Source organism: Micromonospora sp. DH13 (assembly GCF_020873825.1).
Classification (GTDB): domain Bacteria; phylum Actinomycetota; class Actinomycetes; order Mycobacteriales; family Micromonosporaceae; genus Micromonospora; species Micromonospora haikouensis.
In genome coordinates, this window is record NZ_JAHWGR010000013.1 from 1 (window position 1) to 111,725 (window position 111,725).

The following is a 111,725-nucleotide window of genomic DNA, read 5'->3' on the forward strand; positions in this document are numbered from 1 at the left end:
GTCACCTCGTCGGCGAACGAACTGAGCTGGTCCACCATCGTGTTCACCGTCGACTTCAGCTCCAGGATCTCGCCCCGGGCATCCACCGTGATCTTCTGCGACAGGTCACCCTTCGCCACCGCCGTGGTCACCGAGGCGATGTTGCGCACCTGCGACGTCAGGTTCGACGCCATCGAGTTCACGTTGTCGGTCAGGTCCCGCCACGTGCCCAGCACGCCCTTGACCTGGGCCTGGCCGCCCAGCTTGCCCTCTGTGCCCACCTCACGCGCCACCCGCGTCACCTCGTCGGCGAACGAGCTGAGCTGGTCCACCATCGTGTTGACGGTGTTCTTCAGCTCCAGGATCTCGCCCTGCGCGTCCACCGTGATCTTCTGCGACAGGTCGCCCTTCGCGACGGCCGTCGAGACCTGCGAGATGTTGCGGACCTGGCTGGTCAGGTTGCCGGCGAGCTGGTTGACGTTCTCGGTGAGGTCGCGCCAGGTGCCGGAGACCCCGCGCACCTGCGCCTGACCGCCCAGCTTCCCCTCGCTGCCCACCTCCCGCGCCACCCGCGTCACCTCGTCGGCGAACGAACTGAGCTGGTCCACCATCGTGTTGACGGTGTCCTTCAGCTCCAGGATCTCGCCCTGCGCGGCGACGGTGATCTTCTGCGACAGGTCGCCCCTGGCGACGGCCGTCGAGACCTGGGCGATGTTGCGCACCTGCGCCGTCAGGTTCGACGCCATCGAGTTGACGCTGTCGGTGAGGTCCTTCCAGGTGCCGGCGACGTTCGGCACGTCGGCCTGGCCGCCCAGCTTGCCCTCCGTGCCCACCTCTCGCGCCACCCGGGTCACCTGCTCGGCGAAGAGGCGCAGCGTGTCGGTGAGCGAGTTCATCGTGTCGGCCAGCTCGGCGACCTCGCCGCGCGCCCCGACCGTGATCTTCTGCGACAGGTCGCCCCGGGCCACCGCCGTCGCCACCTGGGAGATCGACCGCACCTGGCCGGTCAGGTTCGACGCCATGGTGTTCACCGAGTCGGTGAGGTCCTTCCAGGTGCCGGCCACCCCGCGCACGTCGGCCTGGCCGCCGAGCTTGCCCTCGGTGCCCACCTCCCGGGCCACCCGGGTCACCTCGTTGGAGAACGACGAGAGCTGGTCGACCATCGTGTTGACCGTGCGGCCGATCCGCAGGTACTCGCCGCGCAGGGGGCGGCCGTCGATCTCCAGCGCCATGTGCTGGGAGAGGTCGCCGTCGGCCACCGCCACGATCACCCGGGCGATCTCCGTGGTCGGCCGGCCCAGGCCGTCGATCAGCGAGTTGACGGCCCGCTGGTCCTCCGCCCAGGAGCCCTCCAGCCCCTCCTCCTCCAGGCGCTCGTTGAGCCGGCCGTCCCGACCGACGACCCGGCTGATCCGCAGCAGGTCGCGGTGCTGCCGCTCCTGGAGGGCCACCACCTCGTTGAAGGCGTCCGCCACCTCGCCGGCCGCGCCCGCCCGGGGCCGCAGCCGCACCTTCAGGTCACCCCCGCGCACGCGCCGCAGCGCCTCCGCCAGCTCGCCGAGCAGAGCGGCCTGGTCCGGCGCGGACGGGTCCGCGGCTACCGGGTGTTTCGCCGTGGTCATCGCATTCCTCGCTGAGTTCCGGGGGCCGCCGGCGCCCGTCGAACGCACCGGCCGTTCCCTCATTGTGCCCGGCTGGGCTCCGGGGACGCGCCGCCCGCCGGCCCGCCACGCCCGGCGACACCGCCGTCGACGCCGACGCCGGCCCGCGCGGCGCGGCGGGCCGACCGCCGGATCAGCTTGGCGCGGGGCCCGGCGGCGGTGGAGGATACGAAGGTGTCAGCGGAGGCGGGGCCGGCGGCCTTCGACGGTCCGGACGAGCGCGTCCGGCGGGTCCGGCTGCCCGCCGACCGGCGCACACCTGCCGCCGCCCGCGCCCTGGTCCGGTCCGTGCTCGCCGCCGCGCGCCTCGACGACCTGCTCAACGAGGCCCTGCTGCTCACCACCGAGCTGACCACCAACGCCGTCGAGCATGCCCGCACCGAACTGGACATCGAGGTCGTCGGCGACGACGTCGGCCTCACCGTGACGGTCTCCGACTTCGCCGCCGGATCCGTCGACGAGCTGACCGTCGGCGTACGCAACGACACCTCGGAGATCAACGAGGTGTCCGAGCGGGGCCGGGGGCTGCTGCTGGTGGACCATTTCGCCAGTCGATGGGGCACGACCTACCTGCCCACCGGCAAGGGGGTGTGGTTCCGGCTGGACCGCTCCGGCGCAGCCGACGGGCAGCCGGTCGCCGCCGGCCCCCAGGCCGGTGCCGCCGGGGGCACGCCGACGTCGACCGCCGGAGGGGAGCACGCGGGGCCCAGCGCCGGGGCGATGAGCGAGCTGATGCAGACCGCCCCCGACCAGTACGCCGACGACCCGCTGCCGGACTTCGCCACCGACCTGCTCACCCGGCTCGCCGAGATGGTCGGCGCGGCCGGTGGCCTCGTCCGGCTCGACCGGGGCGACGGGCTGGGCCGGCAGGTGCTGGCCCGCTACGGTCGCACCCCCCGCGCCGGCAACGAGCTGCTGCGGGTGCCGCTGGCGGTGCACCGGCCGTACACCGGGGAGCTGGAGCTGGACGCGGCCCCCTCGACGTACGCGCGGCCGCTCGCGGTGCTGACCGCCGAACGGCTCTCGCTGCACCTGGAGAACGACCGGCTGCGCCGGGCCGACGTACGCCGGCAGGCCTGGCTGACGTTCCTGGCCGAGGCGGGCGAGCTGCTCGCCCAGTCCCTCGACGTCGAGCTGACGATGGTGCTGATCCCGCAGCTCGTCGTGCCCCGCCTCGGCCAGTGGTGCGCGGTGCACACGGCCGACGAGTGGGGGCGGCTGCGACTCGCGGCCGCCACCCACGCCGACGAGTCGGTGCTGCCGCAGCTGCACAAGGTGCTCCGCGAGACGGGGACGGACTCGGTGCAGTCCCGGCTGCGCGAGGCGTCCCGGATCGGGTCGCAGGTGCCGCTGGGCGGGCCGATGGAGGGCTTCGCCGTCCCGCTGGTGGCGCGCGGGCAGCGGCTGGGCACCCTCGCGGTGGGCCGCCACCAGCGGCACCGGCACGACCCCGACGAGGTGGCCGTGCTGGAGGACGTGGCCCGGCGGGCGGCCCTGGCCATCGAGAACGCCCGCATCCACGCCGAGCGGCGGCGGGTGGCGCAGACGCTCCAGCGGTCGCTGCTGCCGCCGGTCCTGCCGGTCGTCGACGGCATCGGCTTCGCCGCCGAGTACGTGCCGACCGGCGACGACGCCGAGGTGGGCGGCGACTTCTACGACGTGCTCCCCCTGCCCGACGGGCGCTGGCTCGTGGTGGTCGGCGACGTGTCCGGCAAGGGGGTCGAGGCGGCGGCCGTCACCGGGCTGGTCCGCGACGTCATCCGGGTGCTGGTCAGCGACGGCAAGCCGCTGCCGGAGGCGCTGGTCCGGCTCAACAACACGCTGGTCGAGCGGGGCGGCGGGCGCTACTGCACGCTGGCGCTGGCGGCCGTCGGGCCGGGCGAGGGCGACCAGCTCGACGTGTCCCTGCACCTGGCCGGCCACGACCGCCCGGTGCTGCTGCGCGCCGGCGACGGGGCCGCGTTCGTCGGGGCCGGGGGCACCGCGCTCGGCCTGCTCGACGCGATCGCCTCCCCGGCCGCCGAGCTGACCCTGGCCCCCGGCGACTCGCTGATCTTCTACACGGACGGCGTGACCGAGCGCCGGCGCGGCCGGGAGCTGTTCGGCACGGAGCGGCTGCGGGAGTCCGCCGCGCCGCTGGCCGGATACTCGGCCGACGTGGTGGCCGCCCGGCTGCGGTCGACGGCGATCGGGTTCTCGGCCGAGACGCCCCGCGACGACATCGCGATCCTCGTGCTGCGCAACGACCGCCGCTGACCCCCGGCCCCGGCGCGGACCTGCGCCGGGCGGGGCCGCGCCACAATGTCGGCGACATGGGGGTGTCCCGGCCCCCGGGATACCCCCATGTCGCCGACATCGCGAGCCGCCCCACGCACGGCGGGGGCGGGGCGGCCCTGCGCGGGGTGGATGTCAGAGGCCGCCGGGGAGGCGGCCCGGGGCGAGCCGCTGGTGCGGGCCCAGGTATTCCTTCGCCGCCCGCAGCCTGGGCAGCGAGGCCAGCTCGCCCCACAGGTCGACGGCCTCCCGCACCGGAGGTGGCGCGGCGACCACCACGCACCGGCCCCGCCGGGCGAGCAGGACGGCGCGCACCCCGGCGACGATGGACGCCACCCGATCGACGGGCAGGGTGCCGGGCAGGGCGGCGTGCAGCACGCCCTGGCCGGCCGAGCCGCGCACCGGCACCGGGCCGCCGGCCGCGTCGCGCAGCGCGTAGGCGGCGGCGTGCAGGTTGCCGACCGGCACCTCGATGCGCAGCGCGGTCTCGCCGGGGCCGAACGGATAGCGCCGCCACCACTGCGGAGCCGAGTGCTCGATCTTGGCCTCGTCGCCGAACAGTCCGCGCAGACCGTCGGCGCGTTCGGCGACGTCGGCGGGGTCGCCCTCCAGCAGCACGGTCAGGCTGCCCGCGCCGGCCGGGGTCACCGTGCGCCGGAACATGGAGGGGTGGCGGGCCCGGGCGAGGGCCTCCGGGGCGTCGGGGTGCAGCGGCGGGCGCGCCCGGTTGGCGCGGGCCGGCAGGTCCAGCTCCACGGCCGCCGCGTCGAGCCGGGCGGCGACCACCTCCCGGACCAGGCCGTCGACCTCCAGCGGGCTCCACACCGGACGGGTGACCCAGGCCTGGCTGGCCGGCACCGGCTGCACCCGCAGGGTGGCGGAGAGGAGCACGCCGAGGCCGCCTTGCGACCCGCACAGCAGCCGGGCCAGCTCCAGGCCGGGCGCGCCGCCGCCGGCACTGATCAGCTCGCCGGCGGCGTCCAGGTAGCGCATGCCGACCAGTTGCTCGCAGGGGCCGCCGTGGCGGTGCCGCAGCGGGCCGGACTCGTCGGCGGCCAGCACCCCGCCGACGGTGGCCCCGGGCGAGGGCGCGTCGAGGGCCAGCCGCAGCCCCGCCCGTTCCAGGGTGGCCTGGGCGGCCCGCAGCGGGGTGCCCGCGCCGATCTCGACCACGCCGCCGTCGGCCGACCGGTGGCAGATGCCGGCCAGCCGCCCGGTGTCGAGCATGATGTCGACGTGCGCGGGGGCGACCCCCCAGTCGATCTTCGTGCCGGCGCCCCGGGGCACCACCGTCAGGTCGTGGGCGGCGGCCAGCCGCAGCACCTCGGCAGCGGCCTGCGGGGCACCGGGCACGGCCACCCACCGGGCCTGTACGCCGGCGACCTCGTCGGCCGCCCCCGCGAACCGTGCGAAGGGCGGGCCGCAGATCTCCGCCAGCCGTCGGGTGATGTCCACTGCACCGGACCGATCGATGGACCCCGCTGCTGTCGCCATGGCCGCAATCGTACATGTGTTCGAACAACCGGTCGCGCCGCCGGGCCGGCACCGGGCGTCGATCTCGCCGGGCGGGTGCCGGGGTCCCGACGGACGGTAACCTGACCGGCGTGACCACCGAGACTCCCGTGCCCGTCGCCAAGCGGGTCCCCAGCGAGCGCACCCACCACGGCGACACCGTCGTCGACGAGTACGCCTGGCTGGCCGCCAAGGACGACCCGGAGACGATCGCCCACCTGACGGCGGAGAACGCGCACACCGAGGCGCGCACCGCGCACCTGGCGGAGCTGCGGGCCACCCTGTTCGAGGAGACGCGCCGGCGCACCCAGGAGACCGACCTGTCGGTGCCGGCCCGCAAGGGCGACCACTGGTACTACACGCGCACGGTCGAGGGCCAGCAGTACGGCGTGCAGTGCCGCCGGGCGGTCCGCGACGGCGAGACCGACCCGCCGGTCAGCGTGGACGGCGCCCCGCTCGACGGCGAGGAGGTGCTGCTCGACGGCAACCTGCTCGCCGAGGGGCACGACTTCTTCTCCCTCGGCGCGTTCGACGTGAGCCCCGACGGGCGCTGGCTGGCCTACTCGACGGACTTCAGCGGCGACGAGCGGTTCACGCTGCGGGTCAAGGACCTGACCACCGGCGAGGTGCTGGCCGACGAGGTGCCGGGCACGTTCTACGGCACGGCCTGGTCCGCCGACGCCTCGGTGCTGTTCTACGTCACCGTCGACGACGCCTGGCGGCCCCACCGGGTGTGGCGGCACCGGATCGGCACCCCGTCCACCGAGGACGTGGTGGTCCACCAGGAGGACGACGAGCGGTTCTGGGTCGGCGTCGAGCTGACCCGGTCGGAGAAGTTCGTCCTGATCGACATCCACAGCAAGATCACCAGTGAGGTGCTGGTCATCCCCGCCGGCAACCCCACCGGCGAGCCGGCGTCCGTCGCGCCCCGGCGGCAGGGCGTGGAATACAGCGTCGAGCACCACGGGCACCGCTTCCTGATCCTGCACAACGACGACGCCGAGGACTTCGCGCTCGCGTACACCTCGGCGGACGCGCCCGGCGACTGGGTTCCGCTGATCCCGCACACCCCCGGCACCCGGCTGGAGTCGGTCGACGCGTTCGCCGACCACCTGGTCGTGTCGCTGCGCACCAACGGGCTGACCGGGCTGCGGGTGCTGCCGGTCGGCGGCGGCGACGGTCACGACATCGACTTCCCCGAGCCGCTCTACAGCGTCGGGCTGGACAGCAACCCGGAATACCGCACGCGGCAGGTCCGGTTGCGCTACGCCTCGCTGGTCGCCCCCGAGTCGGTGTACGACTACGACCTGGTCACCCGGGAGCTGACCCTGCGCCGCCGCAAGCCGGTCCTGCCCGGCCCGGACGGGCGCGAGTACGACCCGGCCGACTACGAGCAGCACCGGGACTGGGCGCTCGCCGACGACGGCACGCGCGTGCCGATCTCGCTGGTCTGCCGGGCCGGCACCCCCCGCGACGGCTCGGCCGGCTGCGTCATCTACGGCTACGGCTCGTACGAGGCGAGCATGGACCCGTGGTTCTCCGTCGCCCGGCTCTCCCTGCTGGACCGGGGCGTGGTCTTCGCCGTCGCGCACGTGCGGGGCGGCGGCGAGCTGGGCCGGCGCTGGTACGACCAGGGCAAGATGCTGGCCAAGAAGAACACGTTCACCGACTTCGTGGCCTGCGCCCGGCACCTGGTCAAGTCGGGCTGGACGTCGGCCGACCGGCTGGTGGCCCGGGGCGCGTCGGCCGGCGGCCTGCTGATGGGCGCGGTGGCCAACCTCGCGCCGGACGCGTTCGCGGGCGTCGTCGCGCAGGTGCCCTTCGTGGACCCGCTCACCTCGATCCTCGACCCGTCGCTGCCGCTGACCGTCACCGAGTGGGAGGAGTGGGGCAACCCCCTCGACGACCCCGAGGTCTACGCGTACATGAAGTCGTACGCGCCGTACGAGAACGTGGCGGCGGTGGACTACCCGGCGATCCTCGCGGTGACCAGCCTCAACGACACCCGGGTGCTCTACCACGAGCCGGCCAAGTGGATCGCCCGGCTGCGGGCGGTCGCCCCGCAGGGCGACTACCTGCTCAAGACGGAGATGGGCGCGGGGCACGGCGGCCCCAGCGGCCGGTACGACTCGTGGCGCGAGGAGGCGTTCGTCAACGCCTGGATCCTCGACCGCCTGGGCGTCGCGTAAGGAAGGGCCCCCTGTTAACGCATACGGTCGAGAAGGGCACCCTTCTCACCACTGGTCACGCGGTGGTGAGAAGGGCGGCCAGCACCTGCGGGTCGGCGTTGCCGCCGGTCACCACCGCGGCCGTACGCCCCGGCGGCAACTCGCCCGCGCGGAACAGCCGGGCGGCCGTGGCCACCGCGCCGCTGGGCTCGACGACCAGTCGGGCCTCGCGGATCAGGCGACCGGCGGCGGCCCGGATCTCCTCCTCGGTCACCGTGACGATGCCGTCGAGGCGGTCCCGCAGGTGGGCCAGCGTCAGCTCCGACAGGTTGGTGCGCAGCCCGTCCGCGCAGGTGCGGTAGGTCAGCTCCACGTCCCAGGTGACCACCCGCCCGGCGGCGAGCGAGTCCCGCGCGTCGGCGGCGAGCAGCGGTTCGACGCCGTACACGGCGGTCGACGGGCGCAGCGCCTTGACCGCCGTGGCGACCCCGGAGGCGAGGCCGCCGCCGCCGACGGGCACCAGCACCACGTCGACGTCGGGCAGGTCGGCGACGATCTCGGCCCCGACGGTGCCCTGGCCGGCGATGATCCGCCGGTCGTCGAACGGCGGCACCAGGGTCGCCCCCGTCTCGGCGACGATCCGCTGGGCCTCCGCCAGCCGCCGGGCCGGCGGGACGAGCAGCACCTCCGCCCCGAACGCCCGCATCCGGGCGACCTTCACCTCCGGCGCGCCCTCGGGCACCACCACCGTGCACGGCGCGCCGGCGGCCCGCGCCGCGTACGCGAGGGCCTGGCCGTGGTTGCCGGACGAGTGGGTGACCACCCCCCGGGCCCGCGCGTCGGGGTCGAGCCGGGCGACCGCGTGGGTGGCCCCGCGCAGCTTGAACGACCCGACCGGCTGCAGGCTCTCCGGCTTCAGCCACAGCCCGTCGTCCCACGGCGCGGCCAGCAGCGGCGTGCGCAGGACGGTCGGCGCGATGTCGGCGGCGGCGGCCCGGATGTCGTCGAGCGTCACAAGGTCCACGGGGGCCATCCTGCCGCTCTGCGTCGGGCCGCCGCCACTTTGTTCAGGTCGCCCGCAGCTCCTCGACGGTGGTGCTGGCCCGCAGGAAGAGCAGCCCGACCGCGACCGTGAGGGCCACCGCGGCGACCGCGCCGGCCCCGACCAGGGCCAGCTGCTCCAGGGGTACGCCGGGCATGGCGAACCGCTCGGGGGCCTCGATGAGGCGCAGGTACGGGCCCCGGGCAGCCGGGTCGGCGCAGATCGCGGCCGCTGCCTCGCAGACGTAGCCGCTGCCTCCGGTGCGTACCGGACCCGAGAGGAACCGGCCGAGCAGCAGCCCCACCGTCAGGGCGAGCAGCACCGCCGGCACCGCCGGGGCGAGCGCCTGCCAGGCGACCGAGCGGCCCAGCACGCCCCGGGGGACGCCCTGGGCGACCAGCGCCGCGTACGCCCGGCGGCGGGCCACGATCCCCTCCACCAGCGCGACCAGCAGCCCACCGGCGGCGATCGTGACGGCCGCCGCCACAGCGAGGTCCACCAGCCCGATCGTGTCCAGGTAGAACGTGTCCCCCGCCGAGGTCACGTCGCCGAATGTCCGCGCCTCGGCCAGCTCGGCGGCGTACCGGGCCTGGAAGTGGGCCCGGAAGGCCGCCGCACCCCCGCCGAACAGCACGGCGGCCAGCAGCGCGGCGAAGGTGCGGCTGCCGGCCCACGGGTCGGCAATGAGCCGGCGGGCGGCCAGCAACGCGGCCGGCCCCTGGGCGAGGCGGTGCAGCAGCCGGCCGGCGGCGTACGAGAACCAGCCCGCCGCGAGCACCGTCCCGACCAGGGCGGCGAGCCCTCCGGTGGCGACCAGGATCGGCAGGTACGGCAGCAGCGCCTGCACCTCGTGGCGCTCCAGCCAGTGCAGCAGCGGAAAGTAGCCGGCGAACGACCCCACGCCGGCCGGGACGAGCAGCGCGAACCAGGGACGGGGCGGGCGGTCCCGCCGGGCGCGGCGCACCACGCCGAACGGCGTGGTGACGACCCGGCGCAGCAGCAGCGCGGTGGCCACCGCCGCGACGGCGGGCAGCCCGAGCACCGTCGCCGCCAGCGCGACGGGCGACGGCAGCACGTCCGTGGGCAACGCGAGCCGGCCGTCCGCGCCGGGCCGGTCGAGCAGCTCGTGGGCGACCAGGAAGACGACCAGGCCACCGACGGTGCCGAGCAGGCTGGCCACCCCGGTCTCCAGCGCCGCGAGCCGGGTCACCTGGCCCGGGGTCGCGCCGGCCAGCCGGAAGGCGGCCAACCGGCGGTCGCGGGCCGGCGCGCCGAGGCGGGCGCACTGCCCGGCCAGCGCCAGCACCGGCAGGGCGAGCAGCAGCAACGCGAAGGCCGTGCCGCCGCGCAGGCCCGGCTCGCGCAGCAGCGCCGTGGCGTACTGGAGGGACCAGCGGACCTCGTTGTCGCCGGTGGCCGGCGGCGTCGGGATGGCCAGCACGGTCAGCGCGGCCAGCCCGGCGAGGGCGGCCAGGGCGGCGCTGAGCGCGGTCAGCACCACCCGGACGGCGTCGGTGCGGGTGCCGGCGAGGGCGAGGCGGCCCAGGATGCCGGGCCTCACCGCGCCCCACCCGCCGGCCGTTCGCCCGCCGGTGCCCCGCCCGCCGGTGCCGCGTTCGCCAGTGCTTCGCCCGCCGGTGCCCCGGTGGCGCGCAGCCCCAGGCCGGACCCGGCCGCCGCCGGCAGGTCCAGCCCCAGGCCGGCCCCGTCGACCGCGCCGTCGCGGAGGACCACCTCCCGGTCGGCGTACCCGGCGATGCGCGGCTCGTGGGTGACCAGCACGACCGACGTACGCTGCTCCCGGGCCAGCCGGACGAGCTGGGTGAGCACCTGCTCGCCGGCCAGTGTGTCGAGCGCGCCGGTCGGCTCGTCGGCGAAGATCACCCGGGGTTCGGTGACCAGCGTCCGCGCCAGCGCGCAGCGCTGCTGCTGCCCGCCGGACAGCTCGCCCGGCCGGGCGTCGGCCAGGTCCGCCACGCCCAGCCGGGCCAGCCAGGCCGTCGCCACCGTCCGCCCTGCTCGCCGCCCCGTGCCGGCGAGCAGGAGCGGGAGGGCGACGTTCTCCGCCACGGTCAGCTCGGGCACGAGCTGGCCGAACTGGAACAGCACCCCGAACTCGGTGCGCCGCAGCTTCGACCGGGCCGCCTCGGACCAGGTGTCGATCCGCTCGCCCCGCCAGAAGACCTGACCGGCGTCCGGGCGCAGGATGCCGGCCAGGCAGTGCAGCAGGGTGGACTTGCCGCAGCCGCTCGGGCCGGTCACCGCGACGATCTCCCCCTCGGCGACGTCGAGGGTGATCCCGCGCAGCGCGGGTGTCGGCCCGTACGCCTTCACCACGCCGCGAGCCTGAAGTTCCGTCACGAGTGCACCTCCCGGTGCCAGTCGGCGACCCGCTCCAGGGTGGTGTGCAGCCACCTCAGGTCGGCGTCGAGGTGGGCGATGGCGTAGTCGGCCGCGACGACGTCGTCGAGGCTGGCCGAGGGGTCCGTCTTGACTGCGGTCAGCTCGCGCAGCCGGTCGGTGTGCGCCCGGCGCTGCGCGACGAGGTACGACCGGACGTGGCCGGTGTCGGCGACCAGCAGTGCCACCACCACCTTGGCGAAGAGCGTGCTGGCCACGTACGGCATGGGCGGCTCGACCTCGGCGAGCCAGGCGGCCAGGGCGTCGCGCCCGGCGTGGGTGAGCGCGTAGGCGGTGCGGTCCGGGCCGGCGTCGCGGTCCTGGCCGGCGGGGGCGACGAGCCCGTCCCGCTCAAGCCGGCCGAGCGTGGCGTAGACCTGCCCGAACGCCAGCGGACGCGCCCGGGGCAGCCGCCGATCGTGGGCGCGTTTCAGCTCGTAGCCGTGCTTGTCGCCCTCGGCCAGCAGGCCGAGCAGCACGTGCGGAGTGGACACACGACCAACTATTCACTGAGCGAATAGCAGAGTCAAGCCAGCCCCCGGGCGCGCCCGCGCACCCCCGGGCAAGCGGATGGGGTCAGCGTCAGCTGGGGGACCAGTTGGGGTTTCGGCCCATTCGGGCGACGGCGCGCTCCAGGTCGGTGGCGTTCGGCGGGGCGGTGACCGGGGCACCGAAGGCACCCTGCTGCTGGCCCATCTCGCCCATCCGGTCCATGAACCCGTTCAGCGTGGCGATCACGGCCGGCGCGGCGTCGTACGGCTGGCCAGTGGCCCGCGCCAGGTCCCACGCGTGCACGGTCAGGTCGATCAGCGCCATGTCGCCGACGGTCTCCTGCGGCAGGCCCATCCCGGGCGACACGCCCTCCAGCGCGGCCGGGTCGGCCCACGCCGCCACCAGCCGCTCCGTCTCGGCGGCGAACCGGTCCCGCCAGCCGTCGGCGAGCAGATCGGTCTTGTCCGCCCAGTCCGCCGGCTGCCGGGCGGCCAGCGCCTGGAAGTTGACCACCACCTGGAAGAGATGCCCGAGCAGGTCCCGCACGGTGTAGTCCGCGCACGGGGTCGGCAGGTCGAACTGGTCGTCGGAGATAGCCCGGACCACCGCCACGGCACGCGGCGCGGCATCCGCCAGCAGGTCACTAGTCTTCGTGGTCATAGGGGCAGCGTAGGCAGCCCGGGAGGACAAGCTTGAAGAAATGCGACACCGGCCCGCGCGCCGACAACCGGGGCATCCTCGACCCGGCGCGGCTGCGGCGCGAGGTCCGCTTCCGTCGCCTGCCGCCGGCCCCGGCCCTGCTCCCGTACGTCGAGCACTACTGGCTGGTCGACTGGGACCTCGACGCGCCGTTCGAGCAGCGCGTGCTCCCGCACCCGGCGGTCAACCTGGTCTTCCGCCGCGAGCCGGCGGGCAGGGTGGTTGCCGAGTCCGCCGAGGTGGCCGGCGTCGGGCGGGACCTGTTCCGGATCATTCTCGCCGGCACCGGCCGGGTCAGCGGCGTGCAGTTCCGCCCCGGCGGGTTCCGCCCGTTCTGGCCGCGCCCGGTCGCCGAGCTGACCGGCGAGCGCCGCCCGCTGCCCGCCGGGCTCGTCGCGGGCCGGCACCCCTGCGACGGTACGGACGACGAGCGCGCCGCCACCCTCGACGCCCTCCTGCTCGCCTGGCACCCCCGCCCCGCCGCGCTGACGGCGACCCCGTCGACGGCTGACGCCCCGGCGACCGGCCTGCCGGTGGCCGGCCCGCCGACGACCGGCTCACCAGCGACCGGCCCGCCAGCGACCGGCCCGCCAGCGGTCGAGCCGCTCTCGGCGGAGGCGATGGCGCTGGCCGGGGAGATCCGCGCCGACCGCAGCGTGCTGCGGGTCGACGACCTGGCCCGCCGGCACGGCACCACCACCCGACGCCTGCAACGGCTGTTCCTCGACCACGTCGGCGTCAGCCCGAAGTGGGTGATCCGGCGCTATCGCATCCAGGAGGCGATCGAGCACGCCGCCGGCGGCGGGCCGGTGGACTGGGCGGCCGTCGCCGCCGACCTCGGGTACGCCGACCAGGCCCACCTGATCCGCGAGTTCGCCACCGCGACGGGCCTCACCCCGGCCGCGTACGCCCGGTCGCTCAACCGACCGGCGGGAGCCTCGCTCAGCCGGCCGGGGTGAAGCGGATCAGCCAGCGGGGGGTGCAGCGGGTCAGTCGGCCGGGGCGAGCCGGGTGAGGAAGGCCCCCCACGCCGCCGGGGCGAACGCCAGCACCGGGCCGGTGCGGTCCTTCGAGTCGCGCACGACCACCACGCCGGGCAGGTTGCCCGCCACCTCGACGCAGTTGCCGCCCGTGCTGTTGCTGCGGCTGCTGGTGCGCCACCGCGCAGCGCTCAGGTCCATGGTCCCGCCTCCGTGATCTCCGCGATCAGCTCGATCGACCGCTGGTGGGGCAGCGCCTCGCCCCGGATCGACTCCCACACGTCGATCGCCCGACGCACGTCGGCCGGGCGATCGACGACGTGCCCGCCGAGCTGAGTCTCCACATAGACCATATCCTCGCCGACCGGCGGCGTGGCGATGACGAACGAGCCGTCCAGCCCGGCATACGCCCCCACCGCGAACGGCACCACGTGCAGCCGCACCCGGGGCGTCCCCTCGCCGACCTTGACCAGGTGGCGCAACTGCTCCCGCTGCACCTCCGGGCCGCCGACCGGCCGGCGCAGCGCCGACTCGTCGATCACCAGGGTCAGCGTGGGCGGCCGGTCCCGGGTCAGGATCTCCTGCCGGTCGAGCCGGATGCCGACCTGCCGCTCGACCTCCTCCGCCGAGAGCAGCCTGGGTCCGGAGAGCACCGCGCGGGCGTACCCCTCGGTCTGGAGCAGGCCCGGGACGTAGAGCGGCTCGTAGCCGCGCAGCGCGGTCGCCTCCTGCTCGATCCCCGCCCACTCGCGGAAGTAGGGCACCACGGTCTCCCGGCTGATCCGGCGCTGGATGCGGACGAACCGGCCGCCCCCGCCGAGCACCGCGTCGCACCGCCTGGCCAGGTCGGCGCTGGGCCGGCGGTCACCGGTCTCGATCTTGGCGATCAGCGCCGCCGAATAGCTCACCGCCTCGGCCAACGCCGCCTGGGAGAGCCCGGCCGTCGACCTGGCGAGGCGCAACTCCTCGGCGAAGTGGTCGAGCATCGACGATCGCTCCACGGACAGCCTCCGTACACCCATGGGACCTGCGGGATCGCGGCCCGGACGCCCGGACGGTCCGGGCCGCGACCATTCACACAGTAACCGCAGCATCAGCAGAATGTGACCCCAGCGGGTCCGTTCGGGTGTCTTCCCCCGAGATTCCCCGGCCCGGGCGGGACCGCGCGGGGGCGTGCCGGGCACGGCGGCACGCCCCCGCACCAGTCGAGAAGGGACAGCCATAGTGGACGAACGACCCCGGGACCCGGCCCGCGAACACGCGACGCAGGCTCGCGAACGCCCGCCGGCCCGGGAGCATCTGCCGGCCCGGCCGATCTGGCTCTGCCGGGTCTGCGGCGGGCCGTGGCCCTGCTCGCCGGCCCGCCGCCGGCTCCTGCACGAGTACGCCGACGCGCCCGTCACGCTCGCCGTCCACCTCGCCGGGCTGATGCTGGAGGCGGGCGAGCAGCTCAACCAGGCATACCCGTACACCGCGCCGTCGCCCGAGACGCTGCACCGCCGCTTCCTCGGCTGGCTGCGCGACGGGTGTTAGGAAGGGGCCCCTGTACAACAGAAAGCGTTAACAAGGTGCCCTTCCTTACATACGGCGGACCGCCACCACCGCCACGTCGTCCTGGATCTCCGTGGGGGCCAGCTCGACCACCAGCCGCTGGCAGAAGCCGTCCAGGTCGTCGTCCACCGCCTCGGCGCAGCGGGCCAGGGCGGCCAGCCCCTCGTCGATGGTGGCGTCCCGCCGCTCGATCAGCCCGTCGGTGTAGAGCACCAGCGTCGACCCGGCCGGCAGCACGAACTCCAGGTCGGCGGGGCGGTCCACGCGCACGCCGAGCAGCGGCGCGGAGTGCTGGACGTACTCCACCTTGCCGGCGCGGCTGATCAGCGCCGGCAGGTGACCGGCGCTGGCCAGCCGGACGTGGCCGGTGCCGGGATGCAGCAGCAGCACGCAGATGGTGGCCAGCTCGCCGGGGAGCAGCGTGCGCATCAGCTCGTCGACCCGGGTCAGGATCACGCCGGGCGGGTGCCCCTCGACCGCGTACGCCCGCACCGCGTGCCGCAGCTCAGCCATCACCGTCGCCGCGTGCAGCGAGTGGCCGGCCACGTCGCCGATGGCCACCAGCAGCTCGTCGCCGAGCATCACCAGCTCGTAGAAGTCCCCGCCGACCTCGGTCTGCGCGCTGGCCGGCTCGTAGCGGACGGCGAGGTCCAGCCCGGCCACCTCGGGCAGCCGGCGCGGCAGCAGGCTGCGTTGCAGGGTCACCGCGATCCGGTGCTCCTCGTCGAGGGTCCGCTGCGCCTCCACGGCCGCCGCGAGGGCCTGGGCGAGCTGGCGCACCACCGGGGCGTCCGGGAGCAGGGCCCGGGGCGGCACCGCCACGTAGATGGGGGACCGGTCGGCGCGCAGCCGGGCGATCGCGACGACCAGCTCCGGTTCGCCGCCCCAGTCGTGCACCGCCCACTCGGCCGGGTCCACCTGCTCCCGCAGGATCGCCCCGATCGGCACGTCCTCGGTCGGCATGGGCCAGGGGCGCACCTCGGGCTCCGCGCCGGGGCCGGCGGTGGCGGCGGCGAGCGTGGTGCCGTCCATCGTCTCGGCGAGCACGACGACGGGGGTGGCGAGCATCTCCGCCGCGCCTTTCGCCGCGGCGACCATCAGCCGGGGAAAGCTCGGCGCGGAGTTGACCGCGAGGGTCGTCTCGGCGAGCCGGCTCAGCCGGTCGGCGAGCAGCTCGGCGCGCTGCCGGGCCCGGTAGTAGCGCAGCACCGCGTGGGTGGTGGCGACCAGCTCGTCCGGCTCGATGGGCTCGGCCAGGTAGGCGTCCGCGCCCCGGGTCAGGCCCTGCGCCCGGTCGTTGACGTCGACGGCGTGCGCCGACACGTGGATCACCGGCATCGCCGGATGGGCCTTCTTGATCCGTTCGCAGACCTCGAACCCGGTCAGGTCGGGCAACCGGACGTCGAGCACCACCAGGTCGATCGGGTCCACCCCGACCCGCGCCAGGGCCTCGCCGCCGCTCTCCGCCTCCAGCGTCGCGAAGCCGGCCCGGCTCAGCCAGCTCACCAGCAGGTAGCGCTTGGTGCGGCTGTCGTCGACGACCAGCACGGTCCCCTGACCGTCCACCGTCACGCTCCGCCCACGGGCAGGACGACGGTGAAGGTGCTCCCCCGCCCCGGCTCGCTGGTCAGCTCCAGGGCCCCGCCGAGCAGGTGCGTCACCCGCCGGGCGTACGGCAGGCCGAGGCCGGTGCCGCCGATGCGGGTGCTCCCCGGCACCTGGTAGAACTCCTCGAAGATCCGCTCGTGCAGCTCCGGGGCGATGCCCGCCCCGGTGTCGGAGACGGACAGCCGCCACCGCCCGTCGCGGATCTCGGCGCGCAGCCGGACCTCGCCCCGCTCGGTGAACTTGAGCCCGTTGTGCAGCAGGTTGCGCAGCACCTGGGCGAGCAGCACCTCGTCGGAGCGGACCGTGCCGGGCAGCGGCGGGTCCTCCACCACCAGCTCGACGCCCGGCTTGGTGGACAGCGCCCGCAGGGTGCCGCGCAGTTGACCGAAGATGGCCCGCAGGTCGACCTCGGTCCAGGTCGGCTCCAGCCGCCCGGACTCCGCCTTGGCGAGGTCGAGCAGGTCGTTGACCAGGCCGAGCAGGTCGGTGGCGGAGTCCCGGATCAGCCCCACCTGGCGGGCCTGCTCAGCGGTGATCGGGTCGGACGCCGAGTCGGCCAGCAGCCGGCTCAGCCCGATGATCGCGGTCACCGGGGCGCGCAGCTCGTGGCTGACGTTGGCCAGGAACCGGCTCTTGGACTCGCTGGCGGTGCGCAGCTGAGCCGACTTCTCGTCCAGCTCGGCGTAGAGGGCCACCACGCCCCGGTTGGTCTCCTCCAGCTCCTCGGTGAGCTGGTTGTAGAGCGCCATCACGCCCCGGTTGGTCTCCTGGAGCTCCTCGTTGAGCACGGCCAGCTCGTCGCGCTGACTGCGCACCTCGTCCAGGGCGGCGATGAGCTGCTCGTTCTGGAGGGCCAACTCGTCGAGGGCGCTGGCCGGAGCGGAGCTGCCGAGCTCGGCGCGCAGCTCGGCGAGGCGCTCCGGGGTCAGCGCCTGCGCGTTGGCCGGGACACGTCGGGACATCCTCACGACCGTATCGCCCTCCCGGCCCACTACGCCCAGCATGTCCACGAGGCGTGCCACCGCGCCGGACTGCGGCTCGTACCGGCCGTCGGGCAGCGGACGCACCGGGGCCAGGTCCACCCGCAGGTGGACCGGGCCCTGCACCTCGACCACGGCGGCGAAGGTGACGTCGGCCCCGCCGCAGAGACGCAGCAGGTCCCGGGCCACCTCGCTGAGCGCGGTGGCGAGGCGGACCTGGTCCTGGTGTTCCAGCCCGACCGCCTCGGCGACCTCCCGGCCCCGCTGCCGGATCAGGAAGATGTCGTGCTCGACCCGCAGCGCCAGCTGGAGCAGCAACGGGCCGCCGGCCGGGCCCGTCACCAGGGCGCCCTCGCGACGAGTACGCACGCGTCGTCCCGCCGCACCCCGGCGTCGCGCAGCACCGTCGCGGCCAGCACCAGCGGGGCGCGCCCAGCCAGGCTGGGATAGTCGTCGAGCTGCCAGCGGTCCGCCACCCCGTCACTGTGCATCACCAGCGACGCCCCGGCGGGGAAGGCGTACTCGTACTCGCGGACGACGGGTCGCTGGTGGCCGGCGATGCCGGGCAGGGAGACGAGCCCGCGCCGCCGCTCGCCCTCGGCGAGCACGGCCGCCGCGATGTTGCCCAGCCCGGCGTACCGCAGCAGGTGGGCCTGCCCGTCCAGCTCGGCGACGGCCAGCGCGGCCCCCCGGGTGTGCGTCATCGCGCGGTGCAGGTGCTGCACCACGGCGGCCGGCGCGGCGGCCGGCGCGGACCGGAACGCGGCGAGTGCCGCGTCGGTCGCGGACGCGGCCAGGGGCCCGTGCCCGAGCCCGTCGCAGACCAGCACCTGGTGCCGGCCTTCGGCGACGCGGACGGCGTACCCGTCGCCGCTGACCGCCTCGCCGGTCAGCGGCCGGGTCAGCGCCCCGGCCCAGGACTGCGCCGGGGCGGGGCCCTTCGGCCAGATCTGCACGGCGAGCACGGTGCCCCGGCCGGGGAGGGAGTAGCCGTCGAACCAGTCCGCCTGGCGCATGATGGCGCCGAGGCCGATGCCGAGCGTGCCGGCGGTGGAGTGGCCGTCGCGGGAGGAGACCGTGAGGTCGGCCATGCCGGGCCCGGAGTCGATGGCGACGAGTTCCACGCCCGCCCGGTCGCCGGCGCGCACGGGGCGCAGCAGCAGCACCCCGTCGTCGGCGTGCTTGACCAGGTTGCTGGTCAGCTCGGCGGCGACGATGGCCAGGTCGGCGGTGCGGGCGTCGCCGATGCCGAGCTGCCCGCCCAGCCGCTCGGCGGCCCGCCGGACCGAGCTGGCCGCGCTGCCGCTCTCGACCCGGAACCACAGGCCGTGGTCGGACACGGCGTCGTAGGTCATCGGGACCACTTGGTGACCGTGATCCGGGTGCCCCGCCCCGGGCCGGTGTCGATGTCGAACTCGTCGACGAGGCGGCGGGCGCCGCTGAGGCCGAGCCCGAGGCCGCCGCCGGTGGTGTAGCCGTCGGTGAGGGCCAGGTCCAGGTCGGCGATGCCGGGGCCCTCGTCGGCGAAGACGATCCGCACCCCGCGCCGCCGGCCGTTGTCCACGGTGGACACCTCTGCGGTGCCGCCCCCGCCGTAGACCAGGGTGTTGCGGGCCAGCTCGCTGGCGGCGGTGACCAGCTTCGTCTGGTCGACCAGGGAGAGCCGGACGGCCACCGCCACCGTACGCACCAACTGGCGGACCCGCACCACGTCCTCGTCGCTGCGGATCGCCTGGGCCTGCGGGTCGCCCAGGTCGACGCCCGCGGTCACCTCGTGTCCGTGGACTGGTCGCCGGGCTCGTCGAGGTCGTCGTAGCCGTAGTCGTCGTCGCGGGTCGCCGCGATCAGCTCCATGCCCCGTTCCACGTTGAGGGCGGTGCGGATGCCGTTGAGCGACAGTCCCAGCTCGACCAGGGTGATGGCGACGGCGGGACGCATCCCGACCACCACCGTCTCGGCGTCGAGCACCTTGGAGATGGAGGCGATGGTGGAGAGCATCCGGCCGACGAACGAGTCGACGATGTCCAGCGCCGTGATGTCGATGATCACGCCGTGGCAGCCGGTGGCGACGATCCGCTCGGCCAGGTCCTCCTGGAGCTGCACCGCCGTCTGGTCGGACATGTCGACCTGGATCGAGACGAGCAGGATGTCGCCGATCTTCAGGACCGGCACGCGCTCCATCAGGACTCCCGGCGCGGCTGGCGGCGCGCCGTCTCCACGCCCGTCAGCCGCAGCACGTGTCGCAGCGCGTCGGCGAGGCTGGCCTTGGTGGCGATGTCGCCGAACTCGATGCCGAGAGCGACGATGGTCTGGGCGATCTGCGGCCGGATGCCGGAGATGATGCAGTCGGCGCCCATCAGCCGGGCGGCCACCACGGTCTTGAGGATGTGCTGGGCGACCTGGGTGTCGACCGCCGGCACGCCGGTGATGTCGATGATCGCGTACGGCGAGCCGGTGTCGACGAGGGTCTGCAGCAGTCGCTCCATCACCACCTGGGCGCGGGCGGAGTCGAGCGTGCCGACCAGCGGGACGGCGACCACGCCCTCCCAGATCTTGACGACCGGGGTGGAGAGTTCGAGCAGTTGCTCGGCCTGGTCGGCGATCAGGCTCTCCCGGGTGCGCACGAAGCTCTCGAAGGTGAACAGCCCCATCTGGTCGACCAGGGAGGAGAAGGCCACGTAGTCGCGCAGCGCCGTGGTGGTGGCGTCGGCCTCCAGCAGCTCCAGCAGGACGTCCTTGAGGGCGTACACGCTGATCGCCGTCTCGGTGGCGGTGAAGCCCTGCCGGGCCCGGCCCCGGGACAGCTCGGCCAGCACGGCGCGCAGTTCGCCGGCCGACTCGGACTCCAGGTCGAACCCGCCGCCGCGGGCGGCCTCGATGACGGCCCGGTGCAGCTCCTGCACCTGGCGACGCAGCTCCGCCTGGCTGAGCCGGCCGCGCAGCGAGGCGCCCACCAGCTCCGTCCAGCGCTGGATGGTCCGTTCGGCGTGCTCGTCGAGCAGACCGGCCAGCCGACCGCTTTCCTCCGCGCTCAACGCCACGGGTTCCTCCCTCTGAGCTGGGTCGGCCGGACTCTACCACCGGGTAGTACGAAACTACTTGTCCCACGGCAACGACATGACGACCGGCACCCTGGCGCTCCCGGCTCTGCGCCGAACCGCCCTCGTGGGATACGGTTCCACCGATACCAGCAGGAGGTCGGCGAATGTCCTTGACGGTGCAGACGGAACAGCGCGGCGACGTGGTCGTCGTGTCGGTCGCGGGCGAGCTGGACATGGCGACGGCTCCGCAGCTCCAGGACCAGATCACGGACCTGCTGGACAAGGGCCGCAGCCGCCTCGTGTTCGACCTGGCGGAGGTCTCGTTCTGCGACTCGACCGGGCTGTCGGTGTTCGTGCGTGCCAAGAACAGCTGCGACGAGGCCGGCGGCGTGGTCCGGCTGGCCGCCCCGCAGCGCGGGGTGCTGCGCATCCTGGAGGTCAGCGGGCTCGTCGAGGTGCTGCACACCTACCCGACGGTGGAGCAGGCCGTCGCGGGCGACCCCACGCCGGCCTCCTCCTGACCGTCCCGCTCAGCGCTCGTCCTCGACGAAGCGGGGGCGGGCGATGACCAGGCCCGCGCCCGTCTGCACGGCGAGGGCGACGAGCAGGAACCCGATCGGCGCGGTCCACCCGCCGGTCGCCTCGTAGAGAACGCCGACCAGCAGCGGCCCGAGCGCCGCGATCACGTACCCGGTGCTCTGCGCGAACGCCGACAGCGCCACCGTCCCCTCCGCCGTGCGGGCGCGCAGCCCGATGGTGGTGAGGATCAGCGGGAACGCGCCCTGGCCGAGAGCGAGCAGGGCCACCCAGAGCAGCGCGCCGTCGTGCGGCGCGAGCGCCAGGCCCAGGTAGGACGCGGCCGAGAAGGCGGTCAGCCCGAACACCAGCGGGCGCAGCGTCCGCAGCCGGCCGGCGAGCGTCGGCATCAGCAGCGCCACCGGCACGCCGAGCGCGGTCACCCCGGCCAGCAGCAGCCCGGCCGTCTCCGGACGGAAGCCGGCGTCGCGGAAGAGCTGGGCCAGCCAGCCCATGATCGCGTACCCGCTCAGCGACTGCGCGCCGAAGTAGACCGCCATCGCCCAGCCGAGCCGCGTCCGCGCCGGCCGCACCCGGGCCGGGGCGGCGACGGCCACCGCGCCGGTGGCGGCCCGCCGCGCGGCGCGGGCCCGCAGCGCCAGCGGCACCCACGGGAGTACGGCCAGCGCGGCCAGCCCGGCCCAGACTCCGATCCCGGCCCGCCAGGACCCGAAGGCGTGCGCCACCGGCACCGCCGACGCGGCGGCCACCGTCGTGCCCGTCGTCAACGCCATCGTGTACGCCCCGGTGACCAGGCCGGTGCGGTGCGGGAAGTGCTGCTTCACCAGCATCGGCAGCAGGATGTTCGCCACCGCGATGCCGGCCAGCGCGAGCGCGCTGGTGGCCACGAAGAACAGCGCGGAGTCGGTGACCACGCGCAGCACCTGCCCGACGGCGAGGGCCGTCATGGCGACCACGAGCACCCGGGCCGGGGCGTACCGCCGGACCAGCCAGGGGGTGAGCGCGCCGAGCCCGGCGAAGGCGATCGTCGGCAGGGTGGTGACGAGCCCTGCCATCGCCCCGGAGAGCCCGAGGCCGGTGCGGACCTCGCCGAGCAGCGCGCCGAGGCTGGTCACGGCGGCGCGCAGGTTGAGGGCGACCAGCAGCATCCCGACCAGGACCAGCAGCCCGCCGGTCACGGGCCGCCCGGTCTTCTCGGCCTCGACCTTCTCGGTCCCGGTCCTCTCGGCCCCGATCTTCTTGGCCTCGGTCTTTTCGACGAGGGTGGGAGCGGGGGCCGGGGCGCGCGCCACGTCGACGGTCGGGCGGGTTCGGGCGGTCCCGGTGGCGGGTTCCGCGACGGCGGTCGGTGGCGGGGTCATGGCCTTCAACCTACAATCATGGGATGAATCCTGGGCAGGTGATGTAACCAGTGCCACCGTCGGTTGATTCCGCACTGCCGCCCGGGTCCCCGCCCCCGCCGCCCCGGGGCCAGCGCGTCCGGCAGACGATCGAGCAGCTCCGGGCCCGCATCCTCGGCGGCGAGTGGCCGGTGGGTGGCCGCATCCCCACCGAGCCGCAGCTCGTCGCCGCCCTCGGCGTGGGGCGCAACACCGTCCGGGAGGCCGTCCGCGCCCTCGTGCACGCCGGGGTGCTGGAGTGCCGGCAGGGCTCCGGGACGTACGTGGTGTCGACCGACGAGCTGGCCCCCGTGGTGGCCCGCCGACTCACCGACGACCGGATGACCGAGGTCGTCGAGGTGCGCCGCGCCTTCGAGGTGGAGGCGGCGCGGCTGGCCGCGCTGCGGCGTACCCCGGAGGACCTGGCCGCCCTCGACGGCGCGCTCGCCGCCCGGGAGGCCGCCTGGCGCGCGGGCCGGGTCGACGAGTTCGTCGAGGCCGACGCGGCACTGCACACGGCGGTGGTGAACGCCGCCCACAACGGCATGCTCGCCGAGCTGTACGCGTCGGTCGGCACGGCGCTGCGCAGCACGATCAGCCAGGCGACGGGCGACGCGCTGGAGCCCGAGCGGTACGTCGACCACGCCCGGCTGGTGGACGCGATCCGCCTCGGCGACCCGACCTTGGCGGCCCGGGAGGCTGGTGCTTTCCTGGAGCCCTCCCCGGGGGAATAGGTTGCCCGGGACACCGAACCGGACACCACGGGAGTAACGGATGCTCAAGGGCTTCAAAGACTTCATCATGCGCGGCAACGTCGTCGACCTCGCGGTCGGCGTCGTCATCGGCGCGGCGTTCACGGGCGTGGTCACCCAGTTGACCAAGTCGTTCCTGGACCCGCTGATCCGCGTCCTCGTGCTGCTGATCACCGGCAGCGACAAGGGCCTCGCCGGCACGGCCCCGGAGTTCCGGGGCATCGCCTTCGACTGGATCGCCTTCGTCAACGCGGTGATCACCTTCCTGCTCACCGCGGCGGCGCTCTACTTCCTGGTCGTCTACCCGATGAACAGGCTGGCCGAGCGGCGCAAGCGCGGCGAGGAGCCGCCGCCGGCCGCCCCCAGCGAGGAGGTCAAGCTGCTCACCGAGATCCGGGACGCGCTGGTGGCCGCCGGCCACACCACCCCGGGCCAGCAGCGGGGCGCCCTGGACGACGTGCTCGGCCGCAACCCGGAGCCCCCGGCCGCGCGCTGACGCACACCGACGCACACCGGCCCTCACGGGATTCCCGTGGGGGCCGGACCTTGTCGTACACATGTTCGATAGAGTCCCGCCATGGAGCAGCGGAAGCACTGGTGGAACGGCAAGTGGGGGCGGCTCGCGCGGCGGGACGTCTTCCTCCGGGTGGACGGCGACCGGTGGCACGTCGAGCAGCGCGCCGGGGGCGCGGAGGGCGTCTCCCAGTTCTACGAGTACCCGAACGCGGAGGAGGCCGAGGAGACCGTCCGCGCGCTGCTCGCCGGGGCGGACGGGTGGCGCGAGCTGTCCCCCCGGCCGCCGGGCTCGTGGCTGCCGACCCCGGACATCCGCGCCTGACCGGGACGGTGTTCGAGGTTCGGCGCGGCGTTCGGTCGGGCCTGACCGGGCGGTGTTCGGGTTCGGCGCGGCATCTGATCGGGCCTGACCGGCGCGGCGTTTAGTCGGGTGGCGGGGCGGGAACCGCCTCGGGATGGAGCAGCAGGGGACGGATCAGCAGGCGGCCATCTCCCGCGTCACCACCGGGATGCCCGTGGTCGACGTGACCGGCGCCGAGGTCGGCACCGTGGACCTCGTCCAGCGGGGCGACCCGAACGCGGTGACCGTGCAGGCGCCGACCGCCGCCCCGACCGCCGACCCGGGCGGCAGCCTCGACGAGTTGATCGAATCCGCGGCGGCCGAGGAGCCGGACGTCCCGGCCGACCTGGCCGCCCGCCTGCTGCGCACCGGCTACCTGAAGGTCTCCACCGACCAGGCCCCGACCGGCGCGGTCTACGTGCTAGCCGACCAGATCGCCGCCGTCGCCGACGGCCGGGTACGCCTCGACGTCCTCGCGACGAGCCTGCCCGCCGAGGAGTGACCCCGGCGGGCCTTGATCGACGCGGGCCTTGATCGAGGCGAGCCCCTTGGTCGACTCCGGCCTCTTCATCGACGCGGGGCCTCTTGATCGACTTGATCGACTCCATGTCGGCGACATCGCGGTATCCCGGGGCGAGTTTCCCCGCCATGTCGCCGACATGGAGTCGATCTAGCGCCCCGCCCGCCCAACCGACGCCCGCCCAACCGACGCCCGCCCAGCCGACGCCGGCTCGACGGGCTCGACAGGCGCGGCCGGCGCGACGGGTTCAGCCTGCTCGACGGACGCAGCGGGCTCGACAGGCGCGACGGACGCGGCCGGCTCAGCCGGCGGAACCGGCTCGACCGGCGGAACCGGCTGGGTCGGCTGGGCCGGCTGAGCGTGGTCGCTCTCGTGGCGGCGGCGCAGGAGGAGCAGCATCAGCCAGCCGGCGACCAGCCCCCAGAACGCGCCCCCGACGCCGAGCAGGCTCACCCCGGAGGCCGTGACGACGAGGGTCACCACGGCCGCCTCCCGGGTCGCCGGGTCGGCGACGGCCGCCGCCACCGCGCCGGCCAGCGCAGCGAGCAGCGCGAGCCCCGCCACGGCCTCGATGAGCACCGGCGGGGAGAGCAGCACGAGGGCGGTGGCGACGCCCGCGCCCAGGCCGAGCAGGGCCAGCCCGACCCCCGCCGTGACCGAGGCGACCCAGCGACGCTCCGGGTCCGGGTGGGCGTCGGGGCCAGCGGCCAGCGCGGCGGTGATCGCGGCGAGGTTGACCGCGTGCCCGCCGACCGGCGCGCCGATGGCGCTGGCCAGGCCGGTGACCCGCAGCGCGGAGCCGAGCGGGGGACGGTAGCCGTACCCGGTGAGCACCGCCATCCCGGGGACGTTCTGCGCGGCCATGGTGACCAGGAACAGCGGCAGCGCCAGCCCGATCACCGCCGGCACCGTCCACTCGGGCGCGGTGAGGACGAACACCGGCCGCAGGCCGTGCGCGCCGACGCCGCCGGGCGTGGTCACCGCGATGGCGACCGCCGCCGCGACGAGCGCGGCGGGCACCGCCCAGCGCCGGGCGAAGCGGTGCAGGACGAGCCAGGTGACGACCACCGGCGCGGCCAGCCTCGGCACCTCGACCAGGGCGCGGACGGGCGCGGTGCACAGCGGCAGCAGCACCCCGGCCAGCATCGCGGCGGCGATCGGGCCGGGGATCGCGGCCACCGCCCGGCCGAGCGCCGGGAACAGCCCGGCGGCGACGATCAGCGCCCCGCAGACGACGAACGCGCCGACGGCGGCCGGCCAGCCGCCGGGGACCGGGCCGGTGGCCACCAGCAGCGCCGCCCCGGGGGTGGACCAGGCGATGGCCATCGGCAGCCGGTGCCGCAGCCCCAGCCACACCGCGCAGAGGCCGGACGCGACGCTGACGGCGAGCAGCCCGGAGGCGGCCTGCCGTTCGTCGGCGCCGACGGCGCGCAGCCCGGCGAGCACGACGGTGAACGAACTGGCGAAGCCGACGAGCGCGGTCACCACTCCGGCGAGCACGGGTTGCAGCAGGCCGGCCACGTCTCCCCCTTCGCCGTTCCGTTTACGGAACGCTGGCGTGTAGCACGATAGCGGGATGGAGTCGCCGACACCAACCCCGCAAGCGGCCCGGGAGCAGCCAGCCCGGGAGCAGGCAGCCACGGACGCCGGCACGGTCGGTGCCCGGGTACGTGCCCTGCGCGAGGAGCGCGGGCTGTCACTGTCCACCCTGGCCCGGCTCGCCGGGGTGGGCAAGGCCACCCTCTCCGGCCTGGAGAACGGCACCCGCAACCCCACCCTGGAGACGCTCTACGCCGTGACCGCCCAGCTCGGGGTGCCGCTGACCGCGGCGCTCTCCGGGCCGGCGGCGACCCCCACGGTGCGCGGGGCGGCGGTGAGCGCGACCCTGCTTGAAGTGTTCACCGAGGCCGGGGCGACGTACGAGCTGTACCGGATGCGGGTCGCCCCCGGCGTCGGGCAGCTCTCCCCCGCGCACCAGCCCGGGGTCACCGAGCACGTCACCGTCTTCGCCGGGCAGCTCCGCGCCGGGCCGGTGGACGCCCCGCTGACCGCCGGGCCCAGCGGCCACCTGCGCTGGACGTCGGACGTGCCGCACGGCTACGCCGCGATCGGCGACGAGGAGGTGTGGGCGAGCCTGCTGCTGCGCTACCCCCGCCGCTGACCGGTCGACCGTTCGGGCCGGTCGACCGTTCGGGCCGCCGGCCGGTCGGCCACCCGCGCCGACACAAGATTCTTTTCGGGCCGACCCCGGAGTGCGTAGAGACGCCGGGCGGGTCTTCTTGGCAAGCTTGTCGTATGACGCTGATCCTCCGCTCGGCCATCCTCAACGACGTCGGCCTCGTGCGGACCAACAACGAGGATTCCGCCCTCGCCGGTGACCGCCTCGTCGCCGTCGCCGACGGGATGGGTGGCCTTCCGGCTGGTGAGGTGGCGAGCGAGATCGTCATCCGCATCCTCGACGAGTTGGACCCGCCCACCACCACCGAGGGGGCCGCCGACGCGCTGCGGGCCGTGGTGAGCACCGCCAACCAGCGGATCCGGGCCGCCATCTCCGTCGACCCCGCGCGCGAGGGCATGGGTACGACGCTGACGGCCGGCCTGCTCGCCGGGGACGTCCTGGTCCTCGCGCAGGTCGGGGACTCCCGCTGTTATCTGCTGCGGGACAACGAGCTGACCCAGCTCACCCGCGACGACACGTTCGTGCAGGCGCTCGTCGACCAGGGCGCCCTCTCCCCGGACCAGGCGCGGCACCACCCGCAGCGGTCGCTGGTGACCCGAGCCGTGCAGGGCGCCGACACGCCCCCGGCGGTCGGCACGCTCACCGTCTTCGCCGGCGACCGGCTGCTGCTGTGCAGCGACGGGCTCTCCGACTACGTGGACGACGCGGCGATCGCCGCCGCCCTCGCCATGTACGGCGACCGTCAGCAGTGCGGCGAGCAGCTCGTGAAGCTCGCCCACCAGGCCGGCGCGCCGGACAACGTCACCGTCGTCGTCTCCGACGTCACGGCGCTCTCATGACCATCCGGCGGTTGACCAACTCCGAGCGGCCGGCCACCTCCTTCCCGCTCCAGGCGTACGCCTTCGAGGCGTCCCCGATGCGGGCCGAGCGGGCCGAGGAGTTCCGCAGCTACCTGCCCTACCACGAGGCCACCCGCACCCTCGTCGCCGAGGAGGGCGGCGAGACGCTGGCCACCGCGTCGGCCATCCCGATGCGGCAGAACCTGCGCGGGGCGGTGCTGCCGATGGCCGGCGTCGCCGGGGTCGCCACCCACCCGCTGGCGCGGCGGCGCGGGCACGTCCGGGAACTGCTGCGCCAGCTCCTCGACGAGATGCGCGACGAGGGGCACCCGCTCACCGCGCTGTACCCGTTCCGCGCCTCGTTCTACGAGCGCTTCGGGTACGTCGGCCTGCCCCGGGCGCGTACGGCCGTCTTCGCCCCGGCCGACCTGGCCGCGCTGCTGCGCGCGGACCTGCCCGGCGAGCTGGCCTGGGGCCGCAGCGGCGCCGGGTACGCCGACCACCGCGCCTTCACCGAGCGCTGCCTGGCCGAACGGCACGGGTTCGCGATCTTCCCCGAGACCCGGGCGGTGCGGCAGCGCGACGACGACGACCGGTGGCAGCTCACCGCCCGCGTCGACGGCGAGACGGTCGGCGTGCTGACGTACCGGATCGACGACCACGGCGGCGAGCTGGCCGGCGACGACCTGCTGGTCGCCGACCCGTACGCCCGGGCCCTGATCCTGCAGTTCCTCGCCCGGCACGTCGACCAGGTGGAGCGGATCCGCCTGCGGATCGCGGCGGACGAGCTGCCCGAGCTGTGGCTGACCGACCTGGCCGTGCACGTCGAGGCGCAGGTCGCCCGGCCGGGTTCGTCCGCGCCGATGGCCCGGCTGCTCGCGCTCGACGCGCTGGCCGGTCTCCCGGCCGGGCCGGGCCGGGTCCGGGTGGAGCTGACCGGGGACCGGTGGCTCGCCGGCACCCACCTGCTCGACGGCGCGACCGGCCGCCTGGAACTGTCCGGCGACGCCACCGGGTCCGTGCCGGCCGCGACGCTCACGGCGGCCGGGCTCTCCGCCCTGGCGTACGGGGTGCTGGACCCGGCGGAGGTCGACGTCCGGGGCCTGGGGCGGGTGCCGGCGGACGCCGCCGCCGAGCTGCGCCGCCTCTTCCCCCGCCGTTGGCCATACCTCTTCGCGGACTTCTGACCCCGACACCCGCTTTGATCAGGCGCAACGTGTTCCGGGAGGCCGCGCAGGGCGTCGCTAGGGCGTCAGGGCTCTCGGGGCGTCCCGAAGAGGCCGTCGATCGCGTTCCGGGTGCGCTCCTCGCTGGCCGGCATCAGGTGCGTGCACACCCGGAGCGTGAAGCCGGGATCGGCGTGCCCGAGGTACGAGGCGACCGCCTTGATGCTCTCCCCCGCGTCGAGCAGCGCGGAGGCGTAGAAGTGCCGTAGCGCGTACATCCCCGTCGAACTAGACGACAGGACGCCTGTGGCTTTACCCCCGTACCGTAAGCCACCGCTTACACCATCCAGCTCATAGAGCCCTTTTCATCCTGCGTAGCGGTCGGTTTCGGTGTGGTGCAGGACGAGGAGGGCCTGCACGATCGTGGTGGTGCGGCGTGGGCAGCAGCGCAGCTTGGCCAGGATCTTCCAGGTCTTTAGTGTGGCGATGGCGCGTTCGCCACGAGCACGGATCCGCGTGTGCGCCCGGTTGACCGTCTTCTGCCGGCGTGACAGCTTCGGCCGGAAACGGCGCCGCTTGAACGGCGTACGCACGCTGCCTCGGGCGCCTTGGTAGCCCTTGTCGGCGAAGGTCATCACGTCCGCGCTGGTCAGTGCATCGATGATGCCGTGGGTGCGGGCGGTGGTGAGGTCGTGGGTCGAGCCTGGCAGTGCCGGTGAGGCCCACACTGGCCGGCCGGCCGGATCGGCGATGACCTGCACGTTCATCCCGTGGCGCTTGTGCTTGCCGGAGTAGTGGGGCTTCTGGTCCGCTACCCGGTCGATCGGGATCAGGGTGCCGTCCAGGATCGCTTACGCCAGGCGTCGAATGCGCCGCATCGCGGTGGCCAGTTCCTCAGCCGCTGCGGCGAGCAGCATGATTGCTTCCTGCACGTAGCGCCAGGCGGTGGCGACACCGACGGCGAATCCGGCCGCGAGGCGGGTGTAGGTGTCGCCGTTGCGCAGGTGGGCCAGGGCGAGTAGCGCCTGTCGCCCAGGGACGAGGCGTCGCCACCGGGAGCGATGCTGGCTGTGGTGCGCTCGGATGCGGTCGGCGAGGTGGTTCAGGGTGCGGCTGGACAGCGGGATCGTAGAGGGGTAAGACAGCACAGGCGAGGCTCCCGGTCGGGGCATCGGATCTTGGTCGACTGCTGTCTTACCTGGAGCCTCGCCCTCATCGATCTCCGGGTCTGCCGCACCCCCTCCGACCTGCAAGATTAGCTTGGAAAAGACTCATACATGTCCGCCAAGCCGCAAGAATGGAGCAAAACGGGCTTGATGAACAAGCTACCAAGCCCTGCTAGGCGCCCTCAGTAGATCGTTGAATCGTCAACAGAGCGCCCACCAGCAACGACCACATCTCCGCCACCTCGCTCCGGTGAGTTAAGCTCCCAGGGTCAGCACTATTTCCCAGGAGCTACATGAGCCTCACAGCGATGAGCGTCATAAGCGACATCCTAGCTAAGGCTGCAGCCAAAACCTTCGTCGCGCTTGGCCGCAATGTCATTGCGCGCAACAAGAACGAGCAGATCAGTGACGCGGCCTTTGCGATGCTCGCCACCACTTACACAGGACAGTTCATCGAAGACCTGAACGATGAACAGATGAGTGGTTTCAAGAACTTCGTTGAGTCCCCTCAGTTCGAACAGCTTGTTCAACAGGCTATGATTGCCGCCCTAGCAAGCCGTTCACATGAAGTTGGAAGCGACTTGCGCGACCAGATAAGGCATGCACTTAGGCATCGCGCACCATTCCCGGATCTAAAGCTCTTTCAGGCAACGGACGTCGCCCTTGTGTTAGTTCGGACTGCAGTTGAGGCAGCCAGGCAAGCCGCATCACCCGGCACGCTTGACAGCGCACAAGCCGTCACGATGGCCGCCCTTGTTGCCGCTTCCGGTGCTCGCAATAGCGAGCTACTCTCACGCATTGAATCTCTAAGGGAGATCGAAAAATTCGCACGCAACTTGCGGAACTCCGCTCAGACAAGCACAGATAAGCTTCGCTTAGCACATAGCGCACAGAAGCTACAGGTTAAGCATTCCCAATTATATGTAAACCCGAAGATAGTTCCCGCCACGGAGACACTCGGCACCCAGTCCACCAGGATTCATGCACGGAATGAGCCCCATGAAAACGAGGGTGCGAACTCCCTCACCGTCGCCGACCTATTGAGCGATTCTTTGCGGCGAGTGATCCTCGGAGATCCCGGGGCCGGGAAATCCACGCTAACGGCAAAGCTGGTGCAAGATCTCGCCACCGACAGGATTCCCGGCTTGAGTGGCCAGGTTCCGATTTTGCTTACCGTACGCTCACATACCCATTCCCTCAGAACGGACCATCACACGCTACTCCATTACCTGGAAGCGTCATGTCGCAATCCGCATAATCTCATACCCCCGCGAGATGGGCTAGAGTATTTGCTGCTAAACGGACGCGCAACCGTCATCATAGATGGGGTGGATGAGCTGGGAGAGGCCAGCTTCCGGATGACATTCACGCAACTCGTAGAAAGCTTCGCGCGTCATTACCCGCTCACGCGAGTAATAGTAACATCTCGCATCATCGGATATGCGGATGCCCGCTTGGATCCGGACCTCTTTCCAGTCGCCACGATCGCTCCTTTTAGTCAATCTCAGATCCTCCACTACGCTTCCAGGTGGTTTCGGCTAGATTCGACGCTTTCAACTGAGGAGCGAAGCGAGCTTACGCGATCCTTTTTCCAAGAGAGCAGTGCAGCTGGAGACTTGCGCTCAAATCCCCTTCTCCTCTCACTCCTTTGCAGCCTTTACGCGTCTGCGGGCTTCATACCGCGCAATAAACCCGAAATATACGAGAAGTGCGCTGAGCTGCTATTCGAGACCTGGGACCGTTCGCGCGGCATGGCCCCGACGCGGCGGTACAGCGCGCACATCAAGCCGGCAATACAAAGACTGGCCTGGCTCATTCTCACTGATGCCAAACATCGGCAAGCGTTACCCCGTAGTGAACTAGTCGACTTCTTGGTCGAATACATGCAGACTAAGCGATTCGAGGATGCTGATGAGGCCCGACAAGCGGCAGAGGACTTCCTGCGTTTTTGCGCGGGACGCGCTTGGGTCCTTACTGACACGGGATCCGATGCACTACAACCTCACTACGGATTTGTGCACCGAACGTTCTTAGAGTACTTTGCCGCCACTCAATTGGTGAAGCGTGACCCCAGTCCGGAAACGGTATGGAGCCAACTTGAGGCAAAAATCGCCGACCCCAGTTGGCACGTCGTGTCGCAACTGTGCATCCAGTTGGTGGACAGGCAGGTGGAAGAGGGATCTGAGAGGGTTCTCCAGCAACTTATCTCGACTGCAGACTCCAGCAACGATATTAGGAAGAAGTCGCTCCTTCTATCTTTTGCTGCCCAGAGCCTGAACTTTGTCGCTCCCGACAATCGCACACTTCGTCGACTCGTTAGCAAGTGCGTACAGCTTTCTTGTGCCGCCACTCTCCAGCAGCGGCAGACAACCTCCGACAGACCGTACGTTACAGGAAACGTGCTGCCGGGCAACGACAGTTTCATCCTCCATGATGCGCCGCTAGAAATGCTTTGTAGAGTAGGTTCTTCCGACAACACCGCGCGCGTAGCAAGCTGTGTTGCGGAATACGTTTACCAAACTGCACTCGAAGAGCATCAGTCGCCAGCCGGCCTGACCCACTTCTTTCTGTCGCACACCAACACATTCGCGTCGGAATCGGAAGTTTCCTCAATCATCTCGGATGAGCTGAGCAAGCGAGCAATCCCTCCAAGCGCCAAGCTTTGGAGGCGACTCGTTCTACAGCCGAGCCCGGATGACTTAAGGGCAAACGGCATGAACCTTCTCTATCACTTGACGTTGTTCGGAAATCGCGCAACGCCGTCCGTGATGAATACCTTGCTAGCTGCACTATTCAACGCAGAAGAGCAGAGCTCTCCCCACCTTGACTTGATCGAGTGGCCCGCCTATCTAGACGATATCTACGACGAGGCAGTCCAACAACATAGGTCCACTAATGCCAACAAACCCTCTGTGCTTCAAAACCGTCAACGCGTGCGCCTCGAAATCTCTCGGCTGATGCAAATCACGCCCCGCGCAAGAGGCTCGCTCCTACTACTACTGCTACCCATTGCAGAGTCGACAGTTATTGTCTCTGACAACCTTCCAGAGCTGCAACTGTTCCCCGCGCGGATTTCTTCGCATGCAAGGGGTACGGCGCTGCCCGTTCTAAGCTCTCTCTCATTGCCAGCGGAGGCGAATGATCTGCTGGTGGAGTGGTTTCAGGAAGATTAGCAACAAGACTTTTCTCCAAGCTGTTCCGCAGTGAGCCGGTCTCGTCCTCACGACGGACTTCCGACCCTGTTTCGCGCCCCGGGGGCGCGGGTAACGTCCTGCGGGTGCCGGAGTGGTCGCAAGCGGGTGGTTGGGGGCTGCTGGCCGGGTCGGCGCTGCTGCTCGGGGCGGCGCTGGGCTGGTTCGTGCCCGTCCCGCGCCGGGTCATCGCGTCGATCATGGCCTTCGGGGCCGGGGTGCTGCTCTCCGCCGTCTCCTTCGAGCTGATCGCCGAGGCGCACGAGCAGGGCGGGCTGTTGCCCACCGCGGTCGGGGCGGCCGGCGGCGCGCTCGCGTACACGGGGGCGAACGTCCTGCTGGCCCGGCGGGGCGCGCGGCACCGCAAGCGCTCCGGGGCGCAGCCGTCGGAGCAGGAGGCGCCCGGTTCCGGGTCGGCGATCGCGGTGGGCGCGCTGCTCGACGGGATCCCCGAGTCGGTGGTGATCGGCGCGAGCCTGCTCACCGGCGGCCCGGTCAGCCTGGTCACGGTCGTCGCGGTCTTCCTCAGCAACGTGCCGGAGGGCCTGTCCAGCGCGGCCGGGATGCGCCGGGCCGGCCGGAGCAGCCGGTACGTCTTCGCCCTGTGGGCCGGGATCGCGCTGGTCAGCGGTCTCGCGGCGCTCGCCGGCTACACGCTGTTGGGCGGTGCGTCGCCGGAGGTGCTGGCCTCGATCACCGCCCTGGCGGCCGGCGCGATCCTCGCGATGATCACCGACACCATGGTCCCCGAGGCGTTCGAGGACGCCCACCTGCTGGTCGGCCTGATCACGGTCGCCGGCTTCCTGACCGCCTTCGCGCTCTCCCACGCCTGAGCCCGCGGGATGTCAGGGGCGGGGGGAGGTGCGTACCCAGCTCTGCCGCTGCCGGCGGTCCCGGCTGCCGCCGGTGGCGGCCAGGCAGCGCGGGCAGACGTGACCCACGGTGTCGGCCTCGGTGAGCACGTCGGTCGAGGAGTAGTCGAAGCGGACGTGCGGGAAGCGGCGCAGCCTGGTCCGACTCAGGGGCAGCCCGCACAGGGTCTGGTTCTGCCCGGGCAGCCAGGCGTGCACCTCGCCGCCGGGCCGGCGCACCCCGTCGGGGCCGGTCTCCTCGCTCGACGCCGCCACCGCCGGGGCGCTGCTGATCCGCATGCCCCCAGGTTCCCCACCCGTCGCGAACTATCCCGCCGCGACCCCGGCCGTTGCGACGGGTGCCCGCCGCGGGGTGTCGACGCTGGCGAGGACGGCGTCCCAGGCCAGTTCGGCGGCGACCGTGCCCAGCCGGAGCGACGGGGAGGGCACCGTCACCTCGTCGGTCGTCAGGGCGAACAGGGTGTCGCCGTCGGCGATGGTGTGGAAGGGCTGGATCGCCCGGTGCATGGAGCTGTGCACCTGGGTGGCGAACTGGGCGAGCTCGGTGTCGGTCATCCGGACGTTGGTGACCACGGCGGTCAGGGTGGTGTTGCCGCCGGCCGGCGCGGGGTCCGGCGTGGCTGCCGCGAGCAGCTCGGCGTAGTCCTCGGCCGGGTGGCGACGCCGGCCGGTCGCCGGGTCGAGGTTGCCCCGCACGATGCCGCCGTCCCGGTCGACGATCACGCCCATCGCGTTCACCACCGTCAGCACCAGCAGCCGGGCCGCGCCGATGCGGGTGAAGGCCGCACCCTGCCCGCCCCACTCGGCGCGGGCGTTGTCGACCTTGCCGACGGTCGCGCCGACCCCGGCACCGACCCTGCCCACGGCCACCCCGTCGGTGCGTACCGCGCGCAGTCCGTCGGCGCCGAGCTGGGCATCCGGATAGACGGCGTTGTCCCGGGGGGTGAAGTCGTAGACGACGGCCCCGGACACCACCGGCAGGCTGCCGAAGTCGGTCGCGTAGCCGGCGCGGCGGAGCAGTTCGTCGTAGACACCGGAGGCCGCGGCGAGACCGAAGCTCGACCCGCCGGCGAAGCACAACGCATGGTGGTACGGGAACCCGCCGCTGACCCCGACGGCCCCGCCCCGCCTGTCCACGGCCGTACGCGCGCCGCCGGGGATGCTGAGCACGGTGACGCCGGTCGGCCCGTCGGGATACTCGGCGGTGCCGATCCCGACGCCGGGCAGGTCGAACTCGACCCAACCGTCGCCGGCCGCGCCGAGTACGGCGGGTCGCTGCCGGTGGTCGTTGCCGACGGGCGACGTCGTACGCGGCGGGGCGGGATGGTGCTCGGACATGAGGGTCACCGTCTTCCGTGGGGGGTGTGGTGGTGCCGTGTCCCGGCCGGTGCCCGGTTCCCTAGACTGGGCTGATGCCCCGTCCGGTCACGCTGCACGACGTCGCGCGCCGGGCGGGAGTCGGCAAGTCCACGGTTTCCAATGTGCTGTCGCGTTCCGGCCGGGTCTCCGAGGCGACCCGGGAGCGGGTCCGCGCGGCGATGGCGGAGCTGGGTTACGTCCCCAACCGCGCGGCCCGGCAGTTGCGGGGTGGCCGCACCGGCATCATCGGGGTCTACGTTCCCGGCGTGCCGTCCACTTCGGAGTTCTACATGCGGTTCGTCTTCGGCATCATGGAGCGCGCCGCCGCCCGCGACCGGGACGTCACCATCCTGACCGCCTCCGAGCATCGGTCGCCGCGGGCGCTCGACGGGGTGATCGTCGCCGACCCGCACCAGGACGACGAGTTCGTGGCGGTCCTGATGCAGGGCGGCATGCCGGTCGTGTGCTTCGAACGCCCCCCGGACGGCATGTGCCCGGAGGTGGTGCTCTGGGCGGACCACCACCGGGCGCTCACCGGGCTGCTGGACCGGATGGCCGCCGCCGGTGCCCGGCGTCCCGCCCTGGTGGTGCCGCCGGAGACCGGCGACTGGGCGGCCCAGCTCGCGGCGGGATACCGCGACTGGTGCGCCCGGCACGGCGTCGCCACCGTGGTGGCGCAGCACCCGTGGGTGCCCTCGCCGGCGGAGGTGTCCCGGGCGGTCGCACAGGTGCTCGCCCAGCCGGGGGTGGACGCCCTGGTGTGCGCCTCGGTGGACACCGCTCCGCTGGCCGTGCAGGTGCTGCACCGGCTCGGCCGCCAGGTCGGGCGGGACGTCCTGCTGGCGAGCGCCACCGAGTCGAGCGCCCTGCGGCTGGGACAACCGCCGATCACCGCGCTCGACCTGTCGCCGTTGGACGCCGGACGCCGCTGCGCCGACCTGCTCGACGAACTGATCGGTGGCGGCCCGGGTGGGGTCTACGAGCACCCGGTCCACCTGTGGTGGCGGGACTCCACCCGGGGGTCGGAGCCGGTCACCGGGTCATCCGTTCCAGTGCCTCCTCCATCCGGTCACCGGCCTCCACCGGGTTGAGCCCGGCCGCGAGGGCGTCCTGGTAGACCTGGTCGAGGAGGGGGACGGAAGCGGGCGTAGCGGTGTTCCCAGTCGGCCGCGTCGGTGCGCCAGTAGCCCACGCAGACGGCGCGATCGCGGGGCAGGCGGTGCACGGTACGCAGCACGGACCGGGCCTGGCGGCACTCGCCGGCCTCCCCCGCGACCCAGACGTAGCCGGGGCCGTCGGGCAGGGTCGTCTCCCGCAGCCGGTCGACGAGGCTACCCGGGCCGTGGCCGTTGCCCACCCCGACCCGTACGTCGATCTGCACCGCGGGATCGTCAGCGGCGGCGCTGAACAGGTCCCGGGCGTCGGCCATGTCCGGCAGGTCCACCAGCACCCGCACCGGGACGCCGGGCGTCCGTTCCGCGACGATGCGGGTGGCGGCCGGCAGCCCGGCCAGGTCGGTTGCCAGCACGAGCCACCGGGTGTCCGTCGGTGGGCGGAACCAGGCGCGGCAGCGCCACAGCAGGAGACCGGCGCCGGTTTCGGCCCGGCGTGCCCAGGACGTGGCGGGGCCGTGGTCGTGCAGGGCGAAGTCGACGGTCAGCCGCGTCGCGACCGGGTCGACGGCCCGGATGGAGTAGTTGCGGCCGGTCGGCGGGTGCGGCTCGTCGTGGTAGCCCCACACCTCGCCGCGCAGGGTCATCGGCGGCGGGGCCGGCTCGCCGGGGCGGGGGAAGTAGAGCGTCACCGACTCGTCCGGCACGCCCAGGGCGGGGAAGCGGGCCAGGTCGGGGCCGCCGAGGACGACCCGCTGCAGGTGCGGGGTCAGTCGCCGGGTCTCGTGCACGGTGGCGGTCCAGAAGCCGGGCCGGGTGAGCGTGTCGGTCATTTCGCGCTGTACTCCGAGTCGGTGGCGGGGTCGCCGTCGGCGGCGGCGGCGAGCGCGGGGACGATCCTGTCGAGCACGTACGGCAGGCTCAGCACGGAGGAGAACGCCAGCGCGCCGTTGGCCTCGGTGCCGAGGAAGACCTCGCGGCGTTGGGTGTGCACGTCGAGCCGGGTGTAGAGCGGGTCGCCGAGCAGGGTGGCCACGCCGGGGTCGGTGGCCGCCTCGGACCAGACGGCGACGTCCACGTCCGTCAGGTCGAACCGTTCGCGGCTGATCGTGGCGGACTGGTTGGCGTTGTCGGTGAGCGTGGTGACCTCGGGTGACATGGTCAGGCCGAGGTCGAGCAGGACCTTCGAGGCGGTGGTCTCGGGGCTGAACACGTAATACTGGCCTTCGTACGTGGAGGCGAACACGGTGCGGGCGCCCTTGAGGCGGGGCTGCGCCCCGGCGACGGAGGCGATCCGCTTCTCCAGGTCGGCGACGAGCGTCTCGGCCTCGGCGCTGCGGCCGGTGATCTGCCCGGCGGCCCGGGTCATCTGCTGCCACGTCACCGCCCAGCTGCCGTCCCCCGCCGGCTGGGCGACGGTGGGGGCGATCTTCGCGAGCAGGTCGTATTCCTGGCGGGACATGCCGGAGGAGAGCCCGACGATGACGTCGGGGCGCAGCGCGGCGATCTGTTCGTAGTCGAGTTCGGCGCGGGCCAGCACCTCCGGCCTGGCCTCGCCGAGCCGCTCCCGGGCCCACGGCCAGGTCGCGTTCGGCATGTTGCCGTACCAGTCGCGGATCGCGACGGGCACCTCGCCGAGGGCGAGGAAGTAGTCCTGCTCCTTGAGGCCCACCACCACGATCCGCTCGGGCTTGGCGGCGATGGTGGTCGTGCCGAAGGCGTGGGTGAGCGTGGTGGGGAAGGCGGCGCTGGACGATCCGGACGCCGTGTCGGCCGGGCCCGCCTCGCCTGCGGCGCAACCGCTGGCCACCAGCGTGACGAGCAACAGTGCGGCGGCGGTCAGGAGTGTGCTCAGCCGGCGTGGGCGGGTGTGTGACATGGCATTCGATCCTCTGAGGGGCGGCGAAACGAGATTCCCATGGGGCTTAGGGTAGGTTTACCTTAGCCAGCGATGGAACGTTCCACCATGAAGTGAGTCACAGTGTCGGTCGCCACCCCCACCGGCTTACGCCGCCCGCGCCTGCTCGCCGCCGGGCTGCTCGCCTGCGCCCTCGCCCTGCTGGCATCGATCGCGGCCAGCCTCGTCGTCGGCGCCCTGCCCCTGACGCCCGGCACCGTGCTGCGGGAACTCGTCGCCCACGGCGACAGCGAGGCGAGCCTGATCGTCTGGGAGGTCCGGTTACCCCGTACGGCGATCGCGATCTGCGTCGGAGCGGCCCTGGCGCTGGCCGGCGTCCTCATGCAGGCGCTGACCCGCAACCCCCTCGCCGACCCCGGGCTGCTGGGCGTCAACGCCGGTGCCGCCGCCGCCGTGGTGGCCGGCATCCTCGCCGGGGTGGCCGGCCAGCGCGGTCACCTCCTGCTCGCCCTGCTCGGCGCGGGCGTCGCCGCCGGCCTGGTCACCGTCATCGGCGGCACCCGGGGCCCGGGTACGGCCGAGGACGGCCGGCTGGTCCTGGCCGGCGCGGCCGTCGGCGCCTGCCTGACCGGCGCCGTCGCCGGAGTCACCCTGCTGGACCAGACCGCGTTCGACCGGTACCGCTTCTGGGCCGTCGGCAGCCTCGCCGACCAGCCGCTGTCCGCCCTGCTCACGGCCGCACCCGCGCTGGTCGTCGGCCTGGTCGTCACCGTGGCCGTGATCCGGCCGCTGGACGTGCTGCGCTTCGGCGACGACGGCGGCACCGCCCTCGGCGTCAACCCCGGCCGCACCCGGCTGCTCGCGTTGGTCGCCACCACCCTGCTCTGCGGCGGCGCGACCGCCGTGGCCGGCCCCATCGGCTTCCTCGGACTCGCCGTCCCCCATGCCGCCCGCGCGATCTGCGGCCCCCGGCTCGGGTGGATCGTCGCCTACAGCGGTCTGCTCGGCCCGATCCTGCTGATCACCGCCGACGTGCTCGGCCGGCTCCTGGCCCGCCCCGGAGAGATCGAGGTCGCGATCGTCATGGGCGCCATCGGCGCCCCCGTGTTCATCGCCCTGGTCCGCGCCCGGAGGATCCCCCGACCATGACCACCGCCCCCACCAGCGGTCCGGGCCGACGCACGCTCCGTCGGCAGACCCGCCGCGCCACCCTCACCTGCGTCGTCGTGCTCGCGCTCAGCGCCGGCCTGGCCGTCGCCGCCCTGGCCAGCGGCCGGTACGCCACCCCGCTGCACGACCTGTGGCCGGCGCTGACCGGGGGCGGCGACCCCGGCCTGCGGTTCGTCCTGTTCGAGCTGCGGCTGCCCCGGATCGGCACCGCGCTCGCCGTCGGGGCGGCCCTCGGCGCGGCCGGCGCCCTCTTCCAGAGCGCCAGCCGAAACCCCCTCGGCAGCCCCGACATCGTCGGCTTCACCGTCGGCGCGGCCACCGGCGCGCTCGTCGTCCTGCTGGTCCTGCACGACACCCGGCTCACCCCGGCGGTGGGCGCGGTACTCGGCGGTGCCGCCGTCGCCACGGCGGCGCTGCTGCTCGGTGGGACCGGGCAGCGCCTCATCCTCGTCGGAATCGGCCTGTCCGCCCTGCTCACCTCCGTCAACGCGTACCTGCTGACCCGCGCCGAGGTGACCGACGCGCAGAACGCCGCCGTCTGGCTCGTCGGCAGCCTCAACGGCAGCGGCCACCACCTGCCGCTGCTGCTCGGCGCGCTCGCCGCGCTGCTGCCGCTCTCCGTGCTGGCGGCCCGGGGGCTGCGGCTCATCGAGAACGGCGGGGACAAGGCACTGAGCCTCGGCGTACCCGTACGCCGGCAACGCCTCACCGCGACGGCCCTGGCGGTCGCGCTCACCGCCGTCGGTGTCGCCAGCGCCGGACCGGTCGGCTTCGTCGCGCTGGCCGCCCCCCACCTGGCCCGCCGGCTCACCCGGGTCGCTGCCCCCCTGGTGACCACGAGCGCGGCGCTCGGCGCCGCCCTGCTGCTCGCCGCCGACCAGCTGGCCCAACGACTCGTCCCCGGGCAACAACTGCCCGTCGGCGCGGTCACCGGCGTCCTCGGCGGCGGCTACCTCGCTCTCGTCCTGGCCTGGACCTGGCGGGGGAGGCCCAGGTGAGCCGCCCCCGTCCCGCACCGCACCCGCCGCCCCGGAGGCAACCATGACCGCCCCGCCCGCGATCGAGCTGGACTCGGTCACCGTCGGCTACGACCGCCGAACCGTCTGCCGCGACGTCTCCCTGCGGGTCGCCGAGGGAAGCTTCACCGTCTTCATCGGACCGAACGGGTGCGGCAAGTCCACCCTGTTGCGCACCGTCGCCCGCGTGTTGCGACCGACCAAGGGCCGCGTCGCCGTCCTCGGCCGCGACGTCCGCGGCTACAGCCGGCGGCAGTACGCCCGCACCGTCGGGCTGCTCCCCCAGGGCATCGAGGCACCGGCCGGGATGACCGTCACCGACCTGGTGCTGCGCGGACGGCACCCGCACCGATCGCCGCTGAGCCGGTGGACGGCGCAGGACGAACGGGCGGTCAGCGCGGCGCTGGACGTCACCGGGACCGCCGGATTCGGCGACCGGGTCCTCGCGGAACTCTCCGGTGGTCAGCGGCAACGCGCCTGGCTGGCCATGCTGCTGGCGCAGGACACCCCGATCCTGCTGCTCGACGAACCGACCACCTACCTCGACATCGCCCACCAGTACGAGGTCCTCGACCTGCTCGCCGACCTGCACGCCGGCGGCCGGACCGTAGTCGCCGTCCTGCACGACCTCAACCAGGCGGCCCGCTACGCCACCGACCTGGTGGTGCTGCGCGACGGCCACGTCGCCGAGACCGGTCACCCGTCGACGGTGCTCACCCCGGCCCTCGTCGCCGACGTGTTCGGGCTGCGCTGCCGGATCGTGCCCGATCCGGTGACCGGCACGCCTGCGGTGTTCCCCGAGCCCTCCCGACCCCACCCGACCGGTTCCGCACCGGCGGGTGGGTGAACAGGCGACCGGTACGGCAGCCGCTGCCGCCGGCGTAGCTCCCCGGCCTGGACGTCGCCGGGCCGGGTCGAAGCGCTCGATCGCCGGCATCCGGGCTGCCGCGAGCTCACGCCGACCGTTCCTCCCTCCGTTGCGGGTGGTCGTGGTAGGTGGCGAGTCGGTCCCGCACGACCTGCTGCTGCGGGTGGTCCGTGTCGTCGAGGAGACCGAGGGCTTCCCGGCCCCGGACGAGGGCGCCGTCGTGGTCGCCGACCGCGCTGAGTGCCTCCGCCGACACGACCAGGGCGCGCGCCTGCCGCAGCGGGTCGGCCAGTTCGTCGCCGACGGCCCGGGCCAGGGCGGCGTCGGCCAGCGCATCGCGGTGCCGGCCGAGGCGCAACTGTGCCTCGGCCGAGATGGTGAGGGCGTCGCACCGGATGGTGTCGTCGGTGACCCGGTCGTGCAGGCCGAGTGCGACGCGGCCCTGGGCAAGGGCGACCTCAGGCTGGCCCGCGTCGAGGCTGAGTTCGGCGAGCCCGACGTGCGTGAGGCTTCGTCCACGCAGCGAGCCGACCCGGTCCCAGACGACAAGAGCCTGCTGGTAGAACGCGCGCGCCTCGTCGCGGAGCCCAAGCCGATGGTGCGCATCGCCTAGGTTATGGAGGGCGTACGCCTCCCCGGGGACCTCCCCGACCGCGCGGCAGTCGGTCAGCACCTCGTGGAAGCTGTCGATGGCGGCGAGGGTCGCCCCGGTGCGCAGTTGTACGGAGGCGAGGTTGTGCCGACAGGCCCGCTGCATCTCGGCGCACCCGTTCTCCCGGGCGAGGCGCAGGGCCTCGGTGAAGAGGCGGCCGGCGCGGTGGTAGTCGTGGGTGGTGAAGTAGCTCGCGCCGAGGTTGATGAGGGTGCCGGCCCGGCCCAGGTCATGACCGTCGGCAGTCGCGGTGTCGAGGGCGATCCGCAACATCTCCCGCGTGTCTTCCTGGTCGCCGGACCGGTCGAAGACCTCGTGGACGGTGTCGACGATCTGCCAGGCGTGCCGGTGCAAGCCTTCGGCCGCCGCGCGACGGACCATGGCGGGCAGGTTGGTCCGTTCCACCTCGCACCAGCGCAGGGCGGCACAGTCGGAGGCGAACGTTATCGGCGTCACCCCGCCCGGCTCGGGCAGGTCGGGAACGGCCGGTCGGCCCGGTGCCAGCAGACCGACGGCGGTGACGGCCGTGTGCAGGTACCAGTTCAACAGCCGACGGAGCGCCGCGCGGCGCTGCTCGGGTGGCACGTCCTCTCCGGCCCGGTCGGCGGCGTACTGGCGCAACAGGTCGTGCATCCGGTAGCGGCGGACGGTGTCGTGGTCGACCAGGTGGGCGCGGGCGAGCCGGTCGAGGGCCCGCTCGGCTCCGGCGACGTCCACCGCCAGCATCGCCGCGGCGGCCTCGGCCCCGATGGTGCTGCCCGGGAAGAGGCCGAGCGCGAGGAAGAGCCGGGCGGGCAGCGGGTCGAGCGCGTTGACCGACCAGGCGAAGACGGTCCGCAGGGTCATCTCGCCGGTGTCGTCGCCCTCGACGTCGAGCAGCCGACCGGCCAGTTCCTCGGCCAGGTCGCCGAGCCGCCGGTCGGGCCGGGAACCCACATGCTCGCCGATCACCCGCAGCGCGAGCGGCAGGCCGCCCGACAGTCTGGCCAGCGTCTCCAGCGCCCCGGGCTCCGCGCCGGTGCGTCCTGCTCCGACGATGCGGCCGAGCATGCGCTGTCGTTCGAGGTGCGACAGCGGTGCGACGGTGAGGCTGCGGATGCCGTGCCGGACGCTCAGTCCGGGGAGCCGGTCGCGGCTGATCACGACCGTGAAACTGGTCTCGGAGCGGGGCAGAAGCTGCCGCGCCTGGTCGGAGTCGACGACGTTGTCCAGCACGACGAGCATCCGCCGCCCGCTCATCAGCCGGTGGTACAGCTCGAGGCGTCGTTCGGCCTCGGCGGGCACCCGCTCGGCCGGGACGCCGAGGGCGACGAGGAAGCGGTGCAGCGCCTCCTGCGGGCGGACCGGCGGGGCCGGTCCGTGCGCCTCCGCGTTCAGGTAGAGCTGCCCGTCCGGGAACCAGCCCCGCCGGCGATGCCCCCAGTGCCCGGCGAGGGTCGTCTTGCCCACCCCCGGCATCCCGGTCAGCACGACCACCTTCGCGATGCCGTCGCCGGCGGCGAGAGCGTCCAGCTCGTCGAGCAGTGCGGTGTGCCCGGTGTAATCGGGTACGTCATGCGGCAGCTGCCGGGGCGTCGGCACGGTTCCGTCCGTGCCGGCGAGTTGGCTCCTCACCGGCACGCCGGCCTGGAGAGCCGCCAGGTCCAGCACCGGATCAGTTCGCATCGCCCGGCGATAGCGTCGCCGGTAGGCAGCGACAAAATCCCGCGCATCGTGGGTACGACCGGCCGCGTGCAGTGCCGTGGCCCACAATCGGGCCAGCCCCTCGTCGAGTTGGTTCTCGATCAGCAACGGTTCGAGCCGGGTCAACACCCGCTCGTGTAGGCCGATGGCCAACTCGCTCTCCGCCAGAAGTTTCTCCGCCCTGAATTGCTTCTCCCGCATATCCCGCCGGAGGTGTTCACCACGCGCGCCGCGCAGCTCGGCGAGCGGATCATCCCGCCACAGCTCGATTGCCCTGGTGAGCAGATCAATTCCCCGATCATGATGATGCTGGCCAATTGCCTGCCGCGCCTCGGCGGTCAATCGCAGGAACCGGTGGTAATCGACCAGCTCCGGATCCACCGCCAGCCGGTAGGCGTCGGCGCCGGGCACCCGCACCAGGGCATCCTCAAGGCCGACCAGCCGCAAGGCCGACCTCAACCTGCTGGCCAGCGTGTAGAGCAGCGGTCGGCGGGCATGGACAGCGGAATCATGCCACAGGAACTCCACGATCGTCTCGACCCGCACGGGATCGCCGGCGTGGTAGAGCAGGACAGCGAGCAGGCCGCGCTGTTTCGCCGCCCCCAGCGGGATCGCCCGCCCCCCGACCGTGAGTTCGGTGGGACCCAGAATCGTGAACTCCATCAGCTCTCGCCCCCCACTAGATCTTGATCGACGTTCACCTATTTATTCTTGATCCGACAGGCTGATAGTCACAAACCTTTCTCCGCAGAGTCCAAGATCGGACATTCCACTTCCCAGCGCCCTGCAAGCCCACTGCAAGGCGACCGGCAAGGTGATCCGCAGCCGCCCACTCGACGCTGATTCCCATCCGCACAGAACGCCGGAAGGGACGCAAAATGACGTCATTGGAATGGTCGGCCAGCCCGATCGGCATCGACGCCAGCCGTTGGGTGAGCCGGTCGGGCTGTCGTACGGTGCTCGTCGTCGCCCACACCATCACGAGCTGCCAGCGGCTGCTGGACGTGATCGAGTACGTCGAGAGCGACCCTCGGGTCCAGCTGGTCTTCACGGTGGCGCCGGACGTCTTCAACCCGCACGTGAGGCGGTTCCTCGACCGGCTCGGCGCGCTCGTGCTCCCCTGGCACCAGGCCGTCCGGGAGCAGTTCGACCTCGGCCTCGCCGCCGCCTACGGCGGGCTGCACCAGCTGCACGCGCCCCTGCTGCTGATGGCCCACGGGGCGGGGCACAGCAAGCGGGTGCGACCAGCGTCGTACGGCGGACCGGTGCTCGCGGAGCCGCCCGTGTACGGGCTCGACGCCCAGCGGCTGACCCACGGCGGGCGGGTGCTCCCGACGGCGATCGCCCTCTCCCACGACGGCGAGCTGGAGGTGCTGCGCCAACAGTGCCCAGAGGCGGTCGAGGCCGCGGTGGTCGTCGGCGACCCCTGCGTCGACCGGCTCGTCGCCAGCCTCCCCCACCGCTGGAACTACCGGCGGGAACTGGGTCTGGACGACCAGCAGGAACTCGTCGTCGTCTCCTCTACCTGGGGGCGGGACGGCGTCTTCGGACGCTGGCCGGACCTGCTACCGCAGCTGATGACTCAGCTTCCGGAGCAGCGGTACCGGATCGCCGCGCTGCTGCACCCGGCGGTGTGGGACGCGCACGGGCACCGCCAGATCCGCGCCTGGCTCCGGGACTGCCGCGAGGGCGGGCTGCTGCTGCCCGATCCGACCGTCGACTGGCGCGGGCCCGTGGTCGCCGCCGACCACGTCATCGGCGACCACGGCTCCGTCACCGCCTACGCCGCCGCCATCGGACGCCCGGCCCTGCTGCTGCCCGCCCCCCGGTCGATGCCCGCCGCCGGCACGGCCCAGCACCTGCTCGCCACCAACGCGACCCACCTGGACCCGCACCGGCCGCTGCCACCCCAGCTCGCCCTGGCCGCAACGATCGACCCGCAGGCGGTGATGGCGGCCCTGACCGCCCGACCGGGGGAAGCCGGCGTGCTGTTGCGGCGCACCATGTACCGGCTGCTCCAGCTTGCCGAGCCGGGCCGGCACCGGCAGACTTCCCCGGTGCCGATGCCGGCTCCGCTGGACGGCCGGGCATGAGCGCCGCCGCCGAGCCCGTCGTCGTCGCGCTGCTGCCGGGTGGCCCACTGCCCCGCGCGGCACGGCTCGCCGACGTCGTGGTGACCATCACCGGCGGCGATCCGACCCGGGTCGGCGCGAGCCTGCTCACGGCCTGCCCCGGGATCGCCCTCGCCGTCGTCGGCACCCCGGCGGGCGACATCACCGTCGGCGTACGCAACGGCCCGCCGCTGGATCTCGGCCAGGTGACCCCGCCCGGCCTGCTGACCGTCGGCCTACTCGCCGTGACGGCGGGGCTGCTGCACACCCGCTGGATCGCCGGAACCCTCCACCACTGGCGGACCCTAACGGACGCGCTATGGCTCGCCCGCGCCGCCGCCCGCCTCGTCGAGCAGGCGGAGCACGTCGGGCAGCCGGGGAGAGCCGATCCGGGTGAAGACGTCGGCCGCCTCCCGATACTGCTGCCGTGCGGCCTCGTCGTCGCCGCGCCGCCGGGCGATGCGGCCGAGCAGCACCACCGCCTCTGCCCGCTCACTGTCCGACCCGAGGTCGGCCATCCGGCGCACCGCCTCGGCGGCACAGCTCTCTGCGGCGGCCAGGTCACCGAGCCCGAGGTGGGCGTCGGCCAGCCCGGACAGCACCCGCGCGGCGTTGTACGGGTCGACCTCGGACAGCCCGGCGAAAACCTCCCCGGCCTCCACCAACAGCGGTAGCGCGTCGGCGGGTCGACCGGTCCTGGTCAGCAGCATGCCCAGGTTGAGGCAGGACAGGCCCACGCTCCGTACGTCCGGCAGTGCCCGCCGCCCGGCGAGCACCCGGGCGTACGCCTCCGCCGCCTGTTCTTCCTGGCCGGTGTCGGCGTAGAGGGTGGCCAGGCCCTCCTCGGCGTCGACGACCCCCTGGGCGTCGCCCGCCTGGCGGTACCGGTCGACCGCCGCCCGCCCGTGCTGCTCAGCCGCGTCGTAGGCGCCGACCCGGCTGCAGGCCCGGGCCAGCCGCTTGAGCATGTCCGCCTCGGCCCACACGTTTCCCCAGACGCGGGCCGCCCGCACGCCAAGATCATCGATCTCGAGTCGGTCCCGGTAGCTCTTCACGTAGAGGAGCAGGGGCCACATCACGTCGCTGAGCTGCCAGGCCAGCTCGTGGTGCCCCAGGCCGAAGGCGACCCGGCCGGCCGCCATCAGGTTGCCCCGCTCCTGATCCAGCCAGGCGAGGGCGGCGGCGCGGTCGGCGAACTCGGGTGGCCCCTCCAGGGGCCGCAGGAAGGTGTACGGCAGCCGCCGCCGGTAGGGGGTCACCACCAGGTCGGCCCGGCGCGCGGCGGCGAGGTAGAACTCCAGCATCGTGCGTACCACCGCCTGCCGGTCGGCCTCCGGGTCGCGCTGCTCCGACACCTCGCGGGCGCAGAGCCGAAGGATGTCGTGGATCCGGAAGCGGTCCTCGGACACCTCGTCCAGCAGGCTCGCGTCCAACAGCTCACCCACCAACGCCGCCACCTGGGCGGCGCCGCCGGCCCCCGCGCCGACCACCGCCGCGACCAGGTCCACCCCGAACTCCGTCCCCGGGTGCAGGGCTAGCCTGCGGTACAACACCGAAGCCTCCGGCGTCAGCGCCTGGTACGAGAACTGGAACGTCGTCCTGACCGACAAACCGTCCACCGTCGAGAGCCGGGCCAGCCGCTGCGCCTCGTCGGCCAGCTCCGCGACCATCCGCCGGAGTGTCAGCTTGGGACGGGAGACCAGCCGGCCCGCCGCCACGACGAGCGCGATGGGCAACCCGCCGCAGATCCCCGCCAGTTCCTCGGCCGGCCCGGACTCCCGCAGGATCCGCTCGGGGCCCACCGCCCGCCCCAGCAACTCCACCGCCTGCGTGGTCGGCAACGGACCCACGTCGAACAGGCGCGCCCCGTCGGGCAACAAACCGGTCAACCGACGCCGGCTGGTCACCACCACCGCCGTGGACGTCGAGGCCGGCAGCAGGTGCCTGACCTGGCCTGCCGAGAACGCGTCGTCGAGCAGCACCAGCAGGGACCTGTTCGCGGTCACCGAGCGATAGAGGGCGACCTGCTCGGCGAGGTCCACAGGGATGCGGTCCGGCGCCACCCCGAGGGCCCGGAGGAAGGCCGCCAGCGCGACCCCCGGGTCCAGCGGCCGGTCGCCGCTGAAACCCCGCAGATCGGCATAGAGCTGACCATCCACGAATTGGTTCCGCCTGCCGTGGGCCCATTGTCTCGCCAGCGCCGACTTGCCCACGCCGCCGGGCCCGCACAGCACCGCGACGCTGTTTCCGCCCTCAGCGAGAAGGCCGTCCAGTGCTGACAACTCACTCAGCCGAGCGGAAAAGTTCGGCGACGGGGCAGGCAGTTGCCGGGGAATCGGATAACGATCAGCGGGAACGCCGTTGAAATGCACACCGCCGTGAATTACGCCAGCCTGGATGCTCGACCCGGACACATGACCCGACTGCTCGTTCGACGCGGCGAACGGCACCTTGTCCCCGGCCCCGCGGAAATCTGTCCCCAATCGCCGCACCCCCATACGCCTCGCGGCGCGCCCCATTCCGGCAGGCCCTAGAAGATGATGTCTCCCTGCACGTCACGCGCCTGAACGACCCTCTCAGCCGTCCCGCTGAAGTGGTTCACCACCTGACCCTGAACAGCGACGACGCCCGTCCTCGACAACCTGCGCCACTCTTCGTCGAGGGCGGTGGCGAAGTCGGGGTCCCGAGCCATCACGTCAGCCAACGCCGAGGCAAGAGCGGCCTGTCGCCAACGCTCCTGTGGGTGCTCGATCGCGGCTTCAAGAACAGCCGATTCCTGCGTTCCCGCCCCGAACCGGGCACGGACCAGTTGGAACAGCGAGCCGATCGCACTGCGGGCACCGGCCGCGAGCGCCTCCGCCCCCTTGGTCGACAGCGCCGTGGCGACAGCAAGGACTACCTGATCCTCCACACGCGCCCCCCGAATCAGGATTCACATAGACGTTTGGCGTTTCAGGTTTCGATCAGCCTAACGCATTCAGTCAACAGCTCCGAGCCTTCGACAAGCACCACAAAGCAGCAGATTTTATTCATTTCCCAACAGAATCGCACGAACCAAGAAATACGGCATAGCACACAAACGACGCTTTGCGATCATTTCGGACAGACGGCCGCCCACCTCCCGACAGATCGACTTACCGCCCCCGAGGCGATAACGTCCCCCCTCATGATCCAAGCAATGCTGGCAGCGCTGGCCATTGCAGGCCTCGCCACCAAGTTATCGGTACTTCACTCGGAGTTAGCACCTAGCTTCACTCTGCACATGCCCGATACGGAGACAGTCCTAGTGTATTCATCATTCTGGTACAAGTGGGTCACTTCCACTGGGGCACATGTTATGGATCTGCTGATGAACTCAATAACGTTCTGAAAGCTGTCGACTACTTAACGCAGTTGCAGCGATTGCGTTACGTGTGCGCTGCCGGCCGTGGCCGGCAGCGCACACCCTCTATCGAGCTACCCAGCCCGGCTTCTCGCCGGCATGGCGAGACGACGCCCGGTTCCGACCGAGAGAGGCCACCCCCGCCATCGTCGGCGACCGGCGCCACGGCCCAGGGAGTACGGGCACCGGTCTCGCTGACGAAGCTGCCGGCCTTCCTACCGCGTCTGCATCGCCCGCAGCCCGCTGCGGCACGATCGAACGCGACGTCGACAGGGGCGACGTTGAGGCCCGGTGGTCGAGCGCGGTCCCTGTCCTCGATCAAGCGACCGGATGCCACCTGCGATCCTCGAATACCCAACGCGCATGTACGGCCTTTGGCAGCACCAGGCCCGCCCAGGCTGGCGGCGGCGCACCGCGTGCCCCCGTAGCCACCAACCGGGCGAGTGCTCGCCGCCGCCCGTACAACAAGGCCCAGAAACCCGACAATGCTCGTGCGAAGGGCTGCGACATGAGGTGACGGCGGGATGTTCTCCGAGCTCAACGGTGGGCCGCCTGGGACTCGAACCCAGAACCTAAGGATTAAAAGTCCTCAGCTCTGCCATTGAGCTAACGGCCCGCTGAGCCACAGATTACCCGAATGCCTCCTCGCGGTCGGGGTCCGCCTGCGAGCCGCGGCTCGGTACGGCCGGCCGGGGTCACATGCTCCTCGTCCCGGCAGTTCGCGTCAGCGGCATCGCCGACGTGTCGCCCGAGGAGGCGGCCCCATGCTGGCCGCTCTCCCGAGACATCCCGCGTTTCCACTGGCACATCGTTCCGCGGTACCTGGGCGACGACTTCAACAGCGCCAAGTCCTCCGAGGTGCCCCCGAGCAGGCTTGCAGCTCACGGCGAAGCTTGGCAGCACCTTGTCAGACGAGGCGGCGACGAGCTGGCCCTACGGTTGTGGCGGCTGCTGGCCGCCGAGTCGGAGAAGCACTTCCTGACCGTCTACGACCAGCTCGGCCGACCTGCCCGAGGCGGCCATCGCCGACGTCGCCCGCGCGGTCGGCATCGGCGCCATCAAGTACCCCGACCTGTCCACCGACCGGATCCAAGGACTACGTCTTCGACTGGCAGCGGATGCTCTCCCTCGACGGCAACACCGCCCCGTACCTCCAGTACGCCCACGCCCGGATCCGGTCCATCTTCCGCCGCGCCGGGATCGGGCAGCCCACCGTGGCACCGATCTCGATCACGCACCCGGCCGAGCACGCCCTCGCCCTCGAACTGGTCAACTTCGGCGCCGTCGTCGCCGACGTCGAGCAGAGCCTGGAGTTCCACCGGCTCGCCGGATACCTGCACACCCTCGCGGCCACCTTCAGCGGCTTCTACGAGCACTGCCCGGTCCTGCGCGCGGCCAGCGAAGTACGCGACAGCCAGCTGGCCCTGTGTGACCTCACCGCCCGAGTCCTGCACCAATGCCTGCACCTGCTGGGCATCACCACCCCGGACCGCATGTAACCGATCCTCGGCCTCACCACGTGTGCTCGCCGGACGGCAGGTCTACTACCGAGCTAACTCCGCACTGAATCGTGCTTCCGACAGACAGGTGCGGGACCGGGTCCCAAATGGCGGCGCGAGGCGGCCGAGTTGGTGCCGAGGATCTCGTCGCTGAGCCGGAAGACCTCAGGTGCCCATGGTCCGACCCGGCCACCACCTGGGAGCCGGGCGGTGGCAAGGGTCGTGGTCAGCAGCCAACCTCGTGGGGACGGGCTGATGACGAGGCTTCCGTCTGCGTCGTTGCTTGCGGCGGGGACCAGTCGGTCGCCATCCCAGCGAACCCACGCCTTCCGAGGGGCTCTCTCGTCTGCAGACGTGGCCGCACCGAAGATCGTGCAGGTGCTGCCGATGGAAAACAGCATCCGCACGTGCCCATCCTGCCCGCCATCCGCTCCGGTCGGTATCGGCAGCGCTACCCGCCCTTCTGGCTCGCGCTGCGGTATCGCAGCTACAGGAAGATGTCGTTGATGCCGTAGTTGTCCCACCAGGCGTGACGGTGTCTGTGCAGGATGCCGGCGATGCGGGTGAGGAGCAGCCAGTTGCCGTTCAATACCAGCGCGGCGTCCTCCGGCCGGCCGGCGAGCACGCGGGCCACGGCCCTCACCATGTCGGGCACCGACCTACCGGACGGGTCGTCCTTTGGCATGTGGAAAACGAGGTTCACATGCCGGTCGGGTTCCCACTCCCACTGGGTGCCGTCGTCGTCTTCGGCGTCGAAGTAGCCGTCGCTGCCGCCGTAGATGCTGACCGTGTACCCAGACGTGTCCTGAAGGTCCGCGCCGAGCAGCCGTGGATAGCCGGGCAGGGCCGACTCCTCGAATCCTTCCGGCGTGACGAGTTCGGCCACCCGTTCCAGCGGCATGTCTCCCGCCAGCGTCAATCGGTACTCGATAGCCACGTGCCGCCCGCCTTCTCAGTCTCGCCGTATGAGTTGAATGATCTCACCGCCGCGGGTCACCGCAGCGAGCTCTTTGAGCTGGTGGATCGGCCAGTCGTCGAACTGCTTCTGGAGAGCGGTTAGGTCACCGCGCCAGTCCCGCAGGTTCAGCACCACCCGTTGGGTCTGCTGGCTGGCCACCTTTCCCGACACCTCCGTCCAGATGCCGCGCACGGCCTTCGCCGGATTCGGTGCGTAGCAGTCGAAGACGTGGCCTTCGATCAGATAGTCGGGGTCCTTGTCTGGCTTTCCGACGTCGCCGGTGTTCAGCCGCGCCTCGGCGATCTCCCGCTTAGTCGGGTTCTGGTGGACCCGGTAGCCCCGCTCCGCGACCGTGTCGGCGCACGCGTTCTCCAACTCCAGCGACCGCCGCACGCTCTCGTCCTCCTGCGGCGGGATCCGCGTTCGTGGTCCGGTTGGTGATCCGCCGGGGACGCCGGTGGGTTGCCTGGCCCACGGGGTGGGGCCACGCCCAGCGGAGGTGTCACCGTCGAGGCTGGTAGCTGGACCAGCCGGGACGCTGGTGGCGGACGGGGGCGGGCTGGTCGGTGCGGGACCGCCAGCCCCGGTCAGTTTCCCGAGGAGCCGAGCTGTCGCGCCTCGGCGATCGCCGCCTCGACGTGCTGACGTGCGATGCCGGTGCGCTGGACCACCAGGACCAGGACCTGCTTGATGCCGTCCAAGGCCTGGAGCAGTGGGCCGGGCTGTCCACCCTGGAGGATCATCGCAACGAGTTGCTGTGCCTCACCGACCTGGGTGATGATGCCGGTCGTGGCGTCGCGGGCGCTGTCCACGGCGGCCAGCACGGGAGTCAGCCCGGCGATCGTCTCCTGCGGGGTGGCTTCGTGCGGGACGGCCGCAGTCGCCTTCGTCGCCTCCCCGATCGAACCGGAAAGGCTGCCCAGGCCGCCCTGGATTTCCGTGATGGTGCTGCCGACCCGGGTCATGCCCGCCGCTACCGCGACGAAGCCGGCACCCGCGGCCCGCAGCGCCACTTCCTGCGCCTGGTTTCGGGCAGCGGCCATCAGACCCTGCGCACGCTCGACGCCCGTCATCAGCGCACGCAACTCACCGGTGATCTTCTCGATATGCGACACGAGGCCGACTTTCCGATCGAAGACAGACACCACTGAAGCTACCGGGGCGTCCTCACGGCCACCAGGACCCCATCGGGGCCGACGGGTGCTCCACGGGTGCTCGTATGTCCCCGACACGGACGGGTTCACGGCGCGAATCCTGGACGTCGACCTCGACCCACCCTCGCCCGGCTGCAGTAGGCGACACCGGGGGGCGACAGTCTCCCCCGGGGTCGTCAGCAAGTGTTGGGCTCACCTTCGACGTCGGCTGCACTGCCAGCAGTCGCCTACGCCGCCTAGCCGGTCCGGGCCCTCAGTCGAGGAGACCACTGGCGCGGCGGGAGAGAGCGGCGAGCTGGCCGTCGGCCCGCTCTCGGCGGGCTCTCACCCGGTCCTTACCCTCTGCCGCAACGCCCGCTGGCACTCGCCGGGCTGGCGCAGCGCCCTGGGTAGTGCAGTCGAATGTGGACAAGGCGGCGTCGCGGACGTCGATTGCCTGGCGGCGCATGATGACAGGTCACCGCCACGGCACGACCCTTCGATCGTGGGCAATGTCACACGGCGTTGCATGGTGCAAATTGCAACTAGCGACAAGCGCGTCGCTGCATTTCGCCAAACGTGTCCGTTACAAGGAATATGAGACGTTTTGCGGGTGCGGGAAGCAGGATTCGACCCGAATGTCAACGTACAAACCGTGTGGCAAGACGGTGAGGGAATAGTCACGGCGACCGGCGACCCCTGGGGCGGCGCCCGCGTTTCCGTCGCAACGTCCGTCACTCCCGCCCCTGCTGAGCGTTGAGTCGAACGCGGAGGGGAGTACGTAGACCTTCTTCGGGTCACCGGTGTCCGAAGAAACTGAAAGGCCTGAAGGCCCCAACGAAACAAGCCCCGCCCGTCCCGGGAGGCAGCCAGCACCCCGAGACGGCACGGTCCGAGCAGTGGAGGCGCTGGCCACCGCGTTCGAGCTTGCAGCAGTAGTGCTGGAGGCCCGGGGAAACGGTGGCCCTGCTGACGCAGCCAGGGCCACCGCCCATCTGCTACGTCTGATCGCCGCACTCGCAAAGTTCAACGATCAGAGGTAGCCGCTCCCGGTGCGGGGCCGGCGCATGCCGGCCCCGCACCATTCTCAGCATCCAACGAGGACGCTTCAATAACGACGCGGCACTCTCACAAATATGCACTGACGTGCGAAAACATCTGACTGTGAACCAGATGGCCGCCCGTCGATCGGGCATAGCGCGCAGTCACCTACGGGCCACACCTGTCGAAGGCGGCACTGTGTCATGGGTCAGGACGGCGTTCGCGCGCGATGCGCACCCGGACCTCGCACCGGACCTGCGCCGCCGGCACGGGGTGGATCGCCTCGCCCCCTTTCAGAGCCGGCGACGGTGTGGGCCTCGATGTAGGCATGCAGACTTCGGAGCGGGATGCGGATGCTGCCGTTCGGCCCGTCGCCCTTGATCGCCTCCAGTGCGCCGGCCCCGATGTAACGCCCGACGCTCCATCGGGAGACCCGGAGGACGTCCGCGACCTCCTGGACGGTCAGGAAGCGGTCTGTATCCAGCTCCGTCATCGAAGACCACCTTGCATCGAATCGCAGCGTATCCGTGCGTCACAAGATGCTAGTCGACGCACGAAGCCGACGCAAAGCGATGCAGGACGAACACGCAGCAAGGCCCCGTGGCCTGCACCATCGCGGCTGGGACTATGTCCGGATCATGCAGTCGTGCTACAACATGCACGTGACTCGGGGGCCCGAGACGGGCGTGGCGTACGACCTCTGGTGGCGCGTGCGCCACGAGCAGGGCGCACGCGGCTGGACGGACGAGGAGCTACGCGCCCGGACCGGCGTCGCCCGCACGACGGTCGACCGCCTCCGGGGTGGGAAGCGGCCACCCACCGCCCGCGTCGTCAATGCCCTCGCGGACGCCCTCGACATCGACCTGACCGAGGCGCACCGGCTCGCCGGTCGCGCGCCCGCCCCGCCGGCCGCCTCCATCGACGGGGAGGGCGCGCCCCGGGTGAGCGCCCGTGAGGCGATCCTGCGGGATCCGGCCTACACCGACCAACAGCGCAGGGCGATGCTGGAGCTGCTCGACATCTTCGAGCAGGCCAATCGCAGCCGCCGGCCCTGAGCACGGCCGGCCCTGAGCACGGCCGGCCTGAGCACGGCCGGGCGGGCGGGGACGACGCCCGCCGCCCCGTCGGTCGCCTGGTGGGCGGGTGGTCGGCTCACGCCCCCGGCGCCGGGCCGGTCGATTGGCGCAGCACGAGGTGGTTGAGGCCGGGCGGGTGTGCCAGGCTTTCCGGCTCCTCGCCTCTCAGGAGGGCGAGGAGCCGCAGCATCGCCTCCCGGCCCTGCCGTTCCCGGTCGACCCTGACGGTCGACAGCGCGGGCCGCATGTACCGGCCGATCTCCTCGTCGTCCCAGCCGACGACGCTGATCTGGCCGGGCACGTCGATGTGCAGGCTCTGTAGCCCCTGGATGACCCCGAACGCGACCCGGTCGTTGGCGGCCAGCACGGCGGTGGCTCCGCACCCGGCTATCACCGTGGTGGCCGCCTCCCAGCCGGACCGTACGGTCCAGTCGCCGTCGACGACCGCGCAGGAGGTGAGGCCGAGTTCCGCGACGGTCGCCTCGTAGACCTTGCGGCGGTTGCGCGCGGAGGCCCACAGGTCGGAGCCGGCCACGTGCACGAAGCGGCGGTGACCGTCGGCGGCGAGTCGGCGCACGATCTCGGCCATCGGCGCGGCGTCCGCGAGCAGGCCCTGGGCCCGCATGTTGTCGTCGTACTCGCCCTCGACCAGCACCGGCACGGGAAAGGACGTGAGGTCGAGGCCCGCCATGCGGGTGGCGAGCGGGGCGAAGGCCAGGATGCCGTCGATGTTGTCGGGATGCAGCAGTGTGTGCATCCGGTCGGCCCTGGCGGAAGCATCGCCTTCGAGCCCCACGACGTCCAGCAGGTAGCCGGACTCGTGGGCCGCGTCGGCGGCACCGTTCAGCAGCCGCGTGGGCACGAAGTCGGTGGGGCCGGGCAGCACGACGGCGACGCGGCCGGACCGCCGGGTCCGCATGGACCTCGCGGCGAGGTTCGGCCGGTAGTTGAGCTTCTCGATGGCCTGGGTGACCTTCTGCAACGTCTGGGGCTTGAGCCCTCCCTGGCCTCTGAGGAACCGCGACACCGTCTGGTGGGAGACGCCGGCGGCACGGGCCACCTCGTGGATCGTGGCAGCCTTCCCGGTGCGGCCGGCCGGCTCTGGATACCCGGTTGCCATGTCTCATCCCCCCTGGTCGGCAGCATTGATCGATGAGCGTTGACAGAAAAGTGATCGATCACTATCGTAGGCGAAAAGCATAGATGTACGTCTAATTACAGTGCGGGTCCGCGGCGGATCCGAACCAGCTGACCGGCGGCGACGGTTGCCGTCCGTTCGCAGGGTACTTCGCTCGGTGTTCGGGCGCGCCCCGGCCGGGTCCCGCCCGGTCCCCGCCGGGCGAGTTCCCGCCGCCCTCGTGCCATGCCCTGGCCCGGGCACCGTCCGTGCCGCCACAGGCGGGGCCCTGGCCAGGTCCGCGCAGTTCACGTCGCAAGCGATGACCAACGGGACCGGCCCGCACCAGCGGGCCGGGCGTCCGCCGGCTCGTCGTGCGCTGACGCCCGATCGGTGACCGCCGCCGGTGTCGGCCTCCGCACCATCCTGACCAGGAGGATCGTCGATGACGAGATCCCGTCCGAACGCGCTCGCGACAGCCCTCGCCCTGCTCGTCGCGGTCGCCGCCGGGTGCGCCGCCCCGGACCGTACCCCGGTCGCGGCACCGCCGACGACGGTGCCGGACCTACCGACCAGGCCGGTCGCGTTACGCATCCTGGACGTGTCCGGCGTCCTCGCCCTGACCAAGCCGATCATCGAGAACTTCGCCAGGGAACACCCGCAGCTCGTGTCCTCGGTGCGGTACGAAAGCGGCACACCGACCGACGTCATCGGGAAGCTCTACGCCCAGCAGCAGTCTGGCAACGTCACGGACGACCTGGTGCTCACCGGCACCGAGGGGCTGTCCCTGCTCGCCAAGCAGCAGACCGTCGTACCGCTGCTGCCGGGCTACGCCACCGCCCTGCCCGACCCCGCCGCCGTGATGACCCCGGCGGCACGGCAGTTGCAGACCGCCCTCGACGGCACCGGCATGATCATCTCGGGCCAGCCGGACGGCCCGGTGCTCGCGTACGACACCCGGACGGTCGCGCACCCGCCGAAGACCCCGCAGGAGCTGCTGGCCTGGGCGAAGGCCCACCCGGGGCGGTTCGGGTACGCCGCCGTGCCCACCGGCAGCGGGCCGGCGAACCAGTTCACCGACGCGCTGCCCCACATGCTCGGCGACAGCAACCCGGCCGACCCGGCGACCTGGACGAGGACCTGGGCGTACCTGGCGGAGCTGAACAGGTACACGGCGCCGTACGCCACCAAGACCGTCGACACCTTCGACGCGCTCGCCCGGGGCTCGCTCGACATCGTGCTGACCGAGACCGGCTTCGACGTCCAGATGAAGGCCAAGGGCGTGCTCGGCGACCAGTTCGCGCTGCAGGCGTTCGACGATCCCGTCACGATCGAGGTCGCCCAGTGGGCCGCCGTACCGAGGGGCGTCGCCCCGGACAGGCTGGCCGTCTGCCTGGCCCTGATCAAGTATCTGTTGCAACCCCGTCAGCAGGCGCTGACGATCCCGTTCCGCGCCGCCTTCCCGGTGCAGGGCGTGGAGCTGTCGATGGCCTCCGCCGACGCGCGGGCGCGGTACCAGCGGTTCGGCAGCCCGGACTTCAACGAGCGGCTCCTGGCGACCGCGCAGGTGCAGAACCCCGTGGTCGGCGACCACGTGCAGGTGAAGTACGACATCTGGAACCGGTCGATCGGCGCGAAGAGGTGACCGGCCGGGGAAGCGGCGGCGGCGCGCTGCGGATCCGCGCACTGCGCCGGGAGTTCGGCTCCTTCGCCGCGCTGGAGGGCCTCGACCTCGACGTGCCCGCCGGCGAGTTCGTGGCGCTGCTGGGCCCGTCCGGCTGCGGGAAGTCGACGGCGTTGAACCTGCTGGCCGGGCTCCTCGAACCGACGACCGGCACCGTCAGCCTGGACGGCCGGCGCATCGACCGGCTGCCGCCGGAGAAGCGCGGCATCGGGATGGTCTTCCAGAACTACGCGCTCTTCCCGCACCTGACCGTGGCCGACAACATCGCCTTCGGCCTGCGCATGCGCGGCTGCCCGAAGCCCGAACGGGCCGAGCGGGTGCGGCGGGCCCTCGACCTCGTACGGCTGCGGGCCCAGGCCGACCGGTATCCGCGCCAGCTCTCCGGTGGCCAGCAGCAGCGGGTGGCGATCGCCCGCGCCGTGGTGGTCGAACCGCGCCTGGTCCTGATGGACGAGCCCCTGTCCAACCTCGACGCGAGCCTGCGGCTGGACCTGCGTACGGAGATCCGGGCGCTGCACCAGCAGCTCGGCCTGACCACCATCTACGTGACCCACGACCAGGCCGAGGCGCTGTCGCTGGCCGACCGGCTGGTGGTGCTCCGCGACGGCGCGGTCCAACAGGTCGGCACGCCCGCCGAGGTGTACGAGCGGCCGGCCAACGCGTTCGTGGCCGGGTTCGTGGGCTACCGCAACAGCGTGCCGGGGGAACTGGCCGCCGGGGTGTTCGACGCGGGTCCCCTCGTGCTCCGGGTGGGCGGCACCGGGAGCACCCCGCCGGACGGTGGTCGCGTCGTGGCGATGATCCGGCCCGAGGACCTGCTGATCACCCGGGAACCCGCGACGGGCGCCGGCAACGAGGTGCCCGTCGACGTGCGGGTGTGCGAGTACCAGGGCCGGAGCTTCGCCGTCGAGGGGACCGGCCCCGGTGGGCGCGTCCTGCACGGCCGCTCGGACCAGCCGGTCCGGCCCGGCGAGCGGGCGGTGGCCGTCGTCGCGCCGGACCGGATCCGGGTCTTCGCCGCCCCCGAGGAGGGCGCGCGGGCCGGCGGGGCCGCCCTGTTGGCCGGTCGGGAGCCGTCGTGAGGGCGGCCGGGCCCGCCGGGGCCACCAGCGACCTCGACCACCCGGAGGCGTACCGGCTCACCTGGCGGGACCGGGCCCGCCAGCGGGGCCTCACGCCCACGCTGTGGCTGGTCGCGCCGGGCGTGGTGTTCATGATCGTGTTCTTCGTCTATCCGCTGTGCTACGGCGTCGGGCTGTCGCTGCAGGGCACGGGCGGCTGGTTCTCGGCCTACCGTGACTTCTTCGCCAACCGGCTGGTCAACGACCACGGCAGCCGCGAGTCGATCCTGATCACGCTGGAACTGGCGCTCGCCGCCTCGATCGTCAACGTCGCGCTGGCGGTGCCGGTCGCGTACCGGATGCGGGGAACGGTCCGGGCCAAGCGCACCATCATGGCGGTCGTCCTGGTGCCCATGACGCTGGGCACCGTCTTCGTCGCCTCGGCGATGAAGGAGTTCCTCGGCCCGTCCGGCTGGCTCAACCGGGCGTTGCTGCACACCGGCGTCGTCGACCAGCCCCTGCAACTGGTCGGGAACTTCACCGGGGTGCTGCTGTCGCTGGTGTTCACCGGGCTGCCCTTCGCGTTCCTGCTGATGGTCGGGTACACCTCCGGCATCGACCCCAGCCTGGAGCAGGCCGCCGCGGTCTGCGGCGCGCAGCCCGCCCAGCGGTTCTGGCTGGTGACGTTCCCGCTGCTGCTGCCCGGGATGACGATCACGTTCTGCCTGTCGTTCGTGCTGGCGTTCGGGGTGTTCCCCTCCGCCACCCTGGTGGGCAACGACGCCGGGCCGACCCGCGTGCTGTCGAAGATCGCCTACACCGAGTACAGCTACGGGCGCTACCCGACCGCGTCCGCCGCCGCCGTGGTCATGGCGGTCGTCCAACTGGCGGTCCTCGGCCTCGTGCTCTGGGGACGCGGCCTGCTCCACCGGGGGCCCACCACCGGGGGCAAGGGATGACCGGCGTCGCCGCCCCGCCCGCCGAGGAGACCGCCCCGACGCTCCCCGGGCCCGGCCGCCGGCCGCTCCGGCACACCCTCACCGGAGCGGTGACCTGGGGCGGGCTGTGGGTGTTCGTCGGGGGCCTGCTGCTGGCCGTGGCCACCGTCCTGCTCGCCTCGCTCACCACGCAGTTCACCGACGGCTGGCTGCCGCGCGGGTACACCACCCGTTGGTATGCCCAGTCGTGGGCCACCTTCGACCTCGGGCACCTGCTGGCGACCACGGTCGGGGTCGGGGTCGCCGTCGTCGCGGTCACGCTGGCGGTGGCGCTGCCGACCGCCTACGTGCTGGCCCGGCTGACCTTCCCGGGCCGCAGGCTGCTCCTGCTGCTGATCCTCGTGCCGCAGGTGGTGCCCGTCATGACGTACGCCGTGCCGCTGGCGACCCTGGTCTACCGGCTGAGACTCAACGACACCCTCGCGGGGATCGTGCTGGTCAACCTGGTCCCCGCCATTCCCTTCGCCGTGCTGGTGCTCGTTCCGTTCGTGGAGCAGATCGATCCCCGCATCGAGCAGGCGGCACGGGTCTGCGGGGCGACGAACCGACGCGTCTTCGTCCACGTCCTCGGGCCGCTGCTGGTGCCCGGCCTGCTCGCGGCCGGGGTCCTGACGCTGGTGCGGGTCGTGGGCCAGTTCGAGCTGACGTTCCTCGTCTCGGGACCGGACAGCCAGACGCTGGTCGTCGCGCTGTACGGCGCGGCGGTCCAGGCCGGCGAACTCGCCTCGCAGGAGATCAACGCCATGGCGGTGGTCTACATGCTGACCACCCTCGTGCTGCTGCTCGCCGCCCTGCGGCTCGTCGATCCGACCGCGGTGGCCGCCCGGGACCGGCGGTCCCGCCGATGAACCCGTCCGCCGCACCCCACCCGCAGGACCGAACCCCCGTCGCACCGACCGCCGAAGGAGCAACCGCGTGACCCGTCGAGACGAACGCATCCGGGTGGCCGTCGTGGGCACCGGCGGAATCGCCACCAGCAGTCACCTGCCCGCCGTCCAGGCCCACGGGGACCGGGTCGAACTCGTCGCCGCCGTCGACGTTGACCCGTCCCGGGTCGCACGGTTCTGCGAGCTCGCCGGCATCACCGCCGGCTACACCGACCTCGACGAGATGCTCGCCGCGCGACAGCCCGACCTGGTGCACGTGTGCACGCCGCCGGCCGAACACGTCGGGCAGATCGAAGCGGTGCTGTCGGCCGGGATCTGGGCCTGGGTGGAGAAGCCCCCGTGCCGCACGCTGGCCGAGTTCGACCGGATCACCGCCGCCGAACAGGCCAGCGGGGCGTACGCCTCGGTGGTGTTCCAGCACCGGTTCGGCTCCGCCGCGCGGCACACCGCCGCGCTGCTCGCCGCCGGTGAGCTGGGCCGTCCGCTGCTGGCGCAGTGCACGACCGCCTGGTACCGCCCGCCCGCCTACTTCGCCGTTCCCTGGCGCGGCAGCTGGGCGTCCGAGGGCGGCGGCCCGACCATGGGACACGGAATCCACCAGATGGACCTGCTGCTGACCCTGCTCGGGCCCTGGGAGGAGGTGACCGCGATCGCCGGGCGGCTCGACCGCGACGTCGAGACCGAGGACGTCTCGCTCGCCCTCGTCCGCTTCACCAACGGCGCGCTGGCCAGCATCACCAACAGCATCCTGTCGCCCCGCGAGGAGAGCTACCTGCGGATCGACCTGTCCGACGCGACCGTCGAACTCACCCACCTGTACGGCTACCGCAACAGCCACTGGACGTACACCGCCGCCCCGGGCGTGGCCGACGACCGCCAGCGGCGGTGGCGGCTGCCGGAGCCCGACCTGCCCAGTTCGCACACCGCCCAGTTCTCGCTGCTGCTGGCCGCGATGCGGGCCGGCGTGCGTCCGCCGGCCAGCGGGGCGAGCGCGCGTCGCACCCTCGAACTCGTCACCGCCCTGTACCAGTCGGCTTTGACCGGCCGGTCGGTGCGGCGGGCCGAACTCGTCCCGCAGAACCCGTTCTACCACGCGCTGCACGGCGACACGGCCGGCTGGGCGCCCGCGCGGAGCACCGCATGACCCCCGGCAGCCCGGCCCGCCTGCGGGTCCGGCACGACATCGGCACGGCCGTCACGGTCGGCGTGCGGGACCGGGACCTGGTGTCCTACGTGTACGGCGCGGAGCCGGACCCGTGGGAGTGCCCGGCACCCTTCTTCCACCCGGTACGCACCACCGCCGGCAACCTCGTCTCGGCGCACCGCCCGCACGACCACCGCTGGCACAAGGGCGTCGCGATGACGATCTCCCACCTGTCCGGGGACAACTTCTGGGGTGGCTACAGCTACGTGCGCGGCGAGGGCTACCAGCGGCTGGACAACGTCGGGTCGCTGCGGCACGACGCGTTCTCCCGGTTCGACGTCGGCGACGACCGGCTCGACCTGACCGAGCGGGTGTGCTGGCGCAGCGCCGGGGGCCGGCACTGGATCTCCGAGCAGCGCGACATCGCGGTGCACGACGTCGACGGGCCGGCCGGCACGTGGGAGCTCACCGTCGCCACCGCGCTCACCAACGTCAGCGGGGGGCGGCTGGAGATCGGCAGTCCCACCGTCTTCGGCCGGGAGGCGGCCGGCTACAGCGGCTTCTTCTGGCGTGGGCCCCGGGATCTGACCGGCGGCACCATCCTCGCCGCCGGCGGCCTGGAAGGGCCCGGCGTGATGGGCCGCCGCGCGGCCTGGCTCGCGTACACGGGTCCGCACGACGTCGTCGACGCGGCCTCGACCGTGGTCGTGGTGCCCGACCCCGCCGCCGACGACAGCCCGCCCGTCTGGTTCGTCCGCAACGAGCCCTTCCCGGCGGTCAACCCGTCGCTGGCGTTCGCCGAGGAGGTGGCGCTGGCCGCCGGGGCGACCCTGCGGCGGCGTTACCGCCTCGTCGTCGCCGACGGCGCGTGGGACGCCGACCGCGTCGAGGAGTACCTGAAGGAGCACCCGTGGTGAACCTGCCCAACGGCGTCGGCGTCTCCGGGCTGGAGGTCTACCCCTGGGCGGCGTCGGACGGCTGCCACGGCGGCTCGCCGCACCTGCACACGGCGTGCACCGAGGCGTACGTCGTCGTCGGCGGGCGCGGCGAGCTGCACACCCTGACCCCCGCCGGTCCCGCCACGACCCCGCTGCTGCCCGGCACCGTCGCCTGGTTCACGCCCGGGACCGTGCACCGGGCGGTCAACCTCGGCGGCCTCAGGGTGGTCGTCATCATGGAGAACTCCGGGCTGCCGGAGGCCGGGGACGCCGTACTCACCTTCCCGCCGGAGATCCTCGCGGACCCGGCGGCGTACGCCGAGGCCGCCATCCTCGGGCCGGAGCCCGCCGACTCCCCGGCGGCCGAGCGCCGCGCCCGCCACCGGCGCGACCTCGCGGTGCGGGGCTACCTCGCGATCAGGCGCGACCTGGCCGCCGGTGACACCTCGTCGCTGCGGGAGCTGTACCGGGCGGCGGTGTCCCTGACCGCGCCCCGGACCGCGGCCTGGCACCGCATCCTCGACGCCGGTCCCGCCGCCTCCCTGCGGGAGGTCCGGCGTCGCCTGCGCTCCCTGGCCGACGGCTCGGGCGCGCACCTGGCCGAGGCGAACGTCCGCGTGCGGACGGCACCCGAGCCCGACCAGCGGCCGTTCGGCATGTGCGGCCGGCTCAGCCCCTACCGGGCGACCTGAACGCGGTCGCCGGCCAGCCGGCCCACCAGCACCACCACCACCGGTGCGGGCCACCGCCCGCACCACGCACCACCGCACCACGCACCACCCGCGCCGTGCACCGCCGCACGGTGCGCGTCCCGCCCGCGCGCCGGACGTCCGGCGCGCGCGGCTCCCGTCCCCGGATCTTCCCAGGAGGAGATCGATGACATCCGTCAGAACAGGACGAACCTTCACCGCCGTCGCCGCCGGCATCCTCGTGGCCGCCGGCATCGTCGCGGTCGAGGCCCCCGCGGCGCAGGCGGCGGCCACCAGCACGATCACGGTCGACTACGGCGCCGACCGGGGCGCGGCCACCCAGGTCGCCAGCGGCTTCCTGCACGGCATCTCGGCGGCCTCGCCCGCGCAGTATCTCGTGGACGGGGTGAAGGTCAGGTCGCAGCGCGGCGCCGACTACCACCCCAACCTGCCGAGCCTCTACGACCCCGCCACGTACCAGCGGGTCTCGGCGACCGGCGCGAACCTGCGGGTCGGCCTCTACTACTACACGGCGAACCCGAACAGCCCGTACCGCAACTACCGCCCGGGGGACAACGGCAACTTCAGCACGTGGACGACCATCGTCAACGGCGTCGTGTCGGAGGCGGAGCAGAAGGGCTACCGGGTCAACGCCTGGATCCCCTGGAACGAGCCGGAAGCGCAGTGGGGGAACCTCTACACCACCACGTACTTCCAGGCGCACAAGGTGGCCTACGACGCGGTGAAGGCCCGCAACTCGTCGTACCGGGTCGAGGCTCCGGAGCTGAGCGCCTACAACTTCACCAAGCTGCAGCAGTTCCTCATCTACTGCCGCGACAACCGCTGCCTGCCCGACGTCCTGTCCTGGCACGAACTGAACCCGACCACGACGGACGTGCCCGGCCACACGGCCCAGATCAGGAGCTGGATGCAGGCCAACGGCATCACCCCGATGCCGATCGCGATCACCGAGTACCAGGGCAGCAGCTACGGCAACGCGGACGCCTGGGCGGCGGGGCCGAACGTCCGCTGGCTGGCGCAGTTCGAACGCAGCGTCCCCAACGGTCTGGAGGACGCGTTGACCTCGGACTGGGACTACATCGGCAGCGACAACAACTTCATCGCCACGCTGGGCAACTCCGCCGACAAGGCGACCGGCACCCTGCCCAAGGGCGTCTGGTGGAACTACAACACCTACAAGACGATGACCGGCCGGATGGTGAACGTCACCTCGTCGTCCGCGACCACGGTCGACGCGCTCGGTTCGCTGGACACCGGCCAGCGCCGTGGCGTCCTGCTCATCGGCAACCAGACCGCCAGCGACCAGGGGGTGTCGCTGCGGCTGAACAACGCGTCGGCGCTGTCGCTGTCCAACGCCGTCCACGTCCGGGCGGAACGGATCAGCAACGCGTCGACCCTGTCCGCGCCGCAGGTCGTGCTCGACTCGGACGTGACGCTGTCCTCGGGCGGCGCCACCGTCGCGCTCGGCACGCTGCCCGGCAACGCCGTGTACAAGGTGCTGGTCACCCCGGCCACGGCGAGCGCACCGGTCACCAGGGTCGAGGCGGAGTCCCTGTCGACCACGGCCTCGCCCGGCCTGACCGGCCGGGTCTTCACCGAGGCCGGGGCCAGCGGCGGTGCGGCCACCGCCCTGGACGGGACCGCGAAGGGGCAGTACCTCCAGTTCACGCTCCCGGTGGCCGCCTCCGGCGTCTACGACCTGCGCGCGATCGGCAAGCGCAACGGCAACCGGGCGTTCCTGGCCCTCTACGTCGACGGCGCCATGGTCGGCCCGCCGCAGGACCAGTACGGGGGCGCGGCCTACTACCCGACCGACTTCGGCACGCTGTCGCTGTCCGCCGGCAACCACACCGTGCGGGCCGTGGTGGTCGGGAAGAACGCGGGTTCCACCGGCTACAGCATGGTCTTCGACCGGTTCGACCTGGTCAGGGTCGGCTAGGGCGCTGCCCCGGCACCGGATACGGGTGGCGGACGGCGGGTCGAGAGGGTGCTCCGGTCGACCCACCGTCCGATCCGGGGCCGGGGCGCGTCCGCGGGCGGCGTCGCGGCCCGCCCGGGCGCGGACGGCATCGACGCCGCTGCGTGGGCGAACGATAGGCTGCGGGCGGCGTCCGAGCGGCCTGAGGAGAACGGGTGGTTGGCAACATGGTTCGCGCAGTGGTCGCGGCCTGCGGGCATCCGGCGTGAACGACGGGCTGCGTCCCGGCGACCCGGCCCGACTCGGTGGGTACGAGCTCCTCGGCCGGCTCGGCGACGGTGGCATGGGCAGCGTCTTCCTCGCCCGGTCGCCGCAGGGGCGGCGGGTGGCGGTCAAGGTCGTCCGTCCTGAGCTCGCGCACGACGACGTGTTCCGGGCCCGGTTCCGCAGCGAGGTGAATCGGGCCCGCCAGGTCCCGCCGTTCTGCACGGCCGAGGTCCTGGATGCCGACCCGGACCACGACCCGCCCTACCTGGTGGTGGAGTACGTCGAGGGTCCCAGCCTGGCCCAGCTGCTCCGGGAACACGGGCCGCTGGGCGCGGCGCAACTGCACAGCATCGCGGTCGGGGTGGCCACCGCGCTCACCGCGATCCACGGCGCCGGGGTGATCCACCGGGACCTGAAGCCGGCGAACGTCCTGGTCGCGCCGGGCGGGATCCGGGTCATCGACTTCGGCATCGCCCGCGCGTTCGAGGCGACCAGCCAGCACACCCGGACCAACCAGCTGGTCGGGACGGTGTCCTACATGGCTCCCGAGCGGCTGGACACCTCGTCCGGCAAGCCGGCCGGCCCGGCCGCCGACATCTTCGCCTGGGGCGCCCTGGTCGCCCATGCCGCGACCGGTCGCAACCCGTTCGGCGGTGACTCCGCCACCTCCATCGCGATGCGGATCCTCACCCAGCCTCCGGACCTGGCGGGCCTCGGCGGGCCGCTGCGGGAGCTGGTCTCCCGGGCGCTGGCGAAGGACCCCGCCGCCCGGCCCACCGCCCGGGAACTGCTCGACGCGCTGCTGACCGCAGCGGATCAGGGAGCGTTGCCGTCGGGGTCGGGCACGGCCGGGCGCACGGGCTCGAAACGGCGTGGTTGGCTCACCGGGCTGGGCGTGACCGCCGCGGCGATCGCGGTGCTGGTGCCCGCCGTCCTGTTCGGCCCGCGGCTGCTGGGCCCGGCCGACCCGGACCCCACCGGGTCGACCACGGTCGGCGGGCCGGCGACGACCGGGCCGGCCTCCACCACGCCGACACCCGCGTCGGGTACGCCGACCGGGTCGCCGTCGTCCGCCGGGGCCGACCACACCCGGGCCATGCTGGCCGGCCAGCGGCGCGTCCTGCTGCACGTCGTGGAGATCGACCGTGACCTCTCGCTGCCGTACGACGGCAAGGTCCACGTCGGCGACGGCACCGGCAAGGACGCCGTCTTCGTGCTCGAACCCGTCGGCGTCGACTACATGATCAGGTCGCTGAACCCGGAGATCGCGCACCAGCCGTGCCTCGGCGTCAAGATCGATTCCGCAGGGTACGCGTCGCTGGTGGGAGCCGAGTGCTACCCGACCGACGCCACCCTGTTCGGGATCACCCGCGAGGGCAAGGACGACAAGGGGCGCACCTCCTACTCCATCATCAACGAGAAGTACGGCGTGGTGCAGTGGAGCCCCAGCCAGAAGAAGATCTACGTGGAGGTCCTCGGCGACGCCCCGATCGGCACGACGTTCAGCCTGGTCGACCGAGGCGCGGCCTGACCAGGGGACGCGGCGGCTCAGCCCGCGATCGTAGGGCCGAAGAGGGGATCCGCCGGGCCGGCGGTGACCGGCTCGGCGTGGTGCTCCGGCGGCGGGAGCTGCCTCGCCGGCTGGCGGGAGTGCAGGCGCACGCCCGCCTCCCCGCGCCGTGCGGCAACGGTGAGGGTGGCCATCCGCACCGGCTCCGGCGGTGCGGTGAAGCCCCGGGAGCCCCACCGCACCCAGATCGGCACCCGCCCGGCGGCGGCCTCGGCGAGCAGCTTCTCGAGCGTACGACGCCGGTCGGTGTGGTCGACCTCGATCACCACCGGCGGCGCGGACGGCCGGGCGCAGGCGACGTCCACGACCGACTGCTGCCCGGACATCGGGGGCGGCAGCGGCACGACGCTGGCCGCCCGCCGGTAGACCCGCCACCCCTGTGCCGCACCCCAGTCGGCGATCGTGTCGACGAGCAGCTCGGTGACCCGCTCGGTGGTGAGGTCGACGAAGGTGAGGGCGGCGAGCCGGTCGGACAGGTCCCCGGCCAGGCGCGCTCCGTCGTCTGGGTCGCTCATCGGGCCCGGCCCACCGCTGCACCGTCGTGGTCCGCGGCGGCGGGTCGCCCGGTCACGGCTCGTCCGTCATCGGCATCCCCGCACGATAGCCACCGCCGCCACACCTACGCCATTGATCGACGGACGACTATCATCAGCGCATCCAGCCCGCTCGATCGAGAGGTGCCTCAGTGAAGAAGCTCGTGCGGAACGCCGTGGTGGCCACCCTGCTGACGGTCGCCGGCACCACGGCGGTCGTGGCCAGCCCGGCCCACGCCATCCCGTACCCGAAGGACAACGAGAGCATCACCATCGTCTACTACTCCGACGCCAGCAGGACCGTGGAAGTCGGAATGCTCGTCTACGGAAACTGCCTCGACGACTTCGAGTACGGCATCCGCACCGCCTACTCGACCATCAACCGCACCACCTGCCCCAGGAACCTGTAGGGGCTCGGGTGGGGCCCGACGACGAGCCGGGCCCCACCCGACGGCAGCCCTCCGGCCCGGCCGGGCGGCTCAGCGGCGGACGCCCACCCCGCCGAAGCCGTGCGACACCCCCGCTCGCGGCTCGCCGTCCGGACGCCAGTCGGCAAGCCAGGACAGGCCCGGCTCGACCAGCTCGTACCCGTCGAAGAAGCGCAGGATGTCGGCGCGGGTGCGGGGCACCAGCGGGGCGCTGCTCTGCTGATAGACGGCGCGACCCTGCTGGGCGGGCAGCGGTGGGGCGCCGTCGAGGGTCAGGTGGGACAGCAGCAGCTGGCTGCCGGGGGCGGTGGCGTCGCGCAGCCGGGCGACGGCCGCGTAGGGATCCTCCGCGTCGGGCACGAAGTGCAGCACCGCCACCAGGAGCACGGCCACCGGCCGGGTGAGGTCGATCGACGCCGTCACGTCGGGGTGGGCGAGCAACTCGTCGGGCCGACGCAGGTCACCCTCGACGACGACCGTGCGGGCCGCGTCGCCGAGCAACCGCCGGGCGTACGCGACGGCGACCTCGTCGTAGTCGACGTAGACGACCTTGGAGTCGGGGGCCACCGCCTGCACCACCTCGTGCACGTTGCCCTGGGTGGGCAGCCCCGCGCCGATGTCGAGGAACTGCCGTACCCCCCGCTCGGCGGCGTACCGCACGGCGCGGCGCAGGAACGCGCGGTTGGTCTGGGCGGCGACACCGGTGTCGGGGAAGATCTCCAGGACCTGACGGGCGGCGGCCCGGTCGACGGCGAAGTTGTGGCAGCCGCCGAGGTAGTAGTCGTACATCCGGGCGACGTTCGGCCTGCTCTCGACGCCCCCGGCGGACGAGGTCGCGGGCTGCGGGGTCGTCGGCCCGGAGGTCGGTGCGGTCGGTGCCGGCTCGCTGGTCACGGTGTCCTCCACGGGGGTCCGCGCCCGCCGCGCGGCAGCCCGCCGCGAACGCGCCCTGAATGTCTAGCACCCCGCGTGGCTGCCCGCAGGCCCGTCGTGTCGTTGATCCGGTTGTGTCCGTCGACCACCCGGGCGACGGTGGGCTGCGGGTGCCGGCCAGGCCGGCGCCGCGAGGTCGAGGAGGTCGCCATGACCCACCAGCGGGAGACCGTCGAGGTCGATCCGGTCCTGTTCCGCGCCGTGTACGACTCACCGGCCTCGCTGCCCGGCCGACACCGCTGGATCACCCCCGAGCACGACGTACGCCGGATCGAGAAGCTGCTCGGCATGCCGGCGCGCAGCATCGGCGCGCCGCTGTGGGTCAGCGGCGACGAGCCGGACTGCCCGAAGTGCGGTCGGCGGATGACCTGGCTGGACATCGTCTCGTCGGCCCTGCACGGGGTGCACGACCCCGCGATGATCGCCCGGGTGATCCTCGGCGACCGTCGGTACGTCAACACCGAGGTCCCGGACGCGATCCCCGGCGTGCACTGCGTCGACTGCCGGACCCCGATCGACGGGCTGCGCAGTTTCAAGTGCCACAACTGGGCGTACGCCTTCGAGGCGCTCCAGGACGTCGTCGAGCGGATGTCCGGCGTGGTGCAGCACCCCGTCCCCGGCCCGGCCGCACCCCCGGCGTAAGCCGCCTCGCCCCGTGGTCCGGTCGGTTCACCGACCCGGGGTCGGGTGAACAGCAGGTGAACTTTTGGTAGGGTGAATCATGATCAACGCTGGTTTGTCATCGATTCCGCCCTTCAGCGATGGTCTGTACCACGGCGTCGTCAGCTTCGCCGACGGCACGCCCGAGCCCGTCCAGTGGTTCGCCGCGCACTTCACCGAGTGGTCGATCGTCCTGCTCGGCCTGCTCCTCGTGGCCGCCGCCCTGCCCAAGCTGGGTGCCGGGCCGCGCAACCTGGCCCTCGCCGTGGCCGCGCCGGCCACCGTGGTTCTCGCGTACGGCGGCAGCGAGCTGCTCAAGACCGTCGTGGACCAGGACCGCCCCTGCCGCGTACCGACCGACCTGTTGATCATCGCCGAGCGGTGCCCGCCCGTGGGGGACTGGTCCTTCCCGAGCAACCACTCCACGATCGCCGGGGCGCTGGCGACGGCGATCGTCCTGCTCTCCCCCCGGCTCGCCTGGTACGCGGTTCCGCTGGCCGTGCTCGCCGCGTTCTCCCGCGTCTTCGTCGGGGTGCACTACCCGCACGACGTGCTCGCCGGCCTGCTGCTCGGCGCGCTGGTCACCGGCGTCGGCGCCCCGCTGCTGGCGCGGCCGGCGGCCGAACTGCTGCGCCGGCTGGCCCGCCCGGTGAAGGGAGGGCCCGCGCGTAGCGCGGGCGCGTAGCGGGAGGCGGCTCGGTCAGCGGGCCAGCAGCAGGGCGGCGACCGCGCCGAGAGCGAGGAACGGGCCGAACGGCAGGTGGCTGGACCAGCGGACCCGGCGGGCCAGCAGCAGCACCAGGCTGGTCAGCGCGGAGAGAGTGAACGTCACCAGCAGGCCGAGGACGAGGACGGGCCAGCCGTACCAGCCGAGCAGCGCGCCCACCCCGAGCGCCAGCTTGGCGTCGCCGAGGCCGAAGCCGCGCCGCCCGAGCAGCAGGGTGGTGGCGGCGAAGGCCAGCGCCAGCCCGGCCCCGGCGAGCGCGGCGCGCAGCCAGGGGGCGCTCCCCGCCGAGGTCGCGGCGGCCAGGCCGTAGAGGGCCAGGACCCCGGCGGCGGCCGGCCAGGTGAGCCGGTCGGGCAGCCGGTGCACGGCCGCGTCGATCAGCACCAGAGGCACCGCGCAGCAGAGCCACCAGGCGAGGGCCGCCCGTTCGGCCGGCGCGGCGGGCACCGCCACGAGCACCGCCAGCGCCGCGAGGGCGGTCAGCTCGACCGCGCCGGCCGGTGCGCCGACCCGGGCCCGGCAGCCGCCGCACCGCGCCGTCGGGCCCAGCGCGGGCCAGGGCCGGTCGAGGCCGAGCGGCGTGCCGCAGCGCGGGCAGGCGACCCGGTCCGGCTCCCCCGGCGGTACGGCGTACCGGGCGACCGCGAGGCGGAGCAGCGGCGTGCCGACCAGCAGGGCCGTCAGGCGTACGCGAGAAGGCCGGCCCGGCGCGGGCGACGCGAGGGTCGGGGCGGACGGTCGGCGGAGCCGTTCCCCGGTCACGACCGACTCCCACACCTGGACGCCCCCGGGCGGGGCGACACGGTGAGTAGTTCTCGGTTGGCCGACGTGTAGCGGATGGTGCGGAATCCGGCGGCCACGCGTCCCGCCGGGCCGCCGGTCAGGCGGGACGCCCGCCCGGCGGCGATCCCCCGCCGGCCGGGGGGCAATTCGGGCCTACCCGCCTGGAGCGGGCCAGCATTCGAGCCGAACGGACCAACCGCCGTAGACACCCCGACACTGTGACGGCGGTCACCGTACAGCAGCGGAGCGCGACCCGGGGCATCGACGCCCGCCATCCGTGATCACCGCCATCCATCACCCAGCGTATTCGAACAGATTGCCTCTGTTGCATCGCCCAGCGTCAGCTTATGCTCGCCCCTTGAGTACGACGCAACCCCAGCATGAGGCGTCGGAGGCCACAGAAGACATCGGTGCACGGCTCTTGGAAGATCAGCACAGGTAAATGCGGCGGTGAACCGAGGGGCCCGGATGAGTTGATCCGGCCGCGCTGCCGCACGCCCGGAGACGGTCGCTGCACCGCCCGCCCCGGGTCGCCAGCGAGGAGGCACGGCGTTGCGAACACGGCGCCCCGGCCGATGGATGATCTTACTGGTCACGGCCCTGACCGCCACGCCGGTGGCTGCCTGCGGCGCGAAGCCGGAAGCCGCCGCTCGGCCCCATGCGACGGCAGGGCCGAGCGCCACCGCGACCCATTCCGCGGCGGAGGAACGGGCGGCCCGGGAGGCGGCGCTCGCCGCCTATTCCGGATATCTCGCGGCATCACGGGCGGCGAGCCGACGCAGCGATCCGCGCCACCCGGAACTGGCCAAATTCCTGGCCGACCCGTTGTTGACCAGGGTTCGACTGGCAATTCGCGAAGCTAAGGAGCACGGTGCCGTGCGTACCGGAACTTTCGTTTCCGACCCCACCGTCACCTCGGTGAGCCTGGACTCCGTTCCCGCCACCGTGGAGATCCAGGACTGCCTGGACACCACCGGCTACCGGCTGGTCGACGCCAAGACCAAACGGGTGGTGCCCGGCTCGGGCGGCGGCCGGCACCTGGCCACCGCAACGGCCACCCGGTACCACGGCCGCTGGTTGATCAACTACGGCGCCGGCCACGAGGACCAGCCGTGCTGACCCCGTGGGGCCGCCGCGCGGCCCACACCGCCGACGGCAGGGTACGGCTGCCCGCCACCCATCCCGGGCGGCTGCTGGCCACGGCCCGCCCCGCACGGCTGCTGGCCGCGATCGGCCTGGTCCTCGCGCTCGCCGTCGTGGCGGCACCGCCGACCGTCACCGTCGCGGCGGCCCGCGAGGGCGGCATCGAGTGCCCCATCGGCCAGAACGACTGCGACGTCTGGGACGACGACCCGGGCAACCCCGGCAACCCCGGCGGCGGGAACCCCGGCGACGGCGACGGGTCGAGCGGCGGCAGCGGCACGTGCCAGTATCTCGGCGAGGTCCTCCCCTGCTACGACGACCTCCTCGGCTGGTTCAACAACGGCGACGGCTGCTACTACAAGCTCGCGCAGCCGCAGCCGGACGACACCCCCGAGGGCAAGCAGTGGTACGTGGCCACCTGCAACGGCGGAGACCTCGGTGCCCAGCACCCGGTCCTGCTGGACGCCCCGCCGCCCGGCTACGGCACCCCGCCCGACCCGGAGGAGCTGGCGCGCCGGGCGCTCGCCTCGATCTCGCTGCTGCCGCCCCGGGCGACCGTCGCGCCCCGCAAGAGCATCGGCCCCGGGCTGGTCGGCCTGCCGGTGTGGATGTGGGCGAGCCCCGGCGAGAGCTACTTCGGCACGCTGCGCGCTTCGGCGTCCGACCGGGGCCTGACGGTGAGCATCACCGCGAAGGTCGACAAGATCGTGTGGGACATGGGCAACGGCGACAAGGTCACCTGCCACGGCCCCGGCACCCCGTACGACCCGAAGGGCCCGAAGGCCGGCGGCCCCTCGCCGGACTGCGGCTACCACGGCGGCTACGCGAAGGCCGACACGTACGAGATCTTCGCCACGACCCACTGGAACGTCCACTGGACCGGCGGCAACCAGAGCGGTGACATCCCGCAGACCCGCACCAGCGGCATCATCCAGGTCCAGATCGACGAACTTCAGGTGGTGACGCGGTGAGTCTCGCTACGCGCAACGGGACCGGGCAGCCGGTGGACGCTCCCGTCGCACCACCCCGGGTCGTCCGGCAGCGGCGGGTCCGGCCCGGCCTGCTCGGCCTCGCCGTGCTGCTGATCGCCCTCGGCGGCCTCGGCGCGGCGTTCGCGGTCACCTCCGTGCGGGCCACCGGCAGCTACCTGGCGATCGCCCGCCCCGTCGAGGTGGGCCGCACGCTCGGCGCGGACGACCTGGTCACCGTGCAGGTGGCCGGCGGCCAGGGGCTGCGGCCGGTGCCGGCCGCCCAACTCGACGACGTGGTCGGCATGCGGGCGGCCGTCGCCCTCACCCCGGGCACCCTGCTGACCCTCGGCCAGCTCACCGACGACCCGCTGCTCGGCCCCGGCCAGCAGCAGCTCGCGCTCGACCTCGCCCCGGGCCGGGTGCCGGCGAAGCGGCTGCACCCCGGCGACCGGGTGCTGCTGGTCAGCACCCCGGACCGCGGCTCCGGCGGGCAGCCCGCCTCCAGCACCCGGTTCGAGGCGACCGTCATCGACACGGCCACCCCGAGCACCAGCAGCGTGGTGGTCTACGTCGCGCTCACCGCCCGGGACGTGCCGGCCGTGGTGGCGCTCGCCGCCCAGAGCCGGATCGCGGTCGTGCTGACCCGGGCGGCCTGAGCATGGCGATCATCGCGCTGGTCTCGGCCAAGGGCTCGCCGGGCGTCACCGCGTCCGCGCTCGCCTGCGCCCTGACCTGGCACCGGCGGCTGATCCTCGCCGAGTGCGACCCGGCCGGCGGCTCGATCCTCGCCGGCTACCTCGGCGGTGCGCTGGACGGGCCCCGGGGCATCGGCGAGCTGGCCGTCGGGGAGTTGCGCGACGGCAGCCTGGAGACGGCGTTCTGGTCGCAACTGGTCGACCTGGACGCCCCGCGCCGGGAGCGGCTGTTGCTGCCCGGCGTCGTCGACCCGGCCCAGGCCGGCAGCGTCGCCCCGCTCTGGCAGCGGTTCACCGACTTCTTCCTCGACCTGGAGCGCGGCGACCCCCCGTACGACGTGCTGGTCGACTGCGGTCGGCTCCAGGTCGCCGGCCCGCCGTGGCCGATCCTGCGCGCCGCCGCCGTGGTCCTCCTGGTCACCCGGGCGCGGCTGCCCGACCTCTCCGCCACCCAGGCCATGGTCCGGGCGATCGAGCGGGACTTCACCGAGCACCGGGTGCCGCCGGGCACGCTGCGGCTGCTGCCGGTCGGCGACGGCCACGGTCGGGGCGAGATCAGCAAGGCGCTGCGGCTGCCGGTGATCGCGCGGCTGCCGGACGACCCGCGTACCGCGGAGGTGTTGACCCTCGGCGGGACCCTGCGGGCCGGACGGCCGCTGATGCGCGCGGCCGGCGCCCTGGAGGTGCCGGTACGGGCGCTGCTGGACCGCCGCCGGGCGCGGCTGACCTGGCCCGTCACCCAGGGGGTGCCGGGTGCGGTTTGAGCCGGTGTCGCACGACCCCCGGGTGGCGCGGCAGCCCGCCGCGACCTCCATCGCCCCGCCGCTCGCCCCCGCGTCGGGCGGCCCCCACCCGCCACCCGCGCCGACCGGCGGCGGCCACCCGCAGCCCGCGCCGCCGGCGGGGGCCGCGCCGGCCCCGCCCGTCGCGCCGGCCCCGCCCCGCCCCCGGGTCGACTTCGCCGTGGTACGCGAGCTGCGCCGCGAGCTCAGCGAACGGCTCACCCTGTGGCAGCGCGGCCGGGAGTTCGACGCCGACGCCGAGGACGTCGAGCGGGCCCGGCTCGCCGTCGCGGTGGTCGCCGAGTACGCGGACGCGGTCCGCCGTGCCGGCACCCCGATGGCCGCCGGGGAGGAGCGGCTGCTGCTCGACCAGGTGACCGCCGAGCTGGTCGGCCTGGGGCGGCTGCAGACGCTGCTGGTCGACGGCACCATCGAGGAGGTGCACATCCTCGGCTGCGACCAGGTGCGCATCACCCGGCACGGCGGCGGGGTCGACTGGGCCGACCCGATCGCCGACAGCGACGACGAGCTGGTGGAGATCCTCCAGGCGGCGGCCCGCCGGGCCGGGGCGACCGAGCGGTCGCTGTCCACCTCGAAGCCGACCCTCGACCTGCAGTTGCCCGACGGCAGCCGGCTCGCCGCGGTCTTCCTGGTCAGCCACCGGCCGTACGCGGTGATCCGCAAGCACAACACCCTCGAGGTGAGCCTCGACGACATCGCCGGCGGCCGGGGCGACCTGGACGAGATGATCGACCCGCTGCTGCGCGACTTCCTCCGGGCGTCCATGCGGGCCGGGCTGAACATCATGGTCGCCGGCCTGGCCGGGGCGGGCAAGACCACCGTCATCCGGGCGCTGATGGACGAGATCCCGGCCGACGAACCGTACGTGCTGCTGGAGGAGAGCCGGGAGCTGCTGCCCACCCGCCGGGGGCACAAGCACCGGGCGGTGATGAGCTTCGAGGCCCGCGAGGGGCACGGCGAACGCGGGCTGGACGGCCGCCCGGCCGGCGAGGTGAGCATCGCCGACCTGATCCCCGTCTCGCTGCGGATGGGCGTGCTGCGGATCATCGTCGGCGAGGTGCGGTCCCGGGAGATCGTGCCGATGCTCCAGGCCATGACCACCAGCCGGGGGTCGATGTGCACCATCCACGCCCGGTCGCCGGGCGGGGTGGGCGAGCGGATCGTCGAGCTGGCGCTCTCCCACGGCCGGGAGATGACCGTCGACCAGGCCCGCCGGATGGCCGGCAACGCCCTCGACCTGATCGTCTACGTCACCGTCGAGGACGAGACCGCGATCGGCGGGCGCAAGCACCGCTTCGTCTCCCACGTGGAGGAGGTCATCGGCGTCGGCGAGGGCAGCCGGATCACCACCACCACGGTCTTCGGTCCGGGCCCCGACGGCCGGGCGGTCCCCCGGCACCTGCCGGAACGCGTCCGCGACCAGTTGCTGCGGGTGGGCTACGACGCCCGGCTGCTGGGCCGGTGGATCGACGCCGGCACGGGGGCGTGGCGGCGGCCCCGGCACACCCGGCTCGGTGCGCGGGCGGTGGCCCGGTGACCGCCGACATCGAGCTGATCGCGGTGGTCTCCGGCGCGGCGTGCGTGGCCGGCCTGGTGCTGGCCGTCGTGGCGCTGGTCGGCACCACCCGGCCGGCCGGGCCGGCCCCCGGCGCGGGGCCCGGCGGCGGGCTGAGCCGGCTCTGGCAGGGCTCCGGCACGCCCCGGCAGCGGCGCAACCACCAGCTCCTGCTCGGCGGGGCGGTGCTGGCCGGCGCGCTGGCGTTCCTGCTCACCGGGCTGCCGGTGGTCGGCCTGCTGGTCGCCGTGGCGGTGCCCGGCGCGCCGTGGCTGTTCTCCGTCGGCCGGGCCGAGCAGCGGGCCATCGCCCGGATCGAGGCCGTCGGCGAGTGGACCCGCCGACTCAAGGACGTCTCGTCGACCGGTCAGGGCCTCCAGCAGGCCATCCTCGGCACGCTGGCCACCGCCCCCGCGGAGATCGAGGAGGAGGTACGCCTGCTCGCCGCCCGCCTCCAGGCCGGCTGGCTGGCGAAGTCGGCGCTGCTCGCGTTCGCCGACGAGATCGGTGACCCGGTGTGCGACCAGGTCGTGGCGGCGCTGATCCTGCACCTGTCCGACCGGGGCGAGCGGCTCGGCGACGTGCTCGGCTCGATCGCGGGTGCCGCCGCCGCCGAGGTCGCCACCCGGCGGGAGATCGAGGCCAAGCGCACCCAGCCGCGTTTCGCGGTGCGCTTCCTCACCGGGATGACCCTGCTGACCGTGGCGTACGGGCTGGTCAACACCGACTACGTCCGCCCGTACGGTACGCCGGTCGGGCAGCTCGTGATGCTCGTGCTCGGCGCGGCGTTCGTCGGGCTGCTGGCCTGGGTGCGGTCGATGAGCCAGCCGCCCCGGCCGGCGCGTTTTCTGCCCGCCCCCGATCCGGCGGAGGCGATCGGATGATCCTCAACTGGCACCTCACCCTGGCCGTCGTCGGTGGGGCGGCGGTGGGCCTCGGGCTGTTCCTGGTGGTCCGGGAGGCCCTGCCGGCCGCACCGGCGCTCGGCCCCGCCCTGCGCCGGCTGCACCAGCCGCCGGGCACCGGCCGGGCCGCCACGGGGCGCGGGCCCGACTGGATCGGCGGGTTCGCCCGCTGGCTGCGCCCGCCGCACCGGCAGCTCGCCCTGCTCGACCGCACCCCCGAGCAGTACGCCCTGTCCCTGCTGCTCTCCGCCCTGGTAGGGCTGGCCACCCCGACCTTCCTCGGCGCGGTGCTCTTCCTCGGCGGCGTGTCCGTGCCGCTGGCCGTGCCACTGTTGGGCAGCCTCGGCATGGCGTTCGTCGCCGCCCTGATCGCGCACCGCAGCGTGCTGACCCGCGCGGACGCCGCCCGGGACGAGTTCCGCCAGGCGGTCTGCACCTACCTGGACCTGGTGGCGTTGCAGCTCTCGGCCGCGCACGGTCCGGTGCAGGCCCTGGAGCGGGCCGCGGCGGTCTGCGACGGCTGGGTGTTCGACCGGATCCGGGAGTCGCTGCGGATCGCCCAGATGCAGATGCACTCGCCGTGGGACGAGCTGCGCGAGCTGGCCGACCGGATCGGCATCCCGGAGCTGGGCGACGTCGGGGCGATCATGCGCTCGTCGGGCAGCGAGGGCGCGCAGGTGCACGACACGCTGCGCAGCCGGGCCGACTCCCTGCGCGACCAGATCCGCACCGACAACCTGGCCCGCGCCGAGGCGATCACCAGCCGGCTGGACATTCCGGGCTCCCTGCTGGTCTTCGTGCTGCTCGGCTTCGCCGTCTACCCGTTCCTCGCCCGGTTGTGAAACCCCTCCCCCTCCGAAGGAGCACGTCATGCACCTCATCGCCTACCTGCACGTCGCGCTGACGACACGGCTGGCCGAACTGCGCCGCGACGGCGAGCGGGGCGACAGCCCCGTCCCGACCGCAGTGATCATCTTCGGGCTGGTCTTCGTGGCGATGGCGGTAACCGCGCTCGCCCTCGCCAGGGCCAACGACTGGATGAGCAACATCCCGACCCACCAGGACCCGACGGCACCGTAATGACCCACCGCCCCACCCGCGTGGACCGGAGCCGGTCGGCACCCGCCGACCGGCCCGCCGGCCTGCGCCGCCACGGGCCGCCCCGGCCAGGGGCCGGCCTCAGCCGGCGGGCCCCGCGGCGGCTCGGCGGCGGCGTACGGCTGGGCCGGGCGGCCCGGCGGCAGCTCACCAGCGGTCTACGGCTCGGCCGGGCGGTCCGGCGGCGGCTCACCGGGGGCGGGGCGGACCGGGGGGCCAACCCGGTGGAGCTGGCGGTGGTGATGCCGGCGATCCTCGTGCTGCTCTTCGCCTCGATCCAGGTCGCCGCCTGGTTCGTCGCCCGCGCCACCGCGCTCAACGCCGCGCAGAGCGCGGTCAACGCCCAACGCCTGTACGAGGCCCCCGCCGGGGCCGGCGAGGCGCGGGCGGTCGACTTCCTCACCGCCGCCGGGGACTGGCTGGTCGGCTGGGACCAGCCGGGGCCCGCCTGCGTCACCGACGTCGCCGAGGTGACCTGCACGGTCAGCGGGGACTCGTTGTCGGTCATCCCCGGCGTCAGCTTCCCGGTGCGCCAGACCGCGCACGGCACGATCGAACGGTGGACGACCGGATGAGCCGCCGCCGTCGCCCCGCAGCCGAGCGCGGCTCGGTCGCCATCGAGGTGGCCGTCCTCGCCCCCGCGTTCATCGGGCTGATGGTGCTGGCCGGCGTCGCCGGGCGTACCGCGATCGCGCAGGAGGCGGTCCAGTCGGCGGCGCACGACGCCGCCCGCGCCGCGTCCATCTCCCGGGACGCCAAGACCGCGCGCGAGCAGGCCCTGGCCGCCGCGCAGAGCCAACTCGACTGGCAGCGGGCCAACTGCGCCGGCCAGCCCACGCTCACCCTGCGCGGCTCGGTGGGCGGCTCGCCGACCAGCTTCGCCGAGGCGTTCGACAGCGGCCCCGGCACGACGGCCGCCGTGACCGTGCAGGTCACCTGCACCGTCTCCTTCACCGACATCGACCTGGCGCTGCTGCCCGACATGGCGGCCAGCCGGACGATCTCGGCCAGCTTCACCTCCCCGCTGGACCGCTACCGGAGCCGGTCGTGACCGCCCGCGCCCCCGGCGGAGCTGTGCACACCGCCCCCGCCGACGGTCCGGGCGAGCGCCGGGCCGTCACCCCCGCCGCCGGCCCTGGACGCCGGTGGCGCGGCGACGAGGGCCGGGTCAGCCTGTTCCTGGCGGCGGCGATGATCGGCGTCCTCGCGATCATCGGCCTGGCGTTCGACGGCGCGGGGCAGCTCCGCTCCCGGCAACTGGCCGACAACCTGGCCGCCGAGGCGGCCCGCACCGGCGGTCAGTCCATCGACCGGGCGAAGGCCATCCAGGGCGGCCGCAAGGAGATCGACGAGGCGGCGGCCAGGGCGGCGGTGACGAGTTACCTCGCCGCCGCCGGTGCCACCGGCCACAGCGTCGAGTTCCCCGTCGTCGACGGGGAGAAGCTCATCCGCGTCCAGGTCACCGTCACCTACGACCGCTACCTGCTCGGCTTCTTCGGCTTCGGTGACGCCGTCACCGTCTCCGGCGAGGCAACCGCACGCGCCCTCACCGAGGGCCCCTAGGAAGGGAAGGCACGCCATGGCCGCACCGGGTCGCTCCGCCGCACGGCGGGTCGGGCAGGTACTCACCGGGTTCGGCGCGCTGGTCGTGCTGATCGCCGTACTCGTCGGGGGGCCGGTGGCGTTGCTCGCGTTCGCCGGGAACCCGCTGCCCGACCACCTGCCCAGCCTCGCCGAGGTCGGTGCCACGCTCACCAGCCGGGACGACGGTCAGCTCTTCCTGCGGGCGCTGGCCCTGGTCGGCTGGTTCGGCTGGGCCACGTTCGCCTTCTCCGTGCTCGTGGAGCTGGGCGCGCAGACGCTGCGCCGACCGGCACCCCGGCTGCCCGGGATGAGCCGGCAGCAGCGCGCCGCCGCGGCGCTGGTCGGCTCGGTGGCCCTGATCATCGCGGCGAGCCCGGCCGCCGCCAGCGCGGCCACCGTGCTGTCCGGCCCGTATCCCGCCGCCGCACCCGCCGCCGTCGCCGGGGCACCGGTGGCCCGCCCGGTCGCCGCGCTGCCGGTGGTCGACGCCCGGGCAACGATGCCGACGGCCGCCACGGCGGCCGACCTCCGGCAGGAGGCGGAACCGACGGTGTACCGGGTCGCCAAGGGCGACTACCTGGGCGAGGTCGCCGAGCGCTATCTCGACGACTTCGACCGCTACCGGGACGTGGCGAAGCTGAACCGGCTGGGCGACCCCGACCGCATCCGCCCCGGGCAGCTGATCACGCTGCCCGACGGCGTCCACGACACCGGGGCCCGCAGGCACGCGACCGGGAAGCTGGTGGTCCAGCCCACGACGCCCACCCCCGGCGGTACGGTCACCCCCCGGCCGCCGTCGGCACCCGCCACCCCGCCCGCCGCCGACGCGCCGGCCGCACCAGGTGCGGCCCAGCCCTCGCCCACGCCGCCCTCGCCCACCTCGCCACGGGCCACCCGCCCCGCCCCCGGCCCCTCCGCCGCCCAGCCGCCGGCCGGCTCGTCGTCGGCGGGCTCGTCGCACGGCACCCAGCAGGTCGCCCAGCCGCCCTCAGGGCCGCAGCCCGCGATGGCCGCCGGAGCGTCCCGGGCGGGGGCTGGCGACCAGATGAACCGACCCCTCGCCGTCTCCGCGGTACTCGCCGTCGCCAGCATCGTCGGAGCGCAGATCGGGGCCGTCCTCGGGCTACGCCGCCGGCCGGCGGTCGCCAGGGCCACCAGCAGCGCACGGGCCCTCGTCACCGGCCGGCACCGCCGGGACTGACCCCCGAGCCAAGGCACGGCACCGAGCCGGGCGGGGCCGAGCCGGGCGGGGCCGAGCCGGGCGGGGCCGAGCCGGGCGGGGCCGAGCCGGGCGGGGCCGAGCCGGGCGGGGCGCATGATCGACTTCATGTCGCCGACATGGGGGCATCCGGCGTGCGGGAAACCGCCATGTCGCCGACATGGCGGCCGGGCCCGCAGGTCTGGCCTGGGCCGGCCGGGCCTCAGGGCAGCCTCGCCTCCAGGACCCCGTCGACCACCCGGGTCGGCAGGATCTGCTGGTCGTTCCCGGACGGCCCGTGCATGACCTCGCCACCGTTGAGCCGGAACGCGCTCCCGTGCCACGGGCAGACAACGCAGGCATGTCCGTCGATCTCGGTGACCTCGCCCTCGCCGAGCGGGCCGCTCTGGTGCGGGCAGCGCTCCAGCATCACCGTGACCTCGTCGCCGTGCCGGTAGAGGATCACCGAGACGTCGTCCACCTCGCGGGTGACCAGCTTCCGCTGGGGCAGGTTGGCCATGTCCGCCAGCGGGTGCCAGCCCTCGCCGATCCGGTGCAGTTCGGAGATGCTCTGGTTGACCTGCGCCCCCTGCTTGTACGCGAGGTGCCCGCCGAGGTACGCCCCCGCGCTCGCCGCGCCCAGCCCGAGGTAGGCCAGCGCCCGCCCCGTCCCGTGCCGCCCGCGCAGCCGGGCCGCCAGCGAGCCCGCGTACAGGGTCAGGCCGACGGCGTTGGCGGCGGCGTGCACCAGCCCGACGCGGCGCTGCTCCCGGGAGAGGGCCGCCCAGTCGTTCAGGCCGGCGATCGCCGCCGGGACGGCGCTGACGGTGCCCAGCCCCACCAGGGCGGTGGCCGCCCGGCGCTGGCCGGGCATCAGGTCGAGTACGGCCGCGCTGATCCAGGAGCCGACCGGCACCTGCACCAGCGCCGGGTGCAGCGGATGGCCGATGAAGACGCCGTGCAGCAGGTCGCGGACCCGCTGCGGGCGCAGAGTGGCCTGGACGCCGCGCTGCAGCCGGTCGCCGGCCTGGTCCAGGGCCGAAGCCTGTTCGAGTTTCGTCAAGAGTGCCCGCATTCCGTCCGACTTCCCGGCAGAAGCGGTCGCAAACCGGGCAGCCGTGCCGGGTGTCCGGCGTACGCACGGGTCGCGCGTACGCCGGACACGGGACCCCGGCTACCGGCAGATGAACTGGGTGGTGCCGCTGTACTGGGTCGTGCTGCCGTCGAAGTAGCTGTAGCTGGCCCGCACCGGGTGGCCGAGGTTGCTGGCCGGGCAGGTGGCGAAGAGGGTCGACCCGGCGGTCGTGAAGGTGCCGACGCTGCCGGAGTACCAGGTGATGCTCCAGGTCGTCGTGCCGGCGCTGCTGGCGTCGCAGTAGAACTGAGACGCCATGGACTCGCAGAAGGGTGCCGGGGCGGCGGCGAGGGCCGGGGTGGCACCGGCGGCGAGGCCCAGGGCGGCGAGGGCGGACGCGGCCAGGATCCTGACGGTGGTACGCATGGAACTCCTCCCAACGTAGCTAAGTGATGACTCAGCGCCACGCCAGCCTAGCCACCGCATAGACGTACCTGAATTAGCTGTTCGGTCGGTCGGTCACCCGTTGCGGCCAGCGGTCGTGGTGCACCGCCTCGGCGAGGGGCCGGCGTCGCCGCCACCCGTGCCGCTCCAGGTCGGGCACGGCCTCCAGGTGCGTGACCGGCCCGACGCAGAGCCAGGCCACCGGCCGGATGCCGGCCGGCACGCCCAGCAGCTCGGCGAGGAACGGCTCCCGGTAGAAGGAGACCCACCCGACGCCCAGCCCCTCGGCGGTGGCGGCGAGCCAGAGGTTCTGGATGGCCAGGCAGACCGAGTAGAGGCCGGCGTCGGCGATGGCGTGCCGCCCGAGCACGGCCGGGCCGCCGCGCTCCGCGTCGTACGTGACGACGACCGACAGCGTCGACTCCAGCACCCCGTCGATCTTGATACGCGCGAACCGCTCGGCCGCCGCGCCGTCCAGGGTGGCGGCGAACGTGGCCCGCTCGGCCTGCACGTGCCGGTGGAACCGGCGGCGGACGGCGGCGTCCCGGACCAGGACGAAGTCCCACGGCTGCGAGTAGCCGACGCTGGGCGCGGCGTGCGCGGCGTCGAGGATCCGGTGCAGGGTGTCGGCCGGCACCGGCTCCCCGGTGAACTGGGCCCGGACGTCCCGGCGGCGGTGGATGGCGTCGTAGAGTTCCACAGGCAGGCTCCCGCTGCGCTCGGCCCACCCAGCGGGTGGGCGGTCGACGCGAGGCCGGTCTTCGGACTCCCGGATCGACGCCTGCCCGTCCGCCTTCCCAGCCGCACGGCCAGTGGCTGCGCTCCTCGCGCGTGGACGGTGGCTCCCCGGTCACCGCGGCGGGCCCGTGCCGGATTCACACCGGCTTCCCGATTCTCCCCGCACCCGCGGGGCACCTCGCATGATCGTGCCGCCGGCGATGCTAACCCGTGTCAGCGGTGCAGCGTCCGGCCGGGCAGTTCCCCGTACGTGGTGAGGTAACGGGCGGCGAAGCGGCGCGGGTCGGCGAATCCCCAGCGCGCGGCGGTCGCGGCCACAGAGGTGCCGTCGCCGGGCGTGGCCCGGGACAGTTCCTGGCGGGCCAGGTCGAGTCGCACCCGACGCAGGTAGGCCAGGGGGGTCATGCCGAGCTGACTGCGGAACGCGAGCTGCACGGCGCGGGGGGTGGCGCCGGCGGCGCGGGCGATGTCGACGAGGCCGATGTCGGTCCCGGCGGCGGACTCGATGAAGGCGATCGCCCGCCGCAGGGTCCCCGCGTGGGCGTCGGCCCGGTCGCACGGCCGGTCCTCCCGGAGGGCGTTGCTGGGAAACGCGGCGAGCGTCGCCGCGGCGAGCAGGCGGCCGAGGCCACCGAGCACGAGCGGGGACGCGCCCGGCGCGCCGCCGGCGGCCATGACGGACTCCGCGTACCGGACGGTCTGCCGCCACCGCCACTCCGCCTCGGCGCGGATCGGCCGGAAGCTGACGAACCGCAGGGGTGCCAGCGGCCGGTCCGGATCGGCGCGGGCGACCTGGTCGATCAGCGAGAGGTCCAGCAGGACGCAGGTCACGTCCAGGTCGCTGGACCACGAGGAGCCGGGCAGGTCGGGCTGGTACAGCACGGCGACCTCGCCGGGCCCGACCATCTCGTCGACACCGTCGCAGCGGCGCCCGAAGCACCCCCGGCGGGGGGCGGCGAGCAGGACGTACCCGAGGGGTTCCGCCTGCACCCGCAGGTCGAGGGCGATGCTGACGTCGTCGATGCAGAACGCACCGGCGTTCCACCGGTCGTGGCGGAGCGGAAGCCCGGTCGGCACGGCGGCCAGCCGCACGCTGCGTCCGTACGCGGTCTCGTAGACGTGCGCCGCCTCCGCCGGGTCGCTGGTCGAGAACCGGGTGAGCGTGGGCGGGCCATGATTACCCGAAGTCACCAATTCACCCCCCTGGGTCACGAGGGAGCCTAGCTACCCGCGCGGGCGGACAGTGCAACGGCACGCCGGAGCGCCACCTCCCAGGCCCGAGGGATTCTCGCCGCCGGTCAGCTCCGCAGGGTCTGGCTGGGCGGCCGCCCGTAGGCCCGGCGGTACTCGGTGGCGAACCGGCCCAGGTGGGCGAAGCCCCACCGGGCGGCGACGGCGGCCACAGTGAGGCCCGCGCCGGGCTCGGCGGCCTGGAGTTCGGTGTGCACCCGTTCCAGGCGTACCCGTCGCAGATAGCGCGTCGGGGTGGTGTCGAGGTGCTTGCGGAATGCCTGCTGGAGCGCCCGCGCGCCCAGCCCGGCCGCGACCGCCACGTCGGTCACGGTCAGGGCCTGGTCCGCGTACTGCTCGATGTAGGCGACCGCACGACGGACCGCGGCCGGCGCGACGCCCCCCGCGCCGCGCGTCGGCGCCTCGGTCATCGTCGTGTTGGGAAACGTGGCCAGCGCGACGGCCACCAGCAGGCCCGTCGCCTCCGCCTGCACCAGCGCGTTGGACCCGAACGCGGCGCCCGGCAGCGCCACCTGGGTGAGATAGCGCGTGGTGTTGCGCCAGAGCTGGGCGGCGGACGGGGACACCGGCGACAGCCCCTGGAACCGCAGGTCGACCGGCGCGAGGCCGCACCGCTCCTGCGCCACCCGCCGCACGTCGGCCAGGGGAAGCTCCACGGCGAGGACCTCCATGTCGCGGTGCAGGATCGCCCTGGTCCGCCCAGGCGGCACCAGCAGCAGGTCACCCGCGCCGGCCATCACCTCCCCGGCCCCGACGTCGAGCCCCCAGCCGCCGGAGAGCACCTCCGCCACCCCGACGACGTCCCGGGTGAACACGTCGTTGTCCGCGTTCATCGGATAGCGCACCCGGGCCACACTGGCCGAACCGAACCGCGCGTGGGCGGCCCGGAAGACGACCCCACCGCGGCGGTCGAAGGCGCGGAGCCGATGCTCGGGGTAGGCCGCCAACAGCCAGCGGTGCGCCTCGTCCGGGTCGTCCGTGACGAGCCGCGACCACAGCCCCGACTGGTCGGTGGCCGCCTCGTCGCCGCAGTCGACCCGCTTCGTCGCGGACGGCCCCGCCCCGGTACGTCCTGTCACGACATCTCCCCGCATCGCCGGCGGCGGCGCCGACCGGCGTCCCTCACCCTCACCTCACCCGGGGCCCACGGCGACGGGCGACGGACACCGCACGAGTTCGCGTCGCCACGTTCGGTGGCCCTTCAGCGCGCATTCTGACGGCCGACGAAAGGCGAGAGAAGCCGCCACGGGCCGGGCTGTCCGCCGTGCGAAGCCGATGTACGGAGTACGAACACCGGTGGCCGTCCGGCAGGGTGGTCACGCCCGCGCTGGTGCGTCGGCGTCCGGGCAGGGCATGCTGTCCCGATGGGGGTACGGGTCGAGCACGCCGCCGCGGTGACCACGGTGATCCTGGACCGGCCGGCGTCCCGCAACGCCGTCGACGGTCCCACCGCCCGGGCCCTGGCCGACGCGTTCCGCGCCTTCGAGGCCGACCCGGCGGCAGCGGTCGCCGTGCTGTGGGGGGCCGGCGGCACGTTCTGCGCCGGGGCGGACCTCAAGGCGATCGGCACGCCGAGCGGCAACCGGGTCGAGCCGGACGGCGATGGCCCGATGGGCCCGACGCGGCTGCGGCTGTCCAAGCCGGTGATCGCCGCGATCTCCGGGTACGCCGTGGCCGGCGGGCTGGAGCTGGCGCTCTGGTGCGACCTGCGGGTCGCCGAGTCCGACGCGGTGCTCGGCGTGTTCTGCCGGCGCTGGGGCGTGCCACTGGTCGACGGCGGCACCGTCCGCCTGCCGAGGCTGATCGGCGAGAGCCGGGCGATGGACCTGATCCTCACGGGCCGGCCGGTCCCGGCCGAGGAGGCGTACGCGATGGGGTTGGTGAACCGGCTGGTCGCGCCGGGTGCGGCCCGCGCGGAGGCCGAGCGGCTGGCCGCCGAGATCGCCCGGCACCCGCAGGCGTGCCTGCGCAACGACCGGGCGGCCGTGCTGGCCGGCGCGAACCTGCCCGAGCCGGACGCCCTCGCGGTGGAGCTGGCCTACGGCGCGGCGTCCCTCGCGGCCGACGCGACGGCGGGGGCGGCCCGCTTCGCGGCCGGCGCGGGCCGCCACGGCACCCCCGCCTGAGGATGTCGATCGGCTAACTCAGGTCGCGCACGGCGGTCTCGATGGCGCGGTGGAACGTCGGGTACGCGTAGATCATGTGCCGGAGCCGGCTCAGCGGCACCTCCGCGTGCACCGCCACCACCAGGCCCGACAGCACCTCGCCGCCGGCCGGGCCGACCGAGGTGGCCCCGACCAGCACCCCCCGGTCGGCGTCCGCGACCAGCTTGACGAACCCGTCGCCCCGGTGGATCCAGCCCCGGGTGGACGAGTCGAGCCGGCTCACCCCGACCTGCACGTTGATGCCCCGCTCGCGGGCCTGCCGTTCGGTGAGCCCGACCGCGCCGATCTCGGGATCGGTGAAGGTGACCCGGGGCAGCGCCCGGTAGTCGGCGTGCGGCACCCCGCCGGCGATCCCGGTGCCCTCCGTGCGCGCCGCGCCGCCGACCGCGCTGGCGGCACCGCTCGCGTCCGCGCCGGCCCGCGCCCGCCGGACGTGGTCGAGCACGTCGGCGACCACGATGGCCGCCTGGTACATGGCGATGTGGGTGAACGCGCCCTCCCCGGTCAGGTCGCCGACGCCCCAGATCCCGTCGGCGGCGCGCATCCGGTCGTCCACGGCGAGGAACCGCTGGCCCGGGTCGACGCCGACGGTGTCGAGGCCCAGCTCGTCGAGGTGCGCCCGGCGGCCGGTGACCACGAGCAGCCGCTCGGCGGTGAACTCGGCCCCGCCCACCGCCCGCAGGGTGAACGCCCGCCCGTCGTGGTCGACCCGCTCCGCGCGTACCTCGGTGGCGATCCGCACCCCGTCGGCGCGCAGGGCGGCGGCGGCCACCTCGGAGGACTCGGGCTCCTCGACGGCGAGCACCCGGCCCGACGCCTCCAGCACGGTCACCTCGACGCCGAACCGGGCGAAGACCTGGGCCAGCTCCAGCCCGATCGCGCCGCCGCCGAGCACCAGCAGACTGGCCGGCAGCTCCTCGACCTCGATGGCCTGCTGGTTCGTCCAGTACGGCGTGTCGGCCAGCCCGGGCAGCGGCGGCACGAAGGGCCGGGTGCCGGTGCCGAGCACGATGCCGTGCCGGGCCCGGAAGACCCGGTCGCCGACGCGGACCCGACCGGGCCCGTCGAGCGCCCCGCTGCCCCGCACGAACCGGCCGCCCTTGCCGGTGAACCGCTCCACGGCGACCCGGTCGTCCCAGTTGTCGGTCGCCTCCTCGCGGATGCGCTTCGCCACCGGGGCCCAGTCGGGGCGTACGTCGGCCTCGCCCGCGAACTCGGCGACCCGCCGGGCCTCGGCGACCGCGTTCGCCGCCCGGATCATCATCTTGCTCGGGATGCACCCCCAGTACGGGCACTCGCCGCCGACCAGCCGCCGCTCGATGCCGACGACGCTCAGGCCGGCCTCGGCGAGCCGGCCGGCCACCTCCTCGCCGCCGACCCCGAGCCCGAGCACGACCACGTCCACGTCCACCAGTTCCGGTTCCGCCATTGGACCAGCATTCCGCACCGGAGGACCGTGGGCCACCGCAAGGTGGAGTTCCGGTGCTGCGGGCCGTCGCCGCCTCCCGGAAGCCCAGCGCTGGCTGCCCTCGCCCGCCTCCCGGAATTCCCGCGCCGCGGGCTCGCCGGGCCCCTACCGTGGCCGGATGCGCGCACGCTTCGCCCCCGTCCGGGACTGCTTCCACGACCTGTTCGCCGCCGGCCGGGAGACCGGGGCCGGCCTCGCCATCTGGTACGACGGCACGCCGGTCGTCGACCTCGTCGCCGGTTCCCGGGCCGCCGTCCCGCCGGGCCGGTCGGTGCCGCCGGCCGGGGGCGGCGACCCGTGGCGGCCGGACACGCTGGTCAACGTCTACTCGGTGGGCAAGCCGGTGGCCGCGCTCTGCCTGCTCCTGCTCGTCGACCGGGGGCGGCTCGACCTGGACGACCCGGTCGTCGACCACTGGCCGGCGTTCCGCGCGCCGGCCACGGTCCGCCAGGTGCTCAGCCACACGGCCGGGCTGCCGGCGTTCCCGGTGCCCCGGCGGGCCGACGCGATCGCGGACTGGGACCTGCTCTGCGCCGACCTGGCCGCCGCCGAGCCGCGGTGGGAGCCGGGGACCGTCGCGGGCGAGCACGCCTGGACGTACGGGCACCTCGTGGGCGAGCTGGTGCGCCGGGTGGACGGGCGGTCGGTGGGCCGGTTCCTGGCCGAGGAGATCGCCGGCCCGTGGCGGCTCGACCTGGGCTTCGGGCTCGGCGCGGCCGACCGGCGGCGGTGCGCCGACCTGTCGTACGCCGATCCGGGCTGGCCGGTCCGCACGCTCGGCGAGCCGGGGTCCCTGCGGGCGGCGGCGCTGGGCAACCCGGCGGGCGGCCTGGACGTGGCGGTGCTGAACGGCCCGCTGTGGCGGGGCGCGCAGGTGCCGGCGGTGAACCTGCACGCCACGGCCGCCGGGCTGGCCCGCTGCTATGCCGGCCTGCTCGCCGGGGGCACCCTGGACGGGGTACGGCTGTTCAGCCCGGAGCTGGTCGCCGAGGCGACCCGGGCCCAGTACGACGGGCCGGACCTGGTGCTCGACCGCCGGGCGTGCTGGACGCTGGGCATGCAGCGGGAGCCGGACGGCAGCTGGGGCATGGGCGGGATCGGTGGCAGCAGCGCCTGGGCCGACCCGGGGCGGGGCTACGTGTTCGCGTACGCGACCGCGCGGCTGGCCGACCACGACCGCGTCGACGAGCTGGTCGAGGCCCTGCACTCCTGCCTCTGACCGCGCGCTGCGCTGCCGGGTCCGGGGTGTTAGGAGGGGGCCCTTGTACAACAGAATGCGTTAAGCAGGGGCCCCTCCTTTCACCCAGCGGCGGACGTACGCGCCGTCCGGGTCGAAGCGGGCCGCCTGGCGCACCGGGTTGAAGCCCCGGTGCGGCCGGCTGTCGTTGCCGGTGCCCGCCACCCACTGCCAGTTGCCGGCGTTGTTGGCCACGTCGCCGTCGAGCAGCCAGCGGGAGAAGACCGCCACCCCTTCGCGCCAGTCCAGCCCGAGCACCTTGGTCAGGTAGCCGGCCGTGATCAGCCGGGCCCGGTTGTGCATCCAGCCCTCGGCGCGCAGCTGCCGCATCCCGGCGTCGACGATCGGCAGGCCGGTACGCCCCCGCGCCCAGGCGTCGAGCGCCTCGGGGTCGTGCCGCCAGTCCTCGGTGGCCCCCCGCCGGTACGCCTTTGTGGCGATCTCGGGGAACGCGGCGGTGACCTGGTAGTAGAAGTCCCGCCAGCAGAGCTGCCGGACGAACGGGCCGAACCGCGCGCCGCCCGGATCGCCGGCCCCCTCACCCGCCCGGTTCGCCAGCTCCAGCGGTGAGAGGCAGCCGAAGCGCAGGTACGGGCTGAGCCGCGAGGTCGCGTCGCCGGCCAGGTCGTCGTGGATGTCGCCGTACCGGTCGACGGTGGGCAGCCACTGCGCGAGGCGGCGGCGGGCGGCGGCCTCCCCGCCCGGCACGGCGTGCGGCGACTCCCCCTTCGGCAGAGCGGGCAGCTCCCCGACCGGCAGCCCGTCGGGCCGCGAGCCGGCCGTCGACCCGTCGGGCCGCGCCCCGGCCGCCAGCGCGTCGGGCAGTCGTACCCGGTCGGGCGGGGCCGACTCCTCCCGCCACAGCGCCCCCTGCCAGGCCCGGAAGTAGGGGGTGAACACCCGGTAGTGGTCGCCGCCGGCCGGGCGCACCGCGCCGGGGTCGACGACCGTGAGGCCGGGGAAGAGGCGCAGGTGCAGGCGGTGCCGCTCGCACTCGGCGCGCAGCCGGCGCTCCCGGGTGCGGGCGTACCGGCTGACGTCGGCGGAGAGGCCGATCCCCTCGGCGCCCACCTCGCCGGCCAGCCGGATCGTCTCGGCCACCGGGTCGCCGTGCCGGATCACCAGGTCGCCGCCGCGTTCCCGCAGCGCGTCGCGCAGGGCGGCGAGGCTCTGGTGCAGGAAGCGCGTCCGGTTGGGCGAGCGGCTGGCGAGCGCCGGGTCGAGCACGTGGAGCGGGACGACCCGGTCGAAGGCGGCGCAGGCCGCGGCCAGCGCCGGGTGGTCGTGCACCCGCAGGTCGCGGGTGAACAGCACGATCGCGGTACGCGTCATCGGCCGGCGGGCATCTGGGCCGGGCCGGGGACCACGACGGGGGTGCCGGCGGGGGTGAGCAGGGCCCGCCCGGCCACCGCCATCCGCCGCCGCCGGGGCACCAGCGCCCGCCGGGTGAACACGTCGTAGTCCTGGGCGGCGACCTCGTCGAGGATGCCGCCGTAGAGGGCGTACGCGGTGCGCATGCACGCCTGGGAGGCGGGCGCGAGCAGGGTCACGCCCGGCGCGGCGGCCTCGTAGTGCGTCTGGGCGCGGCTCACCTCGTACTCGATGAGGTCCTGGATTCTCGGGGTGGCCCGGCCCCGGGCGGCGGCGGCGAACAGGTCGTCGCGGGTGACGTCGAACTTGGCGAGGTCCTCGTCGGGCAGGTACGTCCGGCCGCGCGCGAGGTCCTCGGCGACGTCCCGGATGAAGTTGGTGAGCTGGAAGGCGAGGCCGAGCTGCCGGGCGGGCTCGCGGGCGGCGGCGGGGTCGGAGCTGCCGAGGATCGGCAGCATCATGGTGCCGATGACGGCGGCCGAGCCCTCCATGTAGTCGAGCAGGTCGTCGTAGGTGGGGTAGGCGGTGACGGTCAGGTCCATCGCCATGCTGCGCAGGAACGACGCGAAGTCGGCCCGGTCCAGGTCGAAGACGGCGATGGTGTGCAGCACGGCGGGCAGCAGCGGGTCGTCGACCGGGGCCCCGCCCAGCCCGGCCAGGAAGCGGGCCGACCAGTCGTCGAGCCGGGCGGCCCGCTCGGCGGGTGGCAGGTCCTCGGTGCGGTCGACGATCTCGTCGGCATACCGGGTGAATCCATACAAGGCATGAACGTGCCGCCGTTTCCAAGCGGGGAGCAGGCGGGTGGCGAGATAGTAGGTGCGGCCGTGACGTCTGTGCAGCTCGCGGCAGCGGTCATAGGCAGCGGTGAGGTCGACGTCCACCGGCCCTCCCTCGGATTCGACGCAGCAATCGACGCAACTCGTAACCCTAGGGTACGCTCGCCGACATGGCCAACGACGCAGTTGCGGGTAATGCGCTCCGCGTCGCGCCGGCACAGCCGGAAGCGACGGACGATCCGGTCCGCGGCGTACTGGCCGCGTTCACGAAAGACCTGGTCAAGGGGGTCGACGACACCCTCGCGGGGTTCCTCGCCGCCGAGGTTTCCACGCTCGCCGAAATCGACTCGGCGATGGGCGAATTCGCCGCGACGGCGCGCGACTGCGTGCTGGCCGGCGGCAAGCGGGTGCGCCCCACCTTCGCGTACTGGGGCTGGCGAGGGGTCGCCGGCGGGGACGAGCCGCTGCCGGCGGTGCTGCCGGCGCTCGCGGCCCTGGAGCTGCTGCACACGTTCGCCCTCGTGCACGACGACGTGATGGACGCCTCCGACACCCGGCGCGGCCGGCCCACGGCGCACCGGTCCGCCGCCGCCCGGCACGTCGCCGCCGGGCACACCGGCGACCCGGACCGGTTCGGCGAGGCGGTCGCCGTGCTCGTCGGCGACCTCTGCATGGTCTGGGCCGACCGGCTGCTCGGGCGCGCCACCGTGCCGCCGGCCCGGCTGCTCGACGTCCGGCGCTGCTACGACCAGATGCGCGTCGAAACGGTCGCCGGGCAGTACCTGGACGTCCTGGGCGAGAACGACGCGGCCAACTGGTCGCTGGACCGGGCCCTGCGGGTCGCCCGCTACAAGACCGCCAGCTACACCGTCCAGCGTCCGCTGCTGTTCGGCGCGACCCTGGCCGGCGCCGACGCCGACGGGCCGCTGACCGCCGCGTACACCCGCTACGGTCTGGCCGTCGGCGAGGCGTTCCAGCTCCGCGACGACCTGCTCGGCGTCTACGGCGACCCGGCGACCACCGGCAAGCCGGCCGGCGACGACCTGCGCACCGGCAAGCCGACCGCCCTGCTGATGCTCGCCCGGCAGCTCGCCACCGCGAACCAGCGCCGGGCGCTGGAGCGGGCCGGCCGGGTCGCCGCCGCCCGCGAGGTGGCCCGGCTCGCCGAGCTGGTCGCCGACACCGGCGCGGTCGCCCGGGTCGAACGGATGATCTCCGACCGGGTCGCCGACGCGCTGGCCGCGCTCGACACCGCGTCGATCGACGAGACCGCGCGCACCGCGCTGACGGGCCTCGCCACCGCCGCCACCGCGCGGCGGGCATGATGGGCAACTTCGTGAGGGAGGTGGTCGCGTGCGCACCGTGACCGGACGTACGGACCGGGTGGTGGTCGTCGGGGCGGGACTCGGCGGGCTGGCCTGCGCGCTGCACCTGGCCGGCAGCGGGCGGCAGGTGACCGTGCTCGAACGCGAGGCGGTGCCGGGCGGCCGGGCCGGCCGGCTCGGCGTCGACGGCTACGAGTTCGACACCGGGCCCACCGTGCTCACCATGCCCGACCTGATCGCCGAGGCGCTCGGTGCGGTCGGCGAGGAGCTGGGCGACTGGGTCGAGCTGATGCCGCTGGACCCGGCGTACCGGGCGTACTACCCGGACGGCTCGACGCTGGACGTCATCACCGACACCACCCGGATGGCCGCCGAGATCGCCTCGGTCTGCGGGCCCCGGGAGGCCGACGGCTACCTGCGCTTCGTCGACTACGCCCGCGAGCTGTGGCGGCTGGAGCGGGCCGACTTCATCGAACGCAACCTGGACGCCCCCACCGACCTGCTCACCGGCAACCTGCTGAAGCTGCTGGCCGGCGGCGCGTTCCGCCGGCTCCAGACGAAGATCGAGCAGTTCTTCCGCGACCCGCGCACCCAGCGGATCTTCTCCTTCCAGGCCATGTACGCCGGACTCGCCCCGCACGACGCGCTGGCCATCTACGCCGTCATCGCGTACCTCGACTCGGTGGCCGGGGTCTACTTCCCGCGCGGCGGCATCCACGCGGTCTCCCGGGGGATGGCCGGCGCGGCCGAGAAGCACGGCGTGCAGATCCGCTACGGCACCACGGTGGCCCGGGTGGAGACCGCGAACGGCCGGGCGACCGGGGTGGTCACCGCCGACGGCGAGTTCGTCGGAGCCGACGTGGTGGTGCTCAACCCGGACCTTCCGGTCGCCTACCGCGACCTGCTCCCGCCGACCAGGCGACGCCGGTTGACCTACTCGCCGTCGTGCGTGGTGCTGCACGTCGGCTCGCGGCAGGGCTATGAGAAAATCGCCCACCACAACATCCACTTCGGACGATCCTGGAAGGGCACGTTCGACGAGGTGATCCGGCGGGGGGAGCTGATGACCGACCCGTCCCTGCTGGTCACGAACCCCAGCCGCACCGACCCGGCGGTCGCCCCGGCCGGCGGGCACACGTACTACGTGCTCGCCCCGGTGCCGAACCTCGACCGGGCCCCGTTCGAGTGGCGCGGCGACCTCACCCGCCGGTACACCGACCAGCTCGTCGGGACGCTGGAAGAGCGCGGGTACGTCGGTTTCGGCGCCGGCATCGAGGTGCTGCGCGCGGTCACCCCGGCCGAGTGGGCCGAGCAGGGCATGGCCGCCGGCACCCCGTTCGCGTCCGCGCACAGCCTCTTCCAGACCGGCCCGTTCCGCCCGTCGAACCTGCACCGCACGCTCGACAACGTGGTGTTCGTCGGCTCCGGCACCCAGCCCGGCGTCGGCGTGCCCATGGTCCTGATCTCCGGCAAGCTGGCCGCCGCCCGCGTGACGGGCGACGGCCAGTGAGCGCCCGAGTAGTGGGAGGTGTGCGGTGAGCGTGCGCGAGGAACACCTGGTCGAGCTGGTCGACGACGACGGCCGGGCGCAGGGCGAGGCGACGGTGTCCGCCGCCCACCAGCCGCCCGGCCGGCTGCACCGGGCCTTCTCCGTGCTGCTCGTCGCCCCGGACGGCCGGGTGCTGCTGCAACGCCGGGCCGCCGTGAAGACCCGGTTCCCGCTGCGCTGGGCCAACTCCTGCTGCGGCCATCCCGCGCCGGGCGAGTCGCTGGTGACCGCCGCGAACCGCCGGCTGGGCGAGGAGCTGGGCGTCGGGCCCGTCGAGCTGACCGAGGCCGGCGTGTACGTCTACTACGCCGAGGACCCGGCCACCGGTCGGGTCGAGTTCGAGTACGACCACGTGCTGCGCGCCGACGTCCCGGCCGACCTGCCCGTGCGGCCGGACCCGGCCGAGGTGGCCGAGCTGCGCTGGGTCGACCCGGCGACGCTGGAGGCCGACCTCGACGTCGACCCCCGGGCGTACGCCCCCTGGCTGGGTGGGGTGGTGAACCGCCTGCTACGCCCGTCCCGGCCGGCGGGCACCGCCGGCCCCGACGCGACCCCGGCCGGTCCCTGCGCGGACGAGGTGAACGAGGCGGCGGAGCGGTCGGGTGGGCGATGAGGCGTTGAGCGCGGGGGCCGTGGCGCGCCGCCTGGGCGTCGCGGTCACCACGCTGCGCACCTGGCACCAGCGGTACGGCCTGGGCCCCAGCCAGCACCTGCCGGGCCACCACCGGCGCTACACGCCGGCCGATCTCGCGCGCCTGGAGATCATGCGCAAGCTCACCGCCGAAGGGGTCACCCCGGCCGAGGCGGCCCGCTGGGCCCGCCAGGTGCCCGCCCTGGGGCCGGGCGGCGAGCCGTCCGCCGTCGTCGCCAACCGGATCCGGCCGGGCGGCGGGCGCGACGGCGGCGGGCAGACCATCCCGGTCGGTCGGGCCGGCCCGGCGGCCCGAGGGCTGGCCCGCGCCGCCATGCGGCTGGACTCGGTGGCGATCGGGGAGACGATCGCGCACGCCCTGGCCACCGACGGAGTCGTCGGCACCTGGGAGGGGCTGCTGCGCCCGGTGCTCGTCGGCATCGGCGAGCGGCACACCGCCACGGGCGGCCTCATCGAGGTGGAGCACCTGGTGTCGCGGTGCGTCTCGGAGGCGTTCGCGGCCGTCGCCCGCGCCTCCTCGGCCCCCGGCCCGGCCCGCATCCTGCTCTCCTGCGCCGACGAGGAGCAGCACACCCTGCCGCTGGAGGCGCTCGCCGCCGCGCTGGCCGAGGCCGGCGTCGCGTACCGGATGCTCGGTGCCCGGGTGCCGGCGGCGGCCCTGGTCGAGGCGGTCAACCGCACCGGCCCGGCGGCCGTGGTGGTCTGGTCGCACATCCGGGCCACCGCCGATCCGGCCCAGCTCACCGCACTGCTGGCCAGCCCGCGCCGGCCGCTGCTGGTGCTGGCCGCCGGCCCCGGCTGGCGGGCCGACTCGCTGCCGGCCGGGGTGGTCCGGCCGGTCGACCTGGCCGAGGCGGTCTCGCTCGCCCTGGCCGTGCGGGACTCCCTGGACCAGTCGACGGGGGACTGACCGCCCTGCCGCCGTTCACGTTTCGTCCACTACGGTCGAGTGGCCCACGGCCCCCGACCCCTCGGAGCGACGATGAGCGCACGGAGAGCACTCGCTTTCGGCCTCTGCCTTGCATTGTTCCTCGCCGGCTGCGGCGAGCGGACGACCGACCGGCGTCCGGGAGCCGCCGCCTCCCCGTCGACACCGACCGCACCCCCGGCGGAGCCGACGCCCAAGCCGACCGTCGCCCCCAAGCCGACCCGCACCACCCCACCCCCGCTGCGCCCGCGCCCCACCAAGCTCCCGACGGGGCTGCGCCGGACCACGGGCGGCAAGGCGGTGGCGTTGACCTTCGACGACGGGCCCGACCCGGCCTGGACGCCGAAGATCCTCGACCAGCTCAAGGCAGCCGGGGCGAAGGCCACCTTCTGCGTGGTCGGCACGCAGGTGCGCAAGCACCCGCAGCTGGTCGCCCGGATCGCCCGCGAGGGGCACCAGCTCTGCAACCACAGCTGGCGGCACGACATCGACCTCGGCCGGCGGCCGGTCGCCGAGATCCGCGCCGACCTGACGCGCACCAACCGCGCCATCCGGGCGGCCGCGCCCGACGCCAAGGTGACCCTCTACCGACAGCCGGGCGGGCGGTGGACCCCGGAGGTGGTGACGGTGGCGAAGCAGCTCGGCATGCGATCGCTGCACTGGGCCGTCGACCCGCAGGACTGGGCGAAGCCCACCGCCCCGACGATCAGGAAGCGGGTCATGGGCGCGACGAAGCCGGGCTCGATCGTGCTGATGCACGACGGGGGCGGCAACCGGGCCGCCACGGTCGCCGCCTGCGCCCACCTCATCGGCGACCTGAAGCGGCGCTACGGGCTCACCCGGATCGGCTAGACCGCCCATGACCTGCAGGTTTGTGGCTGGATGTGCCGCCAGCCATACCGATTTGTTTCGTGGGCCGACCGTCACGTATGCTTTCGAAGCCTCCGGCGGGGCCGGATGGGAGCAAGTCCGCTAGAAGTTGCGAGTGTGCAATGATGGCGGGGCCGCCCTCATCGTCTAGCGGCCCAGGACGCCGCCCTTTCAAGGCGGTAGCACGGGTTCGAATCCCGTTGGGGGCACGACCGGCGCAAGCCGGAGCAACACCGGTAACACCAGCCAGGTCCTGTGGAGCAGTTGGAGTGCTCGCCGCCCTGTCAAGGCGGAGGTCGCGGGTTCAAGTCCCGTCAGGACCGCAAGCGCTGACGCCGCGCGTAAGATGCGCGGCGTTCTGCGTATCGGAGCAGGTGCCCTGCCGGCGGCGATCCCGCCACTTGGGTACGATGAGCCGAGCAGCACGGCCAGGTAGCTCAGTTGGTACGAGCGTCCGACTGAAAATCGGAAGGTCGGCGGTTCGACCCCGCCCCTGGCCACATAGCCTTTCGCCGGGCTACAGAGGTCCCCACCAGCGGAAACGCAGGTGGGGATCTTGCTTTTTCACCGATACTCATCGATGAGCTACCGCCCGCTTAATGATCTCTCGGGGGCACGCGGACGGGCGCCAGCTCGATCCGCCGACCACCTTCTATTTCGATTGAGGCTGGACGAGCCAACTGCGGCAACGCTCGCGAAGGTTCTAGGCCACCGCCAACTGGCCTGAACACCTCGGCACGCTGGTTTCGGCGTAAGAGGGCATATCCAGGACGGGCACGTCCTCGCCGCCTACTGCGGCCACTCGGCCGATCCCCCATCGCGCCGCGCGCGGACGGGACGCTGGAGCTGCACCATAGATGCGTCAGCGCCATGACGACGGCTTCCACTGGCAGGCGGCCCAGTTGGGTGACCCGGCGTCGATTCCACAGGCCCGGTGCGGTGGCCGACGTACCCGATACCCTTGATCAACCTGGCAAGATTCGCCGACCGCCAGCAACTGCGGCAGCGCGGCGCCGACCGGGGTCGGCGATACGCGCCGCGGCTTAACGAGTGTGACGAGTGCCGCTCGGGACGCGTACGGTGTCCAGCGTGGATCACCCGCTGTTGCCGCTGACCGCCTGGTTCTTCGAGCTGCCGCACATCGTCTGCCCGGCTTGCTCGCGTGGGCACTTGGAGAAGACCACGGCGTTCGTGAGGCAGCGCTCGGGCGAGTCGTTACGGGCCGAGGACAAGTGGCCGGACGACTTCGAGCCCGAATGGGTTCAGGGCATGTTCACCGGCATCCTGACGTGTTCACTGACGGGTTGCTGGGAGCGCGTGGCGGTGACGGGCGATTTCGAGACGGTCAGCAAGCCGAAGCCGCCACGAGTCGACGCGTGGACCCAGGAGCACGAGATGTACACGGAGCGGTACCGGTTGCGGTTCGCGCACCCGGCACCGCTGATCGTCGACTGTCCGACGAGCACTCCGGAGGCGGTGCGGAAGGCGACTACGGCTGCTGCAGCGGTAATCTGGACCGACCCAGCCGGCGCGGCGGGCCGTTTGCGGGTGGCGGTCGAGGAGTTGATGACCGCGCAGAAGATTGCCAAGACCAGGTTGGAGAAGACCAAGGCCGGCGGTCGGAGACGTGCGCCCCGTAAGGCACACGAGCGCATCACCGAGTTCGCCCAGAACAAGCCGGATGTGGCCAGGGTGTTGCTGGCCGTGAAGTGGATCGGTAACTCTGGCAGCCACGAGTCCCGTCTGAGCGCTCAGGACGTGTTGGAGGGCGCGCAGATGTTCACTCATGCCCTGCGGCTGCTCTACGACCCGAGCCAGACAGACCTCATGCGCCGGGTGGCCCTGGTCAACAAGCGACGCGGGCCGGTGCCGCGCAAGGCAATCGTTACAACCGGGCCGTGAATCTTCCAGAGAAGCGCGGACACCGGCGGGATCAGCCTTGGACAAGGTGCCAGTCATGGCGGACGATCGGGCCGCGAGGAGAGGGTGCAACCACTTGATGATCCTCAGACCGCCCCAGGCCCTCGTCTCGCTCACCGCGAATGGCGACGGCACGGCAACGCAAGCCAGCCACTGGGGCATGCTGCGGACGCGCCGGCTCCAGCGTTATACCAGCCGACAGACCAAGCTCACCAGACTGCCGGGCGAGGCGGACAGCGCGTCCCACAGCGAGTAGGTCCTACTGAAGGGGACCCCGCCGAGACGACCGCCTGAGGCGAAAACGTCGCCCGCAGCGGTTTCCTGTTACTGGCACCCCACCAGCGACATCTCACACGGCGACTGCTGCATTGATACTCATTCCGCCCTCTACTCGACAGATCGTTGAGTCGGCCGAATTAGTTTCTTCTCTTGGGTCAGCGTGAGCACCGAGAATTTAGCATATTGGACGATGATCCTGTGATCGACCTCGTTGTCGACCGCCAAGATCTGGAGCCTGCCGCTATACCGCTCCCCCACGTCGCTAAGGAGACGGTAGACGTCGCTCACACGGTCGAGGTCGAAGCCTTCATGTCCCGCGTTGGCCGAGATTCCGTCTAGGACAAGAAGGCCGGGAATCGGCAGTTCGCGATCGATGGCAACTGTGTGGTGCGCCAGCGCGTGGGCGATATTAACCAGCGTAGCTAGACCTTGGCTCGACAGTTCCTCGAACGCCCGGCCGGACACTACCGGCTCATACGTTGTGCGATTAATTCTGACGGTTATCTCGCTACCGAGACCTTGCTGTCCTTGTTCGCCTGCAATCCGATACCGTTCGATGGCTTGCAGCTCAGGGACTCGACCAATGGCAGCCCACTGGGCGGAGTGAGAGACAGACGCCCGAGCGGATGCAGCAGCGGATTGAAGACGCGGTCGGCCGGGCAGAGTGCTACGTCGCTGTTGACGGCTTTCGCATCGCAGCGATGGCAATAGTCGACGAGTTGGCAGACCCCGAGTTCTGGCACGAGGAAGACGAGCCACGCGACGCACTGTATGTCCACAGAGTGATCGTGGATCGTGGCTACGCTGGCAGCGGTCTCGGCGAGGCACTGGTTGACTTCGCCTCGAAACTAGCGGCTGACCGAGGAAAGAGTTGGCTTCGCTTGGACGCCTGGCGAACGAATCTGGCGCTCCATGGGTACTACCGCCGACAGGGTTTTGATCATGTCCGTACCGTCTCACTCCCTCACCGGGGGTCAGGGGTGCTCTTCCAGCGTCGAGCAGGGGAGGCGTCCCGGGGAACGGTTCGGTTTGAACGGATGGAGCGTATGGGCCCGGAGGGGGAAGAGTTGAGGCAGGGCGGTTCGCTGGACGGGGAGGGCCGATGACGGTCCCCAACGAGCAGGACGAGTTCGAGCGCATGAGGCTCGTTGAGCGGATCGAGCGGGCGCGCGAACTGATCACGCAGTACGAGACTCATCAGGAGTTCTACCGCCGTCAGGTGGAAGACAGCCGGTACGAACTCGGTAAGCTGGACGAACGGCTAGGAGGTTGAGGCGATGACGATGGACCCGCACGTTCAGGCACTCAACGACGCGCTGCGCAGCGAGCACGAGGGATGGATCGCGGAGGTCCAGCGCTGGGCGGACGAAGCCGCCGCCGCCGGTGACCACGAACGGCAGCGGCGTCACCTCGCCCACGTCGAGCGGCTCCGAGCGATGCCCTACCCCTGGGAGTCCGCACGAGCAGCATGAGTCGCTGCGGCGCGCCGCAGCAAGGCGTTGCGTCACGACCACTCGGCGCTACTGTCCGACATCCGGGCGCAAGGGGTCCGCAAGCCGGCACTTTGCAAGCTGCACTCCAGGACACCAGCCGGTATGGTCCGGGCCTATGGGACAGGAGATCGACGGTCCGACAGCCGTCCGGCAGGACGTCGCACGATACTCGCTCCGCAGCAGCCTCCTCGTTCCCGCCTCCGCCGAACGGGCCTTCGCGGTCTTCACCGGCGCCCTCACCGACTGGTGGGTGCCGGAATACACCTGGTCCGGGCCGGCCGAGCTGGTCGAGTTGGGCGTCGAGCCGCACGCCGGCGGCATGCTCTACGAGATCGGCCCGCACGGCTTCCGCGCCGATTGGGGCCGGGTGCTCACCTGGGATCCGCCCCGCCGCCTGGTGTTCGTCTGGCAGATCGGGCCCGACCGCGTGCCCGTCCCCGACCCGGCGCGGGCCAGCGAGGTGGAGGTGCTGTTCCTCCCCGAGGGCCCGGAGTGGACCCGGGTGGAGGTCGAGCACCGGCACTTCGACCGGCACGGCGCAGCCGCCGAGGGGTACCGGGAGGCCCTCACGGCCGGCTGGCACGAGCTGCTGACCCGCTATCTCTCCTGCGTTCTGCACCCCCACGACAGCTGACGTCAGCGGGTGAGGCCCCGTGCCGGCCGGGTTGCGGGGGTCACCCCCCGGCCGCCGAGGTCCGCACTCCGCCCCGCCGCCGCGCCCGAGCCGAAGCCGGTCCCGGCGAGCCGCCTCGGCGCGGCCGTGCGCAGCCGGGGATAGACCTCGGCGACCCGACGCTGGACCCGGTCCGAGCGGTCGGCCAGCACGAGCGCGACGGAGGGGCCACCCGAGTCGGCGACGGCGTCGGCCTCCGCCGCCGCCAGTCGCGCGCCGACCACCTGGGCGAACCCGGCGAGCCAGGACCGCCGGAACGCGGCCGGGTGCTCGCCCGCCGGGACCCCGGCGGCGGCCAGCCCGTGCGCGGCCTGCACCAGCAGCGAGGTGAAGAGCAGGTCGACCCGTTCCAGGTCGCTGGCGAAGCCGAACAGGTGCATCGCGAAGCCGTCGCCGTGCCGGCGGCGCACGCAGCGGCAGCGCAGCGGGTCGGCGACGGCCGCGAGCAGGCCGGCCTTGTCCCGGGCGTACGGGGCGACGACCTCGACCACCCGGTCGCCGACCGGGTCGGTGGTCGGGTCACGGGCCGCCAGCAGGGCCCGGTCCACGCCGTAGCGGGCGATCAGCTCGGTCGCCTTGGCGGTGAAGGCGGCCGACTCCTCGGGCGTGCAGGCCGGGTCCTCGGCCTTCGCCAGCAGCTTGCGCACCTTGGCGAGCATGGCCTGCGACATGCCACCAGAGCTATCACACCGGTCCCGCCACGGCCGGGCCGACGCCGGGAAGATCGACCAGTATCATCGTCCCGGTCGGTCGGCCGTCCCACCCGGACGGTCAACAACCCGTTGGAGGCACCCATGTCGTCCCCGGTCGTCCGCCTGCTGTCCACCTCGACGGCCGCGGCCGTGTCGGCGCTCGCCCTCGCCGCCCCCGCCGTCGCCGCTCCCGCCCAGCCGCTGGTCGCCGGCAACCTCGCCGGCACGTACGCCACCTGCTACGGCGGCGCCGTGCGCTCGTACTTCCAGACCGGAAGCTGGGGCGGCGAGGCCGGCACCTACCGGACCACCAGCCGCTGCGCGGACGTCAACGTCCGCAACGACAGCAGCTTCGGCACCCAGGCGTGCGTGGTCTTCGTCGACAAGACCAACAACTGCAACTACTGGACCTATCTCCCCGCGAAGTCGGGGTGGACGACGGTGGCCACCAACGTCCGCGACGGGGTGAACTTCCGGGTGCGCTTCCAGAACCTGCGCTACGAGTACGAGCCGCTGATCGCGTACCACGCGTTCTGACCGGCGACGCCCGACGCCCGGCCCCCGGGTCGGGGTCGGGCGTCAGCCGGCCCGGCTGCGCAGGGTGGCCACCGTCGAGCCGGCGAGGGTGAGCAGGCAGTCCGGCAGCAGGCCGTCGGCGACCGCCGCGCCGAAGAGCGCCTCCCCCGTGTCGGCGTCGGCGTTGGCGTACGCGCTGACGAAGCGCGCCACCCAGCGGGTGTCGTAGCCCGCCTCGTCGATGCCGGGGAAGTCCAGCGCCGCGCCGCCGGGGGCGGGCACGTCCCCGACCATGGTGGCCGCGAGGCACCAGGCCACCCCGTACGCTCCGGCGAGGCCGGCCCGGTCGACCACCTTGTCGAAGGTGCCCACCACCGCGTCGCCGTCGCCCGCGAGGGCGGAGTGGAGCACGGCGGTCGCGTCGTCCAGCGTCTGCTGCGGTACGTCCGTCACCCGCCGAACTGTACGTCCGGTGGTCAAGCGGTGACCACCCGAGAGCGCGCGCCCCGTGACCGTCCGTGCGTCGCCGGGGCTAGCTGGGGTTTGACCCTCCTCCACGGTCCCGCCGATCAGCCAGGCACGCTAATGTGCGCAGCGGACCTTTCCCGGAGGAAGGACGACCATGCTCGTATCACCCGGCTCGCGCGTCGCCGCACTGGCGGCGTGCGGGGCGCTGCTCCTCGCCGGCGCCGGCTGCGGCGCCGACAAGTCCGAGGAGGCGACCACCACCCCACAGGTCCGCCTCTACGGCAGCGACGGCAACATGACCAACGCGTACGCTGCGGAATTCAAGGAGCGCGCCGACCTGCTCGACGGCATGAAGGGCACGACCCCGCTCACGCCGTTGCCGGAGGCCTTCAAGAACCGGCTCCGCGCCGTCGACCCGAAACTGACGGACTATCTCTACTCCGCCGAGTCGTACGACGCCGTCGTGATCAGCGCCCTGGCCGCGCAGTTGGCCGGCAGCACCGATCCGGCCGCGATCGCCAAGCAGATCGTCGGCGTCACCAACAACGGTGAGCGGTGCGAGAAGCCGGCGGAATGCCTGCGGCTGGCGCGGAACGGGCGGGACATCGAGTACCGGGGTGTTTCGCTCAACCGGGCCGGGTTCACCGATGCCGGTGAGCCGGCCACCGCCAGCTACGCCACCCTGACCTTCGGCGAGGAGAAGCTCGACGACGGCAAGACCGAGTTCGTCGGCGCCGGCGACGAGTCGGCGGCGAGCACCAAGAACCCGCCCCGGTCGCACCGGCAGGGCAGCGGCAAGGTCCCCTCGGCGCCCCTGGTCCTCGGCGGCCTGCTGCCGCGCACCGGCGACCTGGCCATCGCGTACCCGCCGCTGGCCGCCGGGGCCGCGCTCGCCCTCAAGGAGATCAACGCCGCGGGCGGCGTGCTCGGCGAGGACGTGCGCTGGGTCGACGGGGACGACGGCACCAACCCGGCAGTGGCGAAGGAGACGGTGGAGAAGCACATCGCCGACGGCGTGCACGTCATCATCGGCGCGGGCGCGTCGGGCATCTCCCGGGCCGTCCTGCCGGACGTGGTGGCCGCTGGCCTGGTGCTCTTCTCGCCGTCCAACACCGATGCCGGGCTGACCTCGGTCGAGGACAAGGGGCTCTACTTCCGCACCGCCCCTCCGGACAGCCTCCAGGGGCGGGCGCTGGCCGACGTGATCCTGCGCGACGGGCCGCACCGGATCGCCCTGGTCGCCCGGAAGGACTCCTACGGCGAGGGCCTCCAGGAGAACGTCCGTGCCGAGCTGGAGCGGGCCGGCATCGACGGCGACCGGGTGAAGCTGCTGACGTACGAGCCGCCGGCCGACGCGAAGGCCCCGCCGCTGGACTTCACCGCCGGGGCCCGCGAGATCAAGGAGTACGGCGCGGACGCCGTGCTGGTCATCGGCTTCGGCGAGTCCGCGCAGGTGATCCGGGCGCTGGCCGACTCCGGGGTGCAGATCCGGCACTGAACCGACCTGGTCCGAGCGGCGGCCGCCCCACGATCCTCGCGGGACGGCCGCCGACTCGCGGCTCGCGTCAACGGTCCCGGCGGCGCTCCAGGAACTCGGTCATCCGCCGCCGCTTCTCCTCGTCCTCGAACAGCACCGCCTGGCTGACCAGGTCGAGGTGCGGGTGGGCGGCCGGGGGCGCGTCCACGGCCAGCTTGGTCAGCCGCAGCGCCAGCGCGGACCCCTTCGCCATCTCGTCGAGCAGCCCGTGCGCGGTGGGCAGCAGCTCGGCCGGCTCGTCGACCACCCGGTTGACCAGGCCGATCCGCAGCGCCTCGGCGGCGTCCACCCGGCGGCCGGTGAAGAGCAGTTCCTTGGCGAGGGCCTCGCCGACGAGCGCCGGCAGCCGGTGGGTCGCGCCCGCGCCGGCCAGGATGCCCAGCCGCACCTCGGGCTGCCCGAACACGGCGCGGGCCGTGCACACCCGCAGGTCGCATGCGTACGCCAGCTCGGCCCCGCCGCCCAGCGCCGGCCCGTCCACGGCGGCGACGGTGGGCATCGGCAACGCCCGGACCCGGGCGAACACCGCCGAGTTGATCGCGGCGAGCGCGTCGAGCCGGCCGCGCTCGCGGAGCTGGCCGATGTCCGCCCCGCCCGCGAAGATCCCCTCGGTGCCGCCGGTGAGCAGCAGCAGCCGGGGCCGGGCCTCCAGCTCGGCGCAGACGGCGTGCAGCTCGGCGACCAGGTCGGCGTCGATCGCGTTGCGCTTCTCCGGCCGGTCGAGCGTCACCACGAGCCGGTCGGGGCGCTCCTCGACGCGCAGCCCGCTCATCGCCTGCCGCCCTCGTCCCAGTGGTAGAAGCCCTGCCCGGACTTCCGGCCCAGCTTCCCCTCGGCGACCATCTGCTCCAGCAGCGGCGGCGGCGCGAACCGGTCCCCGTACGCGGCCTGGAGGGTGCGGGCGATGTCGAGCCGGACGTCCAGCCCCACCAGGTCGGTCAGCTCCAGCGGGCCGACCGGGTGCCGGTAGCCGAGCACCATGGCCTTGTCGATGTCGGCGGGGCTGGCCACCCCGTCGGCGACCATCCGGATCGCCTCCAGGCCCAGGGTCACCCCGAGCCGGGAGGTGGCGAAGCCGGGCATGTCGCGTACGACGACGGGGTCCTTGCCCAGCCGGCCGGCGAGCGCGACGGCCGCCGCGGTGGTCTCGTCGGCGGTGGCCGGGCCCACCACGACCTCCAGCAGCGCCATGGCCCAGACGGGGTTGAAGAAGTGCAGGCCGAGGAAGCGTTCGGGCCGGTCCAGCCCGGCGGCCAGCTCGGCGATGGCGATGCTGGACGTGTTGCTGCCGAGCAGCGCGGGGCGCAGGGCGGCGGCGTCGCGCAGCACCGTCCGCTTGAGGTCGAGCCGCTCGGGGACGGCCTCCACCACCACGTCCGGCTCGGCCGCGACCTCGCCGAGGGACGGGCGCAGCGTCAACCGTTCCCGGTTGGCCGCCGCCGCGTCGGCGGTGAGCTTGCCGCGCTGCACCGCCCGCTCCCACAGCTCGCCCAGCCGCGCCCCGGCGGCGGTGGCCCGGCCCGGGTCGACCTCCACCAGCTCGACGCGGTATCCCGCGCCGGCCGCCACGTAGGCGATGCCGAGGCCCATCGTGCCGGCCCCGACGACGACGAACCGACCGCTCATGACGTCTCCTCGCTCCGCCCGGCGCGCGGGGTCTCCGCCGCGCCGGGGCGCTCGCTGCACTGGCTCATGGGTGCGACCCTATGCAGCACCGCCACCCGGCGGATGCGTGGGGGCGCGTCGATCCGGGTAAGGACGGCCGTCAACCGAGGGAAGGACCCGACATGAGCCAGGCACCGGAGAGTGTGGAGACCAACGAGACCGTGGAGACCCGGGGCGACGAGCGGGTCGACCTGCTCCGCGCGGACACCAACAACGACGGCAAGACCGACGTCTGGGTGGTCGACACCGACGGTGACGGCCGGGCCGACCTGTTCCAGTTCGACACCGACGGTGACGGCAAGGTGGACATCACGATGGTCGACCTCGACGAGGACGGCACCCCCGACGAGGTCGTCGACGGCGACGGCGGTCTCCCGCCGGAGCAGCTCCCGCCGACCGTCCAGGTCTGAGGTGTAAGGAGGGGCCCCTTGTTAACGCATTCTGTTGTACAGGGGGCCCCTGCAAGCACCTCAGCCCGTGAGCGTCAGCGTCGCCAGGTAGTACGGGGCGTCCCGGTCGTCCACGTCGGCCAGCCGCCACGGGGTGCCGCGTACGAGGTCGGCCAGCTCGGCCACCGAGCAGACCAGGTAGTCGAACCACTCGGTGCCCAGCTCGCGGTAGCGCAGGCGAAGCCGAAGCTGCCCGCCGAGCCGGCCGAGCCGCCGGTTGCGCTCGTGGTAGCCGGTGTGCACGGGGTCGCTGGTGCCGTACGGGTCGGTGCCGTGGGCGATGACCTGCGCTCCGGGCCGGGCGAGCGCGGCCAGCGCGGCGAGGAACGCCGGTGCCCGGTCCCGCCCCTCGATCAGGCCGAGGTTGTTGCCGAGCAGCAGGAAGGTGTCGTACCGCCGGCCGTCGGCGACGTGCTGGTCGACCGTGCCGTGCACCAGGTCGCGTACGCCGCGCCGCCGGCACACCTTCAGCGCGCCGAGCGAGGTGTCCAGCCCGGTCACGGGCACGCCGCGCTCCTGGAGCAGCAGCGCGATCCGGCCGGCGCCGACGCCGACGTCCAGCGTCTCGCCGCGCACCCGGTCCACGGCCCGGTGGTCGTACGGCTGCCAGTCTTCGGGCCCGGCCAGGTAGTGGGCGGCGGGGGCGCCGTTGATCAGGCCGTCGTCCCGCTCGATGACCTCGATGACCGGGCGGGGCAGGCGCCCTCCGGCCAGCGGCCGGGCACCCACCCCGCTCTGCACGGCGAGCGCGTCGCGCAGCAGCTCGCCGAAGACGTCGCCGATCCTGGGTTCCCCGGTCACATGGTTCACGCTATCCCCGCTGCCTGACGTCCGCTCGGTCGTATCCTGGCGGCGTGACCACCTTGGACCGGCTGGGCGCCGAGAAGTACGTGCTGTTGACCACGTTCCGCAAGGACGGGCGGCCGGTGCCCACGCCGGTGTGGGTGGTCCGCGACGGTGACGCGCTCGCCGCGTGGACCGTCGCCGACTCGGGCAAGGTGAAGCGGATCCGGCGCAGCGGCGAGGTCACGGTCGCGCCGTGCGACGTGCGGGGCCGCCCGCACGGTGCGGCGGTGCCCGGCCGGGCGGCCATCTGCGATCCGGCGCAGACCCGCCGGATCCGCGAGTTGCTGAAGCAGAAGTATCGGCTGGTGGGCCGCCTCAGCCTGCTGGGCAGCCGGCTGCGCCGGGGCGAGGGCGGCACGGTGGGCATCCGGGTGATCCTCACCGAGGGGGCCGCACCCGGGGGCGAGGGGGCCCGGTGACGGGGGCCGGACACGGATCAGGGGCGGCAGAATCGCTCTGCCACCCCTGATCCGTACGTCTGAAGGAACTGGCTCAGTCGCCTTGGCGTTGCTGGGGGATCTGCCCCTGCAGCAGGGCGCGAACCTCCGACTCGCGGTAACGGCGGTGGCCGCCCAGGGTGCGGATGGCGCTGAGCTTGCCAGCCTTGGCCCACCGGGTCACCGTCTTCGGGTCGACACGGAACATCGACGCCACCTCGGCCGGTGTGAGCAGCGGCTCCGGTTCGTGCGTTCGCGATGCCATATCGGTCACTCCTCCACAGGTATAGACATCGGCCGGGGTCCCGCCGGCCGACGCGTCTCCCATGGTCCGGCTAGTCCCCGATGTCCGACATGGGCCGAACGGCCGAAGGTCCCTAGACGGACGGATGAACCATGCCCGATTTATACGACTAATACACGCCAGAACCCACCTTATTTGGACTCATAGTCACTGGTCGTGATGCTCCAACTACGAGAGCATCTCACCTTGGGAGCGCTTCCATGGGCGTTTTGCGCCCCCTTGCGCAGGTCTTTCCCCAGGTCAGGGCTAGTTGCACCGCTCGAGCAACTGGACCGCCCGCCACCTCGCGACGAGCCGGTCGTACGCCGCCGAAGCCTCGTCGGCCTCCCCCTTGGACAGCCCAACGAGGCCGCCCGCGACGAGCGCCGGGGAGTCGTCCTCGGCGAGGGTCTCGTCGGAGAGCAACTCGACCAGGCCGCCGTAGTCCAGCTCCACCACCGAGCGCGGGTGGAACTCCTCCAACCACCGCGCGGCCTCCTCGACCGCCTCGGTGATGGGCGCCTCGCCGACGGTCTTGCGCAGCACCGACAGCGCCCGCGACGACCGGCGGCGGGCCTTCGAGATCTCCGTCCGGTAGCGCAGCGCGCGCCGCCCGGGCCGGGTCACCAGGTCCCGCTCCTCGAAGTCGAACAGGACGAACCAGCGCAGCGGCACGCCCCACGTGGCGATCTGCTCGTGCACCCGCGGCACGCCGTGCTCCAGCACCCGGGCCCCGCTGCGCCAGTCCTCCACGACCGCCTTGGCCTGCCCCGCGAGGATCGGCGGCACGAACGCGTCGGCCAGCACCGACGGCACGCCGTCGCGGGCGCTCAGTGCCGCCTCGGCCACCCGGATCCGCAGGTTCCACGGGCAGACCAGCAGGGCGTCGTCGACCTCCAGGACGTACGCCTCCTCGGGCAGGTCGGGCAGGCGGGTCCAGCCCGCGCCGAGTGCCTCGATGACCGCCGTCCGCTGCCGCAGGGGCCCCTCCGAGGGGGCCACCGCCCGTCCCTGTTGCACGTAGCGCCGCCAGAAGGACTGGCGGTCCCGGTCGAAGGCGGTCAGCGGCTCGTACACCCGCAGGTAAGAAGCGAAGAGCGACGGCACGGCGCGATCCTCCCACGAGACGCAACCCGGACGCCCGCAGCGCCCCCCGATCAGGCGCGCTGGGCACCGGACGCCCGCGACCGGGCACGCTGCGCACGACGGCACGGCGTCGGCCGATACTAGGCTCGGAGGCACCGGCACCATCCCGCCGGGCGCGCCACCAGGTCCGCGTCCCACAAGGACGCACACCGTCACAGGAGTCAGCCATGGGCGTTTTCACCAGCATCGACGACCCGTCATCCACCGGCCACGAGCAGGTCGTGTTCTGCCAGGACACGCAGACCGGCCTCCGCGCGATCATCGGCATCTACTCCACCGCGCTGGGCCCCGCGCTCGGCGGCACCCGCTTCTACCCGTACGCGAGCGAAGAGGCCGCGCTGGCCGACGTGCTCGACCTGTCGCGCGGCATGGCGTACAAGAACGCGCTCGCCGGGCTGGACCTGGGCGGCGGCAAGGCGGTCATCTGGGGCGACCCGGACCAGCTCAAGAGCGAGCCGCTGCTGCGCGCGTACGGCCGCTTCGTCGAATCGCTCAACGGCCGCTACTACACCGCCTGCGACGTCGGCACGTACGTGGCGGACATGGACGTGATCGCCCGGGAGACCCGCTACGTCACCGGCCGCAGCGTCGAGCACGGCGGCGCGGGCGACTCCTCGGTGCTGACCGCCTGGGGCGTCTTCCAGGGCATGCGGGCCGCCGCCGAGCACGTCTGGGGCGCGCCCACCCTCAACGGCCGGCGGGTCGGCGTGGCCGGGCTGGGCAAGGTCGGCAAGCACCTGACCCGGCACCTGCTCGACGACCACGCCGAGGTGGTGGCGACCGACGTCGACCCCCGGGCGCGCGAGTGGGTGCGCGCCAACCACCCGCAGGTCGAGCTGGTCGACGACGCCGCCGCGCTCGTCGCCGCCGACATCGACGTGTACGCCCCGTGCGCGCTGGGCGGCGCCCTCGACGACGACACGGTGCCGGCGCTGCGGGCGAAGGTGGTCGCCGGGGCGGCGAACAACCAGCTCGCCCACCCGGGCATCGAGAAGCTGCTCGCCGACCGGGGCATCCTCTACGCCCCCGACTACGTGGTGAACGCCGGCGGGGTGATCCAGGTGGCCGACGAGATCGAGGGCTTCAACTTCGAGCGGGCCAAGCTCCGGGCCACCCGCATCTACGACACCACCCGGCAGATCCTGCGGCTCGCCGACGACGAGGGGGTGCCCCCGGCGGTGGCGGCGGACCGGCTCGCCGAGCGCCGGATGGCGGAGGTCGGCCGGCTGCGGACGATCCACCTGAGGTGACGACCGCCGCGCCGCGGCGCGGGGCCGCCTGTGCGGTGCCGCGCCGCGTGCTGCGGTGAAGGTCACAGCCCGGCCCGGGGCGGCCTGGACCCCGGGTCGGGCGACCGGGCAGGGCGCGACGGCGAACGGCGTTAAGCTGAAATCGGGGTGATTACTGCCCAACTGCCCGATGTCACGGGTGATTCGGCAACCGCCCCTTACCTCAGTACAATCGGTGACGGCCGGATAACTGCGACGCGCAGAGCCGGCCTGCGGTAACCCGAGGTGCCGAAGGGCGGCATCCCCATGTACCGTAAGAGCCACGAGAGATGCCTGACGTCATCGGGGCCCGCCTTCGGGCTGCCCCGAATTCTGTGCGAGGGGGTCGAGCCATGGGGCGCGGCCGTGCTAAGGCCAAGCAGACGAAGGTGGCCCGGGAGTTGAAGTACCACTCCCCGAACACCGACCTCACCGCCTTGCAGCGCGAACTGGCGGGTGCTGGTAAGTCGAACCACGACTTCGACGACGACTACAAAGAGTATGTCGACGACGACGACGAGGATCACGCGGACGAGGACCCGGACCCCTGGGTCCGTCCGACCCGTTGACCCCCGGGAGCAGCTGAGCACGCGGCAGTCCGCGTGCTTGTGTTTGTGCCCGTCCCGGGGCCGGCGTACCAACCGATGATCAAGGATCTGTCCACCGGACCCCGTTCCGGGCGATCGGCAGGTCCTTGATCTCGGAGCCGTACCCTCAGCGGGGCCGGTTGTTCCAGTTGTAGAACGTCGGGATGTTCTCGAAGTGGTTCCAGGCGCACACCGCGCCCGCGCCCTCTCCTCCCGCCGCCTCCGACCGCAGCCGGCGCGCGTCCTCCGCCTCCTGGAGCAGCGCGACGAGCCCCTCGGCGGCATCCCGCACCCGGTCGACGACCGGGCCCTCCGTGGCCCCTCCGACGCGCTCAGACTGCCGGTGTCCGGTGTTCTCGGGCATGGTCCAACACTCCCTCCAGTAGGCGGATCTTGCTGTTGCGGCAGTGCTCGGTCTCCGTACCGTCGAAACGCCCCAGCTCGAAGTAACGGTTGGCGGCGTGCCCGCCCCCGCAGAACCCGAAGTAGGGGCAGGACGCCCGGCATGCCTCCACGCCGGCCAGGAACTCACCCACCCAACCGGT

At 73.1% G+C, this 111,725-nt stretch carries 113 protein-coding genes, 4 tRNA genes, 2 pseudogenes and 1 riboswitch (1 of these 120 running past the window's edge); of the genes and pseudogenes, 66 read left to right on the forward strand and 53 right to left on the reverse strand.

The window, feature by feature from the left end:
- The coding region (locus LPA42_RS14685) for a HAMP domain-containing protein (RefSeq protein WP_228986626.1) at positions 1-1,601 on the reverse strand (1,601 nt) is incomplete at its 3' end.
- Positions 1,602-1,814: 213 nt separating this feature from the next.
- Between LPA42_RS14685 and LPA42_RS14690 the strand changes: the two genes are divergently transcribed.
- Complete coding sequence (locus tag LPA42_RS14690) at positions 1,815-3,896, forward strand: SpoIIE family protein phosphatase (protein ID WP_077935606.1); 2,082 nt, start codon at positions 1,815-1,817, stop codon at positions 3,894-3,896.
- Between the two features lie 153 nt (positions 3,897-4,049).
- Here LPA42_RS14690 and LPA42_RS14695 read toward each other — a convergent pair whose 3' ends face one another.
- The gene (locus tag LPA42_RS14695; RefSeq protein ID WP_077935605.1) at positions 4,050-5,408 is read right to left on the reverse strand and encodes an FAD-binding oxidoreductase; all 1,359 of its coding nucleotides are present in this window, start codon (positions 5,406-5,408) and stop codon (positions 4,050-4,052) included.
- Between the two features lie 110 nt (positions 5,409-5,518).
- Here LPA42_RS14695 and LPA42_RS14700 point away from each other — a divergent pair, with 110 nt between their 5' ends.
- Positions 5,519-7,615, forward strand: a complete 2,097-nt coding sequence (locus LPA42_RS14700; protein WP_077935604.1) for a S9 family peptidase — start codon at positions 5,519-5,521, stop codon at positions 7,613-7,615.
- Positions 7,616-7,670: 55 nt separating this feature from the next.
- Here the strand turns inward: LPA42_RS14700 and LPA42_RS14705 are convergent, their stop codons facing one another.
- The 5 genes from LPA42_RS14705 to LPA42_RS14725 all read right to left on the reverse strand — a co-directional run bounded on the left by LPA42_RS14705 (position 7,671) and on the right by LPA42_RS14725 (position 12,188).
- Positions 7,671-8,618, reverse strand: coding sequence for a threonine/serine dehydratase (locus LPA42_RS14705; protein WP_077935603.1), 948 nt, complete (start codon positions 8,616-8,618; stop codon positions 7,671-7,673).
- A 43-nt stretch (positions 8,619-8,661) separates the two neighbouring features.
- Positions 8,662-10,197 (reverse strand): FtsX-like permease family protein, encoded by a 1,536-nt coding sequence (locus tag LPA42_RS14710; protein WP_077935602.1) that lies wholly within the window; start codon positions 10,195-10,197, stop codon positions 8,662-8,664.
- The gene (locus LPA42_RS14715) at positions 10,194-10,997 is read right to left on the reverse strand and encodes an ABC transporter ATP-binding protein (RefSeq protein WP_077935601.1); all 804 of its coding nucleotides are present in this window, start codon (positions 10,995-10,997) and stop codon (positions 10,194-10,196) included. The genes LPA42_RS14710 and LPA42_RS14715 overlap by 4 nt, the downstream gene beginning before the upstream one ends.
- The gene (locus tag LPA42_RS14720) at positions 10,994-11,530 is read right to left on the reverse strand and encodes a PadR family transcriptional regulator (RefSeq protein ID WP_077935600.1); all 537 of its coding nucleotides are present in this window, start codon (positions 11,528-11,530) and stop codon (positions 10,994-10,996) included. Before LPA42_RS14720 ends, LPA42_RS14715 begins: the two co-directional genes overlap by 4 nt.
- Before the next feature lie 88 nt (positions 11,531-11,618).
- Positions 11,619-12,188: a TIGR03086 family metal-binding protein gene (locus tag LPA42_RS14725; protein ID WP_077935599.1), complete on the reverse strand. Its 570-nt coding sequence runs from the start codon at positions 12,186-12,188 to the stop codon at positions 11,619-11,621.
- A gap of 32 nt (positions 12,189-12,220) precedes the next feature.
- Here LPA42_RS14725 and LPA42_RS14730 point away from each other — a divergent pair, with 32 nt between their 5' ends.
- On the forward strand, positions 12,221-13,186 hold the full coding sequence (locus LPA42_RS14730) for an AraC family transcriptional regulator (RefSeq protein ID WP_077935598.1): 966 nt from the start codon (positions 12,221-12,223) through the stop codon (positions 13,184-13,186).
- Positions 13,187-13,216: 30 nt separating this feature from the next.
- Here the strand turns inward: LPA42_RS14730 and LPA42_RS14735 are convergent, their stop codons facing one another.
- On the reverse strand, positions 13,217-13,408 hold the full coding sequence (locus tag LPA42_RS14735; RefSeq protein WP_043961296.1) for a DUF397 domain-containing protein: 192 nt from the start codon (positions 13,406-13,408) through the stop codon (positions 13,217-13,219).
- Positions 13,399-14,208: a helix-turn-helix transcriptional regulator gene (locus tag LPA42_RS14740; protein ID WP_077935597.1), complete on the reverse strand. Its 810-nt coding sequence runs from the start codon at positions 14,206-14,208 to the stop codon at positions 13,399-13,401. The genes LPA42_RS14735 and LPA42_RS14740 overlap by 10 nt, the downstream gene beginning before the upstream one ends.
- A 223-nt stretch (positions 14,209-14,431) precedes the next feature.
- Between LPA42_RS14740 and LPA42_RS14745 the strand changes: the two genes are divergently transcribed.
- Positions 14,432-14,740, forward strand: coding sequence for a hypothetical protein (locus LPA42_RS14745; RefSeq protein ID WP_096761551.1), 309 nt, complete (start codon positions 14,432-14,434; stop codon positions 14,738-14,740).
- A gap of 45 nt (positions 14,741-14,785) precedes the next feature.
- Here the strand turns inward: LPA42_RS14745 and LPA42_RS14750 are convergent, their stop codons facing one another.
- Genes LPA42_RS14750 through LPA42_RS14775 form a run of 6 tightly spaced genes read right to left on the reverse strand, consistent with a single transcriptional unit; the run spans position 14,786 to position 20,387 of the window.
- Positions 14,786-16,324 carry a SpoIIE family protein phosphatase gene (locus tag LPA42_RS14750; RefSeq protein WP_077935596.1) on the reverse strand — a complete coding sequence of 513 codons (1,539 nt, stop codon included), beginning with the start codon at positions 16,322-16,324 and terminating at the stop codon, positions 14,786-14,788.
- A 2-nt stretch (positions 16,325-16,326) separates the two neighbouring features.
- The gene (locus LPA42_RS14755) at positions 16,327-17,688 is read right to left on the reverse strand and encodes a sensor histidine kinase (protein WP_077935595.1); all 1,362 of its coding nucleotides are present in this window, start codon (positions 17,686-17,688) and stop codon (positions 16,327-16,329) included.
- On the reverse strand, positions 17,685-18,701 hold the full coding sequence (locus LPA42_RS14760) for an ATP-binding SpoIIE family protein phosphatase (protein WP_077935619.1): 1,017 nt from the start codon (positions 18,699-18,701) through the stop codon (positions 17,685-17,687). Before LPA42_RS14760 ends, LPA42_RS14755 begins: the two co-directional genes overlap by 4 nt.
- A complete protein-coding gene (locus tag LPA42_RS14765) occupies positions 18,698-19,117 on the reverse strand; it encodes an ATP-binding protein (RefSeq protein ID WP_077935594.1) in 420 nt (139 codons plus the stop codon). Before LPA42_RS14765 ends, LPA42_RS14760 begins: the two co-directional genes overlap by 4 nt.
- A complete protein-coding gene (locus tag LPA42_RS14770) occupies positions 19,114-19,527 on the reverse strand; it encodes an STAS domain-containing protein (protein WP_077935593.1) in 414 nt (137 codons plus the stop codon). The genes LPA42_RS14765 and LPA42_RS14770 overlap by 4 nt, the downstream gene beginning before the upstream one ends.
- Complete coding sequence (locus tag LPA42_RS14775) at positions 19,527-20,387, reverse strand: STAS domain-containing protein (protein ID WP_077935592.1); 861 nt, start codon at positions 20,385-20,387, stop codon at positions 19,527-19,529. Before LPA42_RS14775 ends, LPA42_RS14770 begins: the two co-directional genes overlap by 1 nt.
- A gap of 164 nt (positions 20,388-20,551) precedes the next feature.
- Here LPA42_RS14775 and LPA42_RS14780 point away from each other — a divergent pair, with 164 nt between their 5' ends.
- A complete protein-coding gene (locus tag LPA42_RS14780) occupies positions 20,552-20,908 on the forward strand; it encodes an STAS domain-containing protein (protein ID WP_043961290.1) in 357 nt (118 codons plus the stop codon).
- 9 nt (positions 20,909-20,917) lie between these two features.
- Here the strand turns inward: LPA42_RS14780 and LPA42_RS14785 are convergent, their stop codons facing one another.
- Positions 20,918-22,072: an MFS transporter gene (locus tag LPA42_RS14785; protein ID WP_096761552.1), complete on the reverse strand. Its 1,155-nt coding sequence runs from the start codon at positions 22,070-22,072 to the stop codon at positions 20,918-20,920.
- A 263-nt stretch (positions 22,073-22,335) separates the two neighbouring features.
- Here LPA42_RS14785 and LPA42_RS14790 point away from each other — a divergent pair, with 263 nt between their 5' ends.
- The 4 genes from LPA42_RS14790 to LPA42_RS14805 all read left to right on the forward strand — a co-directional run bounded on the left by LPA42_RS14790 (position 22,336) and on the right by LPA42_RS14805 (position 24,413).
- Positions 22,336-23,037, forward strand: a complete 702-nt coding sequence (locus tag LPA42_RS14790; RefSeq protein WP_198956413.1) for a FadR/GntR family transcriptional regulator — start codon at positions 22,336-22,338, stop codon at positions 23,035-23,037.
- 40 nt (positions 23,038-23,077) lie between these two features.
- Complete coding sequence (gene mscL / locus LPA42_RS14795; protein ID WP_077935590.1) at positions 23,078-23,551, forward strand: large conductance mechanosensitive channel protein MscL; 474 nt, start codon at positions 23,078-23,080, stop codon at positions 23,549-23,551.
- 81 nt (positions 23,552-23,632) lie between these two features.
- Positions 23,633-23,893, forward strand: a complete 261-nt coding sequence (locus LPA42_RS14800; RefSeq protein WP_077935589.1) for a hypothetical protein — start codon at positions 23,633-23,635, stop codon at positions 23,891-23,893.
- Between the two features lie 133 nt (positions 23,894-24,026).
- On the forward strand, positions 24,027-24,413 hold the full coding sequence (locus LPA42_RS14805) for a hypothetical protein (protein ID WP_077935588.1): 387 nt from the start codon (positions 24,027-24,029) through the stop codon (positions 24,411-24,413).
- Positions 24,414-24,581: 168 nt separating this feature from the next.
- Here the strand turns inward: LPA42_RS14805 and LPA42_RS14810 are convergent, their stop codons facing one another.
- Positions 24,582-25,952 (reverse strand): benzoate/H(+) symporter BenE family transporter, encoded by a 1,371-nt coding sequence (locus tag LPA42_RS14810; RefSeq protein WP_228986627.1) that lies wholly within the window; start codon positions 25,950-25,952, stop codon positions 24,582-24,584.
- A 55-nt stretch (positions 25,953-26,007) separates the two neighbouring features.
- Between LPA42_RS14810 and LPA42_RS14815 the strand changes: the two genes are divergently transcribed.
- From LPA42_RS14815 to eis, 3 genes are all read left to right on the forward strand, one after another.
- On the forward strand, positions 26,008-26,592 hold the full coding sequence (locus LPA42_RS14815) for an XRE family transcriptional regulator (RefSeq protein WP_077935580.1): 585 nt from the start codon (positions 26,008-26,010) through the stop codon (positions 26,590-26,592).
- Positions 26,593-26,726: 134 nt separating this feature from the next.
- Positions 26,727-27,449: a PP2C family serine/threonine-protein phosphatase gene (locus LPA42_RS14820; RefSeq protein ID WP_043961285.1), complete on the forward strand. Its 723-nt coding sequence runs from the start codon at positions 26,727-26,729 to the stop codon at positions 27,447-27,449.
- Positions 27,446-28,636, forward strand: a complete 1,191-nt coding sequence (gene eis / locus LPA42_RS14825) for an enhanced intracellular survival protein Eis (protein WP_077935579.1) — start codon at positions 27,446-27,448, stop codon at positions 28,634-28,636. Before LPA42_RS14820 ends, eis begins: the two co-directional genes overlap by 4 nt.
- A 65-nt stretch (positions 28,637-28,701) precedes the next feature.
- On the opposite strand, the gene LPA42_RS14830 is transcribed toward eis, so the two are convergent.
- Together LPA42_RS14830 and LPA42_RS14835 are read right to left on the reverse strand one after the other, a co-directional pair.
- Entirely contained in the window at positions 28,702-28,893 is a 192-nt protein-coding gene (locus LPA42_RS14830; protein ID WP_096761550.1) for a tyrosine-type recombinase/integrase, read from the reverse strand.
- A gap of 87 nt (positions 28,894-28,980) precedes the next feature.
- Positions 28,981-29,763 (reverse strand): annotated as a pseudogene (locus LPA42_RS14835) (transposase family protein).
- Between the two features lie 311 nt (positions 29,764-30,074).
- On the opposite strand from LPA42_RS14835, the gene LPA42_RS14840 reads away from it, so the two are divergent.
- Positions 30,075-32,954 carry an NACHT domain-containing NTPase gene (locus LPA42_RS14840; RefSeq protein WP_077935577.1) on the forward strand — a complete coding sequence of 960 codons (2,880 nt, stop codon included), beginning with the start codon at positions 30,075-30,077 and terminating at the stop codon, positions 32,952-32,954.
- A gap of 104 nt (positions 32,955-33,058) precedes the next feature.
- Positions 33,059-33,805, forward strand: a complete 747-nt coding sequence (locus tag LPA42_RS14845) for a ZIP family metal transporter (RefSeq protein ID WP_077935576.1) — start codon at positions 33,059-33,061, stop codon at positions 33,803-33,805.
- A gap of 12 nt (positions 33,806-33,817) precedes the next feature.
- On the opposite strand, the gene LPA42_RS14850 is transcribed toward LPA42_RS14845, so the two are convergent.
- Positions 33,818-34,123, reverse strand: coding sequence for a hypothetical protein (locus LPA42_RS14850; RefSeq protein ID WP_077935575.1), 306 nt, complete (start codon positions 34,121-34,123; stop codon positions 33,818-33,820).
- A gap of 27 nt (positions 34,124-34,150) precedes the next feature.
- The gene (locus tag LPA42_RS14855) at positions 34,151-35,182 is read right to left on the reverse strand and encodes a P1 family peptidase (protein WP_077935587.1); all 1,032 of its coding nucleotides are present in this window, start codon (positions 35,180-35,182) and stop codon (positions 34,151-34,153) included.
- A 74-nt stretch (positions 35,183-35,256) separates the two neighbouring features.
- Between LPA42_RS14855 and LPA42_RS14865 the strand changes: the two genes are divergently transcribed.
- Entirely contained in the window at positions 35,257-36,294 is a 1,038-nt protein-coding gene (locus LPA42_RS14865; protein ID WP_077935574.1) for a LacI family DNA-binding transcriptional regulator, read from the forward strand.
- On the opposite strand, the gene LPA42_RS14870 is transcribed toward LPA42_RS14865, so the two are convergent.
- Complete coding sequence (locus LPA42_RS14870) at positions 36,273-37,148, reverse strand: siderophore-interacting protein (RefSeq protein ID WP_077935573.1); 876 nt, start codon at positions 37,146-37,148, stop codon at positions 36,273-36,275. The two genes, LPA42_RS14865 and LPA42_RS14870, sit on opposite strands and share 22 nt — an antisense overlap.
- Entirely contained in the window at positions 37,145-38,194 is a 1,050-nt protein-coding gene (locus LPA42_RS14875; protein WP_077935572.1) for an iron-siderophore ABC transporter substrate-binding protein, read from the reverse strand. Before LPA42_RS14875 ends, LPA42_RS14870 begins: the two co-directional genes overlap by 4 nt.
- 102 nt (positions 38,195-38,296) lie before the next feature.
- Between LPA42_RS14875 and LPA42_RS14880 the strand changes: the two genes are divergently transcribed.
- The 3 genes from LPA42_RS14880 to LPA42_RS14890 are packed head-to-tail and all read left to right on the forward strand — an operon-like array spanning position 38,297 to position 41,206.
- Positions 38,297-39,322 carry an iron ABC transporter permease gene (locus tag LPA42_RS14880; RefSeq protein WP_077935571.1) on the forward strand — a complete coding sequence of 342 codons (1,026 nt, stop codon included), beginning with the start codon at positions 38,297-38,299 and terminating at the stop codon, positions 39,320-39,322.
- The gene (locus LPA42_RS14885) at positions 39,319-40,341 is read left to right on the forward strand and encodes an iron chelate uptake ABC transporter family permease subunit (protein ID WP_077935570.1); all 1,023 of its coding nucleotides are present in this window, start codon (positions 39,319-39,321) and stop codon (positions 40,339-40,341) included. Before LPA42_RS14880 ends, LPA42_RS14885 begins: the two co-directional genes overlap by 4 nt.
- A 43-nt stretch (positions 40,342-40,384) precedes the next feature.
- Positions 40,385-41,206: an ABC transporter ATP-binding protein gene (locus tag LPA42_RS14890; protein WP_077935569.1), complete on the forward strand. Its 822-nt coding sequence runs from the start codon at positions 40,385-40,387 to the stop codon at positions 41,204-41,206.
- A gap of 106 nt (positions 41,207-41,312) precedes the next feature.
- Here the strand turns inward: LPA42_RS14890 and LPA42_RS14895 are convergent, their stop codons facing one another.
- The gene (locus LPA42_RS14895) at positions 41,313-44,225 is read right to left on the reverse strand and encodes a tetratricopeptide repeat protein (RefSeq protein ID WP_077935568.1); all 2,913 of its coding nucleotides are present in this window, start codon (positions 44,223-44,225) and stop codon (positions 41,313-41,315) included.
- Between the two features lie 215 nt (positions 44,226-44,440).
- On the opposite strand from LPA42_RS14895, the gene LPA42_RS14900 reads away from it, so the two are divergent.
- Positions 44,441-45,655: a hypothetical protein gene (locus LPA42_RS14900; protein WP_144082515.1), complete on the forward strand. Its 1,215-nt coding sequence runs from the start codon at positions 44,441-44,443 to the stop codon at positions 45,653-45,655.
- A gap of 335 nt (positions 45,656-45,990) precedes the next feature.
- Here LPA42_RS14900 and LPA42_RS34445 read toward each other — a convergent pair whose 3' ends face one another.
- The 3 genes from LPA42_RS34445 to LPA42_RS14915 all read right to left on the reverse strand — a co-directional run bounded on the left by LPA42_RS34445 (position 45,991) and on the right by LPA42_RS14915 (position 49,671).
- The gene (locus LPA42_RS34445; protein ID WP_077935566.1) at positions 45,991-47,832 is read right to left on the reverse strand and encodes a tetratricopeptide repeat protein; all 1,842 of its coding nucleotides are present in this window, start codon (positions 47,830-47,832) and stop codon (positions 45,991-45,993) included.
- Positions 47,833-48,203: 371 nt separating this feature from the next.
- Positions 48,204-48,584 (reverse strand): hypothetical protein, encoded by a 381-nt coding sequence (locus LPA42_RS14910; RefSeq protein WP_077935565.1) that lies wholly within the window; start codon positions 48,582-48,584, stop codon positions 48,204-48,206.
- 1,015 nt (positions 48,585-49,599) lie between these two features.
- Positions 49,600-49,671, reverse strand: a tRNA-Lys gene (locus LPA42_RS14915).
- Between the two features lie 405 nt (positions 49,672-50,076).
- Here LPA42_RS14915 and argS point away from each other — a divergent pair.
- Positions 50,077-50,554: pseudogene (argS, locus tag LPA42_RS14920) on the forward strand (arginine--tRNA ligase); the annotation flags it as partial.
- A gap of 487 nt (positions 50,555-51,041) precedes the next feature.
- On the opposite strand, the gene LPA42_RS14925 reads toward argS, so the two are convergent.
- The 4 genes from LPA42_RS14925 to LPA42_RS14940 all read right to left on the reverse strand — a co-directional run bounded on the left by LPA42_RS14925 (position 51,042) and on the right by LPA42_RS14940 (position 54,179).
- Positions 51,042-51,491 (reverse strand): SitI3 family protein, encoded by a 450-nt coding sequence (locus tag LPA42_RS14925; protein ID WP_077935564.1) that lies wholly within the window; start codon positions 51,489-51,491, stop codon positions 51,042-51,044.
- A gap of 15 nt (positions 51,492-51,506) precedes the next feature.
- Positions 51,507-51,905: a hypothetical protein gene (locus LPA42_RS14930; RefSeq protein WP_077935563.1), complete on the reverse strand. Its 399-nt coding sequence runs from the start codon at positions 51,903-51,905 to the stop codon at positions 51,507-51,509.
- Positions 51,906-52,099: 194 nt separating this feature from the next.
- Positions 52,100-52,627, reverse strand: coding sequence for a DUF6244 family protein (locus LPA42_RS14935; RefSeq protein ID WP_043963713.1), 528 nt, complete (start codon positions 52,625-52,627; stop codon positions 52,100-52,102).
- A gap of 1,267 nt (positions 52,628-53,894) precedes the next feature.
- A complete protein-coding gene (locus LPA42_RS14940; protein WP_077935562.1) occupies positions 53,895-54,179 on the reverse strand; it encodes a helix-turn-helix domain-containing protein in 285 nt (94 codons plus the stop codon).
- A 169-nt stretch (positions 54,180-54,348) separates the two neighbouring features.
- Between LPA42_RS14940 and LPA42_RS14945 the strand changes: the two genes are divergently transcribed.
- A complete protein-coding gene (locus LPA42_RS14945; RefSeq protein ID WP_158229363.1) occupies positions 54,349-54,741 on the forward strand; it encodes a helix-turn-helix domain-containing protein in 393 nt (130 codons plus the stop codon).
- 97 nt (positions 54,742-54,838) lie between these two features.
- Here the strand turns inward: LPA42_RS14945 and LPA42_RS14950 are convergent, their stop codons facing one another.
- Positions 54,839-55,882: a LacI family DNA-binding transcriptional regulator gene (locus LPA42_RS14950; RefSeq protein WP_077935560.1), complete on the reverse strand. Its 1,044-nt coding sequence runs from the start codon at positions 55,880-55,882 to the stop codon at positions 54,839-54,841.
- 442 nt (positions 55,883-56,324) lie between these two features.
- Here LPA42_RS14950 and LPA42_RS14955 point away from each other — a divergent pair, with 442 nt between their 5' ends.
- The 9 genes from LPA42_RS14955 (at position 56,325) to LPA42_RS14995 (ending at position 67,017) form a co-directional block, all read left to right on the forward strand.
- Entirely contained in the window at positions 56,325-57,524 is a 1,200-nt protein-coding gene (locus LPA42_RS14955) for an extracellular solute-binding protein (RefSeq protein ID WP_077935559.1), read from the forward strand.
- Positions 57,521-58,645 (forward strand): ABC transporter ATP-binding protein, encoded by a 1,125-nt coding sequence (locus LPA42_RS14960; protein ID WP_077935558.1) that lies wholly within the window; start codon positions 57,521-57,523, stop codon positions 58,643-58,645. Before LPA42_RS14955 ends, LPA42_RS14960 begins: the two co-directional genes overlap by 4 nt.
- Positions 58,642-59,583, forward strand: a complete 942-nt coding sequence (locus LPA42_RS14965) for an ABC transporter permease (protein ID WP_228986628.1) — start codon at positions 58,642-58,644, stop codon at positions 59,581-59,583. The genes LPA42_RS14960 and LPA42_RS14965 overlap by 4 nt, the downstream gene beginning before the upstream one ends.
- Positions 59,580-60,470: an ABC transporter permease gene (locus LPA42_RS14970; RefSeq protein WP_077935557.1), complete on the forward strand. Its 891-nt coding sequence runs from the start codon at positions 59,580-59,582 to the stop codon at positions 60,468-60,470. The genes LPA42_RS14965 and LPA42_RS14970 overlap by 4 nt, the downstream gene beginning before the upstream one ends.
- Before the next feature lie 67 nt (positions 60,471-60,537).
- Positions 60,538-61,653, forward strand: coding sequence for a Gfo/Idh/MocA family protein (locus LPA42_RS34450; protein WP_077935556.1), 1,116 nt, complete (start codon positions 60,538-60,540; stop codon positions 61,651-61,653).
- Positions 61,650-62,570 carry a PmoA family protein gene (locus LPA42_RS14980; RefSeq protein ID WP_077935555.1) on the forward strand — a complete coding sequence of 307 codons (921 nt, stop codon included), beginning with the start codon at positions 61,650-61,652 and terminating at the stop codon, positions 62,568-62,570. The genes LPA42_RS34450 and LPA42_RS14980 overlap by 4 nt, the downstream gene beginning before the upstream one ends.
- On the forward strand, positions 62,564-63,283 hold the full coding sequence (locus tag LPA42_RS14985; RefSeq protein ID WP_096761549.1) for a cupin domain-containing protein: 720 nt from the start codon (positions 62,564-62,566) through the stop codon (positions 63,281-63,283). Before LPA42_RS14980 ends, LPA42_RS14985 begins: the two co-directional genes overlap by 7 nt.
- A 184-nt stretch (positions 63,284-63,467) precedes the next feature.
- Positions 63,468-65,240: a hypothetical protein gene (locus tag LPA42_RS14990; protein WP_144082513.1), complete on the forward strand. Its 1,773-nt coding sequence runs from the start codon at positions 63,468-63,470 to the stop codon at positions 65,238-65,240.
- A gap of 244 nt (positions 65,241-65,484) precedes the next feature.
- Positions 65,485-67,017, forward strand: coding sequence for a serine/threonine-protein kinase (locus LPA42_RS14995; protein ID WP_077935553.1), 1,533 nt, complete (start codon positions 65,485-65,487; stop codon positions 67,015-67,017).
- Between the two features lie 17 nt (positions 67,018-67,034).
- Here LPA42_RS14995 and LPA42_RS15000 read toward each other — a convergent pair whose 3' ends face one another.
- Positions 67,035-67,571 carry a hypothetical protein gene (locus LPA42_RS15000; protein WP_077935552.1) on the reverse strand — a complete coding sequence of 179 codons (537 nt, stop codon included), beginning with the start codon at positions 67,569-67,571 and terminating at the stop codon, positions 67,035-67,037.
- 170 nt (positions 67,572-67,741) lie between these two features.
- Between LPA42_RS15000 and LPA42_RS15005 the strand changes: the two genes are divergently transcribed.
- Entirely contained in the window at positions 67,742-67,999 is a 258-nt protein-coding gene (locus tag LPA42_RS15005; RefSeq protein ID WP_077935551.1) for a hypothetical protein, read from the forward strand.
- Positions 68,000-68,068: 69 nt separating this feature from the next.
- Here LPA42_RS15005 and LPA42_RS15010 read toward each other — a convergent pair whose 3' ends face one another.
- Complete coding sequence (locus LPA42_RS15010; protein WP_228986629.1) at positions 68,069-68,911, reverse strand: SAM-dependent methyltransferase; 843 nt, start codon at positions 68,909-68,911, stop codon at positions 68,069-68,071.
- Between the two features lie 189 nt (positions 68,912-69,100).
- Between LPA42_RS15010 and LPA42_RS15015 the strand changes: the two genes are divergently transcribed.
- The gene (locus LPA42_RS15015; RefSeq protein WP_077935550.1) at positions 69,101-69,592 is read left to right on the forward strand and encodes a hypothetical protein; all 492 of its coding nucleotides are present in this window, start codon (positions 69,101-69,103) and stop codon (positions 69,590-69,592) included.
- Between the two features lie 79 nt (positions 69,593-69,671).
- A complete protein-coding gene (locus tag LPA42_RS15020) occupies positions 69,672-70,295 on the forward strand; it encodes a phosphatase PAP2 family protein (RefSeq protein WP_077935549.1) in 624 nt (207 codons plus the stop codon).
- 15 nt (positions 70,296-70,310) lie between these two features.
- Here LPA42_RS15020 and LPA42_RS15025 read toward each other — a convergent pair whose 3' ends face one another.
- On the reverse strand, positions 70,311-71,021 hold the full coding sequence (locus tag LPA42_RS15025) for an A24 family peptidase (protein ID WP_228986641.1): 711 nt from the start codon (positions 71,019-71,021) through the stop codon (positions 70,311-70,313).
- Positions 71,022-71,699: 678 nt separating this feature from the next.
- On the opposite strand from LPA42_RS15025, the gene LPA42_RS15030 reads away from it, so the two are divergent.
- The 12 genes from LPA42_RS15030 to LPA42_RS15085 all read left to right on the forward strand — a co-directional run bounded on the left by LPA42_RS15030 (position 71,700) and on the right by LPA42_RS15085 (position 81,075).
- Positions 71,700-72,239: a hypothetical protein gene (locus LPA42_RS15030; protein ID WP_228986630.1), complete on the forward strand. Its 540-nt coding sequence runs from the start codon at positions 71,700-71,702 to the stop codon at positions 72,237-72,239.
- Between the two features lie 137 nt (positions 72,240-72,376).
- The gene (locus LPA42_RS15035; protein WP_228986642.1) at positions 72,377-73,234 is read left to right on the forward strand and encodes a hypothetical protein; all 858 of its coding nucleotides are present in this window, start codon (positions 72,377-72,379) and stop codon (positions 73,232-73,234) included.
- Positions 73,231-73,890, forward strand: a complete 660-nt coding sequence (locus tag LPA42_RS15040) for an SAF domain-containing protein (RefSeq protein ID WP_077935547.1) — start codon at positions 73,231-73,233, stop codon at positions 73,888-73,890. The genes LPA42_RS15035 and LPA42_RS15040 overlap by 4 nt, the downstream gene beginning before the upstream one ends.
- 2 nt (positions 73,891-73,892) lie before the next feature.
- Positions 73,893-74,693, forward strand: a complete 801-nt coding sequence (locus LPA42_RS15045) for a hypothetical protein (protein ID WP_077935546.1) — start codon at positions 73,893-73,895, stop codon at positions 74,691-74,693.
- Positions 74,683-76,269, forward strand: a complete 1,587-nt coding sequence (locus LPA42_RS15050) for a CpaF family protein (protein WP_228986631.1) — start codon at positions 74,683-74,685, stop codon at positions 76,267-76,269. The genes LPA42_RS15045 and LPA42_RS15050 overlap by 11 nt, the downstream gene beginning before the upstream one ends.
- Positions 76,266-77,171, forward strand: coding sequence for a type II secretion system F family protein (locus LPA42_RS15055; protein ID WP_096761547.1), 906 nt, complete (start codon positions 76,266-76,268; stop codon positions 77,169-77,171). The genes LPA42_RS15050 and LPA42_RS15055 overlap by 4 nt, the downstream gene beginning before the upstream one ends.
- Positions 77,171-78,034 (forward strand): type II secretion system F family protein, encoded by an 864-nt coding sequence (locus LPA42_RS15060; protein WP_198956409.1) that lies wholly within the window; start codon positions 77,171-77,173, stop codon positions 78,032-78,034. Before LPA42_RS15055 ends, LPA42_RS15060 begins: the two co-directional genes overlap by 1 nt.
- A gap of 28 nt (positions 78,035-78,062) precedes the next feature.
- Complete coding sequence (locus LPA42_RS15065; protein ID WP_077935539.1) at positions 78,063-78,272, forward strand: hypothetical protein; 210 nt, start codon at positions 78,063-78,065, stop codon at positions 78,270-78,272.
- A gap of 140 nt (positions 78,273-78,412) precedes the next feature.
- Positions 78,413-78,865: a TadE/TadG family type IV pilus assembly protein gene (locus tag LPA42_RS15070; protein ID WP_077935544.1), complete on the forward strand. Its 453-nt coding sequence runs from the start codon at positions 78,413-78,415 to the stop codon at positions 78,863-78,865.
- Complete coding sequence (locus tag LPA42_RS15075; RefSeq protein WP_077935545.1) at positions 78,862-79,341, forward strand: TadE/TadG family type IV pilus assembly protein; 480 nt, start codon at positions 78,862-78,864, stop codon at positions 79,339-79,341. The genes LPA42_RS15070 and LPA42_RS15075 overlap by 4 nt, the downstream gene beginning before the upstream one ends.
- Before the next feature lie 140 nt (positions 79,342-79,481).
- Positions 79,482-79,853: a hypothetical protein gene (locus tag LPA42_RS15080; RefSeq protein ID WP_228986643.1), complete on the forward strand. Its 372-nt coding sequence runs from the start codon at positions 79,482-79,484 to the stop codon at positions 79,851-79,853.
- A gap of 16 nt (positions 79,854-79,869) precedes the next feature.
- Positions 79,870-81,075: a LysM peptidoglycan-binding domain-containing protein gene (locus tag LPA42_RS15085; RefSeq protein WP_228986632.1), complete on the forward strand. Its 1,206-nt coding sequence runs from the start codon at positions 79,870-79,872 to the stop codon at positions 81,073-81,075.
- A gap of 220 nt (positions 81,076-81,295) precedes the next feature.
- Here LPA42_RS15085 and LPA42_RS15090 read toward each other — a convergent pair whose 3' ends face one another.
- The 5 genes from LPA42_RS15090 to LPA42_RS15110 all read right to left on the reverse strand — a co-directional run bounded on the left by LPA42_RS15090 (position 81,296) and on the right by LPA42_RS15110 (position 85,659).
- The gene (locus LPA42_RS15090; protein WP_077935538.1) at positions 81,296-82,147 is read right to left on the reverse strand and encodes a Rieske 2Fe-2S domain-containing protein; all 852 of its coding nucleotides are present in this window, start codon (positions 82,145-82,147) and stop codon (positions 81,296-81,298) included.
- 99 nt (positions 82,148-82,246) lie between these two features.
- Positions 82,247-82,573, reverse strand: coding sequence for a hypothetical protein (locus tag LPA42_RS15095; protein ID WP_077935537.1), 327 nt, complete (start codon positions 82,571-82,573; stop codon positions 82,247-82,249).
- A gap of 73 nt (positions 82,574-82,646) precedes the next feature.
- Positions 82,647-83,291, reverse strand: a complete 645-nt coding sequence (bluB, locus tag LPA42_RS15100; protein ID WP_077935536.1) for a 5,6-dimethylbenzimidazole synthase — start codon at positions 83,289-83,291, stop codon at positions 82,647-82,649.
- Between the two features lie 34 nt (positions 83,292-83,325).
- Positions 83,326-83,525: riboswitch (cobalamin riboswitch) on the reverse strand.
- Between the two features lie 17 nt (positions 83,526-83,542).
- Positions 83,543-84,520 carry a helix-turn-helix domain-containing protein gene (locus LPA42_RS34455; protein ID WP_158229361.1) on the reverse strand — a complete coding sequence of 326 codons (978 nt, stop codon included), beginning with the start codon at positions 84,518-84,520 and terminating at the stop codon, positions 83,543-83,545.
- 107 nt (positions 84,521-84,627) lie between these two features.
- Positions 84,628-85,659, reverse strand: a complete 1,032-nt coding sequence (locus LPA42_RS15110; RefSeq protein ID WP_198956408.1) for an AraC family transcriptional regulator — start codon at positions 85,657-85,659, stop codon at positions 84,628-84,630.
- A 285-nt stretch (positions 85,660-85,944) separates the two neighbouring features.
- Between LPA42_RS15110 and LPA42_RS15115 the strand changes: the two genes are divergently transcribed.
- Complete coding sequence (locus LPA42_RS15115) at positions 85,945-86,706, forward strand: crotonase/enoyl-CoA hydratase family protein (RefSeq protein WP_077935533.1); 762 nt, start codon at positions 85,945-85,947, stop codon at positions 86,704-86,706.
- A 13-nt stretch (positions 86,707-86,719) separates the two neighbouring features.
- Here LPA42_RS15115 and LPA42_RS15120 read toward each other — a convergent pair whose 3' ends face one another.
- Entirely contained in the window at positions 86,720-88,174 is a 1,455-nt protein-coding gene (locus LPA42_RS15120) for an NAD(P)/FAD-dependent oxidoreductase (protein ID WP_077935532.1), read from the reverse strand.
- A 157-nt stretch (positions 88,175-88,331) separates the two neighbouring features.
- Here LPA42_RS15120 and LPA42_RS15125 point away from each other — a divergent pair, with 157 nt between their 5' ends.
- On the forward strand, positions 88,332-89,432 hold the full coding sequence (locus LPA42_RS15125) for a serine hydrolase (protein WP_077935531.1): 1,101 nt from the start codon (positions 88,332-88,334) through the stop codon (positions 89,430-89,432).
- A gap of 60 nt (positions 89,433-89,492) precedes the next feature.
- On the opposite strand, the gene LPA42_RS15130 is transcribed toward LPA42_RS15125, so the two are convergent.
- Positions 89,493-90,782 carry a deoxyribodipyrimidine photo-lyase gene (locus LPA42_RS15130; protein WP_077935530.1) on the reverse strand — a complete coding sequence of 430 codons (1,290 nt, stop codon included), beginning with the start codon at positions 90,780-90,782 and terminating at the stop codon, positions 89,493-89,495.
- Entirely contained in the window at positions 90,779-91,702 is a 924-nt protein-coding gene (locus LPA42_RS15135) for a phytoene/squalene synthase family protein (protein ID WP_077935529.1), read from the reverse strand. Before LPA42_RS15135 ends, LPA42_RS15130 begins: the two co-directional genes overlap by 4 nt.
- Positions 91,703-91,767: 65 nt before the next feature.
- Between LPA42_RS15135 and LPA42_RS15140 the strand changes: the two genes are divergently transcribed.
- From LPA42_RS15140 to LPA42_RS34460, 9 genes are all read left to right on the forward strand, one after another.
- Entirely contained in the window at positions 91,768-92,922 is a 1,155-nt protein-coding gene (locus LPA42_RS15140; RefSeq protein ID WP_077935528.1) for a polyprenyl synthetase family protein, read from the forward strand.
- A gap of 28 nt (positions 92,923-92,950) precedes the next feature.
- The gene (gene crtI, locus LPA42_RS15145) at positions 92,951-94,432 is read left to right on the forward strand and encodes a phytoene desaturase family protein (RefSeq protein ID WP_077935527.1); all 1,482 of its coding nucleotides are present in this window, start codon (positions 92,951-92,953) and stop codon (positions 94,430-94,432) included.
- A 25-nt stretch (positions 94,433-94,457) separates the two neighbouring features.
- The gene (idi, locus tag LPA42_RS15150) at positions 94,458-95,084 is read left to right on the forward strand and encodes an isopentenyl-diphosphate Delta-isomerase (RefSeq protein ID WP_077935526.1); all 627 of its coding nucleotides are present in this window, start codon (positions 94,458-94,460) and stop codon (positions 95,082-95,084) included.
- A complete protein-coding gene (locus LPA42_RS15155; protein WP_077935525.1) occupies positions 95,074-96,033 on the forward strand; it encodes a MerR family transcriptional regulator in 960 nt (319 codons plus the stop codon). The genes idi and LPA42_RS15155 overlap by 11 nt, the downstream gene beginning before the upstream one ends.
- 72 nt (positions 96,034-96,105) lie before the next feature.
- Entirely contained in the window at positions 96,106-96,903 is a 798-nt protein-coding gene (locus LPA42_RS15160) for a polysaccharide deacetylase family protein (protein WP_228986633.1), read from the forward strand.
- A gap of 154 nt (positions 96,904-97,057) precedes the next feature.
- Positions 97,058-97,130 (forward strand) — tRNA-Glu (locus LPA42_RS15165).
- Positions 97,131-97,170: 40 nt separating this feature from the next.
- A tRNA-Asp gene (locus LPA42_RS15170) sits at positions 97,171-97,244 on the forward strand.
- A 103-nt stretch (positions 97,245-97,347) separates the two neighbouring features.
- Positions 97,348-97,421 (forward strand) — tRNA-Phe (locus LPA42_RS15175).
- A 589-nt stretch (positions 97,422-98,010) separates the two neighbouring features.
- Positions 98,011-98,823 (forward strand): DUF4145 domain-containing protein, encoded by an 813-nt coding sequence (locus LPA42_RS34460; RefSeq protein ID WP_144082511.1) that lies wholly within the window; start codon positions 98,011-98,013, stop codon positions 98,821-98,823.
- A gap of 405 nt (positions 98,824-99,228) precedes the next feature.
- On the opposite strand, the gene LPA42_RS15185 is transcribed toward LPA42_RS34460, so the two are convergent.
- Positions 99,229-99,585 (reverse strand): hypothetical protein, encoded by a 357-nt coding sequence (locus tag LPA42_RS15185; protein WP_198956407.1) that lies wholly within the window; start codon positions 99,583-99,585, stop codon positions 99,229-99,231.
- Between the two features lie 71 nt (positions 99,586-99,656).
- On the opposite strand from LPA42_RS15185, the gene LPA42_RS15190 reads away from it, so the two are divergent.
- From LPA42_RS15190 to LPA42_RS15205, 4 genes are all read left to right on the forward strand, one after another.
- Positions 99,657-100,226 carry a GNAT family N-acetyltransferase gene (locus LPA42_RS15190; protein WP_077935520.1) on the forward strand — a complete coding sequence of 190 codons (570 nt, stop codon included), beginning with the start codon at positions 99,657-99,659 and terminating at the stop codon, positions 100,224-100,226.
- Positions 100,223-100,393 carry a hypothetical protein gene (locus LPA42_RS15195; RefSeq protein ID WP_158229360.1) on the forward strand — a complete coding sequence of 57 codons (171 nt, stop codon included), beginning with the start codon at positions 100,223-100,225 and terminating at the stop codon, positions 100,391-100,393. The genes LPA42_RS15190 and LPA42_RS15195 overlap by 4 nt, the downstream gene beginning before the upstream one ends.
- Before the next feature lie 10 nt (positions 100,394-100,403).
- On the forward strand, positions 100,404-100,592 hold the full coding sequence (locus LPA42_RS15200) for a hypothetical protein (protein WP_228986634.1): 189 nt from the start codon (positions 100,404-100,406) through the stop codon (positions 100,590-100,592).
- Positions 100,593-100,728: 136 nt separating this feature from the next.
- Positions 100,729-101,247, forward strand: a complete 519-nt coding sequence (locus LPA42_RS15205; protein WP_043961236.1) for an SRPBCC family protein — start codon at positions 100,729-100,731, stop codon at positions 101,245-101,247.
- 2 nt (positions 101,248-101,249) lie between these two features.
- On the opposite strand, the gene LPA42_RS15210 is transcribed toward LPA42_RS15205, so the two are convergent.
- Positions 101,250-101,957 carry a DUF2786 domain-containing protein gene (locus LPA42_RS15210; RefSeq protein ID WP_077935518.1) on the reverse strand — a complete coding sequence of 236 codons (708 nt, stop codon included), beginning with the start codon at positions 101,955-101,957 and terminating at the stop codon, positions 101,250-101,252.
- Between the two features lie 123 nt (positions 101,958-102,080).
- Between LPA42_RS15210 and LPA42_RS15215 the strand changes: the two genes are divergently transcribed.
- On the forward strand, positions 102,081-102,515 hold the full coding sequence (locus tag LPA42_RS15215; RefSeq protein ID WP_043961234.1) for a hypothetical protein: 435 nt from the start codon (positions 102,081-102,083) through the stop codon (positions 102,513-102,515).
- 42 nt (positions 102,516-102,557) lie between these two features.
- On the opposite strand, the gene LPA42_RS15220 is transcribed toward LPA42_RS15215, so the two are convergent.
- Entirely contained in the window at positions 102,558-102,947 is a 390-nt protein-coding gene (locus tag LPA42_RS15220; RefSeq protein ID WP_043961233.1) for a hypothetical protein, read from the reverse strand.
- A 169-nt stretch (positions 102,948-103,116) separates the two neighbouring features.
- Here LPA42_RS15220 and LPA42_RS15225 point away from each other — a divergent pair, with 169 nt between their 5' ends.
- Positions 103,117-104,460: an ABC transporter substrate-binding protein gene (locus LPA42_RS15225; protein WP_077935517.1), complete on the forward strand. Its 1,344-nt coding sequence runs from the start codon at positions 103,117-103,119 to the stop codon at positions 104,458-104,460.
- Positions 104,461-104,527: 67 nt separating this feature from the next.
- Here the strand turns inward: LPA42_RS15225 and LPA42_RS15230 are convergent, their stop codons facing one another.
- Both LPA42_RS15230 and LPA42_RS15235 read right to left on the reverse strand, forming a co-directional pair.
- The gene (locus tag LPA42_RS15230; protein WP_074475579.1) at positions 104,528-105,271 is read right to left on the reverse strand and encodes an enoyl-CoA hydratase/isomerase family protein; all 744 of its coding nucleotides are present in this window, start codon (positions 105,269-105,271) and stop codon (positions 104,528-104,530) included.
- Complete coding sequence (locus LPA42_RS15235) at positions 105,268-106,125, reverse strand: 3-hydroxyacyl-CoA dehydrogenase family protein (RefSeq protein ID WP_077935516.1); 858 nt, start codon at positions 106,123-106,125, stop codon at positions 105,268-105,270. The genes LPA42_RS15230 and LPA42_RS15235 overlap by 4 nt, the downstream gene beginning before the upstream one ends.
- A 161-nt stretch (positions 106,126-106,286) precedes the next feature.
- Between LPA42_RS15235 and LPA42_RS15240 the strand changes: the two genes are divergently transcribed.
- Positions 106,287-106,574 (forward strand): hypothetical protein, encoded by a 288-nt coding sequence (locus tag LPA42_RS15240; protein WP_043961229.1) that lies wholly within the window; start codon positions 106,287-106,289, stop codon positions 106,572-106,574.
- 60 nt (positions 106,575-106,634) lie between these two features.
- Here the strand turns inward: LPA42_RS15240 and LPA42_RS15245 are convergent, their stop codons facing one another.
- Positions 106,635-107,414: a bifunctional 2-polyprenyl-6-hydroxyphenol methylase/3-demethylubiquinol 3-O-methyltransferase UbiG gene (locus tag LPA42_RS15245; protein WP_077935515.1), complete on the reverse strand. Its 780-nt coding sequence runs from the start codon at positions 107,412-107,414 to the stop codon at positions 106,635-106,637.
- A gap of 53 nt (positions 107,415-107,467) precedes the next feature.
- On the opposite strand from LPA42_RS15245, the gene LPA42_RS15250 reads away from it, so the two are divergent.
- Positions 107,468-107,878 carry a PPOX class F420-dependent oxidoreductase gene (locus tag LPA42_RS15250; protein WP_077935514.1) on the forward strand — a complete coding sequence of 137 codons (411 nt, stop codon included), beginning with the start codon at positions 107,468-107,470 and terminating at the stop codon, positions 107,876-107,878.
- A gap of 73 nt (positions 107,879-107,951) precedes the next feature.
- Here LPA42_RS15250 and LPA42_RS15255 read toward each other — a convergent pair whose 3' ends face one another.
- A complete protein-coding gene (locus LPA42_RS15255) occupies positions 107,952-108,161 on the reverse strand; it encodes a BldC family transcriptional regulator (RefSeq protein WP_007073996.1) in 210 nt (69 codons plus the stop codon).
- 285 nt (positions 108,162-108,446) lie between these two features.
- On the reverse strand, positions 108,447-109,286 hold the full coding sequence (locus LPA42_RS15260) for a hypothetical protein (protein WP_077935513.1): 840 nt from the start codon (positions 109,284-109,286) through the stop codon (positions 108,447-108,449).
- A gap of 206 nt (positions 109,287-109,492) precedes the next feature.
- Here LPA42_RS15260 and LPA42_RS15265 point away from each other — a divergent pair, with 206 nt between their 5' ends.
- Entirely contained in the window at positions 109,493-110,575 is a 1,083-nt protein-coding gene (locus LPA42_RS15265) for a Glu/Leu/Phe/Val dehydrogenase (protein WP_077935512.1), read from the forward strand.
- 371 nt (positions 110,576-110,946) lie between these two features.
- The gene (locus LPA42_RS15270) at positions 110,947-111,162 is read left to right on the forward strand and encodes a DUF3073 domain-containing protein (RefSeq protein ID WP_036373645.1); all 216 of its coding nucleotides are present in this window, start codon (positions 110,947-110,949) and stop codon (positions 111,160-111,162) included.
- A gap of 145 nt (positions 111,163-111,307) precedes the next feature.
- Here the strand turns inward: LPA42_RS15270 and amcA are convergent, their stop codons facing one another.
- Positions 111,308-111,544 carry a multiple cyclophane-containing RiPP AmcA gene (gene amcA, locus LPA42_RS15275; protein WP_077935511.1) on the reverse strand — a complete coding sequence of 79 codons (237 nt, stop codon included), beginning with the start codon at positions 111,542-111,544 and terminating at the stop codon, positions 111,308-111,310.
- A protein-coding gene (gene amcB, locus LPA42_RS15280) for a cyclophane-forming radical SAM peptide maturase AmcB (protein ID WP_304442013.1) crosses the window boundary here: on the reverse strand, positions 111,513-111,725 show its end. It continues 894 nt past the right edge of the window; only the last 213 of its 1,107 coding nucleotides appear in the window; its start codon lies beyond the right edge, outside the window — the gene reads right to left on this strand; the stop codon is at positions 111,513-111,515. Before amcB ends, amcA begins: the two co-directional genes overlap by 32 nt.

What these genes read in the sequence shown, in the direction of transcription:
- LPA42_RS14695 (WP_077935605.1), bottom strand. Translation starts at nt 5,408, where the DNA reads ATGGCGACAGCAGCGGGGTCCATCGATCGGTCCGGTGCAGTGGACATC.
- LPA42_RS14725 (WP_077935599.1), bottom strand. Translation starts at nt 12,188, where the DNA reads ATGACCACGAAGACTAGTGACCTGCTGGCGGATGCCGCGCCGCGTGCC.
- LPA42_RS14735 (WP_043961296.1), bottom strand. Translation starts at nt 13,408, where the DNA reads ATGGACCTGAGCGCTGCGCGGTGGCGCACCAGCAGCCGCAGCAACAGC.
- LPA42_RS14760 (WP_077935619.1), bottom strand. Translation starts at nt 18,701, where the DNA reads ATGACCTACGACGCCGTGTCCGACCACGGCCTGTGGTTCCGGGTCGAG.
- LPA42_RS14770 (WP_077935593.1), bottom strand. Translation starts at nt 19,527, where the DNA reads ATGGAGCGCGTGCCGGTCCTGAAGATCGGCGACATCCTGCTCGTCTCG.
- LPA42_RS14780 (WP_043961290.1), top strand. Translation starts at nt 20,552, where the DNA reads ATGTCCTTGACGGTGCAGACGGAACAGCGCGGCGACGTGGTCGTCGTG.
- LPA42_RS14785 (WP_096761552.1), bottom strand. Translation starts at nt 22,072, where the DNA reads ATGCTGCTGGTCGCCCTCAACCTGCGCGCCGCCGTGACCAGCCTCGGC.
- mscL (WP_077935590.1), top strand. Translation starts at nt 23,078, where the DNA reads ATGCTCAAGGGCTTCAAAGACTTCATCATGCGCGGCAACGTCGTCGAC.
- LPA42_RS14800 (WP_077935589.1), top strand. Translation starts at nt 23,633, where the DNA reads ATGGAGCAGCGGAAGCACTGGTGGAACGGCAAGTGGGGGCGGCTCGCG.
- LPA42_RS14805 (WP_077935588.1), top strand. Translation starts at nt 24,027, where the DNA reads ATGGAGCAGCAGGGGACGGATCAGCAGGCGGCCATCTCCCGCGTCACC.
- LPA42_RS14815 (WP_077935580.1), top strand. Translation starts at nt 26,008, where the DNA reads ATGGAGTCGCCGACACCAACCCCGCAAGCGGCCCGGGAGCAGCCAGCC.
- LPA42_RS14820 (WP_043961285.1), top strand. Translation starts at nt 26,727, where the DNA reads ATGACGCTGATCCTCCGCTCGGCCATCCTCAACGACGTCGGCCTCGTG.
- eis (WP_077935579.1), top strand. Translation starts at nt 27,446, where the DNA reads ATGACCATCCGGCGGTTGACCAACTCCGAGCGGCCGGCCACCTCCTTC.
- LPA42_RS14830 (WP_096761550.1), bottom strand. Translation starts at nt 28,893, where the DNA reads ATGTACGCGCTACGGCACTTCTACGCCTCCGCGCTGCTCGACGCGGGG.
- LPA42_RS14840 (WP_077935577.1), top strand. Translation starts at nt 30,075, where the DNA reads ATGAGCCTCACAGCGATGAGCGTCATAAGCGACATCCTAGCTAAGGCT.
- LPA42_RS14850 (WP_077935575.1), bottom strand. Translation starts at nt 34,123, where the DNA reads ATGCGGATCAGCAGCGCCCCGGCGGTGGCGGCGTCGAGCGAGGAGACC.
- LPA42_RS14855 (WP_077935587.1), bottom strand. Translation starts at nt 35,182, where the DNA reads ATGTCCGAGCACCATCCCGCCCCGCCGCGTACGACGTCGCCCGTCGGC.
- LPA42_RS14865 (WP_077935574.1), top strand. Translation starts at nt 35,257, where the DNA reads ATGCCCCGTCCGGTCACGCTGCACGACGTCGCGCGCCGGGCGGGAGTC.
- LPA42_RS14870 (WP_077935573.1), bottom strand. Translation starts at nt 37,148, where the DNA reads ATGACCGACACGCTCACCCGGCCCGGCTTCTGGACCGCCACCGTGCAC.
- LPA42_RS14875 (WP_077935572.1), bottom strand. Translation starts at nt 38,194, where the DNA reads ATGTCACACACCCGCCCACGCCGGCTGAGCACACTCCTGACCGCCGCC.
- LPA42_RS14885 (WP_077935570.1), top strand. Translation starts at nt 39,319, where the DNA reads ATGACCACCGCCCCCACCAGCGGTCCGGGCCGACGCACGCTCCGTCGG.
- LPA42_RS14890 (WP_077935569.1), top strand. Translation starts at nt 40,385, where the DNA reads ATGACCGCCCCGCCCGCGATCGAGCTGGACTCGGTCACCGTCGGCTAC.
- LPA42_RS14895 (WP_077935568.1), bottom strand. Translation starts at nt 44,225, where the DNA reads ATGGAGTTCACGATTCTGGGTCCCACCGAACTCACGGTCGGGGGGCGG.
- LPA42_RS14900 (WP_144082515.1), top strand. Translation starts at nt 44,441, where the DNA reads ATGACGTCATTGGAATGGTCGGCCAGCCCGATCGGCATCGACGCCAGC.
- LPA42_RS14940 (WP_077935562.1), bottom strand. Translation starts at nt 54,179, where the DNA reads ATGACGGAGCTGGATACAGACCGCTTCCTGACCGTCCAGGAGGTCGCG.
- LPA42_RS14950 (WP_077935560.1), bottom strand. Translation starts at nt 55,882, where the DNA reads ATGGCAACCGGGTATCCAGAGCCGGCCGGCCGCACCGGGAAGGCTGCC.
- LPA42_RS14955 (WP_077935559.1), top strand. Translation starts at nt 56,325, where the DNA reads ATGACGAGATCCCGTCCGAACGCGCTCGCGACAGCCCTCGCCCTGCTC.
- LPA42_RS14970 (WP_077935557.1), top strand. Translation starts at nt 59,580, where the DNA reads ATGACCGGCGTCGCCGCCCCGCCCGCCGAGGAGACCGCCCCGACGCTC.
- LPA42_RS14980 (WP_077935555.1), top strand. Translation starts at nt 61,650, where the DNA reads ATGACCCCCGGCAGCCCGGCCCGCCTGCGGGTCCGGCACGACATCGGC.
- LPA42_RS14990 (WP_144082513.1), top strand. Translation starts at nt 63,468, where the DNA reads ATGACATCCGTCAGAACAGGACGAACCTTCACCGCCGTCGCCGCCGGC.
- LPA42_RS15000 (WP_077935552.1), bottom strand. Translation starts at nt 67,571, where the DNA reads ATGAGCGACCCAGACGACGGAGCGCGCCTGGCCGGGGACCTGTCCGAC.
- LPA42_RS15015 (WP_077935550.1), top strand. Translation starts at nt 69,101, where the DNA reads ATGACCCACCAGCGGGAGACCGTCGAGGTCGATCCGGTCCTGTTCCGC.
- LPA42_RS15020 (WP_077935549.1), top strand. Translation starts at nt 69,672, where the DNA reads ATGATCAACGCTGGTTTGTCATCGATTCCGCCCTTCAGCGATGGTCTG.
- LPA42_RS15030 (WP_228986630.1), top strand. Translation starts at nt 71,700, where the DNA reads ATGATCTTACTGGTCACGGCCCTGACCGCCACGCCGGTGGCTGCCTGC.
- LPA42_RS15045 (WP_077935546.1), top strand. Translation starts at nt 73,893, where the DNA reads ATGGCGATCATCGCGCTGGTCTCGGCCAAGGGCTCGCCGGGCGTCACC.
- LPA42_RS15065 (WP_077935539.1), top strand. Translation starts at nt 78,063, where the DNA reads ATGCACCTCATCGCCTACCTGCACGTCGCGCTGACGACACGGCTGGCC.
- LPA42_RS15075 (WP_077935545.1), top strand. Translation starts at nt 78,862, where the DNA reads ATGAGCCGCCGCCGTCGCCCCGCAGCCGAGCGCGGCTCGGTCGCCATC.
- LPA42_RS15080 (WP_228986643.1), top strand. Translation starts at nt 79,482, where the DNA reads ATGATCGGCGTCCTCGCGATCATCGGCCTGGCGTTCGACGGCGCGGGG.
- LPA42_RS15085 (WP_228986632.1), top strand. Translation starts at nt 79,870, where the DNA reads ATGGCCGCACCGGGTCGCTCCGCCGCACGGCGGGTCGGGCAGGTACTC.
- LPA42_RS15090 (WP_077935538.1), bottom strand. Translation starts at nt 82,147, where the DNA reads ATGCGGGCACTCTTGACGAAACTCGAACAGGCTTCGGCCCTGGACCAG.
- LPA42_RS15095 (WP_077935537.1), bottom strand. Translation starts at nt 82,573, where the DNA reads ATGCGTACCACCGTCAGGATCCTGGCCGCGTCCGCCCTCGCCGCCCTG.
- LPA42_RS15115 (WP_077935533.1), top strand. Translation starts at nt 85,945, where the DNA reads ATGGGGGTACGGGTCGAGCACGCCGCCGCGGTGACCACGGTGATCCTG.
- LPA42_RS15120 (WP_077935532.1), bottom strand. Translation starts at nt 88,174, where the DNA reads ATGGCGGAACCGGAACTGGTGGACGTGGACGTGGTCGTGCTCGGGCTC.
- LPA42_RS15125 (WP_077935531.1), top strand. Translation starts at nt 88,332, where the DNA reads ATGCGCGCACGCTTCGCCCCCGTCCGGGACTGCTTCCACGACCTGTTC.
- LPA42_RS15130 (WP_077935530.1), bottom strand. Translation starts at nt 90,782, where the DNA reads ATGACGCGTACCGCGATCGTGCTGTTCACCCGCGACCTGCGGGTGCAC.
- LPA42_RS15140 (WP_077935528.1), top strand. Translation starts at nt 91,768, where the DNA reads ATGGCCAACGACGCAGTTGCGGGTAATGCGCTCCGCGTCGCGCCGGCA.
- LPA42_RS15160 (WP_228986633.1), top strand. Translation starts at nt 96,106, where the DNA reads ATGAGCGCACGGAGAGCACTCGCTTTCGGCCTCTGCCTTGCATTGTTC.
- LPA42_RS15195 (WP_158229360.1), top strand. Translation starts at nt 100,223, where the DNA reads ATGACGGTCCCCAACGAGCAGGACGAGTTCGAGCGCATGAGGCTCGTT.
- LPA42_RS15200 (WP_228986634.1), top strand. Translation starts at nt 100,404, where the DNA reads ATGGACCCGCACGTTCAGGCACTCAACGACGCGCTGCGCAGCGAGCAC.
- LPA42_RS15205 (WP_043961236.1), top strand. Translation starts at nt 100,729, where the DNA reads ATGGGACAGGAGATCGACGGTCCGACAGCCGTCCGGCAGGACGTCGCA.
- LPA42_RS15210 (WP_077935518.1), bottom strand. Translation starts at nt 101,957, where the DNA reads ATGTCGCAGGCCATGCTCGCCAAGGTGCGCAAGCTGCTGGCGAAGGCC.
- LPA42_RS15215 (WP_043961234.1), top strand. Translation starts at nt 102,081, where the DNA reads ATGTCGTCCCCGGTCGTCCGCCTGCTGTCCACCTCGACGGCCGCGGCC.
- LPA42_RS15225 (WP_077935517.1), top strand. Translation starts at nt 103,117, where the DNA reads ATGCTCGTATCACCCGGCTCGCGCGTCGCCGCACTGGCGGCGTGCGGG.
- LPA42_RS15230 (WP_074475579.1), bottom strand. Translation starts at nt 105,271, where the DNA reads ATGAGCGGGCTGCGCGTCGAGGAGCGCCCCGACCGGCTCGTGGTGACG.
- LPA42_RS15235 (WP_077935516.1), bottom strand. Translation starts at nt 106,125, where the DNA reads ATGAGCGGTCGGTTCGTCGTCGTCGGGGCCGGCACGATGGGCCTCGGC.
- LPA42_RS15240 (WP_043961229.1), top strand. Translation starts at nt 106,287, where the DNA reads ATGAGCCAGGCACCGGAGAGTGTGGAGACCAACGAGACCGTGGAGACC.
- LPA42_RS15255 (WP_007073996.1), bottom strand. Translation starts at nt 108,161, where the DNA reads ATGGCATCGCGAACGCACGAACCGGAGCCGCTGCTCACACCGGCCGAG.
- LPA42_RS15265 (WP_077935512.1), top strand. Translation starts at nt 109,493, where the DNA reads ATGGGCGTTTTCACCAGCATCGACGACCCGTCATCCACCGGCCACGAG.
- LPA42_RS15270 (WP_036373645.1), top strand. Translation starts at nt 110,947, where the DNA reads ATGGGGCGCGGCCGTGCTAAGGCCAAGCAGACGAAGGTGGCCCGGGAG.
- amcA (WP_077935511.1), bottom strand. Translation starts at nt 111,544, where the DNA reads ATGCCCGAGAACACCGGACACCGGCAGTCTGAGCGCGTCGGAGGGGCC.